Genomic DNA, 115,343 nt, shown 5'->3' on the forward strand with positions numbered 1-115,343 from the left:
CGGTTTTTTTCTTGGTGCAATCATGGATCTGGTGGCGGGCTCAACGCTGGGCGTACGTGCGCTGGCGTTCAGCATCATCGCGTATTTGGTGGCCTTTAAATTTCAGTTATTCCGAAACTTAGCGTTGTGGCAGCAGGCATTAATGGTTATGGTGCTGTCCCTAGCGGTGGATGTGATTGTTTTCTGGGCAGAATTCCTGGTGATCAACGTCTCTTTCCGCCCGGAAATCTTCTGGAGTAGCGTGGTCGACGGCATCCTGTGGCCTTGGCTATTCTTATTAATGAGAAAGATTCGCCGCCAGTTCGCTGTTCAGTAAGGAATACTATGATTACCCTGTACCTCGCATCCGGTTCACCGCGTCGACGTGAGCTGTTAACGCAGCTTGGTCTGCAATTTGAACGCCTGATAACCCATGTCGAAGAGCAGCGCCAGCCAGAAGAAGCGGCTGAGGCTTACGTGCGTCGTCTGGCATCCGATAAGGCGCGCGCGGGCGTTGCGGTGGCGCCGCAGGATCTGCCGGTTCTCGGGGCCGATACCATTGTGGTGCTAAATGGCGAAGTACTGGAAAAACCGCAGGACGCCGCGCATGCCGCCGCAATGCTGAGCAAGCTGTCGGGACAAACCCATCAGGTGATGACGGCTGTGGCACTGGCCGATACCCAGCGTGAATTGGACTGCCTGGTGACCACCGACGTGACCTTTCGCAAGATGTCAGCGGAAGAAATTTCGCACTATATTGCCAGCGGCGAGCCGATGGATAAAGCCGGCGCGTACGGAATACAGGGCCTTGGCGGCAACTTTGTCCGCAAGATTAATGGAAGTTATCATGCCGTAGTGGGATTGCCACTGGTTGAAACCAGCGAGCTGCTGAGCCATTTTCAGTCACTGCGGGCGTTAAGGGGACAAGATGACGGCTGAACTGCTGGTAAATGTGACACCTTCGGAAACCCGTGTTGCCTACATTGATGGCGGCATTCTGCAGGAAATCCACATTGAGCGCGAAGCACGACGCGGCATCGTGGGAAACATCTATAAAGGACGCGTCAGTCGCGTCTTGCCGGGTATGCAGGCGGCGTTTGTCGATATCGGCATGGAAAAAGCCGCCTTTCTACACGCCTCCGATATCATGCCGCACACCGAATGCGTGGCGGGTGATGAGAAGAAAAATTTTGTGGTGCGCGACATCGGCGAACTGGTGCGGCCCGGCCAGGACTTGATGGTGCAGGTGGTTAAAGATCCGCTTGGCACCAAGGGTGCGCGTCTTACTACCGACATTACTTTGCCTTCGCGCTATCTGGTGTTTATGCCCGGCGCTTCACACGTTGGCGTATCGCAGCGTATCGAAACGGAAGCCGAGCGCGAGCGCCTGAAAGCGGTGGTCGCGGCTTATTGCGACGACCTGGGCGGCTTTATTATTCGTACTGCCGCGGAGGGCATTGGGTCCGAAGAGCTGGCGCAGGATGCCGCCTTCCTGAAGCGTTTATGGACCAAAGTCAGCGAGCGTAAAAAGCGCAATCAGACGCGCTGTCTGCTGTACGGTGAACTGGCGTTAGCGCAGCGCGTACTGCGTGATTTCGCTGGCGCGGCGCTGGATCGCATTCGCGTCGACTCGCGTTTGACCTGCGATTTGCTGGTGGAATTCACCAGCGAATACATTCCGGAAATGGCCAGCAAGCTCGAGCTCTACAGCGGCAAGCAGCCGATTTTTGATCTGTTTGACGTTGAGAATGAAATCCAGCGCTCGCTTGAGCGCAAGGTGGAGTTAAAATCCGGCGGCTATCTGATCATCGATCAAACCGAAGCGATGACCACGGTGGATATCAACACGGGTGCCTTTGTCGGACACCGCAATCTTGACGAAACCATCTTCAACACCAACATTGAAGCGACGCAAGCTATTGCGCGTCAACTGCGGCTGCGTAATCTCGGCGGCATTATCATTATCGATTTCATCGACATGAGTAATGACGAACATCGGCGTCGCGTGTTGCATTCGTTAGAGAGTGCGCTGAGCAAAGATCGGGTAAAAACCGGCATTAATGGCTTCTCTGCGCTCGGTTTAGTGGAGATGACGCGCAAACGCACGCGTGAAAGTATTGAACATGTGCTGTGCGCGGATTGCCCGGTGTGTAAAGGACGCGGCACGCTAAAAACGGTGGAAACCGTGTGTTATGAGATCATGCGTGAAATTGTGCGTGTGCATCACGCTTACGATTCTGACCGTTTCCTGGTGTACGTTTCACCGGCGGTGGGCGACGCGCTGAAGGGCGAAGAGTCACACGCGCTGGCGGAAGTGGAAATCTTCGTCGGCAAGCAGGTCAAAGTCCATGTTGAACCGCTCTATACCCAAGAGCAGTTTGATGTCGTTATGATGTAATCGTGAGGTTTCGCTCCGTAAGCCAACGGACAGCAAGGAGAGGTGTGTGAGGCGGTTGCCGAGGATTTTGTTACTGCTGCTCGCCGCAATCATCGTTATTGTGGCGCTGCTGGTCAGCGGGCTGCGCCTCGTGATGCCGCACCTCAACAGTTATCGCAGCGATATTCTGCAGACGATCTCCCGCGTCAGCGGCGTTACGGTGGATGCTAGCGAACTGCAGGGAAAATGGGAGAATTTCGGACCCACGCTACAGGTGCGCGATCTCAACATTTCGATGCAGGAAGATGGCCAACTTACCATCGGCCGCGTCAACCTGGCGCTCAACGTCTGGCAATCGCTGTTGCACTGGCGCTGGCAGTTCCGCGATCTCACCTTTTGGCAACTGCATCTTGCAACCAACCAGCCGTTGCTCACCAGTGATAAACAAAAAAACAGCTTCAAGCCTGGGCAAATTAACGATCTGTTCCTGCGCCAGTTTGACCACTTCGATCTGCGTGATAGCAGCATCCGTTTCCTAACGCCGTCCGGCCAACATGCCGAGCTGGCGATTCCCCGCCTGACCTGGCTTAACGAAGATATGCGCCATCGTGCCGAAGGCGAAGTGAGCCTCTCTAGCTTTACCGGTCAGCATGGCGTGGTGCAGGTACGGCTCGATCTCAATGATAACAACGGCTTGCTTAGCGATGGTCGCATTTGGATGCAAGCCGATGATGTTGATGTGCGCCCGTGGATTGGGCCGTGGTTGCGCGATAATACCAGCCTCGAAAGCGCGCGCTTCAGTCTCGCCGCGTGGGTAAATTTGCGTGATGGTGAGGTTTATGCCGGCGATCTGCTGCTGAATAAAGGCGGCGCACGCTGGCGCGGCGAGCAGGGCGATCATCAGCTGCAGGTTGATGGCTTAACGGCACATCTATCGCGCTTCCAGAACGGCTGGAGTCTTTCGGTGCCGCAAACGCGTTTGAGCACTGACAGCATCGCGTGGGCGCCAGGGCATTTCTCTCTGCTTTGGAAGCCGGAAGATAAGCAGATGCTCGGCGCTAACAGTTCGCCGGAAGTCCGCGTGCGTGCAACCCAACTCGATCTTGAACGTCTGGCGCCTATCGCGCCGCTGTTTGCTCCGCTTTCTCCGACCTTGCTGGAAAACTGGCGTTCGCTGCAGCCGCGCGGGCACATTGATGCGCTAGCACTGGATATTCCTTTACAGCAGCCAGAGCAAACGCGCTTACAGGTAAAATGGCACGACCTTGCCTGGCAACAGTGGGAGCTCCTACCGGGAATCAGTAACCTCAGCGGTAGCGCCAGCGGCAGCCTTAATAATGGCCAGCTGGACGTGGCGATGGGCCAGGCCGACGTGCCATACGGTGATATGTTCCAGGCGCCGCTGCAGATTAAGCAGATTACCGGCAAACTCAACTGGCAGCGCGATGCTAACGGCTTAACGCTGGACGGTCAGCAGCTTGATGTGCAGGCGCGTTCGCTATGGGCGCGCGGCGACTTCCGCTATCAGCAAAATCTCGGCAAAGCGCCCCGGCTTGATATTCTCGCTGGGATTCGCGTCACTGATGCTGGCGATGCCTGGCGCTATTTCCCGCAACAGTTAATGGGACACGACCTTACCCACTATCTCAGTACCGCGATTAAAGGCGGGCAGGTGGATAACGCCACGCTGCTGTTTGCGGGTGATCCATCGCTCTTCCCGTTCAAGCACAATGACGGCATGTTTGAAGTTTGGGTGCCGCTGCGCAACGCCACCTTCGCGTTCCAGCCCGGCTGGCCAGCATTAGAAAACCTCGATATCAATCTCGATTTCCTCAACAACGGGTTATGGATGAAGGCGGAGAAAACCCGGCTCGGCGACGTGGATGCACGTAACGTCAGTGCGGTGATTCCGGATTACCTGAAAGAGAAGCTGATTATTGATGGCGATATCAGTGGGGAAGGTCAACAGATCGCGGGCTATTTCGAGCAAACGCCGCTGAAATCGACATTGGGCGCGGCGCTGCAGCAACTGCAGATTGGTGGCAAGGTGCGTGGCTCATTGAACCTTGATATTCCTCTGGATGGTGAAGAGGTGCACGCCAGCGGTAACGTGGTGATGAACAATAACAGTCTGCATATCAAGCCATTAAATACCACGCTGAACAACCTTACCGGGCGATTCCGTTATAACAACGGCAATCTTGAAAGCGAAGAGATGCAGGCAACCTGGTTCGGGCAACCAACGGGCGTGAGTTTTAGTACCCAGGAAAATCCGGACGACTTTGGCGTTAACGTTAAGCTGTTGGGCGACTGGCAGCCAGGCAAATTGAAAATGCTGCCGGCAGGCATTGCGCGACAGCTGAGCGGCTCATTGCCGTGGCAGGGCAATGTCGATATCACGCTGCCGCATAAAGGTGGCGCGAGTTACAAGGTGGAACTGAAAGGTGATGGCAAAACAGTAAGCAGTCACTTACCTGCTCCATTGGATAAACCCGCCGGTGAAGCGATGCCGATTACCATTAACGCCAACGGTGACCTGAAAGGCTTTACCCTCAGCGGTAGCGTGCACGATAAGCATCGTTTCAACAGTCGCTGGCTGCTGGAACCACAGCTGCGTGTCGATCGGGGTATTTGGCTTAACGATGCGAAAAGCACGCCAAAGCTGCCTGAAAATCGTGGCATGGAGCTGAACCTTCCCGCGCTGGACGGTGAAGCCTGGATGGGATTACTGGCAGGTGCGGGCGGTTCACGTAACGCGCAGGGCGAACCTGAAGTGGGCGGCGCGCTGTTGCCGGGTGATTTCATTCTCCGCACGCCGTCGCTGATGCTGGGTGGCCAGCAGTGGCACGACGTTAACGCGACGATTACCCAGGGCCCAAGCGGTAATACGCGCTTACAGCTGGAAAGCCGTGAAGCGCGCGGCAGCTTGCAGACAGCGCAGCATGCCCCCTGGCAGATCGACCTCAGCTATCTTTACTACAATCCAGAATGGGCCGATAAAAACGACGATAAATCCTCGCCGTTTAGCGGTGGCAGCAGCAACATCAATTTCAGCAGCTGGCCCGCATTGCAGCTCAATTGTGATGAGTGCTGGCTGCGTGGGCAGAAGTTTGGCCACATGCAGGCGAAGCTGCAGCCACAGGGAGATACGTTAGCACTTACTAACGGGTCAATTGATTCCGGCAGCTCGAAGCTCAATGTGGCGGGCGAATGGGTGAATAAACCTGCCGATCAACGCACCTCCTTGAAAGGTAGCCTGAGCGGTAAGAATATTAATGATGCTGCCAACTGGTTTGGTATGAACACGCCGCTGCGCGATGCGCCGTTCAAGGTGGATTACGATCTGCATTGGCGTTCTGCGCCGTGGCAGCCATCAGAAGAGACGCTAAGCGGTACGCTGAAAAGCCACTTTGGCAAAGGGCAGATTGCGGATGTGAATACCGGCCGCGCCGGGCAGCTGTTACGTCTGTTCAGTTTTGATGCCTTACTGCGTAAGCTGCGTTTCGATTTCAGCGACACCTTCAATGATGGCTTCTATTTCGATTCAATCAACGGTACCGCGTGGATTGAAAACGGTGTGATGCGTACCGATAACCTGCTGGTGGATGGGCTCGAGGCGGATATCGCCATGAAGGGCAATATTGATCTGGTGAAGCGTCAGATTGATATGGAGGCGGTGATCGCACCCGAAATCTCCGCTTCAGTCGGCGTGGCAACCGCCTTCGTGGTCAATCCGGTGATTGGTGCTGCGGTGTTTGCCGCCAGTAAAGTGTTGGGGCCGCTGTGGAACAAGATTTCACTGCTGCGTTATCACATTAGCGGACCGCTGGATAAGCCGGAAATCAATGAAGTGCTGCGCAAACCGCGCGAAGACGATAAGAAGTGAATTTGACGCCGTCGGGTAATTGCCGCAGGCTATGACTATCCGAGCACATAATGAGTGAGAAACGATGACTCTGAATCTGGTAAGTGAGCAGTTGCTAACTGCGAACAGCATTAATCAGCAGGACCTTTATTCCCTGTTAGGGCAGCTTTCAGAACGTCGTCTGGATTATGCCGATCTCTATTTCCAGTCCAGTTTCCACGAATCCTGGGTGCTGGAAGACAAAATTATTAAAGATGGTTCCTACCATATCGATCAAGGCGTAGGCGTGCGCGCCGTGAGCGGAGAGAAAACCGGTTTCGCTTATGCAGACCAGATTTCCCTGAATGCGCTGCGCCAGTCTTCCGAGGCCGCGCGCAGTATCGTGCGCGAGCAAGGTAACGGTAAAGCCCATACCTTGTCGGCGGTAATGAATCGTTCGCTTTATGCGCCGGTCAATCCGCTGGATAGTCTGACGCGTGAGGACAAAATTGCGTTGTTGCACCGCGTCGATAAAGTGGCGCGCGCTACCGATCCACGCGTGCAGGAAGTGAATGCCAGCCTGAGCGGGGTTTACGAGCAGGTGCTGGTCGCGGCAACCGACGGTACGTTGGCGGCAGATATTCGTCCACTGGTGCGACTTTCCATCAGCGTGCAAGTGGAAGACCAGGGCAAACGCGAGCGCGGCTCAAGCGGTGGCGGTGCGCGTACCGGTTATGAATTCTTCCTCGCCGATGAGAGCGGCGATGTGCGTGCCGATGCATGGGCGCGTGAAGCGGTACGTATGGCGCTGGTGAATCTGTCTGCCGTTGCGGCGCCAGCCGGTATGTTGCCGGTGGTACTGGGTGCCGGTTGGCCGGGTGTGCTGCTGCATGAAGCCGTGGGTCACGGTCTGGAAGGTGACTTCAACCGCCGTGCTACCTCGGTGTTTAGCGGCAAAATGGGCCAGCTGGTGGCGTCAGAGCTATGTACTGTGGTTGACGATGGCACCCTAGAAGGTTTGCGCGGTTCGCTGGCCGTCGATGATGAAGGCGTGCCGGGTCAGTACAATATGCTGATTGAAAACGGTGTGCTGAAAGGCTATATGCAGGACAAGCTGAATGCGCGGCTGATGGGGGTGAATCCAACCGGCAACGGTCGTCGCGAATCCTATGCGCATCTGCCGATGCCGCGGATGACCAATACCTACATGCTGGCCGGTAAATCGACGCCGCAAGAGATCATCGAAAGCGTGGAATATGGCATTTATGCACCTAACTTCGGTGGCGGACAGGTGGATATCACGTCCGGTAAATTCGTGTTCTCGACGTCAGAAGCCTATTTGATCGAGAACGGCAAAGTGACCAAACCGGTGAAAGGCGCAACGCTGATTGGCTCCGGTATTGAAGCGATGCAGCAGATCTCAATGGTCGGCAACGATTTGGCGCTGGATAAAGGCGTCGGCGTGTGCGGTAAAGAAGGTCAGAGCGTGCCAGTGGGCGTGGGTCAGCCAACGCTGAAGCTGGATAAAATCACTGTGGGTGGTACGGCTTAATCTTCTGAAAGAGATGTGGTGCGCATAAATGCGCACCCTACGCCGCGGGGTCGCCATTAATGGCGACCTGGTAGGCATCCATCATTACCCCTTGCGATGCTGCTGATACTGCTGCGCCACCTGCCTGAAATATTCGGTCAGATAATCAATACACACCTGCACTTTGAGCGGCAGCTTATCCTTCTCGGTATAGAGGGCATACACCGGGCGCGGCTCAGAGTGATATTGCGGGAACAGAATATCGATTTCGCCGGCGCTAATCTCATCAATCACCCACATTAGCGGTACATAAGCGATACCACACCCGGCTTTCAGCCAGCGAATTAGCGTTTGCGAATCATTGGTCACGAAACGGCCCTGTGGCGTGAGGCGAGTCACCACCCCTTCCGGTGCGACCAGCTCGAAGGTGTTATCTGGCCGCACGCTGTATTCAAGCCATGAAAAGTTATCAATCTCGCCAGGTTTCTCTGGCGTACCGTGCTGCGCCAAATAACTTTTGGCCGCGCACACCACCATCGGCATCGCACCCAGGCGGCGTGAAAACAGATTTGAATCCTGTAAGGCACCCACGCGTACCACCAGATCTAAACCGTTGGCGATCAAATCCGGTGCCGGAATGCCGGTGACCAGATTGACGCTCAAGCCGGGATATTCGCGTAACATTTCGCTGGTCATGGCCGATAAAACATTTTGCGCCATGGTTGATGAGCAACCGATACGCAGAATGCCAATCGGCGTGTTATTAAAGGCGTAAAGCTGCTCGTGCACCTGTGATGCCTCGGCCAGCATGCGGCGGCAGCCTTGATAGTAGATTTTCCCGGCTTCGGTCAGGCCAATACTGCGCGTGCTGCGATTGAGCAATTTGACCTGCAGCTCATCTTCCAGTTTGGCAACAATCTGGCTAATCGACGAAACGCTAAGCTGAAGCTGACGTGCTGCGGCGGTAAATGAGCCCAATTCAACCACTTTGGCGAAAATGGACATGCTTTTAAGTCGATCCATTGTTTACTCTGGCTAAAAAGTGATTTAGCTCACAATATGTAGAAAACGTATAGTCAAGCGCGTTACTATACGCGCGCTGGGTCTCTTCACTGCACCTGAACACGGCTGTGTTAACCCGATGATACGCTATGATTAGCTCAACGCGGCCTGAATGTTGCCATCAGTTTATCCGTCTTCCCCTGATCGTAAAGCCAACGTGCTCAACCGCATGTGGGTCGGTATCGGTGCAATCCGGCAAGGTCGAACTAAGGATCCGAAATGAGTGTGCTTCCGGTATTTGTCGTATTCGGGCTGTCTTTTCCGCCCATCTTCGTTGAACTCTTGGTTTCGCTGGCGCTGTTCTGGCTAGTGAAACGCGTGCTAACACCGAGCGGGATCTACGATCTGGTTTGGCATCCAGCACTGTTTAACACAGCGTTGTATTGCTGTGTGTTTTACCTTGTATCCCGTTTATTCGTCTGAGGTTTTTAAGTGAAAGCGCTAATAAGAAAAATCGCGCGATACGCGATTACGCTCCTGCTGGTTATCATCGCTATCGTGATCATCTTCCGCGCATGGGTGTTCTACACCGAATCACCGTGGACGCGTGATGCTAAATTCTCCGCCGATGTAGTGGCGATCTCGCCTGACGTCACCGGCATCATTACTGACGTGCCGGTGCATGACAACCAACTGGTGAAAAAAGGCGACACCCTGTTTGTGGTGGATCGTCCACGCTACCAAAAAGCGCTGGATGAAGCCCAGGCCGATGTTGAATATTACCAGGCGCTGGTGAGTGAAAAACGTCGCGAAGCCAGCCGCCGTAATCAGTTGGGTACCAGCGCCATGTCGCGTGAAGCGATCGAGCAATCCAACAACGATCTGCAAACCAGCGAACATCAGCTGGCCAAAGCGGTGGCAACACGCGATTTGGCGGTGATCGACCTCGATCGCACCACCATCAAAGCGCCATCTGATGGCTGGGTCACCAACCTCAATGTCTACCAGGGTGAGTTCATCACGCGCGGTTCCGTCGCTGTTGCGCTGGTACAGCAGCACTCCTTCTATGTGCTGGCGTACATGGAAGAGACCAAGCTGGATGGCGTGCGTCCGGGCTTCCGCGCGCAAATTACGCCGCTGGGCAGCAATGTCGTGTTGCGCGGCACTGTCGACAGTATTGCTGCGGGCGTCACCAACAGCAGCAGCACCAGCGACAGCAAAGGCATGGCGACCATCGACTCGAATCTGGAGTGGGTGCGCCTGGCGCAGCGTGTGCCGGTGCGCATTCGTCTTGACGATCAGCCGGGTAATCGCTTCCCAGCGGGGACCACCGCGACGGTGGTGATCACTGGCGCCCAGGATCGCGAAACCAAAGTCTCCCCGATGGCGCAGTTGTTCAATCGCCTGCGTGAGTTTGGTTAAGCGAGGGCGTTATGATTGAGTTTTTGCGTTTCCCGGTGAAGCTGACCTTCGCGCTGGTCGCAGCGTTGATGATTGGCTTTCACTTCAATCTGGAAACGCCGCGTTGGGCGGTAATGACCGCCGGCATTGTGGCCGGCGGTACCGCTTTTGCTGCGGGGGGCGATCCCTACTCTGGCGCACTGCGCTATCGCGGCATTCTGCGCATCATCGGTACCTTCATTGGCTGTATCGCTGCGCTTACAATCATGATTGCCACGGTGCGTGCGCCGGTGGTCATGTTGCTGATCTGCTGCATGTGGGCGGGCATGTGCGTCTGGCTCTCTTCGCTGATCAAAGTTGAAAACTCTTACGCGCTCGGTCTTGCCGGTTACACCGCGCTGATCATTGTGGTTACCGCCGATGCCAGCGGTGGCTTAACATTGGCGCCGCAATATGCGGTTGAGCGCTGCAGTGAAATCGTCATCGGTATTTTGTGTGCCATTCTCGCCGACATGCTGTTCTCACCGCGATCGATCAAAAAAGTGATTGAGCAGGAAGTGGATGTGCTGCTAGTGGCGCACTACAAGCTATTGCAAATGTGCGTAGCGCATGAGGATAAAGAGGAAGTCGATAAAGCCTGGAGCGCGTTAGTGCGTCGCACCACGGCACTCAGCGGCATGCGAAGTCAGCTGATGATGGAATCTTCACGCTGGAAAAATGCCAGTCGCCGCCTGCAAATGCTCAACACCTTATCGCTGACGATGATCACTCAGGCCGCCGAAACCTTCCTGATTCAGAACTCGCGCCCGGAATACATTCCACCGCACTACCGTTTATTGATCGAAAAAGAGGTCAATAGCGTCGACGATGTGCATAAGCGCATGAAGGTAATGCGGCGTTTAATTGGCGTCAGCAGTAAAGCTGTCCCGGTGACGCTGGCGAGTTGGGTTGGCGCGGCGACGGAATATTTTTTACTGATCAATGGGGTAAAAAGTAACAGCCGTATCACCACCTTAGAAGAGAATATTTTGCAGCGTGAAGTGGTGATTCAGGCGCGTTCAGCTGAAACCCATCATGCAATGATCAACGGCGTGCGCACTTTTGTGGCGACCGCGCTGGGTTCACTGTTCTGGTTGTATACCGGCTGGACCTCGGGAAGTGGTTGTATGGTCATGCTGGCGGTGATTACCGCGCTAGCGATGCGCATGCCCAATCCGCTGCTGATGGCCAAAGACTTCCTCTACGGAATGACGGTAGCCGTGCCGCTTGGCGCGCTCTACTTCGTTTTTATTCTGCCCGCCACGCAGCAAAGTGCACTGCTGTTGTGTATTGCCATCGGCGCGCTGGGCTTTATCGGCGGCATCTTCGTGCAGCGTCGCCAGCTTGGTACGCTGGGTGCCCTGATTGGTACCCTGAATGTGCTGGTGCTGGATAACCCGATGAAGTTCGAGTTCAACGTGTTCCTCGATAACGTGCTGGGCCAGGTGATTGGCTGCTTTGTGGCGATGATGGTGATTTTACTGATTCGCGATAAATCCAAAGCGCGTACCGGACGTAAATTGCTGAACCGCTTTATGTATGCTGCCGTCGCGGCGCTGACGACTAATCAGGCGCGTCGCCGTGAAAATCATCTGCCGGCGCTGTATCAGCAACTGTTCTTGCTGCTCAATCTTTTCCCTGGCGATATCGATAAGTATCGCATTGCGCTGACGCTGATTATTGGGCATCAACGCCTGCGCAATGCGGAAGTGCCGGTGAATGCTGATCTGTCGGCCTATCATCGTCAGTTACGCCATACGGCGGATAGCATAATTTCAGCCACCAGCGATGATAAGCGCCGCTATTACTTCCAGCGTTTGCTGCAGGAGCTAGACGTTTATCAAGAGAAGCTGCAGCACTATTCTGCTCCCATCAACGTTACCGAACCGGTGAAGCGGTTGGCGCTGATGTTGGATAAGTATCAGAACACCTTAATACAAATCTGAAACTGGCCGCTGCAGCGCGCAGCGGCCTTGTTGATCCCACGCTGACACAAAAACCTCTCTTATTGGCATCTATACTTTCCTGACAGGACGTAAACTGACTGGAGAAAACTGATGTCCACCTCCCTGCAACAACATGAATTGTTCAAGACGGGCTATTTCGCCGATGGCCAATGGCACAACGCTAGCGCAACCTTTGAGGTCACTAATCCTGCCACCGGCGACGTTTTAGCACAGGTAGCGAAAGCCGGTAAACAGGAAACCGAACAGGCGATTGCCGCCGCACAGCGTGCGTTTCCCGCCTGGCGCGATAAAACCGCCAAGGCGCGTGCCGACATCCTCAATCGCTGGTATCAGCTGATTATCGAAAACAAAAGCTGGCTGGGCCAGTTGATGACGGCCGAGCAGGGCAAACCGCTCAAAGAAGCCGAAGGCGAAGTGGAATACGCCGCCAGCTTTATTCAGTGGTTTGCCGAGCAGGCGAAACGCGCCAACGGCGAAATTATCCCGCCCGCTAAAGCGGGCTCGCGCATTCTGGCGACGCGCGAACCGATTGGCGTGGTGGCGGCTATCACGCCGTGGAATTTCCCGATGGCGATGCTGACGCGCAAACTCGGTCCCGCGCTGGCTGCCGGTTGTACTGGCATCATCAAACCTGCCAATAACACCCCGCTGAGCGCCTTTGCGCTGCTGGCGCTGGCGCAGAAAGCCGGGGTGCCGGATGGCGTGCTGAATGCGGTCGCGGGTGATACGCATGCGATCAGTGACGCCATTATGGCAAGCAAAGTGGTGCGTAAAATCTCCTTCACCGGTTCAACTGCCGTGGGGAAAACGCTGATGCGCAACGCTGCGGAAACCATGAAAAAAGTCTCAATGGAACTCGGCGGCAATGCACCTTACATCGTGTTTGATGACGCTGATATTGATGCGGCGGTACAGGGCGCCATTGCCAATAAATTTCGTAATGCCGGGCAGGTATGCGTTAGCGTCAACCGCTTTTATGTGCATAACGCCGTCTACGATCGCTTCGTCAACCAGCTGGCAGAGGCCGTTGGCAAACTCAAAGTGGGTAACGGCGTGGAAGAGGGCGTTATTGTCGGGCCGCTGATTGAAAAATCAGCGCTGGAGAAAGTCGAGGAACACGTCAAAGACGCGTTGAGTAAAGGTGGCAAACTGCTGGTCGGCGGTGAACGCCATCCGCTTGGCGGCAATTTCTGGCAACCCACCGTTATCACTGAAGCCCATGAAGAGATGAAGCTGGCCCAGGAAGAGACGTTTGGCCCGGTGGCAGCATGCTTCCGTTTCGATGATGAAGCAGAGGTGATTCAACGCGCCAACAATACTGAGTTTGGTCTGGCGGCTTATTTCTACACGCAGAATTTACAGCGCGTGTTCCGCGTATCGGCGGCGTTGGAGGCGGGCATGATCGGTATTAACGAATGTGCGGTCTCCACCGAGCTGGCACCGTTTGGCGGAGTGAAAGAGTCTGGGCTAGGACGTGAAGGTTCGGCGCTGGGGATGGAAGAGTATCTGGAAGTGAAAGCGCTGCATCTGGGTGGACTGGCTTAGTCGCTGCAATTATGAGGGCGTCATGATGAGAACCGAGCGTTTCGATTTCGACGAAATTGTCGATCAAGCCCATTTCTTCCGACAGTTTAGCGATCGTTTTTTTCTTGCCGATCTCGCCATCAACGATCTCGACGATCTTTGGGGCGCGATTATCGGTGAGCAGCTGCCGCTACCGCTGGAGATTGAGTTTGTAAATCTGGGGAAAGGGCAGAAACGCCGGTATGGCGCCTTGATTCTGCTATTTGATGAAGCAGAAGAGGAGCTGGAAGGCCAGCTCCGCTTCAATGTAAAGTAAAAAAGGGCCCCGGCGAGCGGGGCCAAAGGGTTCGTCTTAACTGACGAGGAATTACTTATACAGCTCAGCGGTCATGTGATAGCTGTCGCCGGTTTTGGCTTCAATCACTTTATAAGCGCTGGCGCCTTGCGCATCGGCTTTCTGAGAAAGTTCAGCGCGATAATCCATTGGCGAACCGCCGGTTCCGCTGATTGAAATAGTGCTGCCGGTAGGTTGCAGATTCTGCGCCTGTTGTTCGGTGACCAGTTGTGCTGCAGAAGCACCAAAGGCGAGCAGGGAAAGCAGGCTAGCAGTTGCGATGGTTGTTTTGATTTTCATAATTTTCTCCTCGTTTAATCAACAACCTGCGGCATAAAAGGGGGAGGCGGGTCGTCGATCTATTGCCTGGCGCGTATTGGGCGCCGGACGTTTGATTATTGATTATTTGTACAGTTCAGCAGTGACGTGGAAGGTATCACCACGATTGTTCTCAATGATGCGGTAATGGCTGGCACCCTGAGCATCAGCTTTCTGTGACAGTTCCTGACGTACATTGGTCTGGTCGCCGTCTACACCGCTCACGCTGATGGTTTGATTCAGTGATTGCAGCTGTTCAGCTTGCTCGTTAGAGACCAGGCTCGCGGCGCTTGCGCCGAAAGACAGAACAGAAGCCAGACTCAGTACTGCGATAGCTAATTTGGTTTTCATGATTCACTCTCCTGAAATTTGGGCTGGCAACCTGAGAGGCAAAAGCGTCTCAAACGGGTCGCCGTTCACATTGCGTCTTGAATCAGTAACTTATTTGTACAATTCAGCGGTAGCGTGATAGCTGTCACCGGTGTTCGCCTCGATCACGCGGTAAGCTTTCGCGCCCTGCTGATCGGCTTTATCGTTAAGCTGCTGACGGATATCCATTGGAGAACCGCCCACGCCGCTGACGCTGATGGTGCCTGCGGGTTGCAGATTCGCGGCCTGTTCGGCGTTGATAGAATCTGCTGCAAAAGCACCAAATGACAGAGCAGAGAGAATGCTTAAAGTTGCGATAGTGGTTTTAACGTTCATGATATTTTTCCTCGTCGTCTATTTTTATCTTTTTCTTTCGTGTGATTTGCATCACGAAACTAAGTATAGATCTAATCACCCATGAAATTAATATCCAGCTAATAATGTTTGGTTGTAATTCTTTATCCTTATGGCACTTTTTTAGAACCTGAAGTTATAAAAAACGCCTGGATCTTAACCAGAGGCGGTTATTTCAAAGTAAAAACAATGATCTACATCAAATTATCTTTTAGTGCGAAAGATCGTGGTTGATCTCGCTGGCTGATACGCAATGAGAAGGGAATGACACTGAGCACGTAATGTAAAGCAGTGTAAAATAGCGCATTAGGTTAAGCAGGAGCAAAGGTCGTACCAATTTTGGAGGGTGCAGATAACCGCTGGGTATATGGATAACTTATTATTTACAAAGGGATTTGTGACAGATTGGTTAAAAAAGGGGTGAGAAGGGGAATAATACCGGCAGTCGAACTGCCGGTAATCTGCAGGGTTTTATAGCTCTTGTTCGAATAAAACCAGAATCGCGTCGTACAACTGTTTTACCGAGAAGGTGCGTGCGGGCGTAATAAAGATGGTGTCATCACCGGCGATGGTACCGAGGATGCCTTCGGCTTTGCCGAGCGAATCCAGCAGGCGTGCAATCAGTTGCGCAGCGCCCGGGCTGGTATGAATGACCACCAACGCATCGTTGTAGTCGATATCAAGCACCAGATTTTTCAGCGGGCTGGTGGTAGTAGGAACACCAAGCTCAGCGGGCAGACAGTAAACCATTTCCATCTTGGCGTTACGAGTACGCACTGCACCGAACTTGGTGAGCATACGAGAAACTTTCGACTGGTTGATGTTCTCGAAGCCGTCTTCCTGCAGCGCCTGCACGATTTCGCCCTGAGAGCTGAATTTCTCTTCCTTCAATAAGGCTTTGAACGCCTTAATCAGGTCGTCTTGTTTTGATGGGTTTCGCATAAGCTACCAATAAAAAGAGGGTTGCAACAGGCAACAGGCCCGCAGCAGATAAATTATTATGCATTTAGATGAATTTTTATGCAATGAGTCTGATGAGAGAATCGCGGTAATGACCTGCGGGGGCGAGATCATACCAGAGTTTTTCGGCACGCCAAAATCGCGGGTTGGCGCGCAAAGCGAAGGTTGCAATGTTGTTATATTATTGAGGTGGTAACAAAAATATTGATGATCATTGCCGTCCATTGTCTTCTGGCTGCGAATGTATCATTCAGGCGACTTCTGAAGTAGAGATGTCTCGGGAGCCGATTGCGGCGTGATGTTAAGTGCGCGACAGGTTTAGTCGCTATCGCCTGAGAAGTTGATTAAACTCGTAACCTGATGGATTTTCGGCATATCTCTGCCCCACCTTAATAAGGAGTTCAGGATGAAAGTTGCCGTTCTCGGTGCCGCTGGTGGTATTGGCCAGGCACTCGCACTACTGCTTAAAACGCAATTACCCGCAGGCTCAGCACTCTCACTTTATGATATCGCTCCGGTAACCCCGGGTGTCGCGGTGGATCTCAGCCATATTCCTACTGCCGTAACCGTTGAAGGGTTCAGCGGTGAAGATGCGACGCCAGCGCTACACGGCGCTGACGTAGTGCTGATCTCAGCCGGTGTGGCACGTAAACCGGGCATGGATCGTGCCGACCTGTTTAACGTTAACGCCGGTATCGTACGTAACCTGATTGAACAGGTTGCCAGCACCGCGCCTAAAGCGCTGATTGGCGTCATCACCAATCCAGTCAACACCACGGTGGCGATTGCGGCCGAAGTGTTGAAGAAAGCGGGCGTATATGACAAGAACCGCCTGTTTGGCGTTTCGACCCTTGATATTATCCGCGCCAATACCTTTGTGGCGGCGCTGAAAGGCAAGCAACCTAACGAGATTGACGTGCCAGTGGTGGGCGGGCATTCGGGCGTGACCATTTTGCCGCTGCTGTCACAGGTGAAAGGCGTAAGCTTCAGCGAGCAGGAAGTCGCGGATCTCACCAAACGTATTCAGAACGCGGGCACCGAAGTGGTGGAGGCCAAAGCCGGTGGCGGATCGGCGACGCTATCGATGGGGCAAGCGGCGGCACGTTTCGGTCTGTCGCTGATTCGCGCGCTGCAAGGCGAAGCCAATGTCGTGGAGTGCGCCTATGTAGAAGGCGATGGCGAATACGCCCGTTTCTTCTCACAGCCGCTGCTGCTGGGTAAAAACGGCATTGTTGAGCGTCGTCCGCTTGGCACGCTGAGTGCTTTCGAACAGCAAGCGCTGAACGGCATGCTGGAAACGCTGAAGAAAGATATCGCGCAGGGCGAAGAGTTTGTGAAGTGATGCACGCTGAGCGGCAATAAAAAACGCCCGGTCTTAGCCGGGCGTTTGGTTTTTATAATCCGCCAGATTTGAAGGTCTTATTGGCGGGCGCACCGTTGCTGGCGGGGTTTTGCTTTCCCAGCGTTTCCATACGCACCTGGAACGGTGGGAATGGCATCTCAATGCCGTGCTCTTCAAAGCCGCGCAGAATTAGCTGATGCAGTTCATGGCGCAGCGGCATGCGATGTCCCATCTCCGCAGCATGCACGCGTAGTTCAAACAGCTGGATACCTTGCTGCAAATCGACCAGGAACACATCTGGTGCCGGCATATCAAGCACATAGGTACAGCGATCGGCTGCCTGTTTAAGGATGTTGGTGACTTCATCACTGTTTACGCGGGCAGGAGCCGGAATCGTCAGCACCACACGGGTGACCGAATCCGACAGCGACCAGTTAACAAATTGCTCAGTAATGAACGCCTTATTCGGCACAATGATCTCTTTGCGGTCCCAGTCGGTAATGGTGGTGGCGCGGGTGTTGATGCGGGTAATACTGCCGGTCAGATCGCGAATAGTCACGGTATCGCCGATACGAATCGGTTTCTCAAACAGGATAATCAGGCCGGAGATAAAGTTGGCGAATATCTCCTGCATCCCGAAGCCTAACCCCAGACCTAACGCGGCAACCAGCCACTGCAGCTTCGACCACTCAATCCCCATCATCGAGAAGCCAATCAGGCCACCAATCAGCATTAGCGCATATTTGGTCAGGGTGGTAATCGCGTAGCCGGTGCCTGGCGCCAGGCTAAGATGCTGTAACAGCGCCAGCTCGAGCAAAGCAGGCATATTACGCACCAGCTGGGTGGTGATGATCAGTACCAGAATGGCAATCAGCACCGCGCCCAGCGTAATCGCCTGCACGCTATCAACACCTTGAATCGTGGTGCTGGCGTTCCACAGCGGAATGTTATCAAGGAAGCTAAACGCCGAGTGAATTTCAGACCACAGCACAATCACCGAAACCAAGGCAATTAGCGTGAGAATGGAACGCACCAGGCGCAGCGACTGCGCGCTGATCTCATCCAGGTCAATACTCGGCTCATCAATCTCGATGGTGTCGGCATTCGCGGGCGTTGACTGCTCTTTCTCTTCTTCACTGCGTGCACGGTTGGCCAGCATATCGGCGCGACGCTGTCGCGCGCGGTCAAAGGCGATGCGACGGCGCTGAATCAGCATCCAGCGGCGGATGATGTGATAAATCACTAGCAGGAAGAACCAGATGCCCACCGACGTTTCCAGACGTGCCAGCAGCGCCTGCGCCGTGGCGAGATAACCGATGCAAGAGGCGAAAGCGGCAACCAGCGGCAAGGCAATCATCAGGTTCCACAGAATGCGGTTAACAAAATTGTCGCCGTTGCCCTCTTTATCCAGATAAAGCGGAATGCCGGCACGTTTCAGGCTGACGGTAACAATACTCAGCGCGCCACAAATCAGGATGAAACAGATGCGTCCCAGCGTGCCTGAGAATTGCGGATCGTCGAGATTGGCGAAGGCGATCAGCAGCATGATGAGCGGCACAATCAAGCCAACCGACAGCGAGTAATAGCGCATTGCCCGCGCTACGCGCGCCTGTGGCCAGCGGAAATGCACCACGAATAAACCATCCGGACGGGCAAAGGCGGCGCTGATCATAAAGGCCCACAGCAACGGCAGTGTGGCGGTAATGCCATCGCCAATCGCCACGGCGAACGGATAGGGCCAGGCATGCTGTAAACCATAACCGAGTGCCGCCCATAGCACCGGCAGCGGTACCGCCACCAAAATCGACCAAAATACGGTACGTAGCGTCAGGCTGAAGCGGTCTTGCGTGACTTTACCGACGCGGCTGGCGGAACGCTGCATAAAGGCGTTGTAGTGACGGCGTGAGCTGATGCTGAAGCCAACCAGTAGCACCGCACCAATAATCGGCAACACGGTTTCGCGATTGGTGAACATCATCGCCAGCGCTTTGCCGAGCTGGCCAGCGGTGTCCAGCGACAGTAAACGCTTAAGATCCTGCGCCATCTCTACCGGGAAATTCAGGCCGATGGTGTTAACGTCAGCGGTCCAGAACAGGTAACGATGCGTGGCATCTTTGACTTCCGCCAGCGCATCCTGCAACTGTGTGTTGGAAACCTTAAGCTTGGTAATTTCCAGAATCAGCGTATCGCAGCCAGAAATCAGTGAATTCAGTAACTCGCGCTGGGTTTTTAGCTGGGCTTCAAGAATGCGGGTTTGTTCACTGCTGAACGGTGAGCCGTCATCCTGCTTTGCTTTACGCAGTTCCTGCTGACGCTCAAGCAGATCCTCGTAATGCAGCCGCTGCACGCGCAGCTGGCCCATCTCGCTATCGATCTGCTGCGATTTTGGCATCTCTGGCAGACGCGCCACCTGCGCACGCAGCGCCTCGCCTAACAGATTTGATGCTCCCAGCCACTGCGACTGCTCGCGGAGCGTGCTGAGCGCCTGACGTACCTGCAAAGTCTGATTGGTGGCAAGCCGCTGCTGCGAAGCGACCAGATCCATGCGCTGCGCTTGCTGATTGAGGTCTGCGGACAACTCGCGGTTAACGCGGAACTGATCGCTGATTGAACTCGGCATATCGCCGCTGTTTTCAGCCAGTTGCTCGGTGCGCTCCAGCGCCAGCTCGGCTTCGCGCTGGCGCTGGTTATTAAGCTGATTACGCAGCGCCTGCAAATAGTTATCCAGCTGGGTGGCTTTGCGCTGATGTACTTCGGCACGCATGCGCGCCAGCTCCTGGCGATTATTGGCGGAGAGCTGAGCCAGTTCCAATTCATCAACGCGCGCCTTGTTCGCGGCATTTTCTGCCTGACGCACGTATATCTGCGCCTGCGCCAGCGGCGTGGTAGCCGCTGAGGTGTTCTGCGCCCGACGATCGCTTTCCGTCATTGCGCGGCGTGCGTCCGTTTGCTGCTGCGGCAGCTGCGAAAGTGAATCGCTGATTTCGCGCGCGCGGTCTTGCTCCTGCTGCGCCTGACGGCCTTCCTCCAGCAGTTGGCTGCTAACCTGCAGTAACTCCTGATCCAGCTCGGCGCTGCTCATATTGCTACGCACCGACTTGCTGCTGTCGGTGAGCGTGGCGATCTGCTGACGGAGTTCCCGCGCCATGCGTGGAAAATCATCAATCACCTGCTGATATTGCTTTGCGCGCTCCAGAGACTCATTGCGCTCATTGAGGAAATTGATTGCCGCTTCCAGCGCCTGCACCTGTTCGGTTTGCGCGGGTGAGTTTTTGGCGGATTTAGCCGCATCCAGTTCCTGCTGAAGCTGGCTGGATTGCGGAATGGTCGCTGCCAATACAGAACTGCTGAGCACCAGGCTCAGCAGCAGAAGGAGGAAAACGCGCACGGGAGAGATTCCGGGTTATTCGCTAAGAGGGACGCTGTTGCCCGGTTGAGGCAGGGCGATGGCCAGCGGCTGACCGAGGCGAGTTTTGCTTTCGGCTTCGAGGCTTTCCGCCAGCTTCACGCGGTTAGGCGCGAACAGGTTGATGACCGTTGAACCCAACTTGAAACGTCCCATTTCCTGGCCTTTTAGCAGCACCACCGCACCGTCATGATCGGCAGAAGGATAACGCCAGCGTTTGATCACACCCTCGCGCGGCGGCGTTATGGTACCTGCCCACACGGTTTCGATGCTGCCAACGATGGTGGCACCGACCAGGATCTGCACCATTGGGCCGTGATCGGTATCGAATACGCAGATCACGCGCTCGTTACGCGCAAACAGATTGGGGATATTGCGTGCGGTCAGCGGATTGACCGAATAGAGATCGCCTGGCACATAGATCATTTCGCGCAGGATGCCGTTACATGGCATGTGGACGCGATGATAATCGCGCGGAGCAAGGTAAGTAGTAACAAACTCGCCGTCGATGAATTGATCCGCCAGATCGTCATTACCCGCCAGCAGCGCCTGCAGGCTGTAAGTGTGGCCTTTGGCCTGGAAGATCTGATCGCCTGCAATGCGGCCAAGCTGGCTGATTGCGCCATCGGCTGGCAGCGCCAGCAAGGAGGCATCAGGATCGATGGGACGTGCACCCTCTTTTAACGGACGCACGAAGAAGTCATTAAAGGTGCGGTAGCTGCTGGTATGAGGCTTGCTGGCTTCCGCCATATCCACTTTGTAGTACCAGACAAAGATATCGATGACCGCTTTAGTGAGCCAGCCACCCCGACGGCTAGCGCCCCAACCGGCGAGTTCGGTGAGCCCTTTTTTAGGCAAAATATGATTCAGGCCGAGTTTAAAACGATCAAACACCGTTGCCTCCTGGCTTAATTACGTGTCGTTAACAAAAAGGGGGCGGATTGTAGCAGCGCCCCAGCTCGTTGGCGAATGTGCCGTTGTACGCGTTAATCCTGGTCTGAGGAAAAGTTTTTACGCGTTTTTACCTGCGCCATGCTCTCCAGAATTCGATGGTAGTTATCGAAGCGGGAGATATCGATCTTACCTTCTTCTACCGCTTGGCGAATGGCGCAGCCAGGATCGGTATCATGCTTACAGTCGCGGAAGCGGCAGCTGCCGAGGTATTCGCGGAATTCGACAAATCCGCGCGTCACCTGCTCCGGCTCAAGATGCCACAAGCCGAACTCACGCACGCCCGGTGAATCGATCACATCGCCGCCTGCCGGAAAGTGATAGAGACGGGAAGCGGTGGTGGTGTGCTGACCCAAACCAGAAACGTTTGAGACATCGTTGGTCAGAATCTCATCGCCCGCTAACTCCAGGCCAAGCAAATTGTTCAACAGGCTCGATTTGCCGACGCCGGATTGACCAGCAAAGATACTCACGCGACCGGTTAAGGCGCTTTCCAGTTCAACCAAACCATCTTTGGCATGGCTGGAAACCATTAATACGCGATAACCAATATTGCGATAGATCTCCATCTGTTCGTCGACAAACGCGCGGCCTTCAGCATCGAGCAAATCGATTTTGTTGAGCACCAGCAGCGGCTCAACGCCGAGGGTTTCACTGGCAACCAAGTAACGATCGATGATGTTAAGCGACAGTTCCGGCAGGATCGCCGAAACAATGATGATCTGATCGATGTTAGCGGCGATCGGTTTCACGCCGTCATAGAAGTCGGGCCGCGTTAGTACCGTTTTACGATCGTGTACCGCTTCGACGATCCCTTTGCCGCCGCCAATCGCCACGCGCCACAATACGCGATCGCCGGTGACCAGCGATCGAATGGTGCGGCGGATATTACAGCGATGAACAACGCCCGCGCTATCTTCCACGTCTGCGTGCATGCCGAAACGGCTGATCACCACGCCATCAGCCGCTTCTCCAAACAGGCTATCATCCGGCTCCGGCTTTTCACTCCGTTGCTGCAGACGACGCTGATGGTTGGCGCTTACGCGACGTTGTTGACCTTTCGACAGTTTGTTTTTACTCACGCATCCTCTCACGGCTTTCGCCAGGCTTCGCCCTGTTGGGCAAAACGTCTATGATACACCTGAAATGAGTTTAATGACGACTTTGGCAACAGGCGGGAAACGCATGACAGCTGGCAATGAAAACAATCTGATTTGGATCGACCTCGAAATGACCGGATTGGATCCGGAACGCGATCGCATTATTGAGATCGCTACTATCGTCACCGATGCTAACCTCAATATCCTGGCGGAAGGGCCGGTGTTCGCCGTGCATCAATCTGACGAGCAGCTCGCGCTGATGGATGACTGGAACGTGCGTACCCATACCAACAGTGGTTTGGTGGCGCGGGTGAAGGCCAGCCAGCACGACGACCGCGCGGCGGAGTTGGCCACCATTGAATTTCTGAAACAGTGGGTGCCGGCGAATACCTCACCGATTTGTGGCAACAGCATCGGTCAGGATCGTCGCTTCCTGTTTAAGTACATGCCTGAACTCGAAGCCTATTTCCACTATCGCTATCTCGACGTCAGCACATTGAAAGAGCTGGCGCGCCGCTGGAAACCAGACATTCTTCCAGGCTTTAAAAAGTCTGGCAGCCATCAGGCGCTGGATGATATTCGTGAATCTGTCGCAGAGCTGGCGTACTACCGCGAACACTTCTTGCAGCTTTAATCGACTGTGGGTGCGCAGGAAATCATCAGGTTGTCGATTAAAGCAGCGATCGCGCGGAAAGCGCAAAATTTTGCTTTTAGACTCTTGCGACTGAAAGGATTTCTCGTATAATGCGCACCCCGTACCGGTGAAGAATTTCATGCGGCACGGAGCAGTACAGCGAAATACAGAATCGAGCATGTTCATTTGATGCAAGGCGGCGACTGAACGAGTCACAGCGAGCTTACTTCAGTAAGTGACCTGTGCGAGTGAAGGCAGCTAACGCAGCAGCAAATAAACAGTCGAAGATTATGCGGGAATAGCTCAGTTGGTAGAGCACGACCTTGCCAAGGTCGGGGTCGCGAGTTCGAGTCTCGTTTCCCGCTCCAAATTTCGCTAAGCAGTAAACCTCTAATGCGGGAATAGCTCAGTTGGTAGAGCACGACCTTGCCAAGGTCGGGGTCGCGAGTTCGAGTCTCGTTTCCCGCTCCAGAGTTTGTACTAAACTATCCAAATCACGGATTTAGTCGTTAGTGTGGTTGTTGTGACAAAAATACAAAGATGCAGAATCGAGTATTTGAGTTTGTGACAAGGCAGCCAACGCAGTAGCAGACTAAAAAACGAAGATTATGCGGGAATAGCTCAGTTGGTAGAGCACGACCTTGCCAAGGTCGGGGTCGCGAGTTCGAGTCTCGTTTCCCGCTCCAGATTTTTATATTCACTAATGTTATTTGCCCTCAGGCGCAATCAGAATTAAAACTGCTGCAGATCTTTTTTGATCGCATGCTACATCGTTTTTTCTGGCAATTTTGCACGCCTTGCTCGCACCGATAATGCTGGTTGTCTGCTGCAGCTATCTTACAGGTTATCCACAATGTGCCCGCATGCTGCTGACGGCGTTTGCCCTCATCTGTAAAACTGTTTTGAACAGAGTTATCCACAGGCTCTGAACAAACCCCTGCCTGCTAAACGCGACGCAAATATTTACAATAATCGCTTAATTGTTTGATTTATAAGTGGTTAAACCTATTTCAGACTGTAATCTTACCCTTTAGGCAAAATTACGATCTCTGTCACTATTCAGTTGGATAATTTTATTCACAGCGTGTGGAAAAGAGTTTTATTCTGTGCCACTGCTCATTCACGCATCACGTGGCAGACCTTTTTCGACTGCCCGCACCAGCCGCTGTTTCTTCGCCGGCTGCACCTCAACCGCTTGCGCTGCACGTTTTTCTAGCTGCTGAGCTATTGCCCACGCAATATGCTCATCCAGCATCGGATGTTCGCCGCTGCGCAGTGATAATACCGCCATATTTTCTTCTGCCCACGGCGCGTTGCCTAAAGCCACGGCAATGTTGCGTAACCAACGCAGGTGCCCAATACGACGAATCGCTGAACCTTCCGTAATACGCAGGAATTTTGCCTCATCCCATTTGAATAATTCAGTAAGCGGCGGCGCGTGTAATACGGCGCGCGGTGAAAAGTCATCTTCATCGGTTAACTGGCCATAGCGGTTCCACGGGCAAATCAGTTGGCAATCATCGCAACCATAAATCCGATTACCAATCAGCGGGCGGAACTCTTCGGGAATGGCGCCTTCCAATTCGATGGTGAGATAAGAGATGCAGCGACGCGCATCGACCACGTAAGGCTCGACGATGGCGGCAGTGGGGCAGATAGTGATGCAGGCCACGCAGCGCCCGCACTGTTCTTCCTGTGGCTGATCGACCGGCAGCGGCAGATCGATCAGCAGCTCGCCGAGAAAGAACCAGGAACCTGCTTCACGGTTCAGGACGAGCGAGTGTTTGCCGGTCCAGCCCAATCCGGCTTTAACGGCAATCGGGCGCTCGAGAATGGGTGCGGAGTCGACGAAGGGACGGAAATTGAGTTCGCCACAGTGCGCCTGAATCATTTCTCCGAGCTTTTTCAGTCGATTGCGCAATACTTTGTGATAGTCGCGACCCAGCGCATAGCGACTAACATAACCCAGCTGGGGGTTTTTTAGCGTGCTGGCAAAGGCGGCTTTGGCGGGAAGATAGTTCATGCGCACGCTGATCACGCGCAGCGTACCGGGCAGCAGTTCATGTGGACGAGCACGCATCATGCCGTGGCGCGCCATCCAATCCATCTCGCCGTGGTACTGCTTATCCAGCCACTCCTGCAGCCTGGGCTCTTCGGCGCTCAGATCGGTATCGCAAATACCCACCTGTTGGAAGCCGAGTTCGCGTCCCCACTGTTTAATTTGTTGAGCGAGCTGATGAAGATCGAGAGGGTATGACATGAGAAACCAGGCAATTGAAGCAAACGCACGCAGTTTAACACACTCTGTGTGGCCTGCGCAGGCGATGGCGCAACTGGAACGTGATGCTGCTGATAGCCTGGGCTTAACGCTGTATGAGCTGATGCAGCGCGCCGGACAGGCCAGCTATGAACTTGCCCGCCAGCTGTGGCCGCAGGCGCAACACTGGTTGGTGCTGTGCGGGCATGGTAACAACGGCGGCGATGGTTATGTGGTGGCGCGATTGGCGCAGGCGGCTGGGTTGAGCGTGACGCTGCTGGCCTGCGAAGGCAGCAAAGCCTTGCCGGAAGAAGCGCAGCAAGCGCGCGATGCATGGCTGGCGGCGGGAGGCGTGATTCATGCCGCAGATGCGATCTGGCCGGAACAGATTGATGTGATTATCGATGCGCTGCTTGGCACCGGGCTCAACCGAGCACCGGCGTCACCTTACGATCGCTTAATTGAGCTGACCAATATGCATGCCGCGCCGGTGCTGGCGATTGATATTCCCTCGGGTTTAGTCGCGGCTAATGGCACGGCGCCGGGCGAAACGGTGATCGCCGATCACACACTCAGCATGATTGCACTTAAACCCGGGCAATTAACCGGTAAAGCACGTGATTACGTAGGTATTTTACATAACCATGAGCTGGGCTTGTCGCCGTACCTTGCCGCTGAGCAGGCACCTATTTCACGTTACGATGCCGCGGACTTAACGCGCTGGCTGCAACCGCGCCGTGCCACATCGCATAAAGGCGATCAGGGGCGTCTGCTGGTGGTAGGTGGTGATAGCGGCACGGCGGGAGCCATTCGTATGACGGGAGAAGCAGCATTGCGCAGTGGTGCCGGACTTGTGCGCGTGCTCACGCATGAAGATAATATTGGCCCGATTCTCACCGCGCGTCCGGAGTTGATGGTTGACGCACTGAGTGACGAATGCCTCGATCAGGCGCTGGAATGGGCGGATGTCATCGCAGTTGGACCGGGGCTTGGCCAGCGGGACTGGGCTCAGAAGGCACTGAAAAAGATTGCGGCCAGTGAAAAGCCGATGCTTTGGGATGCGGATGCGCTTAACCTGCTGGCAATCAAGCAGGATAACCGTCAGAATCGCATCATTACGCCGCATCCCGGCGAAGCGGCGCGCTTGCTGGGTGTAAAAACCAGTGAGATTGAAAGTGACCGCTTACATGCAGCACGCGCCTTGGCGAAACGCTACGGCGGTGTGGTGGTACTGAAAGGTGCAGGCACGGTGATTGCCAGCGCGGCGGGAGAGTTAGCCATTGCGGATGTCGGCAACGCCGGCATGGCATCTGGCGGCATGGGCGATGTGTTAAGCGGCATTATTGCCGCGCTGATCGGCCAGAAATTGACATTACTTGAGGCAGCCTGCGCAGGCTGCGTCGCGCATGGGGCAACAGCCGATGCCGTTGCGCATCAGCGCGGTACACGCGGTATGTTAGCCACTGATTTGTTCGAGCTGCTGTGGCAGTTTGTTAATCCAGAGATGATCCAACAATAAAGCATGAAGAGCTGTGTTATCCCTTTGCCCGATGAGGCGGCAACCCTGAATCTGGGTGCGCAATTGGCGCGCGTCTGCAATAGCGCGCTGGTGATCTATCTTTATGGCGATTTGGGTGCCGGTAAAACCACCTTCAGCCGTGGTTTTCTGCAGGCGCTCGGCCATCAAGGCAATGTAAAAAGCCCAACGTATACCTTGGTTGAGCCCTACGAACTGGGGTCGCGTACGTTGTATCATTTTGATCTTTATCGTCTTGCCGATCCGGAAGAACTGGAGTTTATGGGCATCCGCGACTATTTCAGCGGTGATGCGCTATGTCTGGTGGAGTGGCCGCAGCAGGGCACCGGCGTGCTGCCTGAGCCCGATTTAGCGTTGACGTTGCGCTATGTCGATGCAGCACGTGAAGCCGAAATCAGCGCGGTGTCCGCCACTGGCGAAGCGCTGTTACTCCAATTCCAGCAAGGCAGGAATCCGGCATGATGTCACGGATGAAGATCATGATAGTGGCATTGCTGTGTCTGTTTTCTGCTTCAGCGCTCGCCGCCACGTTATCCGATATTAAAGTTGAAAACGGCGACAGCCAGGCCACAGTGACCTTGAGTTTCAACGGTCAGCCGGTTTACGGCTTTTTCCCGCTGCATAATCCCAATCGCGTGGTGCTGGATATTCGCCAGAGCGGCGCGATTAAAGGCTTGCCGCTGAATTTCAGCGGCGAAAATATTGTGCAGCGCATTCGCAACAGCCAGCCCAAAGATAAGCAAAGCCTGCGTTTAGTATTTGAGTTGACGCAGCCGGCGCAAACGCGCGCCAGCACGCAGCGCGAAGGCAATAATTATCGCGTGGTGTTCACTATTCGCGGCACGCAGCCAGTAAAACGCGCTGCCGCTGCGCCAGTCACTACCGCGCGTGAAAGTCAGAATCAAAGCAGTAGCCCGAGCAACCCATTCAACGCCAATCCGGTCACTGCCGTTACCAGCAGCGATACGACCGTGCGTCCAGCCACATCGTTGAGCCGCAATGATGTGGTGATTGTGGCGATTGATGCTGGACACGGTGGGCAGGATCCAGGTGCATCCGGACAAAACGGTTTGCATGAGAAAAATGTCACCATTTCCATTGCGCGTAAGCTGAAGGCGCTAATGGACAGAGATCCGATGTTCAAACCGGTACTGACGCGCAGCGGCGACTATTTCATCTCGGTTATGGGCCGCTCCGAAGTGGCGCGTAAAGAGAACGCTAACCTGTTAGTGTCGATCCACGCCGACGCCGCGCCCAACCATTCCGCTACCGGCGCATCGGTTTGGGTGCTGTCTAATCGTCGTGCCAACAACGAAATGGCCAACTGGTTGGAACAGAAAGAGAAACAGTCTGAACTGCTGGGCGGCGCGGGCGATTTGCTGGCAAACAGCCAGGCCGATCCCTATCTCAGCCAGGCGGTGCTGGATCTGCAGTTTGGTCATTCACAGCGCGTAGGCTATGACGTCGCGGTTAAAGTCCTGCAGCAGCTGCGCGGTATTACGCCGCTGCATAAACGTCTGCCGGAACATGCCAGCCTTGGCGTCTTACGTTCCCCGGATATTCCTTCTTTACTGGTCGAAACCGGCTTTATTAGTAACGCCGCGGAGGAGCGGCTGCTTGGTAGCAGCGCGTATCAGGAGAAGATTGCTCAGTCGATTTATAAAGGGCTACGCAATTATTTCCTTACGCATCCGCTGCAATCGATCCCAAAGGAGGAAAACCGGCCGCTGGACAGCGCACCAGCGGTTAGCGTCGCCAGCAATCCGGCGAGCGGCACGGTGCAATACACCGGCGCGACACAGCGTCATACCGTTGCGCGTGGCGAAACGTTATCAGGTATCGCCGCGAAATATGGCGTCAGCATGGCAACGTTACGTGAGCTGAACAGCCTGAAGCGCGATGTCGTTTGGGTGGGACAGCGCCTGAAAGTGCCGGCGAAATCCAGCGTCAGCGTTGCGGCGGCAAGTCGTCCTACGCGGCACAAAGTGGTGCGCGGCGATTCGCTAACGGCGATTGCCGCGCGCTATGGCGTGAGCTCAAAAGCGATCATGCAGGCGAATAATATGAAGTCGAGCAATGTGATGCTGGGGCAAAACCTAAAAATTCCGCAATCCTGATTGTTGGCTCCGCGTGAGCCAACCAGCCAGAAGGATCACCACCATGCCAATACAGATTTTACCGCCGCAGCTGGCGAACCAGATTGCCGCAGGCGAAGTGGTTGAGCGTCCGGCATCGGTCGTAAAAGAGCTGGTGGAAAACAGCCTCGATGCCGGCGCAACGCGTATTGATGTTGATATTGAGAAAGGTGGCGCCAAACTTATCCGCATTCGTGACAACGGCTGCGGCATCGCGAAAGCCGAGCTGGCCATGGCGCTGGCACGGCATGCCACCAGTAAGATAGCCTCGCTCGATGATCTAGAAGCGATCGTCAGCCTCGGTTTCCGTGGCGAAGCGCTCGCCAGTATCAGCTCGGTTTCTCGTTTAACCCTCACGTCACGCACCGCCGATCAAACTGAAGCGTGGCAAGCCTATGCCGAAGGGCGCGATATGGAGGTGACGGTGAAACCCGCGGCGCATCCCGTGGGAACCTCGCTAGAAGTGCTCGATCTGTTCTACAACACGCCCGCACGCCGCAAATTTATGCGCACCGAAAAAACCGAATTTACTCATATTGATGAGGTGATTCGTCGTATTGCGCTGGCACGCTTTGATGTTGCCATTTCACTCAGCCATAACGGCAAGTTGATGCGTCAGTATCGCGCGGTCAGCGAGGAGACGCAGCGCGAGCGGCGTTTAGGCGCGATTTGTGGCACCACGTTTATGCAGCATGCGTTACGTATTGATTGGCAGCATGACGATTTAGCACTGCGTGGTTGGGTGGCCGATCCAAACGGCTCGCGACAGGTTACCGATCTGCAATATTGTTACGTCAACGGGCGTATGATGCGCGATAAGCTGATCAACCACGCCATTCGCCAGGCGTATCAAACGCAGCTTGGCGATGATCAGCAGCCGGCTTACGTGCTTTATCTCGAGATCGATCCGCATCAGGTGGATGTCAACGTCCATCCGGCTAAGCATGAGGTGCGTTTCCATCAGTCGCGTCTGGTACATGATTTTATCTGGCAGGGCGTGATGAGTGCGCTGCAAGCCAGCCGCGCGCCGGAACTGCCGATTGCACACGCTGAAGAGCCCGCACCCAAATGGCAGCCAGAAAACCGCCAGGCGGCGGGTGCTAATCACTTTGCCCAGCCGAGCAACACGCCGCGCAACGGATCTGCTGCCGGCGCGAGTGCCAATTGGCAGAATAAAGAACCCAGTTACAGTGCGCGCGAAGGCGCTGCCTATAAGCAGCTGATTAAAACACCAGCGGCCGAAGCGCCCCGCGCCGCGCCTGCACCCGTTCGTCAGCCCGAGCCACGTGAAGCACCGTTAAGTGCTCATGCACAAAGTTTTGGTCGCGTGTTAAGCGTGTTGCAGGATCGCTACGCGCTGTTGGAACGGGGTAACCAACTGCAATTATTATCCCTGGCGGTTGCGGCTCGCTGGCTAAAACAGGCCCAGCTGCAGCCAGGGGATGAGGGATTAAAACCGCAGCCGTTGCTGATCCCGGTTCGCCTGAAAATTGCTGGGCAAGAGCTCGCCGTTATCGATTCCCATTCAACGCTGCTGAGCGTAATGGGCATTGATTTACAACGAGAAGGACAGCATGTGACGCTGCGTGCCGTTCCTTTACCGTTACGAACACAAAATTTACAAATCTTGATTCCAGAACTGTTAGGCTACTTGGCCCGGCAGCAAGAGGTTTCTGCATCCACGTTAGCCCAATGGTTGGCGCGGCGCGATGATGCAGAAGACGCTCACTGGAATCACTCGCAGGCGATTACGCTGCTGGCAGAGCTGGAAAGGCTTTGTCCGCAACTGCTGAAGTCGCCGCCTTCAGGTCTATTACAGACTATTGAGATTGAGAGCGCGATTAACGCGTTGAAGCATGAGTGAACTAAACCAGGCTAGCCGGCCAAAGGCAATATTTTTGATGGGGCCTACCGCCTCCGGTAAGACGGCATTAGCGATTTCGCTGCGTCAGCAACTTCCGGTGGAACTTATTAGCGTTGACTCTGCCTTAATCTATCGCGGGATGGATATTGGCACGGCGAAACCGTCGGCAGAAGAGTTAGCACTGGCGCCCCATCGTTTGCTGGACATTCGCGATCCGGCGGAAGCGTATTCCGCCGCAGAGTTTCGTCGCGATGCGCTGGCAGAAATGGCGGAAATCACCCAGAAGGGGAAGATTCCGCTGCTTGTTGGTGGAACCATGCTCTATTTCAAGGCGTTACTTGAAGGATTGTCACCGTTGCCCTCGGCCGATCCCGAGGTGCGTCAGCGGATAGAGCAAATGGCGGCGGAGAAAGGGTGGGAAGCCCTGCACCGCCAGCTGTGTGAAATCGATCCGGTCGCCGGTAGTCGTATTCATCCGAATGATCCGCAGAGACTTTCGCGAGCACTGGAAGTTTTTTTTATTTCGGGTAAAACTTTAACGGAACTGACAAAAACCTCCGGCGAAGCGTTACCCTACGACGTGTACCAATTTGCGATTGCACCTGTGAATCGCGAACTGATACATCAACGCATTGCGTTGCGTTACGACCAGATGCTAGCGTCAGGATTTGAAGCGGAGGCTCGTGCACTGTTTGCACGAGGTGATTTGCATACGGATATGCCTTCCATTCGTTGTGTCGGTTATCGCCAGATGTGGTCTTATCTTTCAGGCGAAATCGATTATGACGAAATGGTTTATCGGGGAATTTGCGCCACTCGGCAGCTCGCTAAACGCCAGATGACCTGGTTACGTGGCTGGCCTGAAGTACACTGGTTAAACAGTGATGAGCCAGAATTAGCGCGTAATGCGGTGCTCAAGGTAGTTAGTGCGTAGCAGGGATGATTGTGTACAATTGGTTCGTTATCGTGCGCAAATTTTTACGCAGTTTTTCTGAACCACGGTTCTTAAAGCAACAAACAACAAGCATATAAGGAAAAGATAGAATGGCTAAGGGGCAATCTTTACAAGACCCGTTTTTGAACGCATTGCGTCGTGAACGTGTACCGGTTTCGATCTATTTGGTGAATGGTATTAAGCTGCAAGGGCAAATTGAATCCTTTGATCAGTTCGTCATTCTGTTAAAAAACACGGTTAGCCAGATGGTGTATAAGCACGCCATCTCTACAGTGGTTCCTTCTCGTCCAGTGTCGCACCATAGCAATAACGCGGGCGGCAGCGGTGGTAGCAGCAACTATCATCACAGCGGAAGCAACCAAGGCGCTCAGTCGCAGCCACAACAAGACGGCGATAACGCAGAATAATTTTGCGCTGCCGTAAAGCCAGGGCTGGAGAGCGATAACGTTTTCCTGTCCTGGTTATTTTATTTAAGCGAGGTTATAGCTTGTTTGACCGTTATGATGCCGGTGAGCAGGCCGTACTGGTACACATCTGGTTCTCCCAAGACAAAGAGCTGGAAGATTTGCAGGAGTTCGAAACTCTTGTCTCTTCTGCGGGCGTTGAAGCGCTGCAAGTTATTACGGGCAGCCGTAAAGCGCCACATCCCAAATATTTTGTCGGTGAAGGAAAGGCAGTTGAAATTGCCGATGCGGTGAAAGCGAGTGGAGCATCGGTCGTTTTATTCGATCATGCCTTAACTCCTGCCCAGGAACGTAATCTTGAGCGGCTGTGCGAATGTCGCGTAATCGATCGCACCGGCTTAATTCTCGATATTTTCGCCCAGCGCGCCCGCACCCATGAGGGTAAATTGCAGGTCGAGCTGGCACAACTACGCCATTTAGCAACCCGTTTGGTTCGCGGATGGACACACCTTGAGCGCCAAAAAGGCGGTATCGGTTTACGTGGTCCAGGTGAAACTCAGCTGGAAACGGACCGTCGCTTGTTGCGTGGTCGCATTAGTCAGATTCTTTCTCGTCTTGAACGCGTTGAAAAGCAGCGCGATCAGGGCAGGCAGGCACGCGCCAAAGCTGACGTGCCAACGGTCTCGCTGGTGGGTTACACCAACGCCGGAAAATCCACACTATTCAACGCGATTACCTCTGCGGATGTTTACGTGGCGGACCAACTTTTCGCAACGCTTGACCCTACCTTGCGCCGGCTGAATGTCGCCGATGTCGGTGAAGTGGTTTTAGCGGACACGGTAGGTTTTATTCGCCATTTACCGCATGACCTGGTGGCGGCCTTTAAAGCCACGCTGCAGGAAACCCGCCAGGCAACGCTGTTGTTACATGTAATTGATGCTGCTGATTTGCGCGTGAATGACAACATCGATGCCGTAAATGAAGTATTGGCAGAAATCGAAGCCGATGAAATTCCGACTCTGCTGGTCATGAATAAAATCGATATGCTGGATGGTTTTGTGCCGCGTATCGATCGCAATGAAGAGAACCAACCGATTCGCGTGTGGTTATCTGCACAGAGCGGCATAGGTTTACCGCTGCTGTGGCAGGCGCTTTCAGAGCGTTTAGCCGGAGAGATCGCGCAGTACGATTTACGTCTGCCGCCGGAAGCGGGCCGTTTACGCAGCCGTTTCTATCAGCTACATGCAATAGAAAAAGAATGGAATGAAGAGGATGGCTGTGTGAATTTGCATGTGCGTATGCCAATCGTTGACTGGCGCCGTCTGTGTAAGCAAGAGCCGTCGCTAGCCAGTTATATTGTTTGAAATTGCCCAATCGCACTTACCCAAAAAAGATTTCAGGTTGTAGTAATTATCGTTGCAGGCCGAAATATTATGGTTTTACGCGAATATTTCGGATTGCGGCAAGGCGGCAACTGAGCAAATCCCCAGGAGCTTACATCTGTAAGTGACTGGGGTGCGTGAAGGCAGCCAACGCAGCTGCAATCCGAAAGATGAAGGGTAAAACCGTAAATACAATAAATGGAGTAGAGACATGGCGTGGAATCAGCCCGGAAATAACGGACAGGACCGCGACCCGTGGGGAAGCAGCAATAATCAAGGCGGCAACTCTGGGGGAAATAAAGGAGGTCGCGATCAGGGACCACCTGATCTGGATGATATCTTCCGTAAACTGAGCAAAAAACTCGGTGGACTGGGCGGTGGCAAACAGAATGACAATGGCCAACGCAGCGGCGGCAGCGGTGGCAAAATAGTGGGCATTGTTGCCGTAGCAGCGGTCGTTATCTGGGCGGCTAGCGGTTTCTACACCATCAAAGAAGCAGAACGCGGTGTGGTAACGCGTTTTGGCAAATTTAGCCATCTGGTTGAGCCCGGTCTTAACTGGAAGCCAACGTTTATCGATCAGGTTCGCGCCGTTAACGTCGAAGCCGTGCGCGAACTGGCGGCGTCTGGCGTGATGTTAACGTCGGATGAAAACGTTGTGCGCGTTGAAATGAACGTGCAATACCGCGTGACCGATCCGGAGCGTTATCTGTATGCGGTGACCAGCGCCGACGATAGTCTGCGTCAGGCAACGGACAGCGCCTTACGTGGCGTCATTGGTCGCTCAACCATGGATCGCATTCTGACGGAAGGTCGTACCGTGGTACGTAGCGAAACGCAGCGTGAGCTCGACGAAACCATTCGTCCGTACAACATGGGTATTACCCTGCTAGACGTGAACTTCCAGGCGGCGCGTCCACCGGAAGAGGTCAAAGCCTCATTTGATGATGCGATTGCTGCGCGTGAAAACCGCGAGCAGTACGTGCGTGAAGCCGAAGCTTATGCGAATGAAGTTCAGCCGCGCGCTAATGGCCAGGCCCAGCGTATCCTTGAAGAAGGTCGCGCCTATAAAGAACGTACGGTGCTAGAAGCGCAGGGTGAAGTGGCTCGTTTTGCGCGCCTGCTGCCAGAATATAAGGCCGCACCTGAAATCACTAAAGAGCGTCTCTACATTGAAACGATGGAACGCGTGCTCAGCCATACTCGCAAAGTTTTGATCAGCGATCGTGGCAGCAACTTGACGGTTCTGCCATTGGATCAACTGATGCGCGGTGGTCAGGCCTCGGGCCAGAGCGGTCAAAAAATGACGAATCTCATGAAATCACCTTCGTCTTCCGAAAGTAATGCGAGCCGTGGTGATACCTCATCATACAGTCCAGACAGCATCATGGATCAGCGTCGCGCCAATGCGCTGCGCAACGATACCCAGCGTCAAGGGAGGGAGTAATCGATGCGTAAGCCAATCATCGCCGTAATTATTGTAGTGTTGGTGGTGCTTTACGCGTCACTGTTCGTGGTGCAGGAAGGCCAACGCGGCATCGTGCTGCGCTTTGGCAAAGTTCTGCGTGACGATGAAAACAAACCGCTGGTGTACGCACCGGGTCTGCATTTCAAAATCCCGTTTATCGAAACCATGAAATCTCTGGATGCGCGCATTCAGACCATGGATAACCAGGCGGATCGCTTTGTTACCAAAGAGAAGAAAGACCTGATCGTTGATTCCTATATCAAATGGCGCATCAGTGATTTCAGCCGTTACTACCTGGCAACCGGTGGTGGCGACGTTTCTCAGGCCGAAGTGTTACTGAAACGTAAGTTCAGTGACCGTCTGCGTTCTGAAATGGGTCGTCTGGATGTGAAAGACATCGTGACCGATTCACGTGGCCGCTTAACCACCGATGTTCGAGATGCTTTGAATACCGGCAGCGCGGGCAATGACGATGAAGTGCAGACGCCAGCAGCAGATGATGCGATTGCCAATGCAGCGGCACGCGTAGAGCGTGAAACCAATAGCAGCGAACCGGCGCCCAACCCGAACAGTATGGCTGCTTTAGGTATTCAGGTTGTCGACGTGCGTATTAAGCAGATCAACCTGCCAACGGAAGTGTCTGACGCTATCTACAACCGTATGCGCGCCGAGCGTGAAGCGGTTGCCCGTAGTCAGCGTTCACAAGGTCAGGAAGAGGCAGAAAAACTGCGTGCGCAAGCCGATTATCAGGTTACGCGTACTCTGGCAGAAGCTCAGCGTGAGGCGCTGATCTCACGCGGTGAAGGTGATGGTGAAGCAGCAAAACTGTTTGCTGATGCCTTCAGTCAGGATCCGGATTTCTATGCCTTTATCCGCAGCCTGCGCGCTTATGAGAATAGCTTCTCTGACAATCAGGATGTGTTAGTGCTGAGCCCGGATAGCGATTTCTTCCGCTATATGAAAGCGCCGACTAACGCCACGCGTTAAGAACTGATATAAAGTCCAGGCCGACAATGTTGTCGGCCTTTTTTTTGGGAAAAAAAACATGAACACAACCATCTGGATGGCGCTGGCTTTAGTTTTGGTGCTGGAAGGACTTGGCCCCATGTTTATGCCACGCGTCTGGCGTCGCATGATTCTGGCGATGACCCAACTGCCCGATCGTCTGCTGCACCGTTTTGGTGGCGGACTGGTGGTAGCGGGCGTGGTGATTTACGCCATGATCAGTACGCACGCAGGTTGATAAACACAAATTTGCGTGATATCTCGCAACCCAATTGTGTCTGGTGGCCGTTGTTCCCCCCAACATGTTGTGATGATCAAAACTCAGGCAAAAAACAGCGCAATCGTATGCTAAAAGTGCTGAAAGAGTAAAAGTCAGGTGGTAGAATCCATTTTTAAGCAATCGGTGATTTTGAAAAAATGGGTAAGAACGTCGTCGTACTGGGCACCCAATGGGGTGACGAAGGTAAAGGCAAGATCGTAGACCTTCTGACAGAGCGCGCGAATTACGTCGTGCGTTACCAAGGTGGCCACAATGCAGGCCACACACTTGTCATCAACGGTGAAAAAACCGTCCTCCACTTAATTCCATCTGGCATCCTGCGTGAAAACGTCACCAGCATCATCGGTAACGGCGTTGTACTGTCGCCTGAAGCGCTGATGAAAGAGATGAAAGGTCTGGAAGAGCGCGGTGTGCCGGTACGTGAACGTCTGCTGATTTCTGAAGCCTGCCCATTGATTCTGCAATACCACGTAGCCATGGATGTAGCGCGCGAAAAAGCGCGCGGCGCCAAAGCTATCGGTACTACCGGTCGTGGTATCGGTCCAGCCTATGAAGATAAAGTTGCCCGTCGCGGTCTGCGCGTGAGCGATCTCTTCAATAAAGAAACCTTCGCCGTGAAGCTGAAAGAGATCGTCGATTTCTACAACTTCCAGCTGGTTAACTATTACAAAACGGATGCTGTCGACTACGAAAAAGTGCTGAGTGATACGCTGGCGGTTGCCGATATTATCACTAGCATGGTGGTTGACGTCTCTGATCTGCTGGACGGCGCGCGCAAGCGTGGCGACCTGATCATGTTCGAAGGTGCACAGGGTACGCTGCTGGATATCGACCACGGTACTTATCCGTACGTCACCTCATCCAACACCACCGCAGGTGGCGTGGCGACCGGTTCAGGTATTGGTCCGCGCTACGTTGATTACGTGCTGGGTATCGTTAAAGCCTATTCAACCCGCGTAGGTGCAGGTCCATTCCCGACCGAACTGTTTGACGAAACGGGTGAGTTCCTGTGTGCGCAAGGCCACGAGTTTGGCGCGACAACCGGTCGTCGTCGTCGTACCGGCTGGCTGGATGCGGTTGCCGTTCGCCGCGCAGTGCAGATCAACTCATTGTCTGGTTTCTGCATGACCAAACTGGACGTGCTGGATGGGCTGAAAGAAGTAAAAATCTGCGTAGCTTATCGCATGCCTGATGGCCGCGAAATGACCACCACGCCGCTGGCCGCTGAAGGCTGGGAAGGCATTGAGCCGATCTATGAAACGATGCCAGGCTGGAGCGAAACGACATTTGGCGTGAAGACGCTGGAAGGTCTGCCGCAGGCTGCACGTGACTACATTAAACGTGTAGAAGAAGTCACCGGTGTGCCGATTGATATTATTTCTACCGGCCCAGACCGTAGTGAGACGATGATTCTGCGCGATCCATTCGACGCATAATCTCTCAAGGCCGGGTATCGCCCGGCCTTTGTATTTCTAATCTTTGACTCCACTCACTCTATTTTTTCTTGCAAATATCGATACTTGCCGGAAAAAAACGCACCGGCCACCACGCTCTGGTTTATCATCATACTTAAACATCACGCCGACCGGCGCATAGTCATAACGACCGATGATTCACTGAGGTATATGTGCAGCTAACAAGTTTTACCGATTATGGTTTGCGTGCGCTGATTTATATGGCGACGTTACCGGAAGGTAAGCAGACCAACATTACCGAAGTCACCGATACCTACGGGGTGTCGCGTAACCATATGGTCAAAATCATCAATCAACTCAGCCGGGCTGGCTTTGTCGCCGCAACACGCGGTAAAAACGGCGGAATTCGTTTAGGCATGAACCCGGAAAAAATCGTGATTGGCGAAGTGGTGCGAAAAATGGAGCCACTGCAGCTCGTGAACTGCAACGAGTGTGTCATCACGCCAGCTTGTCGTTTGCGTAAAGCATTGCACGATGCGGTCCAGTTATTCCTCAAGGAGCTGGATAAATATACGCTGGCCGATTTGGTCAAAGATAACGATGCGCTGTACCAACTTTTATTGTCCGAACCGCCGGTGGCAATCCAAATTAAATGACATCGGAGGAACCGTAATGTCAAAAGATCCTTTTCAGGATAGAGAAGCTGAAAAATACGAAAACCCTATTCCCAGCCGTGAATTCATTCTGGCGCTGTTAGCGAAACGGGAAAAACCGACCAGCCGCGATGACATCGCGCAGGAACTGAATATCACCAGCGAAGAGCAGCTGGAAGCGCTGCGCCGTCGTCTACGTGCCATGGAGCGCGATGGTCAGTTGGTGTTTACTCGCCGTCAATGTTACGCCCTGCCAGAACGTCTCGATCTCATTCGCGGTAAAGTGATTGGCCACCGCGATGGCTATGGCTTCCTGCGCGTGGAGGGACAGAAAGATGATTTCTATCTCTCTGCCGAACAGATGAAATTCTGCCTGCATGGCGACGTTATTCTGGCACAGCCGGGCAGCGCCGATCGTAAAGGTCGTCGTGAAGCGCGTGTGGTACGCGTTCTCGAGCCGCGCAACAGCCAAATTGTTGGGCGCTACTTCACCGATGCGGGCACGGGATTTGTGGTACCTGATGACAGCCGTCTGAGCTTCGACATCCTGATCCCACAAGAAGAAACGCTCAACGCGCGCATGGGTTCAGTGGTGGTAGTTGAGATCACGCAACGCGCTACGCGTCGCAGCAAAGCGCTCGGCAAAATTACCGAGCTGCTCGGCGATGATATGGGAACCAGCCTTGCCGTGGATATGGCGGTGCGCACCCATGAAATTCCGCACAGCTGGCCGGAAGAAGTGGAAAAGCAGATCGCCAGGCTGAAAGAAGAAGTACCGGAAGAGGCGAAGAAAGGGCGCGTTGATTTGCGTAACCTGCCGCTGGTCACCATTGATGGTGAAGATGCGCGCGACTTTGACGACGCCGTTTTCTGCGAGAAGAAGCGCGGTGGCGGCTGGCGTTTGTGGGTAGCGATTGCCGATGTGAGCTATTACGTCCGTCCCGGCACGCCGCTCGATGATGAAGCGCATCAGCGCGGCACGTCCGTCTATTTCCCGTCGCAGGTTATTCCAATGCTGCCGGAGATTCTCTCCAACGGCTTGTGCTCGCTGAATCCACAGGTTGATCGTCTGTGCATGGTGTGCGAGATGACCATCTCCTCCAGCGGCAAACTCACCGGCTTCAAACACTATGAAGCGGTGATGAACTCCCACGCGCGACTGACCTACAACAAAGTGTGGAACATTCTGCAAGGTGATGCCGATCTGCGTGAACAATACGCAGCGCAGGTGCCCCATCTGCATGAATTGCACAACATGTATCAGGTGCTGGAAACTGCGCGTGAGCAGCGTGGTGGCATTTCGTTTGAGACCGATGAAGCCAAGTTTATCTTCAACGCCGAGCGTCGCATTGAGCGTGTGGAGCGCACTTCACGCAACGATGCGCACAAGCTGATTGAAGAGTGCATGATTCTCGCCAACATTGCCTCAGCGCGTTTTGTTGAGAAAAATGAAGAGCCTGCACTGTTCCGCGATCACGATCGTCCAAGCGAAGACAGCATCAAAAGTTTCCGCACCGTACTCAACGAACTGGGCTTAAGCCTGCCGGGCGGTGCCAAGCCGCACCCGACTGATTATGCCGACCTGCTGAAGCAAGTGGCCGATCGTCCAGATGCAGAAATGCTGCAAACCATGCTGCTGCGTTCAATGAAGCAGGCAGTTTATGACCCGGAAAACCGTGGTCACTTCGGTCTGGCGCTGGCGTCTTATGCGCACTTTACCTCACCGATTCGCCGCTATCCCGATTTGCTGCTGCATCGCGCCATCAAATATTTGCTGGCGAAAGAGCGGGGTGAAGTGGATGGCATCACCACGCCGACCGGCGGCTATCACTACGATATGCAGCAGATGCTGCAGCTTGGCCAACACTGTTCGATGACCGAGCGTCGTGCTGATGAAGCCACGCGCGATGTCGCCGATTGGCTGAAGTGCGACTTCATGCAGGATCAGGTCGGCAACGTGTTCAGCGGTGTGATCTCCAGCGTGACCGGTTTTGGTTTCTTCGTCCGTCTTAACGATCTGTTTATCGATGGCTTGGTGCACGTTTCGTCGCTGGATAACGACTATTATCGCTTCGATGCGGTAGGCCAGCGTCTGATTGGTGAATCCGGCGGTCGTACCTATCGTCTTGGCGATGCGGTTGAAGTGCGCGTTGATGCGGTGCATATGGATGAGCGTAAAATCGACTTCGCGCTGATCTCCAGCAAGCGTGTACCGCGCGGCGAAGGCAAAACCGAGCGCGAGCGTGAGAAACGCGGCGGCAAGCCACCGGCCAAACGCCGTCGTGACGCCGGTAAGAAGGGGACTTTTGAACCTGATTCAGCGTTCCGCGGCGAGAAGAAAAAGCCTGCGGCTGCTGAAAAACCGGCTAAAACCGAGAAAAAAGGCAAAAAAGTCTCGGAGAAAACCCGTAAAATCGCCGCCGCCACTAAGTCCAGGCGCGCGTCGAAGAAGCAAACAGGCGAAGCCTGATTGTGTGGTCGCCTTTAACGGCGACCTAACACACCAGCAACGTGTTTTCGTAGGGTGCGCATTTATGCGCACCTGAATAACGGCCGATCTCTTCATGATTCATCTCCAACCTTGAGCAAAGTAATGAGTGAAATAATTTTTGGTATTCATAGCGTGCAGGCGCTGCTGGAGCGCGATCCGCAGCGTTTTCAGGAAGTCTTTATCCTTAAAGGCCGCGAAGATCGTCGCCTGCAACCGCTGATCCTCGCACTGGAAGCTCAGGGTATTCCGGTGCAGGTTGCCAATCGCCAATGGCTGGATAGCCAGGTTGAAGGCGGCGTACATCAGGGTATTGTGGCGCGCGTAAAGCCGGGCAAGCAGTACCAGGAAGGCGATCTGCCGGATCTGCTGCAGAGCCTGGAAAAGCCGTTCCTGCTGGTGCTGGATGGCGTTACCGACCCGCATAATCTCGGTGCTTGCCTGCGTAGCGCTGATGCCGCTGGCGTGCATGCGGTCATCGTGCCGAAAGACCGCGCAGCTCCGCTGAATGCCACGGCGAAAAAAGTGGCGAGCGGCGCGGCAGAAAACGTGCCTTTGATTCGCGTCACCAACCTGGCACGTACCCTGCGTTTGCTGCAGGAATACAACATTTGGGTAGTCGGCACCGCGGGTGAAGCCGATCATACCGTTTACCAAAGCAAAATGACTGGCCCGATGGCGCTGGTGATGGGGGCGGAAGGTGAAGGTATGCGTCGATTGACGCGTGAACATTGCGATGAGCTGATCAGCATCCCTATGGCAGGCAGCGTATCGTCACTGAACGTGTCAGTGGCCACTGGCGTATGTCTGTTCGAAGCCGTTCGTCAGCGTCAGGCGTGATCCCCGCCGCAAAATAGTTTTTGTACCCGACGTAACTGCACATCCTCTTCATACTTAAAAAATGAGTATGAGGAGGACGATGTATGAATTGGCACACCCACACCGTATTCAATCAGCCCCAGCCGCTGAGCAACAGCAACCTGTTTACCCGTGATAGCGCCTTGTGCGAGGCAGTGGTACGCGAAGGCGCCAGCTGGGACCGCGAATGGCTGGCTTCCGTTGGGCTGCAGCTGGGCAGCGCCGAATCCCTTGAATTAGGGCGATTGGCTAACGTCGAAGCGCCGGAGCTGCTGCGTTACGATGCGCGCGGTGAACGTCTCGATGAAGTGCGCTTTCATCCGGCCTGGCATCTGCTGATGCAGGGATTGTGTGCCAGCCGACTGCACAATCTCAGCTGGCAACCCGACGTGCAGCCACATGCGATGGTGGCACGTGCCGCGCGATTTATCCTGCATGCGCAAGTTGAAGCAGGCTCGCTTTGTCCCGTCACCATGACGCATGCCGCCATTCCGCTGCTGCAAAATTATCTGCCTGAACCCTATGCTGACTGGCGCGAAACGCTGCTCAGCGATCGTTATGACGCGCATCATCTGCCGGGCAATAAGAAACGCGGCCTGCTGATTGGCATGGGCATGACGGAAAAACAGGGAGGCACCGATGTGTTGAGCAACACCACGCGCGCTGAGCCGTTAGGTGTGCGTGGTGCCGGTCAGGCGTATCGTATTACCGGCCACAAATGGTTCTTCTCGGTACCGCAGAGCGATGCGCATCTGGTTCTGGCGCAAACGCCACAAGGGCTGAGTTGCTTCTTCCTGCCGCGCCTGCTGCCGGACGGCACGCGTAACGCTATTCGCCTCGAGCGTCTCAAAGACAAACTGGGCAATCGTTCCAACGCCAGTGCCGAAGTCGAGTTTCAGGATGCCATTGGCTGGTTGATGGGCGAAGAGGGCGACGGCGTACGGCTGATCCTGAAAATGGGCGGCATGACGCGCTTCGACTGCGCGCTAGGCAGCCACGGCCAAATGCGCCGCGCGCTGTCAATTGCCGTACACCATGCGCAGCAGCGCCAGGTGATGGGCAAAAAACTTATCGATCAGCCGCTGATGCATGCAGTGCTGGCGCAGCAGGCGCTGCAGCTGGAGGGACAAACTGCGCTGTTGATGCGTCTGGCACGTGCCTGGTCATCGCCCGCCAGCGAACATGAACGCTTATATGCGCGTTTGTTCACCCCTGCCGCCAAATTTGCCGTCTGTCAGGCGGGGATGCCGTTTGTGGCGGAAGCGATGGAAGTGCTGGGCGGCATCGGCTATTGCGAACAGAGCGAGCTGCCAAGACTATATCGAGAGATGCCCGTCAACAGCATCTGGGAGGGTTCTGGCAACGTGATGTGCCTTGATGTACTGCGCGTAATGGATCGTCATTCAGAAGTGATAACCATGCTGCACGATGAGTTTGATGCGGTAAAAGGCAGTAATCGCCATTTCGATCGTCGCTGGCGACAGCTGCGTTTACAGCTTGCTCACGTGCGCGAAGGGCAAGCACGCGACATCACGCGTGAGCTGTATCTGCTGGCCAGCGCGGCAATTCTGCTGAAAGTCGCTGAGCCGCCGCTGGCCGATAGCTGGTGTCAGCAGCACCTCGATATGCGCGGTAAACGCGCGTTAAGTGACGATCTTTGCGCACGCTTACTGCTGCGCGCCAGTGCCGGTTGAGGGGGCGCCATACAGAATGGCGGTGGCGTACCAGAAGCTGGGAATGGTGGTCTCATCCAGCATCAGAATCTGATAATAAACCGCACCGGCCTGATTGGCTTTGGCTGCGATGGCGCGCTGCGCATCATCCGGCGAGCCGCGCGTGGTGGCAGTGATAGTGCCGAGCTTCGGCAATCCATAACTCTGCGCACGCGAAATTTCCTGCGCCTGATGACCTGGCGGCGGCGGGGCTTGTGGCGTGGTGGTGAAAGCAGCGCAGCCGCTGAGCAGCAGCGTTAACACCAGAAAGAGAGTACGCATGGCAATTCCAAAAGGGGGAAGATGGTTCAAGTGTATGCCATCTTCCCAGCAGTTTTAGTCCTTCAGATGAAAAATGCTCACCAGCTGGGTCAGATGGTGACCTTTCTGGCTCAGATGATTGGCGGTGGATTCTGACTGATTAATCATATCGCTACTTTGATGGGTTGCCTGGCTGATGTGATTCATCGCCAGATTCACCTGGCCAATACCCGCCGCCTGCTCCTGTGCGGCAATATTGATCTCTCCCATCAACGTTTTAACCTGCTCAATGTGATTGACGATATGGCTCATCGCATCGCGCGTTTGCTCCGACAGCGTATGCCCGGCCGCCACTTTATCGATTGAGCTGGCGATCAACCCATCAATCTCTTTAGCGGCATTGGCACTGCGCTGCGCCAGCGCACGCACTTCAGCAGCGACAACCGCAAAACCTTTACCGTGTTCACCGGCACGCGCCGCTTCAACCGCGGCGTTCAGTGCCAGAATGTTGGTCTGAAATGCGATCGACTCAATGACGTGGGTGATATCGGCGATGCTCTGCGACGCAACGCGGATCTCCGACATGGTTTCCACCGAGCGCGCTACGGTGCTGCCGCCGTGATTGACGGTATTGGCTGCTTCACCCACCAGTGCCATGGCCTGACGCACGTTGGCGGCGGTTTGTGCCACCGTAGCGCCAAACTGCTCCATGCTGGCCGAGGTTTCTTCCACGCTGCTGGCCTGGCGGCCAATCTGCTCGCTAATGCTGGAGCTGCTGGCGGCGATAGTGTCGGTGCCGCTGCTGATCTCACGCGCGGCCGAGCGCACCTGGCTGACGACTTTTTCCAATCCATCGCCAATGCCGTTGATGGCGCTAACCAGCTGACCGATCTCATCACGACGTGTGGAGTCAAGATGCGCCTGCAAATTACCGGCGGCGTACTGTTCCGCCAGATGAATTACCTGCTGCAGCGGACGTGTAATGGCGCGGCGGCTGTACCACATAAAGCCAAGCGCAAACGCAACCACCAGCGCCAGGCCAATCGCCATAAACAGGTTACGGCTGTGCGTGATGGGCGCCAGCAGGCTGGCACGGCTCACCTCACTAACGATGATCCAGTTCCAGCCCGGCAGCTGCTGCCACGCCAGCAGTTTGGTTTCGCCCTCAAGTTCAACCGCGACTAATCCCTTCGGTTGGCTGAGCAGCTGCTTTTGTGTGGCCTGATCCCAGCGCGGCAGTTTGCCTTCAGATTGACGATCAAACAGATAGTGTCCCTGGCTGCTGCCCGGCGCACCGTTGAGTACCGAGAAGGTGCCGCTGTCACCTAAATGACGCGCCAGCACTTTGTCGCGCATCAGCGCGTATTGCGCATCGATCTGCACGCCCACGAACAGGATAGCGATCACCGCGCCGCTGCTATCCTGCACCGGCTGATACTGCGTGATGTAACGATGGCCGAACAGCGTTGCCAGGCCACGATATACCGCGCCCTGATTCACACTGCGCCAGGCGGCACTGCTGCGATCCAGTTTGGTGCCAATCGCCCGGCTGCCATCCTCTTTTTTCAGCGAGGTGGAAATACGCACATAATCCTCGCCGTCACGCACGAAAACGGTGGAGACCGCGCCGGTGCGATCGAGGAAATCATCCACGGCAATCTGGTCGAGATTGAGGGTTTTCAGCCCGGCACGTAGCGTTGGCGTACTGAATTCACCCACCTGAATGCGTTCACTTTCGTCGCGACTAAAGCGTTTTGGCAGAAAGCTCTGGAACAGTTTGGTGTAATTTGCCACTTCTTCCGATAGCGTGGCGTTGAACATGGTGGCCATTTCATTAATGCCCTGCACCTGATTCTGCATATCATCGGTCGCCAGCTGCTCCAGCTGACGGGCCGCGTTATGGCTTAGGGTAAGGGTCAACGTAAAGAGCACAATTGCCACGCTCAAAGACGTCAATACAGACAGCTTAATTCCGAGACTCATGGCGCTGAGAGAAAGACGCTGCATAAAGTACCTTTTGAGATTATTGGAGGGGTACAAGATCAACGGCAAAGCGCGCTAAATGTTTAGGGCAGAAATTATTACAACTTAATGTGAAGTGGCTCGCATTTTGTCCGGTAGCGCTTACACTGAGTCCAGTGATAATCATTCTCAATGGAGGCGGTATGATTGAGTTGGCAACGGAGAATCTGGCCGGTATCGAATGTATTCACGCGGCACCGACCGGGCAGCGGCAAGCACGTTTACCTACGGTATTGTTCTACCACGGGTTTACCTCTTCGAAAGAGGTTTACAGTTACTTTGCCGTGGCGCTGGCGCAGGCCGGTTTCCGCGTCATCATGCCCGATGCAGATATGCACGGTGCGCGCTATAACGGCGATACCGAAATGCGAAACACGCACTTCTGGGACATCCTTAAACAGAACATTGATGAAGTGGCGGTGCTGGAAGCGGCGCTGCGTGAGAATGACTGGATTGCCGATGAGCGTTTTGCCGTGGCGGGCGCATCGATGGGCGGCATGACCGCGCTCGGCGCAATGGCGCGCTACCCACAGATTCATAGCGTGGCGTGTTTGATGGGCTCCGGCTATTTCATGCAGCTCAGTCATACGCTGTTTCCGCCGCTGGTGGCCCGTACGCCAGAACAGAAAGAGACCTTTGCCGCGCGTTTAGCTCCGCTGGCACCCTATGATCCCAGCGAACAGTTACAAAAACTGGCGAATCGGCCATTACTGCTGTGGCACGGCGAAGCGGATGAAGTGGTGCCCTTTGCCGAAACGGTGCGGCTAGACAAAGCGTTACGTGACGCGGAGCTCGATCAACACTTGACCTCACTTTCTGAGAAGCATATCGGCCATAAAATCACGCCTTCGGCCCTGACGGCGCTGGTCAGCTTCTTTAAACATCATTTATAAACTAAAGCGGGTTGGCGTGATTGACGCCAACCCGTTGCGATAAGCCGCTCTAAAGTTGTGACGACAACCGTTCGGCGGCGCTGGTATTAGCACTGACAGGGTTACTGCTTGCAGGCGCATCCAAACGATTAACGTAGACATAGCCTGATGCCGCGTTGCTGTTGTGACTTCTCATCTGCAACGCCTGGTCAGCGGAGCTGGCAAAAGCGGGGGTAGACAGGAAGAGACCCAGTAAAGTGGCGAAAATGATGATTTTCATAATCGACTCCTCACTCCAGGGATTACACTCTCAGACGTTACGAAATGGTTAAATCGTTGCGCCTGTAACTAGTGTAGTGCTTAACCAGCTTGCCGCCAGATCGTCCTGCTGAACGCTTTCTTCAGAGAATTTGATGAAGCGTCTGCTAACGCAATGAATCTCAACACTTAGCACAAAAAGCAGCATCAGCTGGCACGATAGTCGCTATTTGATGAATTGTGCGCTTGAGTTTCTGCGGGGACGCCAGTATGATTACGCGTCAATTTTTCAGCTGCATTCAGAGGTGTGTTTCATTTATTGAATGATTCACAACCTATAACGTTCCTTGCTTCCGTGGGCCGCAGCTGACCCCGACAGGAGGCTGAATAATCCGTAAGGAGCTATCGATGCGTCATTACGAAATCGTATTTATGGTCCACCCTGACCAGAGCGAACAGGTTCCAGGTATGATCGAGCGTTACACTGGTGCTATCACCGGTGCACAGGGCACGATTCACCGTCTGGAAGACTGGGGCCGCCGTCAGCTGGCTTACCCAATCAACAAACTGCACAAAGCTCACTATGTTCTGCTGAACGTAGAAGCGCCGCAGGAAGTGATTGACGAGCTGGAAACTAACTTCCGCTTCAACGACGCCGTTATCCGCAGCATGGTTATGCGCGTTAAGCACGCGGTAACTGAAGCATCTCCGATGGTTAAAGCTAAAGACGAGCGTCGTGATCGCCGCGAAGACTTTGCTAACGAATCGGCTGATGACTCAGATGCTGGGGATTCTGAAGAGTAATCCGTCATGACGGCAAATCGACTGCGCCTGTCTGGCACTGTGTGCAAGACGCCGGTTCGAAAAGTCAGTCCGTCAGGGATACCTCATTGCCAGTTCGTGCTTGAGCATCGTTCTGTGCAGGAGGAGGCCGGTTTCCACCGGCAAGCCTGGTGTCAAATGCCGGTGATTATCAGCGGCAGCACCCATCAGGTGATTACTCAACATATAACGGTCGGCACGCAACTCACTCTCGAAGGCTTTATTAGCTGCCATCAGGCACGCAATGGTCAGAGTAGAATGGTGTTACATGCCGAGCAGATTGATTTGATAGATTCTGGAGACTAGCCAAATGGCACGTTATTTCCGTCGTCGCAAGTTCTGCCGTTTCACCGCGGAAGGCGTTGTAGAGATTGATTACAAAGATATCGCTACACTGAAAAACTACATTACCGAAAGCGGTAAAATTGTCCCGAGCCGTATTACCGGTACTCGTGCAAAATACCAGCGCCAGCTCGCTCGTTGCATCAAGCGCGCTCGCTACCTGTCCCTGCTTCCGTACACTGATCGTCATCAGTAATCGGTAGTTGTCCATTAACGACTTTAAGAGGATAAGGTAATGCAAGTTATTCTGCTTGATAAAGTAGCAAACCTGGGCAGCCTGGGTGATCAGGTTAGCGTTAAAGCGGGCTATGCTCGTAACTTCCTGGTTCCACAGGGTAAAGCTGTTCCTGCTACCAAGAAAAACGTTGAGTTCTTCGAAGCGCGTCGCGCTGAACTGGAAGCCAAACTGGCTGACGTTCTGGCTGCTGCTAACGCACGTGCAGAGAAAATCAACGCACTGGGCAACGTAACCATCGCGTCTAAAGCTGGCGACGACGGCAAACTGTTCGGTTCCATCGGTACGCGCGACATCGCTGGTGCAGTTACTGCCGCTGGCGTTGAAGTGTCTAAGAGCGAAGTTCGTCTGCCGAACGGCGTTCTGCGCACCACCGGTGAGCACGAAGTTGACTTCCAGGTTCATAGCGAAGTCTTCGCTAAACTGGTTGTGAATGTAGTTGCTGAGTAATTTTACTCGGTAATGCGAAAACGCCGGCCTTGTGCCGGCGTTTTTGTTTTTATGCTTTACTGGGCGCGGATAAAGCTGCCATCCGGCTGGCGTGTAAACAGCACCGGACCGTTACTGCCATCTACCGTTAAACCGGTCACCACGCCTTGTGCGTTCTGACGGATTTTCACCTGCTGACCGTTCTGCAGCGCACTCAGCGGTTGTCCATCACCTTCCACTCGCGCCATGGCAAACACATCATTCACCGGCAGATTATTGTCGCGGAACAACTGCGCCAGCGTCTGACCTGATGCCACGCTGTAGGTGCGCCATTCGCCCTGCGAATCGGTTTTGGGCGAGGTGTTCTGCTGCTGATTATTGTTATTGTAAATCTCCGCCTGCATTGGCACTTCTTTGCCGGTGTTATCCGCTGGACGCTCCACCGGATACTGCGGCGTGCTGCTCGGCCAGAGAAACGCCAGCAGCAGCACCAGCAGCGCAATCACAATGCCGCGACGATGCAAAGCGGGCAGCGGGTCCATCCAGCGCACATCATCCAACAGATGCCAAACGCGCTGTAATGCGGCGGGAACGCGGGAAGGGTGATCGGAAGCCATTCGTGAATCCTCCTCGCTGGCTGCTTTACGCGGAATGCGCGGCAGCCAACGTTGCAACCAAGGTAATAAAGTACGCGGTGCGCGCGTCCTGCGACGTCGTGGGGCGATCTGGCCCATGTATTCTCTCTTGTTCCGACGGTGGCAGGTGAAAACCTCGCCACAGCTATAGTATGGGCAATGCGGACGGGAAGTGCCTGGCAGCATTGAAAAATTTGACCGGTGTATTGTTTCTCTTTCGCTGGAAAATGTCATCTGCGGCGCGCGAGATTTTACGCCAGCCGCCCGCGCTGGTATGCTGCCGGTTCTATTTTTCTCCGGGATTAAGGAATCAAGATGACGACCCCTTCATTCGACAGCGTCGAATCACAAGCAAGTTACGGTATCGGTTTACAGGTAGGCCAGCAGTTGCAAGAGTCTGGACTGCAGGGTCTGCAGCCAGAAGCACTGCTCGCCGGCCTGCGCGACGCGCTGGAAGGGAACTCACCTGCCGTCCCGGTTGATGTGGTACATCGCGCGCTGCGTGAAGTGCACGAACGCGCAGAAGGCGTGCGTCGTGAGCGCGTAGAAGCCATGGCGGCAGACGGTCAGAAATTCCTCGAGCAGAACGCGCAGCGCGAAGGCGTGAGCAGCACCGAAACCGGTCTGCAGTTCAGTGTGATCACCCAAGGCGATGGCCCGATCCCTTCACGTCAGGATCGTGTCCGTGTGCATTACACCGGCAAACTGATCGATGGCACCGTGTTTGATAGCTCAGTGGCGCGCGGCGAGCCGGCGGAATTCCCGGTAAGCGGCGTTATCGCGGGCTGGATTGAAGCGCTGACCCTGATGCCGGTTGGCTCCAAATGGGAACTGGCGATTCCACACAACCTCGCGTACGGCGAGCGCGGTGCTGGCGCATCCATCCCGCCATTCAGCACCCTGGTGTTTGAAGTGGAGCTGCTGGAAATTCTGTAAGCCGCTAACCCGCTTCTCTAAAGCCGGCATGTCATCATGCCGGTTTTTTTATATCTGTAGTTCGCGCTGGTTTTAAAATGATCAGCGCTTATAATGTGCGAATCGAACGATTCACACGAAAGGTGCGGTATGTATTTACTTTCTGCCAATGAAGCCAAAACCCAATTTGGCGATATGCTACTGAAAGCGCAGCGTGAACCGGTCCAGATTAGCCGTAACGGAAAGCCGGTAGCAGTCGTGATTTCCGCGGAGGAGTATCAGGCGATAGAGGCCATGAAGCAGCAATTTGTGCAGGAAAAAATTGCCCGTGCCAGAAATGACATTGCCAACGGGCAACTGACCGATGGTGAAACCTTTTTCGACCAACTGCTGGACTAAATGGCTACTTTTCAGCTCACGGATGAAGCGCGGCAGGATATCGTCGATATTCGCCGGTTTACCCTGCAGAAGTGGGGCGATGCGCAATCGAAAAGCTATCTCAAGCGTTTGCAGGAAACGTTGCGCACACTTGCCGATATGCCGAATTTGGGAAAAAGCAGAGCGCTGGATGTTGCTGAAGGTGTACTGAGCTTTCCCTATGTCAGCCACATGGTTTACTACCAGCCAGGCGGGAAAGGCATCATTATTTTGGCGATATTGCATCAGAGCCGGGTGCCAGCAACGCATCTGGCCACCCGGTTGTAGCAACTATTTCTTCTGCAAATCCACCTGCCACAGCGCAAAACCGATCTCATCGCTGCCTACCGCTTTCATCGGGTAATCGGCATGCTGTTCAATAAACTGCGTGGCTTTCGCGCCGGGTGCGGTTTCAAAACGGATATCCAGCGGCGTGGTGCTGCTAATCGGTGCCAGGCGCCAGTTGTGATCAGCCTGCGGTTTCACTTCGCCGTGCGCTTTGGTCTCGCTGCTGATATAAGCGGCAACCACCGAGCGGTTCTCATCCGGTGAAGCAAACGCGACATACTTATCGCCGGTGCCGGCAAACTTACCGCCATAAGCGCGGTAGTTATTGGTGGCGACCAGGAAGGTGGCATTGGGATCAATCGGCTTGCCTTGCCAGGTGAGGTCTTTAATACGCGATGCCTGCTTGTTGATCAGCGTACATTCCGCGTCGTAACGCGCCGGTTGCGTTACATCGATTTGGTACTGCACGCCATCGATCACATCGAAGTTATAGGTGCGGAAATCCCAGTTGATCAGCGATTGCGGTTTGCTGCTATGCGGATCAATTTGATTGAACTGCGCGGCGGAACACTCCAGCCACTCTTTCACCTGCGCCCCGCTGACTTTCATCACCACCAGCGTATTGGGGTAGAGATAGAGATCGGCAGCGTTACGGAAGGTAAGATTGCCTTTCTCCACTTCTACGTAGCTGGCGGGATCGTTCTTACGACCACCGGCTTTAAACGGTGCCGCGGCGGAGAGCACCGGCAAGCGGCCGAGATCGGGATCGCCCTGAATAAAGTGCTCAACGTAAGCGCGCTGCGCGTTATTGACGATCTGCACCGTGGGATCGTCCTGTACCAGCGACAGGTAGCTGTACATCACGTCGGCAGATTTGCCGATCGGTTTGGCAACAAACTCGCGCGTGGCACGGTGATCCTGTTCCAGCACTTTTACTAAGTTGGCATCTTCAGCGGCCAGCGATTTTTTCGCCGTGCTGTCATAAATCGGACGCGCTTCGGCTTTGCCCTGCGCCACCTGCCATTTGCCGCCGTCATTATTCAGCACCAAATCAACCACGCCAAGATGATCGCCCCACATGCCGGGCATGACGGCGGGAACACCGTTCAGCGTGCCTTGTGCAATATCAGCGCCTTGTATGGCGGCGAATTCTTTGCTCGGGAACACGGCATGCGCATGGCCGAACATGATGGCGTTGATGCCTGGAACCTGGCTTAGGTAGTAAACCGAGTTTTCGGCCATGGCGTGATAGGGTTCGCTGCTTAAGCCGGAGTGCGGAATAGCGACGATAATTTCAGCACCTTTTGTGCGCATTTCCGGCACATAGCGCTTCGCTGTTGCCGTAATATCATCAACCCGCACTTTTCCCTGCAGATTGTTGCGATCCCACACCATAATCTGCGGTGGAACGAAGCCGATGTAACCGATTTTTAGCGTGTGAGGCTTGCCTTCACGGTCCGTGACCGTCGTTTCTTTGATCAGATAGGGCGTAAACAGCGGTTTCCCGCTCTTTTCATCGATAATGTTGGCATTGACGTAAGGGAAGCGTGCGCCAGCCAGCGCTTTTTGCAGATACGGTAAGCCATAGTTGAATTCATGATTGCCCAGGTTACCAACCACATAATCCAGCGTGTTCATTGCCTTATAGACGGGATGCACTTCGCCCGGTTTTAGCCCCTTCGCCGCCATGTAATCACCCAGCGGACTTCCCTGAATGATATCGCCGTTATCCACCAGCAGGCTGTTCTTCGCTTCAGCGCGCGCCTGCTGAATCAGTGTCGCGGTACGAACCAGGCCAAACTTCTCGGTGGGCGTATCTTTGTAATAATCGAAATCCATCATATTGCTGTGCAGATCGGTGGTTTCCAGAATGCGCAGATCCACCGTAGCAGCCTGTACCGTAGCGGCAGAAATACACAGCGCCAATAACGACATGCTCGCTTTGAACATCGCTTGCTCCTTGTTCGGTCCAATGGGCCTCTCAAAATAATGTAAAACGATGACGAATTATCATTTCAATTTGTGATGGTGCTCGGAATTCCATCTTATTTCTTGCTATACGCCGCGCTCAGCGCGCATTCAGCATCCTGCCATAGCCGCAGCTGATGAACTATGATATTGATAATCATATAGATTGCCGTAGCAGACAGCGCAGTCGCAGGCTGTCGAAGGACAACTGCTAAAATAAGAACAGGTTGGCGGTGGATGTCTGACAGGCAGAATCAGCGGAAAAGAGGTGCAGAATGTTAGATAAAATTTGTCAGCTGGCGCGTGAAGCGGGTGAAGCCATTATGCAGGTTTATAACGGTGCAGAGCCGGTGGATGTCACGCGTAAGTCGGATGATTCGCCGGTTACGGCGGCCGATCTTGCCGCGCACCGGGTCATCGTTAGCGGGCTAAACACACTTACGCCCGATGTTCCGGTGTTATCAGAAGAAGATCCGCCGGGCTGGGAAGTGCGCCAGCACTGGCAGAAATATTGGCTGGTCGATCCGCTGGATGGCACCAAAGAGTTCATCAAACGCAACGGCGAGTTTACGGTAAATATTGCGCTCATCGAAAACGGTAAGCCGGTGTTGGGCGTGGTGTATGCGCCGGTACTGGGCGTAATGTATTCCGCTGCGGAAGGTAAAGCCTGGAAAGAAGAGAACGGCCAGCAGACGCAGATCCATGCGCGTGAAGCGCGTCCGCCACTGGTGGTGGTAAGTCGTTCGCATTTTGATAGCGATACCGAGCTACAAGAGTATCTGCATCAGCTGGGCGAGCATCAAACTACCTCCATCGGCTCATCGTTGAAGTTCTGCCTGGTGGCAGAAGGCGCCGCGCAGCTTTATCCGCGCTTTGGACCGACAAATATCTGGGATACCGGTGCGGGACACGCCGTGGCGATTGCTGCAGGTGCGCATGTGCATGACTGGCAGGGCAAAACGCTTGACTACACGCCGCGTGAGTCGTTTCTCAATCCCGGTTTCCGCGTCTCGCTGTTTTAAGATTGGATAGGGCCGCCATTGATGGCGTAATGCCGATCGGTTCAGCGCCGTATCAAATCACCGCACCTTCCGTAGCGGCGCGATTCATCGCGCAATGAATTGCGCCGCTACAATGTGTGCTCTCGGTAATGAGGTTTTCCATGTCTTAACTGACGAACATTACGCCATGAATGGCGACCCCGATAATCCTTACTTCTGCAACAGCTCATGAATCAGCTTCATCGCCTGCTGCACTTCATCCTGCGTTAGCGGCCCATCTTTGGCATAGCGCACATGCGCGGTGTTATCCAATATCACAATCGCCGATCCGCCTTTCTCTAACTGCCAGGCCTGCCGAGCGCTGCCGTTGCTATCGACAATAAATTGCGACCACGGATATTGCTGCTTATTGCTCTCAATACTGCTGCGTACAAACATGCCGGTGCCAGGAATGGCATCGTCGGTATTTACAATGGTGGTAGTTTGATAACGATCGTGCGGCAGATGCGCCGCTTTAATCGCTTCAATCAGCGCTGCATTCTGCTCTTTAGCGGACGAACGGCCAGCGATATGTAAGATGACGCGTACTTTTCCACTCAGCTGCGCGCTATTCCAGGATTTGTAGCTAAACTTATCTTGTTGATAAAGCAGCTCTCCCCGGTCATTGATGCCCACGGCAGGCACGCGTTCACCCGTTTTGAATGCATGTGCCGAGGCCAGGGCAGGCAGCAGCAAAGCCAGTGCTAATACAGAATGTCCCAAACGCATTGTCAAACTCCTTGGTGATCCGACCAGTTGTTCATGTTCCTGCAATATTAGGCGTGGATGATGCGTCTGTCGTAATGAGTTAACAGGTTTGCAACCTATGCCACAATTCCATAATGAGTGAAGGTTTATACTGGGTTTAGTGAGGCTGATAACAGAGTATTCTGTAATGATGTGTCAATTCAGTAAATAATTCACTTTTTCGGAACATCGGCAACGAAGGATGCTCTATAGTTATGCTTCATTTGCGCTTCATGGGTTCGTGCCAAATTTGGTAACGACGGAGCGTATTAAAAAATTTTCAGGAGTTAATCAGCATGAAGATCTTCCAGCGCTATAATCCGCTGCAAATCGCGAAATATGTAAAAACGCTATTTAGAGGAAGGTTGTATATCAAGGATGTTGGCGCGTTTGAGTTTGATAAAGGCAAAGTCATGTTGCCTCGCGTTAAAGACAAACAACATCTTAGCGTGATGTCAGAGATCAACCGCCAGGTACTGCGGCTGCAAGCCGAGTACAACTAAGTAAGCAAAATAAAGGGCGCCGATGGCGCCCTCAGTATTTCTGCGGTTGGTGTTGTGTTGGTCGCCATAACTGGCGTAATGCTCGTCGGTTAAGCGTGAATCGGTCACCATGAATGGTGACCCTACGTGGATATAGCCGGATTTTCGTAGGGTGCGCATTCATGCGCACCTGCATAAACAGGCATTTTTTTGCCTAAGTGAGCGGCATAACGCGATAACTGGCGACTCTACGACGACTCCGATTCATCCACCACATTCTTCGAAACATTCAGCACCGGCGGACGTTCATCAATGCGTGTCACCAACAGCTGATCGATGCGGTAACTGTCAATATCGACCACTTCAAACTTGTAGCCGGAAAACTTCACAAAATCGGTACGCTTAGGAATTTTGCGCAGCATGTACATCATGAAGCCGCCAATGGTTTCGTAATTGCCAGACTGCGGAAAATCATCGATATCCAGCACGCGCATGACGTCATCAATCGGCGTACCGCCTTCTACCAGCCATGAGTTCTCATCACGCGCGACAATCTGCTCTTCCTGGCCTTGTCCGACCAAATCGCCCATCAGCGTGGTCATCACGTCATTCAGCGTAATGATACCGACCACCAACGCATATTCGTTCATGATCACCGCGAAGTCTTCACCGGCGGTTTTGAAGCTTTCCAGCGCTTCAGAGAGGGTCAGCGTATCCGGCACAATCAGCGCCGAGCGAATTTGCACACCGCTGTTGAGCGTCAAACTCTGGTTGCCCAGTACGCGCAGCAGCAGTTCTTTCGAATCCACATAGCCGACGATATGGTCAATATCGCCATCGCACACGATAAATTTGGAGTGCGGATGCTGAGCGATTTTGGTTTTGAGGGTCGTTTCATCTTCGTGTAAATCGAACCACACGACGTTCTCGCGCGAGGTCATTGATGACGGCACGGTGCGTGATTCCAGTTCAAAAACGTTTTCAATCAGCTCATGTTCCTGCTTACGCAGCACGCCGGCCAGGGCGCCCGCTTCTACCACTGCATAAATATCGTCGGAGGTAATATCGTCTTTACGCACCATCGGCAATTTGAACATGCGGAAGAAGACGTTGGCTAAACCGTTGAATAGCCATACCAGCGGGCGCAGCACCACTAAACAGAAGCGCATAGGGTTGATGATACGCAGCGCCACCGCTTCCGGTGCAATCATCCCCACGCGTTTTGGTGTGAGATCAGCAAACAGAATGAACAGGCTGGTTACAATGGTAAAAGAGCAGATAAAACTGAGTTGTTCTGCGAGTTCTGGGGCCACAAAGCGGCTAAACAGGCCATTGAAGGCAGGAGAGAAAGCCGCATCGCCGACAATACCGCCGAGGATAGCCACGGCATTGAGGCCAATTTGCACCACGGTGAAGAACATGCCGGGTTGTTCCTGCATTTTCAGCACGCGCTGTGCGTTGATATTGCCTTCGTCAGCCAGTAACTTCAGCTTGATCTTGCGGGCAGCCGCCAGCGAGATCTCCGAAAGAGAAAAAAATGAACTGATGAGAATCAGTAAAAGAATGACAAGTAAGCTATCGAGCATAAGAGATCCGTTGGGTTAATCACTTGTCATTTTTGGCCTGGGCAGCGCGGGAGTGGGCGTACATCCGGTACTCGCCAGTCAAACAGGCTATCCGTGCCAAAAATGTCTGCGCCATATCGACAAGATAAGGTTAACGTCGGGGCAGAAAAGAGTGCAGGCGGAGCCTGCTGGTCGCTGATTATAGCAGCAGCGCTTATCATGCCGCCAGAGGGGCGCACTGTGCGCTCGGATTAATCCGAGTGCGTGCGTGCCAGAGGCGGAAGACGTGCCTGGCTGTTGTATCGTTTCCCCCATTTACCGACAATAGCCCACAATTTGGCGTCGTCGCCGTTGTGGGTAAAAAGAGCGGCTATGCTGATGGGTACACGGCGGTGGTGATACCCTTCGAATGAATAAACGCCCCTGCGGAATAGGGGCCGGCATTATTAACAGGAGTACGTGTGCCACGATTTCATATTTATTGTTTGGCCAGCCTGTTGCTTGCTGCACCTGCCGTCGAGGCAGCCAAGGTGCGCTTGCAGTTGGAAGGCCTGACCGGGGATTTGCAAAAGAACGTCAGGGCACGCTTGTCCACCATTGGCAGTGACGAGGTGTCAAACGACGGCCGTTTCCAGGCTCGTGTCTCAGTGGCGATTAAAGAAGGCCTGCGCGCGCTAGGTTACTACGAACCGCAGATCGATTTTGAATCGCGCCCGGCGCCCCCGCAGGGTGGTCGTCCGGTGTTGATTGCCCACGTTACGCCTGGCGAACCGGTAAAGATTGGTGGCAGTAACATCGTGATAGAAGGTGAGGCGAAAACCGACGAGGACTACCAAGCCTGGGTTAAACAGGGCACTCCAAAAGTCGGCACGCAGTTGAATCACGGCGCCTACGACAAATTCAAAAATGGTTTCTCCAGCCTGGCATTGCGTAACGGTTACTTTGACGGTGACTTTAAGCAAAGCCAGCTTGGCGTATCGGTCGAGCGCCGCGAAGCGTTCTGGGACATCAATTACGATAGCGGTCCGCGTTATCGTTTTGGTGACGTCAGCTTCGAGGGCTCGCAAATCAACGAAGCCTACTTGCAGAATCTGGTGCCGTTTAAAAAAGGCGATCACTACAGTTCGCGGGATCTAGCCGAGCTCAACCGCCGTTTATCCGCCACCGGCTGGTTTAACTCGGTGGTGGTGGCACCGGAGTTTGATAAAGGCCGTCAAACCAAAGTCCTGCCGCTCAGCGCCGCCGTATCGCCACGGGTGGAAAACACCATAGAAACCGGCGTGGGTTACTCCACTGACGTCGGTCCGCGTCTGAAAGGCACGTGGAAAAAACCGTGGATTAACAGTAGCGGCCACAGCCTGGCTGCCAGCGCCTACGTCTCCGGGCCTGAGCAGCAGCTCGATCTCAGCTATAAAGTGCCGCTGCTGAAAAGTCCGCTGGAGCAGTATTACACCTTCTCCGGCGGCGTGAAGCGCACCGATCTCAATGACACTAAAGCCGATACCACTACGCTGGCGATGTCGCGCAACTGGGACAGCAGCAGCGGTTGGCAGAAGGCGATCAACCTGCGCTGGAGCCTCGATCACTTTACTCAGGCCAGCGTCACCAACACCACCATGCTGCTCTATCCGGGCGTGAGTCTGAACCGCACCCGTTCGCGCGGTGGGTTGATGCCAACGTGGGGCGATTCACAGCGTTATTCGGTGGATGTATCGGATACCACCTGGGGATCGGACGTTGATTTCATGATCCTGCAAGCGCAAAACGTCTGGATTCGTACCCTCGCCGACAAGCATCGCTTCGTGGCGCGCGGCAATCTCGGTTGGATTGAAACCAACAATTTCGACAAAGTGCCGCCGGACCTGCGCTTCTTCGCCGGTGGCGATCGCAGTATTCGTGGGTACAAATATAAAGACATCTCGCCGCGTGATGATAATGGCAAGCTGACCGGTGCCTCAAAAATGGCCACCGGCTCGCTCGAATATCAATATAACGTGACCGGAAAATGGTGGGGCGCGGTGTTTGTCGATTCCGGTGAAGCCGTCAACGACATTAAGCAGAGCAACGTTAAAACCGGCGCGGGCTTCGGCGTGCGCTGGTCTTCTCCGGTGGGGCCGATCAAGTTTGATATCGCACGGCCGATTGGCGATGACAAGGAGCATGGATTGCAATTTTACGTAGGATTGGGGCCTGAACTATGAAGCTATGGAAAAAGGTCCTAATTGGTATCGCTATTTTTTTAGTGCTGCTGCTTGGCGGCATCGCATTTTTGGTTGGCACCACGCCCGGTTTGCATCTGCTGCTGAAAGGCGCCGATCGCTGGGTGCCGGGCTTATCGATCAAACAGGTTGACGGCGGCTGGCGCGATCTCACGCTGAGCGGCGTGAAGTATGAAATGCCAGGCGTCAGCGTGGATGCCGGGCGCTTCCATCTGGCGCTGAATCTCAACTGTTTGCTGCACTCCTCTGTGTGTGTGAATGATATCGCCTTGCAGGATGTTAGCGTGGTGGTGGATAGCAAAAAAATGGCTCCCGCCAGCGCGCCGCCACCGGAAGAGGAGAGCGGCAGCACCAATCTCAGCACGCCTTATCCCATAACATTAAGCAAAGTGGGTTTGCATAACATCAACGTTAAGGTCGATGACACCGCGATTTCCCTGCTCGATTTTACCACCGGCCTGCAGTGGCAAGATCGTGCGCTGACGCTGACGCCCACCCATATCCAAAGCCTGCTGATTGCGCTACCGAAAGCGGCCAAAGTGGTGGATGAGCAAGTGGTGCAGCCCAAAGTGCAGCAGCCACAGCCGCTGGAAAAACCCCTCGGTGAAACGCTACAGGAGATGTTTGCTAAGCCGCTGCTGCCCGAAATGCCTGACTTCCAGCTGCCGCTGGATATCACCGTACAGGAGCTGCTGGGAGAACAGCTGCGTATTACCGGCGATACCGACGTCTCTATTACACGCTTGTTGCTCAAAGCGAAAACCGCCGATCGCCATTTGCAGTTAGAAACCTTCGATGTTGATTCGCCGCAGGGGCAGGTAAACGCCAGCGGCGAAGCCACCCTTGCCGATAATTGGCCGATGAATTTTGCGCTGAACGGCACGCTCAATCTCGATCCCATTAAGGGTGAGAAGATCAAAATGCACCTCGGTGGCGCAATGCGCGAGGAGTTGAAGCTGGGGCTCAATCTCTCTGGCCCGGTGCGCGCGCAGCTTGATGCCAGTGCCCAACCTGCGGTCGCCGGTTTACCGCTGGCGTTGCATCTCACCAGTCCGCAGCTGCGCTGGCCGCTAACCGGCCCGGTGCAGTATCAGGCCGATAATCTGGATTATCAGTTCAAGGGCAAAGCCACCGACTACGTGATGTCGCTGCGCACCGCAGTGAAAGGCGAAGGGGTGCCACCGGCGACGATTGCACTGGACGGCAAAGGCAACGAGCAGCAGTTCAATCTCGATAAACTGCGCGTCGCGGCGCTGCAGGGCAATATCGATCTGACCGCGCTGGTGGACTGGAGTAAAGCCATCAGCTGGCGCAGCGAGCTGACGCTGTCAGGTATTAACACCGCCAAACAGTATCCGGATTGGCCAGCGAAATTGGATGGCAAAATAGCCACGCGCGGGAGTCTGTACGGCGGAAGCTGGCAGCTCAGCGTGCCGCAGCTAGCGCTGAAAGGTAACGTGAAACAGAACGCGCTGAGTGCCAACGGCACGTTAACCGGCAACAGCTACAACCAGTGGAAAATTCCCGGCCTGAATCTGGCGCTGGGACGTAACCATCTGGACGTGAAGGGCGAGCTGGGTGATAGCCTCAACCTTGATGCCACGCTTGATGCGCCGCAGTTGAACAACGCGCTACCTGGCCTTGGCGGCGTAGCGAAAGGCACCCTTAAAGCGCGTGGCACTCTGCAGGCACCGCAGCTGCTGGCCGATCTCACGGCAACCGGCTTGCGCTGGCAGCAGCTGCAAATCCGGCGCATCGCCTTGCTGGGAGATGTGAAATCCAGCGATCAGGTGGCCGGGAAGCTGCAATTACGCGTGGAACAGCTGCAGCAAGATGCTTTGAAAGTGAATCTGCTGACGCTGAATGCCGACGGTAATGAGCATCAGCATCAGCTGAAGCTCAATGTTGAGGGCGAACCGGTTTCCGGTCAGCTGGCGCTTAACGGCAGTTTCGATCGCAAAACTGAGCGCTGGCAGGGCAATCTTAACAACACCCACTTTGACACGCCGGTAGGCGAATGGCGCCTGACGCGCGCAATGGCCATTGATTACCTCAACAGTAAACAGACGGCGACCATTGGGCCGCACTGCTGGCAGAATCCTAATGCGCAGCTGTGCGTGCCAGAACCGATTGAAGCAGGCGCCAGTGGACATGCACACGTTGTGCTCAATCGCTTCGATCTGGCGATGATCAAACCGTTCCTCACTGATGCCACCAAACTGAACGGGGTGTTCAGCGGTGATGCGCGCGTCAACTGGACGGCTGACGGCGCGTTGCCAACCGGTTCCGTTTCGCTGAAAGGTAATGGCGTGAAGGTGGAGCAGGATGTTCAAGGCAACAGCTTACCCATCGCCTTCGATACGCTGAATCTGAATGCGGCGCTGCGTAACGGTCGTGCGCAGCTGGATTGGCTGATCCATATCGTTAATAACGGGCAGCTAAGCGGTAACGTACAAATTGCCGATCCGCAGAACCGCCGTCAGCTGTCGGGCAACATCGGCATCAGCAATATTTCGCTGGCGATGCTCAATCCCGCGCTGATGTCAGGTGAGAAGATCAAAGGCAACCTGAACAGCAATCTGCGCCTTGGCGGTACGCTGCAGCAGCCGCAGGTGTTTGGCCAGCTGGGGCTCAGGGATGTGGATGTCGACGGCAGCTTTATGCCGGTCGATCTCACCGCTGCCAACCTCAATATGGTGTTCAACGGCATGAGCTCAACGCTCAACGGCCTGATCCAGACGGCGCAGGGCAATATCAATCTGAGCGGTGACGCTGACTGGAGCCAGTTGGATAACTGGCGAGCCCGCGTGGCGGCGCAGGGCAGCCGCGTACGCGTCACCGTCCCGCCGATGGTGCGCATGGATGTATCGCCAGATTTGGTGTTTGAAGCCACGCCAGCCGCGTTCAATCTGGACGGTAAAGTGGATATTCCGTGGGCGCGCATCACCGTGCAGGAAGTGCCAGAAAGCGCCACCGGCGTCTCCTCGGATGAAGTGATGCTGGATGAAAATCTCAAACCGATTCAGCCAAAAACGGCTGCCATTCCGATCAACAGCAATCTGATTATCCACGTGGGCAACGACGTACGCCTTTCAGCATTTGGCCTGAAAGCCAAGCTGAATGGCGATCTGAAGCTGGTGCAGGATAAAAATGGCCTTGGTCTGAACGGGCAAATCAATATTCCATCCGGCCGTTTCCACGCCTATGGTCAGGATCTGGTGGTGCGTAAAGGCGAGCTGCAATTCGCGGGGCCGCCGGATCAACCTTACGTCAACCTGGAAGCGATCCGTAATCCGGAAGCCACCGAGGATGACGTGACAGCGGGCCTGCGCGTGACGGGGCTGGCGGATGAGCCGAAAGTGGAAGTGTTCTCCGATCCGGCTATGTCTCAGCAGGAAGCACTTTCTTACTTATTACGCGGTCAGGGACTGGGCAGCGATGGTGACAGTAATGCATTAACTTCAGCGCTGGTAGGTTTGGGGGTTGCACAAAGTGGTCAGGTTGTGGGTAAAATCGGCGAGACATTCGGCGTCAGTAACCTCGCAGTTGACACCGCAGGCGTGGGCGACAGCCAGCAAGTGCAGGTCAGTGGTTATGTGTTGCCAGGTCTACAAGTAAAATACGGTGTTGGCATATTTGATTCACTGGCGACTTTAACCTTGCGTTATCGCCTGATGCCCAAACTCTATTTAGAAGCCGTGTCGGGTCTCGACCAGGCATTGGATTTGCTCTATCAGTTTGAGTTTTAGCAATGCGAATAATTGTCTATGGTAGTTTACGGCGCAAACAGGGAAACAGTCATTGGATGACGAATGCGCAATGGTTAGGTGACCATCAGATTGTCGGGTTTGATCTCTACAATCTGGGTCACTATCCGGGCGTGGTTGCAGGCGAAGGAAACGTCTCTTGCGAGGTTTATCGCATCGACGCCAGCACGCTCGGCGAGCTTGATGCCTTGCGCACTAAAAATGGCGAATACAAACGCCAACTCATCCAGACGCCTTACGGCAGTGCCTGGCTGTATGTCTATCAACGCTCAATCGCGGGGCGTACGCGCATCGCGAGCGGCGACTGGCTACGGCGTGATGACGAAACAGAAGCATAAATAAAAACACCGTCCATTGGACGGTGTTTTTTTATCTGCAAACCGGTCACCATGAATGACGACCTTACAGGGAAAGCAGGGCGCGCATTCATGCGCACCAGGCTTGCTTATTTCTTCTGTGCGCGCTCGTACGAAGCGATGATTTCAGCTTTGGCCGCTTCCGCGTTATCCCAGCCGTCAACCTTCACCCATTTGCCTTTTTCCAGATCTTTGTAGTGCTCAAAGAAGTGGGTGATCTGGGCTTTCAGCAGTTCTGGCAGGTCGTTCACATCTTTGATGTGATCGTACTCTTTGCTCAGCTTGGTGTGCGGAACCGCAACCAGCTTGGCATCTTCACCAGACTCGTCGGTCATTTTCAGCACGCCAACTGGGCGGCAGCGAATCACTGAGCCCGGCACCAGCGGATATGGGGTTGGCACCAGTACGTCAACCGGATCACCATCCAGAGACAGCGTGTGGTTGATGTAACCGTAGTTGCACGGATAGAACATGGCGGTAGACATGAAACGGTCTACAAACAGGGCACCAGACTCTTTGTCGACTTCATATTTGATCGGATCGGCGTTGGCCGGGATCTCGATGACAACATAGATATCTTCTGGCAACTCTTTACCTGCAGGCACCTGGTTCAAACTCATCTGGCTTTCCTTCATTAGTCATATGTTGAGTGACGGCTATTATAGCCAACTGACTCTGAAAGTATGCCCCCTTTTTGGCGTTTCAGAATGCTCCAACCTGCTACTTCGCGGTGACAAACAGCGAGACGATACCGGCAGCAATCAGTGGTCCGACCGGCACGCCGCGGAAGAAGGCCACGCCAATCACGGTGCCAATTAACAATCCACCAATTACCGACGGCTGTACGCTCATAAAGTTAACGCCGCGGCCACCCAGCCAGGCGACAAAAATGCCCACCACAATGGCCACAATCGATTGCCAATTCGCGAACGATTTCAGCAGCGAAGAGGCCGGCAGCGTACCGCTAGCCAGCGGCGCCATCACGGCAACGGTCAGGATAATAATGCCAATCTGAATGCCCTGTTTTTCCACATAGGGAAAGAACTGCGACAGCGGCGTGAGCTTAATCGCCAGCAGAATCAGAATAGAAATGGTAACGGCGCTGTTATGGACGAAGTAACTGAGGACGGCGAGGCAAACAAGAATGATGGTGGAGGCATAAGCAGCCATGGTTTCTCCCTGACGATTGATGGGCGCGCTGACAAGTGGCCAGCGCTCAGCGTTATTTTAACGCCTCCATTAATCAACAATCGTCGGGGTTGGCGCAACTGCCTTTGTTAATTGATTGCAACATCAGCGCCTGATTCCGAACCAGGCTCACGCCCTGGGCACCCACCGATAGCGCTGCCATGCTGCCCTGGCTGCTCAGGAAATAACTGCGGCTGGCATCAAGCCAGCTGTCGCGATACGCCAGCCAGGCGCGCTGGGCGCTGCGCAATTTGTCTTTAGGGTCGCCGGTTAATTTTTTCATCGCTTGGGTGTACTGCACGTTCATCTCTTTGTCCCACGCCTTACTGGCAGTGTCGTAGCACTTCGACATACCGAGGGTGGTAGATTCCTTGTTCATACACTGGTCGAGCTGCTGATCGATGGGGTTTTGCTGCTGCGCCGAGGCAAAACCACTAACCAGTAACAACGCGACCGGGAGCCATTTTTTCATCATTTCCTTCCTTAATTTTCTGCAGCGGACTTCAACAAAAGTGAAGCGTAGGCGTTAGTGAGCAGATTGACCATCAACAAAGGATAAAGTTTCCCTGCGACACTGCCGATAATCTCTCCGTTTTAGGGCCAGCGGATTTCTGCCTTTTCGTGCAAACGGGGACAATCATGATCAAAAAGCTATCAATTCGTACTGCATTACTCACGCTCCTGGCTTTTATGACGCTGCTGTTATTGGTGGTAAGCGCCATGGGCATTTCTGCTATTAACTCTGGCAATCAATCACTTGATACCATTAATCGTATTCAGGGGATTGAGTTGAACAGTTTGTACCAAAGCAATGCCGATCTGATGCGCGCGCGCGCGAGCGCAGCATTGGCGGTGCGCAAAATTGAAATTGGCTTACTGGATGAAGGCAGCAGCGTCACCAAACAGGCGCAGGCGGATGTGGCAAGCTCTCAGCGCCATCTCAACGCCTTTATTGACGCGGGAACGGTGACGGCGCAGGGAAAAACCCTCGCCGATGCCGTGGCGGCGACGTTTGCGGCGTATCACAAGGGCGCGATTATGCCGATGATGGATGCGCTGGAAAAACAGTACACCGATGAGTATTACCAGGTGCTGGAGGGCAATCTTTCGACGCTAGCGGGCAACTATGCCAAAGCCGTCAATGACTTTAGCCTCTACGCCGACGGCATCTCCGCTGCCCGTCTGGCGCAGGCGGCGCGCAATGAAACGCAGATGAAGATCATGATTGGTGTAGCGATGGCGCTGACATTGCTGCTGATCGCATTGGCCTGGGAACTGTTGCGTCGTTTACTGCTACGGCCGCTCGATGGTGCGATTCAGCATCTTGAGCAGATTGCCGCGGGCGATTTATCGCAGCCGCTGCCTGAAGCCGGGAAAAATGAGCTGGGCCGTCTTAATCAGGCGCTGGCCAACATGCAGCAGGCCCTGAGCAGCTCGGTGAGCTCGGTGCGTGAAGCCAGCTTGCAAATTGACGTGGGCAGTCGCGAGTTAGCGGCGGGCACCGTGCATCTTTCCCAGCGTACCGAAGAGTCCGCCGCCTCGCTGGAGCAAACCGCCGCCAGCATGGAGCAGCTGACGGCCACCGTGCGCCTCAACGCCAGCAATGCCAAAGAGGCCAATCAGCTTGCCAGCAATGTATCCGACAGCGCCGATCGCGGTGCCGAAGTGGTGGGCTATGTGATGGAGAAAATGCAGGAAATCACGCAAAGCTCTAACCGTATTGGCGACATCCTCAGCGTGATTGATGGCATTGCCTTCCAGACCAACATCCTCGCCCTGAACGCGTCGGTCGAAGCGGCACGAGCCGGTGAGCAAGGGCGCGGTTTTGCCGTGGTCGCTAATGAAGTGCGCTCGCTGGCGGGTCGCAGCGCAACTGCGGCCAAAGAGATTCGTGAGCTGATCGCGGAATCGCAATCGCGCGTAAAAGAGGGCAGCGACATGGCTACGCGCGCGGGTGAAACCATGGATGAAATCTCCAGCGAAGTGATGCGCGTGACCTCGCTGATGAAAGAGATTTCCATCGCCTCGCAAGAGCAGAGTCGCGGCATTGAGCAGGTGAATCAGGCGGTGACGCAGATGGATGAAGCAGCTCAGCAAAACGCCGCATTGGTGGAAGAAGCCAGCGCCGCTACGCAATCGCTGGAAGCGCAGTCGCAGCAGTTGCAGGATTCGATGGCGCATTTCCGCGTGGTTGCTGCTCTGCCTTCGTAAGGAGGCGCATTCATACGCAGCAATAAAAAGCCCGCACGGAGGCGGGCTTCATTGCATCAGGCTGGCAACTTACGCTGAATGGTCGTCCGGGTACTCACGGATAAAGCGTTCAACGTCGCCTACCATCGCATCGTTGCCGCAGAAGAACGGGCAGCGCTGGTGCAGCGTTTCTGGCTGGATATCAAGGATGCGATTGGCACCGTCGCTGGCTTTACCGCCCGCTTGCTCAGCGAGGAAGGCCATTGGGTTGCATTCGTACAGCAGACGCAGCTTGCCTTGCGGATGGCTGGCGGTGCTTGGATAAAGATAGATGCCGCCTTTCAGCAGGTTACGATGGAAATCGGCCACTAATGAACCAATGTAGCGCGAGGTATACGGACGCTTGGTGGCGATATCTTCTTCCTGACAGAACTTCAGGTATTTCTTCACGCCCTGTGGGAAGCGAATGTAGTTACCTTCGTTAATCGAATAGGTGTAACCCTTCTCTGGGAAGGTCATGCGCTCGTGGCTCAGGCAGAACACGCCGAGTGACGGATCGTAAGTAAACGCATGCACGCCCACGCCAGTGGTATACACCATCATGGTCGAGGAGCCGTACACCACGTAACCGGCCGCAACCTGCTTGTTGCCCGGCTGCATAAAGTCGGCTTCGGTAATCGGCGTGCCAGGCTCGCTGATACGGTGATAGATGGAGAAAATGGTACCCACGGAGACGTTAACATCGATATTCGAAGAACCATCCAGCGGATCCATCAACACCACGTATTTGCCATTCTCTGAACCTTCAAAGATGACAAACTCATCTTCTTCTTCCGAGGCGATACCGGCCACCACGCCACGCGCTTTCAAAGCGGCTTTCAGCTTTTCGTTAGCGAACAGATCGAGCTTCATCTGCTGCTCACCCTGCACGTTTTCCACGCCGCTGGCACCCAGAATATCCACCAGACCCGCTTTATTGATGTCGCGATGGATAATTTTAGCGCCAAGCTTAATGGAAGAAATCAGCGCCGTCAGTTCACCTGTGGCGTGTGGAAAGTCGTGTTGCTTCTCGACGATGAATTCGCCTAACGTTTTCATAACACATTCCCTGAATCTACGATGGAGTGGCAGCAGCTGTAACAAGCTACCAACGTATGAGCGCAGTTTAGCCGATTGAACTTTAAAAACCATAGTCCTAATCCGTTTCTTCCCTCTCAACTCGGCGTTACACTGTGCGCCGAACTTTTGAGTAATGGATCTCTTTATGCGTATTCACATCCTCGGGATTTGTGGCACTTTCATGGGTGGCCTGGCGATGCTCGCGCGCGCGCTGGGACATGAAGTTACCGGCTCAGACGCCAATGTCTATCCGCCGATGAGCACGTTGCTGGAACAGCAAGGCATTGAATTAACTGAAGGTTACGACGTTAGTCAGCTTAATCCGCAGCCGGATCTTGTGATCATTGGCAACGCAATGACGCGCGGTAATCCGTGTGTGGAAGCGGTACTGGAACGGAACATTCCTTACCTTTCTGGACCGCAGTGGCTACACGATTTCGTGCTGCGCGATCGTTGGGTGCTGGCCGTTGCCGGAACGCACGGTAAAACCACCACAGCCGGCATGGCAGCGTGGATTCTCGAGGCTTGCGGCCTTGAACCGGGCTTCATCATCGGTGGTGTGCCAGGAAACTTTGAGGTTTCGGCAAAATTAGGAAAAAGTCCATTCTTCGTCATCGAAGCGGATGAGTACGACAGCGCGTTCTTCGACAAGCGTTCCAAATTTGTGCATTACTGCCCGCGCACGCTGATCCTCAACAACCTCGAATTCGATCACGCCGATATCTTTGACGATCTGCGTGCGATCCAGAAGCAGTTCCATCACTTGATCCGCATCGTGCCGGGCCAGGGCAAGATCCTGCTGCCGGAACACGACAACAACCTCAAGCAGGTGATGGCGATGGGCTGCTGGAGTGAGCAGGAAACCGTGGGTGATAACGGTCACTGGCAGGCGAAAAAGCTCACGCCTGACTCCTCACATTGGGAAATCTGGCTCGATGGCGAGAAAGTGGGCGAAGTGAACTGGGCGCTGGTTGGCGAACACAACATGCATAATGGTCTGATGGCGATTGCAGCTGCCCGCCATGTCGGTGTGAAACCGGTGGATGCCGGTGAAGCGCTGAGCAGCTTCATTAATGCCCGTCGTCGTCTTGAACTGCGCGGTGAAGTGAATGCCATCAAAGTGTATGACGATTTTGCTCATCACCCTACGGCGATTCTGGCCACGCTGGCGGCGCTGCGCAGCAAAGTGGGCGGCACGGCGCGCATTCTGGCGGTACTGGAGCCGCGTTCCAACACCATGAAAATGGGCGTGAGTAAGAATGAGCTGGCGCCTTCTTTAGGGCGCGCAGATGAAGTGTTCCTGTTCCAGCCGCACCATATTCCGTGGCAGGTTTCCGATGTGGCGGAAGCGTGCATCCAACCGGCGCAGTGGAGCGCGGATATTGATACGCTGGTCGAGATGGTGGCGAAAAAAGCCCAGCCAGGCGATTCGATTCTGGTAATGAGTAACGGCGGGTTTGGTGGCATTCACCAGAAACTGCTGGAGCGGTTAGGGCGCTGATTTAGCGGTGGCCATCAATGGCCACCCTATAACGGCACATCGTAAGGTCGGCATTCATGCCGACCTTTTTCATGTCCGCTGAAAACTTACGCTTCTGCCAGCTCGCGCAAATACTGGAAAATCTGGCGTGCAGATTTTGGTGGCTTATTGGTGGCTTTCTCTTTCTGCGCGTTACGGATCATGCTGCGCAGCTGCTGGCGATCGGCGTGCGGGTAGAGGTTAAACACTTCGGCTACCGCGTCATCACCCTGCTCGATCAAACGATCGCGCAAAATCTCAAGCTTGTGGAACAGCGCAACCTGCTGGTTGTGACGGTTCTTCAGCTTATCCAGCGCCTGACGAATCGGATCTTCATCGCGTGCGCGCAGCATCTTACCAATCAGCTGCAGCTGACGGCGACGGCCTTCTTTCTTGATGCGCTGCGCCAGTTCAATCGCGTCGCGCAGCTGTTCGTCGAGGGGGATTTTGTCGAGGGAGTTTTTCCCCAGGTCAACTAACTCGGCACCAAGGCGTTTCAGCTCTTCGGCATCGCGTTTAATTTCGCTTTTGCTGACCCAGATAATCTCTTCATCTTCTTCGTCATTATTATCCGGCACATCGTCGAGCCAGTCTTCGGGCTGCTTGGTCATCTCTTGGCTCCCTAAAAAAAAGAGGCTAATCCTACCAGTTTATCGGGCGACTGCGAAATTGTTCTCTGAGTCTGATAGACTCAATTCATTCATACTTAAGATTAGACGGCAGGTCGATGAACGTATCTACTCAGGTTGCAGAACAACGTAAAGTGTTGGAACAGGCTGTCGCGCAGGCGTTGGAATTGGCAAAAGCCAGCACCGATGGCGCTGAAGTGGCGGTCACGAAAACCACCGGCATCGGCGTCAGCACCCGCTATGGCGAAGTGGAAAACGTCGAATTCAACAGCGATGGTGCGCTCGGCATCACCGTCTACCATCAAAATCGCAAAGGCAGCGCTTCATCAACCGATCTTAGCCCGGATGCGATCAAACGCACGGTGCAGGCGGCGATCGATATTGCGCGTTACACCTCGGTTGATCCTTTTGGCGCCCCTGCCGATCCCGAACTGCTGGCATTTGAAGCGCCGGATCTCGATCTCTACCATCCATGGGAGATCGATGCCGATCGCGCGATCGAACTGGCGGCGCAGGCGGAACAGGCTTCATTGCAGGCCGACAAGCGCATCACCAATACCGAAGGCGGCAGTTTTAATAGCCACGTCGGCATTAAAGTTTTCGGTAACAGCCACGGCATGTTGCAGAGCTATTGCTCGAGCCGCCATTCGCTCTCCAGCTGCGTCATTGCGGAGCAGGACGGCAATATGGAGCGCGATTACGCGTACACCATTGGCCGTTCATTTGACGATCTGAAAAGCGCGGATTGGGTCGGTGCAGAGTGCGCGCGTCGCGTGCTGGCACGTTTGGCACCGCGCAAGCTCTCCACCATGAAAGCGCCTGTTATCTTCGCGCCGGAAGTCGCCACTGGCCTGTTTGGCCATTTGGTTGGCATGATCAGCGGCAGCAGCGTCTATCGTAAATCCACCTTCCTGCTGGATTCACTCGGCAAGCAAATTCTGCCGGAGTGGCTGACGATTGAAGAACATCCGCATCTGCTGAAAGGCCTGGCCTCCACGCCGTTCGACAGCGAAGGCGTGCGCACCCAGTCGCGAGACATCATCAAAGACGGCGTGTTGCAAAACTGGTTATTGACCAGCTATTCGGCGCGTAAGCTGGGCTTGCAGAGCACCGGCCACGCGGGCGGCATCCACAACTGGCGCATCGCCGGACAGGGCCACAGCTTTGACGACATGCTGAAGCAGATGGGCACCGGTTTAGTGGTAACCGAGATGATGGGTTCCAGCATCAACGGCATGACCGGGGACTATTCCCGCGGTGCGTCAGGTTTTTGGGTCGAAAACGGTGAGATTCAATATCCTGTGAGCGAGATCACAATCGCCGGAAACCTCAAGGATATGTGGCTCAATATGGTAACTGTCGGTAACGACATTGAAACGCGCAGCAATATACAATGCGGTTCGGTGCTGCTGCCGGAGATGAAAATCGCCGGACAATAAGAGTCATCGCTTTCTGAAAGCAGCCCATGAGGCTGCTTTTTTTTTCGCCCGACAATAATAAAAGGAAATACCAATGCGTAATAAGCATTTGATCGCAATGTTGTCTTTGTCGCTGTTGTTCTCCTCGGCTAGCGTATTTGCGGCCGATCTGGAAAAAGATATGGATACGCTTAAGGATGGTCTGAGCGTGGTGAAAAAAACCTCTGACGCGCAGGAAATGCACACCGCGCTGGGCAAGATGCGTCAGGCGGCAACGGATGCGAAGCAATCTACGCCGGAAAAACTGCAGGGGCAGCCGGCCGATAGCGCGCAGATTAAGGATTTTCACGCCGGTCTGGATTCACTGATTGCACAGATCGATGTGGTTGATCAGCTGGCGCAAGCCAACAAACTGGACGAAGCCAAAACCGAAGCGAAGAAACTGGAAGATATTCGCAACGCCAACCATAAGAAATTCCGCTGATAAACCGGCCAGCCCTGCGGCTGGCCTTATTGTTTCCTGCCGCCTCTCCGTTTTATCCCGCATAAATCCATCATTTTTCGCATTTTGTGACCCATTTCGCACACTTCGTGCGTCCTGAGATCTGGCGCACACTCGCCCGCGCTATTTCCACTTCCAGGTGGAAAAGAAGCGTCTCAACAGCTTTAAGAGGAACGCGTAACTTTCTTAACAACAAGAATTATCTGTAATTGTCCGCTGTAAACAGGAGTAACAAGGTGAGGAGTGAAGCTGTCCCACTGAAACAGAGCACGCCGGAGGCAATTCAGGCACTGGCGGATAAGGTGATGAGCCAAATAGCGGCGATTTACGCCGCGCACCATATTGAGGCCAATGCCGTTCAGCAGCAGATGTTGGCGTCACATGTACGGGCTATGGCATCGCGATCGCTTACTGGCGAAGCGTTACCGGATGTTGAAGCTGAATTGTTTGAAGATATCTCGCCAGAAACCATGGCGCTGGCGCAGCAGGTCGTTGATCTATTTGGCAATCTGCCAAAAGAAGAAGCCTGGCTGTTATCCGTCCATATCGAAGTGGCGAAATCGAACGAAGCATGAATTGCGAGGAAATGAACATGGTAACTGTAGTGATTGGCGATCGTCTGGGTAAAGGTCAGAAAGTGGCTGCGGGTATTGAGAAAGCCGGTGGCCGTGCGGTGGTGGTGCCGGGCGTGGCTGCTGACATGAAGCTGGGCGATGTGATGAAAGCGGAAAATGCCGACTTCGGCATCTCCTTCTGCGGCAGCGGCGGCGCTGGCGCCATCACTGCGCAGAACAAATATGGTTACAAAGCCAAACACGGCATGCGCTCTATCGATGAAGGCGTTACCGCCATCAACGAAGGCGCCACCGTGCTGGGCTTCGGCTTTATGGATAAAGAAGAGCTGGGTGAGCGGCTGGTACAGGCCTGGAATAAAAAACACGGCAGCTAAGTATGAAACAGCAATACGAGATGCAGGTAAAGGTGCAGGGCAAAGGCGAGAGTAAAGCAAAAGCCTTTGCCGATGCGCTGAGCAGGGTGCAGCAGCAAGTGCTGCGCACCAGCCAAAAGATTCTGTTGCGCATTGAACCCATAGATGTGCGGGTGCTGCGCGCGCAGGAGAGCGTGCGAAGGGAGAAGTTTCTGTTCTTTTTCCTCGCGCGCGAGCGACGGAGTTACAGCGTTGAGCTGGAAATTACCGTTAGCGTCACCGTGATCGACACCGAGAAAGTTGAATTTACGGCGACCTAAAAGAACTGCCCGGCATCGCACTGTGTTGGGTAAAAAAACGACAACAAAGGGTCAACAACATGTTTTTAATCATTTTGTTTAAGTCGTTAATCATTGGCGGATTGGTTGGCGTTGGGGTAGGAGCGGGCGCAGCGCGCATGTTCCACGCACCAACCACCCAAGGTATGGGCGCGTTCCGTACCCTGGGTGAACTCAATTCCTGCGAAGGCGATCCGGCATCGCACTTCTCCTTTGGTCTCGGCTTCTTCTTTAACGCCTGGGCATCATCCGTCGCAGCAGGTTCTTTCACGCAGGACGTCGATCACCGCATTCTGCCGAACTGGGGCGCGGCCGCCTTGATGGTGAAAAATCGCAACGTAGCGGAAACGTTGCACAACCCGAAACGCATGGCGATTGCCTGCGGCATCATCGGCATGATCGTGGTGGCCTTCCTCAATAGCACCGCCTCAGCGGTTCCTGCGGCACTGCAGGTTACGGCAGTGAAAGTGCTGGTACCGGCAGCGAATCTGTTGGTGAACACCGTAATGCCGGTGATCTTCTGGCTGGCGGCGATTGATGCCGGTAAGAAATCAGGCTTCTGGGCCACCATTTTTGGCGGTCTGGCGCAGTTGATTATGGGGAACGCGGTGCCAGGTTTGGTGCTCGGTATTCTGATTGGTAAAGGCGTGGAAGAGAGCGGCTGGAATAAGGTCACTAAAGTGATGATGTTCGCCATCGTGCTGCTGTTTGCGTTAAGCGGCTTCTTCCGCGGATTCGACATGAAACTGCTGCAATCCTTCCAGCTGGGTATTCCGGGCTGGCTGGATATGATCCACAACAGCGTCAGCGGCAAATAAGGAGCCATCAGCATGAACGAGAACGTAAACAAAGGGTTCTGGTACGCCGACTGGTCTTTCCCGATTTTTGTCGGTTTGCTCTCTTCCGGCGTATTTGCCGGTACGCACATGTATTACCTGTATGGCATTGGTGCCTTCAACGAAGTGGCGTTTGTTTCGATGCTGCGTTCCGGTATGGAAACCGGCGTGTATGGCGCGGTAGCGGCGTTTGGCGCCAGCTTCCTGTTCGCACGCATTATCGAAGGTTCGCTGGTGGGGATTCTCGATATTGGCGGTGCGATCCAGACTGGCGTCGGCCTCGGTGTGCCTGCGCTGCTGCTGGGTGCCGGTATTGTTTTCCCGGTGGCGAACTTCGCCGCGTCGTTGGCAACCGGTTTGGTGGTGGGTTTAGCGATTGGATATCTGATTATTCTGGCGCGTAAGTTCACCATTAACCAAAGCGACTCCACCTACGGTGCGGACGTGATGATGGGCGCGGGTAACGCTTCAGGTCGCTTCCTGGGGCCGTTGATTATCCTGTCTGCGATGGCCGCATCCATTCCTATCGGCCTGGGTTCGTTGGTGGGCGCGCTGCTGTTCTACCTGTGGAACAAGCCGATTACCGGCGGCGCAATTCTGGGTGCCATGGTGCTGGGCGCGCTGTTCCCGATTTCGCTGTAATGCGGCTGATTGGACGGTCGCCATTAATGGCGACCCTACATGTTGGGTGCGCATTCATGCGCACCTGAAAAATCGCAGTAAAGGAGTGAGCATGTTTGATCTGATTCTGCGCCGCGCACGTCTGTGCGACGAACAGCTGGTGGATATAGCCATCCAGCACGGCAAAATTGCCGCCGTCGGTGAAGTGAATGGCACGGCGCAGCAGGAGCGCGATTTGGCGGGGCGCTTCTACGTGAGCGCTGGCTGGATTGATAGCCACGTGCACTGTTATCCCAAATCCCCGATTTATCACGATGAAGCCGATAGCATTGGCATGGCGCAAGGCGTCACCACGGTGGTTGATGCGGGCAGCACCGGCGCGGATGATATCGACGACTTCTATCAGCTCACGCGTACGGCAACCACCGAAGTTCGCGCGCTGATTAACATTTCCCGCACCGGCATTGTGACGCAAAACGAGCTGGCCGATATGGCGCAGATCGATGGCGATGCGGTGGTGCAGGCGGTAAAACGCCGTCCCGACTTTATCGTTGGCCTGAAAGCGCGCATGAGCAGCAGCGTAGTGGGCGAAAACGGCATTCAGCCGCTGGTGCGCGCCAAAGCCATTCAGCAGGCAGCAGGCAATCTGCCGCTGATGGTGCACATCGGTAACAATCCGCCGGTGCTGGAGGAGATTGCCGATCTGCTGACCTCCGGCGACATCATCACGCACTGCTTCAACGGCAAACCGAACCGTATCTTGTCTCCGCAGGGCGAGCTCAAAGCCGCAGTGAAAAATGCCATCGCGCGTGGCGTGAAGCTGGATATCGGTCACGGCAGCGCCAGCTTCAGTTTTGCAGTGGCACGCGAGGCGATCGCGCAGGGCATTCTGCCTGACACCATCAGCTCCGACATTTATTGCCGCAACCGCCTCAACGGACCGGTGCATAGCCTGGCGCACGTGATGTCGAAATTCTTCAGTATTGGCATGACGCTGCCGCAAATTATTGCGTGCGTCACCGCCAATGCCGCCGCTGGCCTGCGTCTGGCGGGCAAAGGGCGTTTAACCGAAGGTTATGACGCCGACCTGACCATTTTTACCGTCAAAGAGGAAACCCGCTCGTTCGTCGATGCTGAAGGCGACCAGGTTTTGGGTGAACAACATTTGCTGCCGCAGGCCGTAGTTATCGGCGGTCACTGGCATCTGACTGATGAGGGGAAAGCCAATCATGTCTTCGATTTATGAAAAATATGACCTGAAACAGGTCATCAACGCCTCGGGCCGCATGACGATTTTAGGCGTGTCCACGCCGTCCACGGATGTGGTTGACACCGTGAGCTACGGTCTGAATCACTATTTCGAGATGAAAGATCTGGTCAACAAGACCGGCGCTTACATCGCCACATTGCTGGACGTGGAAAGCGCAGTAGTGGTGTCCTGCGCCTCGGCGGGCATCGCGCAGAGCGTGGCGGCGGTGATCGTTAAAGACAACGACTGGCTGCTGGAAAATCTGCACGCCGCGCCGCTTAACGTACCGCACGATATCGTGGTGCCAAAAGGGCACAACGTGAACTTCGGCGCACCGGTCGGCACCATGGTGGCGCTGGGTGGTGGTCGCCTGATCGAAGCGGGCTACAGCAACGAATGTTCGCCAGAGCAGCTGGCGGCGGCGATCACGCCCACCACCGCGGCACTGATGTATATCAAATCGCACCACTGCGTACAGAAAAGCCATCTGAGCGTTGAGCAGGCGGCCGTCGTGGCGCGCAAACACGGTATTCCCCTGATTGTGGATGCCGCAGCTGAAGAAGATTTGCAATGCTATTACCAAATGGGCGCTGATTTAGTGATTTACAGCGGTGCCAAGGCGATTGAAGGGCCAACCAGCGGTCTGGTGATTGGCCGCACGCAGTACGTTGAGTGGGTGAAACGTCAAAGCAACGGCATTGGCCGCGCGATGAAAGTCGGCAAAGAGGGCATCCTCGGCCTGACGCAGGCAATTGAAAACTATCTGGTACAGCCAAAAACCAGCGGTGCCGAGATGGTGGCTAACATGACGCCGTTTATCGACAACCTCAACACGCTGAACGGCGTGAGCGCGCGCGTGGTGTGGGATGCGGCAGGGCGCGATATTGCGCGTGCCGAAATCAAGTTCGATGAAGCGGTCACCGGCTGGCCGACCGGCGAGCTGGTACAGGCGCTGAAAACCGGCGACATCGCCATCTATTTCCGTGGCTACAAAGCCAACGAAGGCATTATCGAAGCCGATGTGCGCAGCGTCAGCGCCGATCAGCTGCACATCATCTTTAGCGCTATCCAGGCGTTGATCAGCGGAGGAAAACGCGCATGAGTCTGAACCCGAATTTCTATCAGGATCGCCTGTGCCTTAACGTACTGGCCGGTTCCAAACAGAATGCCAAAGAAATCTGGCAGGCGGCCGAAGGGCATGTTTTGGTCGGCGTGTTATCGAAAAACTATGCCAGTAATGAAGACGCGATTGCCGATATGCGTGAGTATGTGGCGCTGATCGACAACGCGCTGTCGGTTGGGCTGGGCGCGGGCGATCCCAATCAGTCGACGATGGTGAGCGAGATCTCGGCGGTGCTGCAGCCGCAGCACGTTAATCAGGTGTTCACCGGCGTGGCGACCAGCCGCGCACTGCTCGGCCAGAGCCAAACCGTGGTGAACGGATTGATTTCACCCACCGGCACGCCTGGCATGGTGAAAATCTCCACCGGACCGCGCAGCTCAAAGAACGCCGACGCGATTGTGCCGATCGACAGCGCCATCGCCATGCTGCAGGACATGGGCGGCAGCTCGGTGAAATACTTCCCAATGGGCGGCCTGAAGGCGGTGAATGAGTATCGCGCGGTGGCGGAAGCCTGTGCGCGTCACGACTTCTGGCTGGAGCCAACCGGCGGCATCGATCTTAACAACTTCGAAGAGATTGTACGTATTGCGCTCGATGCAGGCGTAAGCAAAGTGATCCCGCACGTCTACAGTTCGATTATTGATAGCGCAAGCGGCGACACGCGCATTGACGACGTGCGTCAGCTTCTGGCAACGTGCAAGAAACTGCTGTAACAAATGAGTAACAGGTGAGCTCCGTGAGATTTCCCAATCAGCGTCTGACCCAGCTTTTCGCTGCGCTGCAAAATGAAACGCTGCCGCAGGATGAGCTGGCACGCCGCTTTTCCGTTTCGACGCGCACGGTGCGCACCGATATCACCGCGCTGAACGCGCTGCTGGAGCAGCATGGCGCGCAGTTTGTGCTGGCGCGCGGCGCGGGATATCAACTCAAAATTGATGATGCGGCGCGCTTTGGCCGGCTGCAGGAAGAGAGCGCCACGCCGCTGCGCGTGCCGCGCACCTCGCAGGAACGCGTGCGCTACCTGCTGACGCGGTTTCTCACCGCCGCTTATTCCATCAAGCTGGAAGATCTGTCGGAGGAGTGGTTTGTCAGTCGCGCCACGCTGCAAAGCGATATGGCGATCGTTCGCGAATGGCTCGGCCGCTATCACCTCAATATCGAAACCAAACCGCATTACGGCATGAAGCTGTTTGGCAGCGAGGCGGCGATCCGCACCTGCTTAACCGATTTGCTGTGGCAGATTGATCAGGAAACGCCGGACAGCCCGCTGCTGACGGTGGAGGCGCTACACAGCGGCATTCTGGCGCAGCTCGAGCCCTTGCTGCAACAGTGCTTTGCCCAGCACGCGATTCGTCTCAGCGATGAAGGCGATCGCTATCTGCAAATTTACTGCGCGGTGGCGGTGCGACGTATCAGCGAAGGCTTTCCCCTCAACGATCCGGGTGCGGAAGATGTGGGCGATGAGGTGCGCGAGGCGGCTCACGATCTGGTTAATCTGATGCGTCCGCTGGTCGGCAAGCCAATTTCGCAGGCGGAAGAGAACTGGCTGCGCGTTAACATCGCCGCGCGTCAAATTCAGGCGCTGGCACCCAGCACCATCAATGCCGATGATGCTGATGCGCTGGTCGATTACCTGCTGAATTACATCAACACCCATTATAACTATCGGCTGCAGCACGATGAGCAGCTGCGCGCCGATCTGCTCACCCATATCAAAACCATGATCACCCGGGTGCGCTACCAAATCCACATACCTAATCCGCTGTTAAGTAACATCAAACAGCACTATCCCATGGCCTACGATGTGACGCTGGCGGCAGTTACCAGCTGGGGCAAATACACGCCTTACACCATCAGTGAGAACGAGATCGGTTTTCTGGTGCTGCACATCGGCGTCGGGCTGGAGAGGCATTATGACGTTGGCTATCAGCGCCATCCGCAGGTGCTGCTGGTGTGTGACAGCGGTAACTCGACGCTGCGCATGATTGAAGCGCTGTTGCTACGTAAATACCCCCAGCTGGTGGTAACGGCGCGGCTGTCGCAGCGTGATTACGAGCTACGAGAGCAAATCGACGAAGATTTCGTGATTTCTACCGCGCGGTTAACCGAGAAGAACAAGCCGATTGCCGTGATGTCGCCTTTCCCCACCGAATTCCAGCTGGAGCAGGTAGGCAAGCTGGTGCTGGTGGATCGTACGCGGCCCTACATGCTGGAGAAGTACTTCGACGCGCAGCACTTTATGGTGCTGGATAAGCCCATGGCGCAGGCGGATCTGTTCCGTTTACTGTGTCAGCAGCTGGAGAGCGAAGGCTATGTTGATGCGGATTTCAATCCGTCGGTTGAGGAGCGTGAAGCGATTGTCAGCACGCTGCTTGGCGAAGGTATCGCGCTGCCGCACTCACTGGGGTTGCTGGCAAAGAAAACCGTGGTGTATACGGTGCTGGCGCCGCACGGTGTTAGCTGGGGCGAAGAGACGGCGTCGGTGATTTTCCTGCTGGCCATCAGTAAGAGTGAATACGAAGAGGCGATGGCGATTTACGATCTGTTCGTCACTTTCCTGCGTGAAAGAGCGACAACGCGGCTACGCGATTGCGCGGATTTTATCAGCTTTAAAGCGGTGGCGATCGATTGTTTGAGCCGGTTGTGATGGTTATGCGGCGTTTGACCCGGTCGGCATAAATGCCGGCCCTACAAAACCGCGCGACGTGCAATCCTACCCGCGCTTCGCCAATAATCTCGGAATCTCACGCAAACACCATGATTTCGCCTCACCCATGCTGTCGCGGCGCCACGCCATAATGATGTCTACTTCGCGCGTATATTCCGCGCTCACCACGCGTAAACGGCCTTCTGCGATATCTTGTTCCACCATCGGATACGGCATGGTTGCAACGCCCAAACCTGCCAACAGCGCGCGGCGTTTGTCATCCATGTTGCTTACCGTTAGACGCTGCTGTTTATCCAGCAGCTGTACCGTGAGTACCGGGCGTTCACGCGCAGTGTCTGCCACCGCAATGCCGCGGTATTTCACGCGCGTCACTTCTGACAGCGGCTCGGCTTCCTGATGAATCGGGTGATCCGGGCTGGCAACATACACACTCATAACGCTGTAGAGCTTGCGGGTGTTGATCTCGGTAGAAGCGCGAAAATGCATATCCGGGGCGATAACAATATCTGCGCGCCCCTGTTCCAGGCGCTCCCAGGCACCCGCTAATACTTCGGTGATTAGCGAAATCTGGGTATTGGCTTTTTCTGACAGCTTATCCACCAGCGGAAACAGACGTTCGGTAGGAACCAACGCTTCGGCAACGATGGTGAGATGCGTCTCCCAACCGCGCGCCAGCGCTTCAGCATCGGTGGTGAGTTTATCGGCCGCTTCCAGCAGTACGCGACCACGCTCCAGCAGCATACGTCCCACGTTGGTGAACTTGGTGCGGTGGCCGGAGCGGTCAAACAGCACCACATCCAGCTCCTCTTCCAGCTTCTGCATGGTGTAGCTCAGCGCGGAAGGGACGCGACCCAGTTCATCGGCCGCGGCGGCAAAACTGCCACGACGGTCAATAGCATCCATCACACGTAAAGCTTCCAGGGTTAACGCGCGGTCTTTTGCCATCCCGATTCTCTGTCAGTAAATTTGAACATGCCAGGCAGATTAACTGGCTTACAATCCGGCGTCCAGACTTTTACCATGATCCTATTAAGCCTGCGGTCGAATCTCACCGCAGCGCCTCGGAGGATTATCATGATGACAACCCGCTGCGCGTCCGCATGTGGCCAGGCCGATTTCGGTTGGTTGCAGGCGCGTTACAGCTTCTCGTTTGGCCACTATTTTGACCCAAAACTGATGGGCTATGCTTCGTTGCGCGTGCTTAACCAGGAAATCCTGGCACCGGGCGCCGCCTTCCAGCCGCGCAGCTACCCGCAGGTTGATGTGCTCAATCTGGTGTTGCAGGGTGAAGCAGAGTATCGCGATAGCGAAGGCAATCATCTTATCGCCCGGGAAGGCGAAGCGATGCTGCTCTCTACGCGCCCGGGCGTGAATTACAGTGAAATCAACATCAGTAAAGATCGCCCGTTAACCCGCATGCAGCTGTGGTTAGCGGCATGTCCAGAACGTGAAAATCCGCTGTTACAAAAGCGCGAGTTACCGCAAAAAACCAGCGTGCTGATTGCGTCGCCCGATGGCGCGGATGGCAGCCTGCAGCTTCGCCAGCAAGTGTGGGTGCATCAGGTGACATTAGCGCCGGGCGAGCAGCATACGGTGAAATTGCACGGGCCGCGCGCTTATTTGCAGTCGATTCATGGTTCGCTGGATGTGCAGGCGAGTAGCGCGCAGCAGCAGCCGCTCAGCTGCGGTGATGGCGCGTTTCTCAGAGATGAACACCACATCAGCCTGCAGGCCAGAACGCCGCTGCGCGCGCTGGTGATTGATCTTCCGGCATAAAAAAGGGCGACCAAAGTCGCCCTGATGATGTGCTTTAACGCTTACTTGAGAATCGTGAACGCCGTAGTGACGTGCTTCACGCCGCTCACACGGCTGGCAACATCGGCCGCCGCCTTCGCTTCTTCTGGCGTTACCAGACCCAGCAGGAACACTTCACCGTTCTCTGTGGTTACTTTCACGTTAGAGGATTTCACCTGATCGCTGCCCAGCAGCTGCGAGCGAATTTTGGTGGTGATCCAGGTATCTGACGACGAGGTGCCGAAGCTGACTTTCTGGCCGCTACGGATTTCGTTATACACCTCGGTGGCGCCATCCACGCCCATTGCAATCTGTTTAGCTCGGCTTGCCAGATCCGGCGTTGGAGACTGACCCGTCAGCAGCACTTTGCCCTGATAGGCTGTCACCACTACGCGCGCCTGGCTTTTGATTTGTTCATCTTTTGCCAGTGCGTTAGTTACGCGCAGCTCCAGCGTCCCGTCATCCACCTGCGTGCCCACGGTGCGCGGGTCGGTGGCGGTTTTCGTGGCCACGGCGGCACTGCCAGCAACCACGGCGACACAGCCTTGCAGCAGCATGGCGGTTAATAGAATGGCGACAGCGTTCAATGCTTTCATTTGAGCTCCTTCAGTCATTCCTGGTGTGGGAATAAAGTGTTATCAATCAAATCGCACAGGCAGTTCAGGGTCAGCATATGCATTTCCTGAATGCGAGCACTGCGATGTGATGGAATGCGAATTTCCACATCATGCGGACCGAGCAGGCCCGCCAGCTCGCCGCCGTCATGGCCGGTTAGCGCAACGATGGTCATATCGCGAGTAACCGCAGCTTCAACCGCTTTGACAATATCGCGGGTGTTACCACGGGTAGAAATGGCCAGCAGCACATCGCCAGCCTGCCCAAGCGCTCGAACCTGCTTGGCGTAAATTTCGTCATGCAGACGATCGTTACCAATCGCTGTCAGCATGACATTATCCGCACTCAGCGCCAGCGCCGGCAGGCTTGGGCGCTCCGTCTCAAAACGGTTAATCATGCTGGCGGCAAAATGCTGCGCGTTGGCGGATGACGCACCGTTACCGCAGCTCAGGATTTTGTTACCGTTCAGCAGCGACTGCACCAGCGTCATCGCCGCACGAGAAATCGCATCGGGCAGCGCTTCGGCTGCGGCGATTTGTGTCTGAATACTCTCGGTAAAACACGCTTTAATTCTGTCCTGCACAAGACCACCTGGTTCTATCCATCGGCATTAAAGGCATCGGGTAGCCACTCCAGCTCACGCCCGGTAATGGCAATGATGTCAAAACGGCAATTCACCGTATCAAAACTGCCGCCGCGTGCCAGCAACCAGAGCGCGGCAGCACGCAGCAACTTTTGCTGTTTCTGGCGCGTCACGCTGGCGGCGGCTCCGCCGTAGCGCGCATCGCGCCGATAGCGCACTTCAACAAATACCCAGCAATCGGCATCGCGCATAATCAGGTCAATTTCCCCGCCGCGACAGCGCACATTGCTGGCGAACCACTGCAGCCCGGCGCGCTCCAGATAGCGGCGCGCCAGTTGTTCCTGCTCAGCGCCAATGCGCTGACGATTTACTGCACCGGAACGATCTGTCCCTGACGATACTGGTTCCATGCCAACTTCCTGTTGATCACGCAATCCGCGTCGGCGTTCAGCTTGCCGGTGTTGCCATCAATGGCAAAGCCTGGCACCTGACGCATCTGGTTAAAGTGATTCGCCAGCGTCCAGGCATCAATGCCCATCGCGTAAAGACGAACCAGCGAATAGTCGTTGTTAAACGACTTTGCCGCCTGCTGCATCAGGCCAGGATTATTGCCAGACAGCAGCGGAATATCACTGAACTGCAGGCCATCCATCTCCAGACGGAAATCCGGGCCAGCGCCAGCCTGGGCACTGCGCGAGCTGGCGTAAAGTGCAGTATTGCTGCGGCTGCTGGTGCGCATCGCAATCATTGGCTTGATCAGCTGCAGCTCATCCTGACTGGCGACAATATAGACAGCATCAACGCTGCCGCCGCTGGTATCCGCCACAGGCGCCGGTGTGCTGGTTTGTGGCGCAGGAATCGTCAGGCCGGCAATCGCTACGCTCTGTGATTGATCAGGCTCGACGTTCAGCGGAGTACCGCTTAACGCAATACCCGCACCGCTGTTGATGCCTTGCTTCAACTCCGCGACGCCGCCAAAACGCTGCTGCAGCACGGTTGACCCCCCCAGCTTTTGCCACTCTTGCGCAAAGGCTTTGCTGATGCGATCGCCATAACTGCTGCGCGGTACCAACAGCAAGGGCTGACGTTTGCCCTGCTCGTAGATATGGTGCGCGGCATCGCGCGCTTCGTCTTCAGGAGAAAGCGCAAAATAACAAATATTCGGATGGTTCTGGATTTGTTCCGGCTCATTCAGCGCCAATACGTTAAGCGCTGTTTGGCTGTTCACCACTTGTTCCACGTCGTTTTTGAGCAGGGGGCCAACCACCAGCGTGGCGCCATCCTGCTGGGCCTGCTGCATGACCTGGGCAATGGGCTGGCTGCTGGTGTCATACACTTTCACCTGCGCGCTGCTGTCGCCCTGGGCTGCTGCCGGTTGAGCGGCGGGTTGCGGCTGTTCCGTTTGCTGCGGTGTGTTACCCGCCATCGCCGGGCTCACCACGCTATTCGCCTCGGCATTCGCGTCTGTAGCCGGTTGGGCATTATTATCGGCCGCAGCAGGCGCGGGCGCTGCTTGTGGTGCCGGAGCATTCAGCACGCCGTTACGCGCGTCCGTAAAGCCTTTCTGAATCGCGCTCGCAAATACCTGCGCCTGGCCGTTAAGCGGCAGCAGCAACGCAATGGTGTTGGTGGAGGCTTTGGTGAAATTCTGCACCTGGCTCAGCTGGGTTGGCAGCGTTTTTGCGCCTGGGTTCTGCGGATATCGCGTCTGCCAGTCCTTTATTGCGGCTTTCAGCATTTGCGGATCCTGGCTATTGGCCCGCCAGGTGTTCAGCAGATCCAGCCAGCCCTGCAGCGTATTTTCATCCGCATTGATCACCAGACTGTTGATCTGATCCTGGGTCATCTGCGTCAGCGCTTGCCAGGTGGCATCGATATTGCTTTGATGATCGGCCGCTTTGAGCAGCGGTTCCTGTGCAATATAGGCGCGCAGCAGCGCGAGCGATGGACGATTCTGCGCTGCGGCAATTTGCAGCGCGTAGTAGCGCACTTGTTGATCCTGCGACAGATCGCCGGTTTTCACCTGGCCAAGTAACTGTTGCGCGCCACCGAAATCCTGCTGACCAATCTGCATCTGCGCACGCAGCAGCAGCAGTTCTTGCTGTTGCACATCGCTGAGCTGTTGCGGTAGTTGTTTCAGCTGATCGGCGGCCTGTGGATATTTTCCTTCCTTCAACAGGGCACGGATGGCAAGTAATTGCCAGTCGGTCTTGCTATCATCGCTGCTTTGCTGCACCTGTTGCAGATAATAGTCAGACCGGCCAGTCGCAGGACCCTGAATATTGACGTTAGAGGTTTGTTGCGGTCCCTGACCACTACAAGCGGCTAAAATCAGCCCAGCGAGAAGAACAGGTACTAAGCGTCCTGCTTTATGACGTACGACTTTTGAAGGAAGCATACTGTATCCAGTGATGTTTTTTTCAAGATGCTCAATATTAAATCGGCAATTCGGATGAAACAATGAAACAACTCGATCGGGCAGAGATTTCTGCCAGCACGCTCTATATCGTTCCTACCCCGATCGGTAACCTGGGTGATATCACTCAACGAGCGTTGACGGTGCTCTCAAGCGTCGATCTAGTCGCAGCGGAAGATACACGTCATACCGGGCTGTTGCTACAACATTTCGCCATCAATGCGCGACTCTTCGCACTTCACGACCACAACGAACAGCAGAAAGCCGAGGTGCTGTTAGCCAGGCTGCAAGAAGGCCAGAGCATTGCGCTGGTTTCCGATGCGGGCACGCCATTAATCAACGATCCGGGCTACCATTTGGTACGTCGCTGTCGTGAAGCCGGCGTGCGCGTGGTGCCATTGCCCGGTGCCTGCGCGGCGATTACAGCATTAAGCGCGGCGGGGTTACCGTCCGATCGTTTCTGTTACGAAGGGTTTCTGCCGGCCAAAAGCAAAGGGCGCTGTGATGTGCTGCGTGCGCTAGGTGAAGAGACGCGTACGCTGATTTTCTACGAATCCACCCATCGCCTGATTGATAGCCTGCAGGATATGGTCAGCGTGTGGGGTGCCGAACGTTACGTGGTGCTGGCGCGCGAGTTGACCAAAACCTGGGAGTCACTGCACGGTGCGCCGGTGGGCGAGCTGTTGGCGTGGGTGCTGGAAGATGAAAACCGTCGCAAGGGCGAGATGGTGCTGATTGTTGAAGGCCATAAAGCGGATGAAGAAGCGCTACCCGCTGAAGCGCTGCGTACTCTGGCGCTGCTGCAAAAAGAGCTGCCGTTAAAGAAAGCCGCTGCGCTGACGGCGGAAATTCATGGCGTTAAGAAGAACGCGCTCTATAAGTACGCGCTGGATCAGCAAGAGGCGTGACAAACGGCGGCGGATCGCCTATTATCCCGCGCCGAAGCTGACCAGACAGTCGCCGCTTTGTCGTCGTCCTCTTTCGGGGGGAGACGGGCAAAGGGGAGGAAAGTCCGGGCTCCATAGGGCAGGGTGCCAGGTAACGCCTGGGGGGCGCAAGCCTACGACCAGTGCAACAGAGAGCAAACCGCCGATGGCCCAGTAATGGGATCAGGTAAGGGTGAAAGGGTGCGGTAAGAGCGCACCGCGCGGCTGGCAACAGTTCGTGGCACGGTAAACTCCACCCGGAGCAAGGCCAAATAGGGGTTCACAAGGTACGGCCCGTACTGAACCCGGGTAGGCTGCTTGAGCCAGTGAGCGATTGCTGGCCTAGATGAATGACTGTCCACGACAGAACCCGGCTTATCGGTCAGTTTCGACTTTTTTCAACACAAAACCCGCTTCGGCGGGTTTTGTGTTTTCTGGGGACCGATCGCGCGAGCTGTCAGACTGCCACCAACGGTTCCCTCTCCCATTGGGAGAGGGCTAGGGTGAGGGTATTAATGCGCGAAAAATTACGTAGTCTCGCCCACGTAAAGAAATGAAAATCTCGCAAAACATTATTACGGCTATGCCAGAATATGCGGGTGTTTAACTACTGAGGACAAATTTAATCCACACTGACGAGAAGCAACAACGTGGATAAGTTGTAATTTTATGGACAAAATGTTTGCGCCAATTAACGCTTATATCTCTTCTTCTTTTCCTGAGTCAAACTGCCCAATCTGCGATCAGCACTGGCGCTTCGCGCTATAGTTCCGTTCTCTCCTTTTCTGATTTTTTAATTTAACTTTGCTAACACGCTTATTTTTGGCGTGGACGGCGTTTATTTCTCGTTCAGGAGAGAAATCATGTTGTATTGGATTTTATTAGCGCTGGCGATCGCCGCGGAAATTATCGGTACTGTCTCAATGAAATGGGCCAGCGTTAACGGTGGCAATGCCGGTTATATTTTTATGCTGGTGATGATTGCACTCTCATATATTCTCCTCTCTTTTGCCATTAAGCGTATTGCGCTTGGCGTGGCGTATGCCATGTGGGAAGGCGTAGGTATTCTGTTCATTACGCTGTTTAGCGTGCTGCTATTCGAGGAAGCTTTATCTGCGGTGAAAGTCGTCGGGCTTTTGACATTAATCGCTGGCATCGTCTTGATTAAAACGGGCACGCTGAGTCGTAAGGAGCTGCGCCATGGCAACGTTTAATGGGCTGCATATCGCATGGTTGGCGCTGGCGATTGGGCTGGAGATTGTCGCCAATATCTTTCTGAAATACTCCAATGGCTTCCGCCGTCCCCTTTATGGCGTGTTATCGCTGGTTGCCGTGCTGGCGGCGTTTAGCGCGCTGGCGCAGGCGGTGAAAGGCATCGACCTGACCGTCGCCTACGCGCTGTGGGGCGGATTGGGATTAGTTGCTACGGTAGCGGCGGGTTGGATTTTATTCGGCCAGCGACTGAGCCGCACGGGTTGGCTGGGTGTGGCACTGTTATTAATCGGTATGGTGCTAATTAAGTTCGCATAATAACTTACCGGCGCACAATCCACCTCAACATACGGGGCGGGATAGTTTAGGCTAGCGATCATTCCGCTCTGTTTCGTCACAGGTGAAAATAGCATGCATCTTCAGCCGATTGATCGCTGGCCAAACGCGCTGCGCCAGCAAACCGCAGCGTTGCGTCGCGAGATTGCCGCTCGCTTGCAGACGTACACCGGTAGCCGGCCCAATATTGTGAAGCCTTTTCCTGGGATGATGATGGCGGAGTTGCATGAGCCCACTCCACCAATGTCCTATATTTATGAACCCAGTCTTTCGCTAATTATTCAGGGTGAAAAGCGCGTGTCACTTGGTGATACAACTTACACTTATAATGAATCGCGCTTTTTTCTTACCGCCGTTAATTTGCCTACCATTGCCGAAGTGCCGCAGGCGAGTGCGGAAGAACCGTTTCTGTCGCTACTCATCACGCTGGATTTGCCACTGGCGCGCGAAGTGATCGCCGATATGGAGCAGCACGGCAGCCGTGTGAATCCACAGAATACCGGCATGTCGTTGGGCGCGGCAGATTGTTCTTTGCTGAATGCGGTGCTGCGCTATCTCGCTAATCATGATTCATCACACAACAGCAGTTATGTCAGCGATCTCATTCAGCGCGAAATTCTTTATCGCATCTTAACCAGTGAAGCGGGCAGCGTATTTCGTGAGACCGTTTTAACCGGAACCAGTAGCCAGCGCGTCTCGATTGCCATTAACTGGTTACGAGAAAATTATGTGCAACCGTTGAGCGTCGAGGCGCTGGCACAGCGGGCAGGAATGGGGGTATCGACGCTCCATCACCATTTCCGACGCATGACCACCATGAGCCCGCTGCAATTTCAGAAGCATTTACGGCTGTATGAAGCGCGCCGTTTGCTGATTGCGGAAGAGATCGATGCATCAAGCGCGGCGATTCGCGTCGGCTATGAGAGCGTGACGCAATTTCATCGTGAATATAAGCGCATGTTTGGCGCCACCCCGATTAGGGACAAAGCGCAGCTGCTGGCGGGGACAGGGAATCTGGCGATGGCGGTGCGCTAATACCAGCCGGATGCACCGGCTGATAGTAGACGCTTATCAGGCCGCGGTTAATGAGGCCATATCAATCACAAAGCGATACTTCACATCACCGCGTTCCATGCGTTCAAACGCATCATTAATCTGCTGCATATTAATGGTTTCGCAATCCGGATGGATGTTTTTACGCGCACAGAAATCCAGCATCTCCTGCGTTTCGGCAATGCCACCGGACGGCGAACCGGTAATGCGGCGACGCCCCATAATCAGCGGCAACGAGCTGAATGCCTCCATATTGCCGAGCGCACCAACAATCACCAATGCGCCTTCCACATCCAGCAGCTGTACATAAGGCGAGACATCGTGGCGGGTCGGAATGGTATCGATGATCACGTCAAATGAGGATGCTGCCTGCTGCATTGCCTCGTCCGAGGTTGAAAGCAGCACATGTTCAGCACCGAGTTGATGTGCTTCTTCGGCCTTGCCCGCGCTGCGGGTGATTACTGTCACCTCCGCACCAAGGCCGGCGGCAAGTCGCACCGCCAGATGCCCCAATCCGCCAATGCCCACTACGCCGACGCGCGATCCCGGCCCGACGTTCCAGGTACGTAATGGCGAGTATACAGTGATACCGGCGCACAATAACGGCGCGGCGCGAGCAGGATCGAGTCCCTCCGGCAGATTGAGGACAAATTCCTCTCGCACCACCACATGTTTGGCATAGCCGCCATAAGTGATGTCGCCAGTGAGGCGATCGCGACCGTTATAGGTCACCGTCGGGAATTCGCGGCACATCTGCTCTTCATGACGGCGACACTGATCGCATATCTGGCAGCTATCGACAATAGTACCCACCGCCACCCATTGTCCTGTTGTGTAGCGTTGAACGTCGCTGCCGACATCAATAACGCGCCCAATGATTTCATGTCCTGGCACCAGTGGGTAAACGGTCGGTCCCCACTCTTGCCAGTCATTCCTTGCCTGATGTAGATCGCTGTGGCAGACGCCCGAGTAGACAATTTCGATAGCCACATCGTTATTGCGCAGCGCGCGGCGTTCAAAGGTGAACGGGGTTAACGGCGCATCAGCGCTCAGTGCAGCATAACCGTAGGTTTTCATAGTCGCTCCAGTTTACGGTGAGAGTCGTTTAACTGTAGCCAGTGAAGGGATGAAGGAGTGAGTCTGATTCTGCCTGATGATTGCCTGTTTCTCTTGGGGGAAATCGGTGAAGCCGTTCCGCTCATTCGAAACTTCTCCCGCAAGCGGGAGAAGGAAAAGGGCATCAGCCGCGCCCGTGCGGCTCGTCCCAGTCAAACGCCGGGCCCAGCGAAATCACGCCGCTTGGGTTGATGGTTTTGTGGCTGCAATAGTAGTGATGGCGGATATGCGGCAGATTGACCGTATCGGCAATGCCAGGCATTTGGTAAATGTCTCGCAGGAAACCGCTGAGATTACGGTAATCGCTGATGCGATGGCGGTCACACTTGAAATGGGTAACGTACACCGGATCGAAGCGCACTAACGTGGTCCAGAGTCGCAGATCGGCTTCGGTAAGCTTGTCGCCGGTGAGATAACGATGCTGGCCAAGAATTTGCTCCAGGCGCGCCAGTGAGTGGAACAGTGATGTCACCGACTCATCGTAAGCCGCCTGCGAAGTGGCAAAGCCGCTCTTGTACACGCCGTTGTTCACGGTATCGTAAATCCAGCCGTTCAGTTCATCGATCTTGTCGCGCAGTGCCGGTGGATAGTAATCACCGGCGCGTGCGCCTTGCGCATCAAACGCGCTATTCAGCATGCGTATGATATCGGCGGATTCATTGCTAACGATGGTGTGCTGCGTTTTGTCCCACAGCACTGGTACGGTGACGCGTCCGGTGTATTGCGCGTCGGCGTGCAGATAAAGCTGATAGAGAAACTCATTTTGATACAGCGAGTCGCCGGTGGCGTCGGGGAAGTCATCGTCGAAAGTCCAGCCGTTTTCCAGCATCAGCGGATGCACCACTGAAACCGAAATCATCTCTTCCAATCCTTTAAGCTGGCGCATCAACAGCGTGCGGTGCGCCCACGGACAGGCGAGTGAGACATAGAGATGATAGCGATCGCGTTCGGCGGCGAAGCCCGCTTTACCGGTTGGGCCGGCGCTGCCATCGGCTGTAATCCAGTTGCGCCAAACGGCTTCTGTGCGTTTGAAGCGGCCTCCGGTTGACTTCGTGTCGTACCAGGTGTCATGCCAGACACCGTCAATCAGCTGTCCCATAAGCCCTCCATAAAAAAAAGAGGGCGAGGAAAATCCCCGCCCCTGCAATTGAGTATATGTGCTCTGTGACGCTTGTGCTGCTTAGCGTGCGGTCGCCGGTTGGACGCGCTGACGAATCAGACGGTCAATGCTGTAAGCGCCTGGACCTACCAGACCCAACACCAGGAAACCACCAGCGATGGAAAGGTTCTTCATGAACATCAGCTGGTTAACACCTTCAGCGAAGTTGCTGTGGAACAGGAACGCGGTCAGCAGAGTGAAGCCTGCGGTGAACAGCGCGGTAAAGCGCGTCAGGAAACCGAACAGGATTGCCAGGCCGCCGCCGAACTCAAGCAAAATAACCAGCGGCAGCATGAAGCTCGGGACGCCCATGGATTGCATATACTGCGCGGTACCGGCGTAACCGGTGATTTTGCCCCAGCCTGCGGTGATAAACAGAATGGTCATTAGTACGCGTGCTACCAGCAGGCCTGAGTCTTCGAATTTTTTCATCATCTACTCCAACAAGGTTTTTGTTGCAGGTTGTTGGCCTGCGGGTTTTGAATCCCGTTGAACCGCTTATTTCAGTTCACTGGGTTGATGGAGGGAGATGATAATCGCAGCTTGAAAGAGTTGTAAGCGAGATAAACTGTCAGTGTTATTCAGGAAATTTGAGGGAACGAAACCGAATCAATCCGATCCGGTTTTAGAGAGAGGAATTAGCGTGTATTTAACGTCGATTTAATCATGCGCCAGGTGCTCCAGACGCCGAAGCCACGTTTGGCCCAGCGCAGGAGACGGTTGGGGCTGCGGATCGACCAAATCGCCAATGCACTGCTGCCAATCGCCAGATAGCGGCGCATGCCGATAAGCGTGAGCCAGCCACGATCGTACTGTGCGGTACTGGTTAGCCAGTCGCGGCTATCGGCACTGAGGTCGAGCCGCTGCTGCTGCACCTGATTTAGCAGTTCGTGAATGCGAGCTTCACGTTCGCGGCGGCTCATGAGCGATGCTCCTCCAGCAATTTACGATCGGTATCCAGCTCTTTACGCGTATGGCGCAACAGCGTTGACTGACGCGATTTATAGAGCGTCCATAAGCCGAAAATCAGCGCCAACGCAAACAGCACGCCGGTGGTAATGGCAATCGCCATCAGGCGATATTGCGCGTCCACCGCCCAGATGATCAGCACCATCAGGCTCATAAGTCCGAAAGCAGTAAACAGCATGGTAAGGCCCACCATCATCAGCATTTGAATCAGGTTTGCCTTTTCCTCTTCCAGTTCCACGATGGCGAGACGAACGCGTGTCTCGGCCATGCTCACCAGTGTGGTAACTATCCGCTGCCCAATATTAAAGACCCCTTTGCCGGGGCCGTGGCTTTGCTGACTATCACTCATCATTAACGCCGTGAGATTAAAATGCCGATTAAAATACCTACCGCCGCGCCGATACCGACGCCGTGCCATGGATTATCGCGTACGTATTCATCCGCCTTTTCCGCCGCTTCACGCGTGGTTTGTGCAATACGTTCGCCAGAATCGCCAAGGCGTTCACGGGAGCTTTCGATAGCGCCGCGCGCTTTGTGACGCAGTTTATCCAGCTCACCTTTGGATTTGTCCGCTGAGCTGCTCAGCACTTCTTCCAAGGTATCAGCCAGATTTTTCAATTCAGCGCGCAGATGTTCAGATGTTGATTCTTTAGCCATGGAAATCTCCTTTTACAGCATTGAGTTAAGTCCGATTAATAAGGTTCTGCTTCAAGCTTTTTCAATTCGTGCTGGGCTTCTTCAAGCTTACGCTCGCGCTTCTCAATTTTGTCTTTGTCGCCGTCCTGACGCTCTTCCTTAAGCTCACGTTCACGCTCAGCAACCTTGTGTTTCTGCGCCGTGATGCGTTCGCTATGCGCAGATTTCAGTTTCTCGTCGGTGCAGCCTGCACGCACTTCGGTTAAAGCGCGCTCCAGTCCGGTGACACGGCGCTGGTTGTTATGCTGCTTCGCCATATCGATTTCGTGCTGGATATCTTGCTCTTTTTGCTGACAGAGCGATTCAGCCGCCAGCAGCGAACCCGAGAGTGAGAAAAGAATAGCACCTAGCAGTAATTGATGTTTCATCAGGTAGTGACCTTCCATTGTTGATGACCTGCCTGAGAGCAGACAGGAGAAGCTTCCCAGCATGTCTTAGGCTTACGCTACCTCTAAGGATAGACAGCAGACGAAAAAATTCAAAGAAGACGCGGGGATAGCGAGGATTGACTCACCGCCTGGCTTATTGTCAGGCGGTGACGATTAACTGTACGTTGGCCGATTTGCATCAGGGTATTGCTGCGAAGCCTGCGGCCCAGCAGCCACGACGAACCCTTGTGGCAACAGGCGTTTCAGCACTTTCTGCGCTGCCAGGCTCTGCTCTTCATTCTCAAAATGAATGACCAACGCATCGCCAGAAGGCGTAATACTTTTGATACGCACGCCTTGTGCCGAAAGTTGCTGATAAAGATAGAAACCATCTGGCAGATTGGTGCCGTTGTTTGCCACGCGGATTTTAACCACGGTTTCGTGCTGCATCAGCGTTGGGACAGAACAGACAACCAGCAGCGCCAGCGCGCCACCCAGCGCCCAAGGCAGGAAGCGCCTTGGGAATCCATTAAATTTGAACATGATTATGGATTCCCGTTACGAGTTGACTGACGTTTGCGCCAAAGCACCACTAACGAACCGACCAGACCAACGACCAGTAGCACTAGCGGCAGCAGCATCAGGCACAACATCAATTCATCTTCATAACGCCGGAAAATCGGGGTTTTACCCAGCGCGAAGCCTAATACGGTAAGAATCAGCACCCACAAGAATCCGCTCACCCAGTTAAAAAACTGGAAGCGTGCATTGCTCAGGCCTGAGAGCCCGGCGATGGTCGGCAGCAAGGTGCGCACGAAGGCGATAAAGCGACCAATCAGCAAAGCCGATAAACCGTGGCGATGGAACAGGCTATGTGCGCGTTGGTGGTATTGCGCCGGCAGATGCGAAAGCCAGTTTTGCACGGTGGGCGTATTGCCCAGCCATCGGCCCTGAATGTAGCTCACCCAGCATCCGAGGCTAGCGCCGGTAGTTAAAATCAGAATGGTAAGCGGGAAGCCCATGGTGCCTTTAGCAATCAGCACCCCAACCAGAATGAGCAAACTGTCGCCGGGTAGAAAGGCGGCGGGTAGCAGCCCATTTTCCAGAAACAGAATCATAAACAGCACGCCATAAATGGCCCAAACCAATGTTGGGTCGGAGAGCATTTCGTAATCCTGCTGCCATAAGGCATGCAGCAATGCTTGCAAAATATCCATCAATCATTCCTGAACATCATTGTTAATCGTGCCCGTAAGGGGCTTAGGCGCAGACTGGCATTGTTTATACATTGTTAGATAAGCAGCCTGAGCAGGAGTTTCCGGATCCTTCCAGAATTGATTGTTAAATCAGCGACTTTTAAAAGCCCTGTCGCAAAGGGTAATAAAAGGGCGATAACTGTAACAAAAATAACGTTATCCAGACAGGGGAAAGTGCCTGCCGCACAGGAGTTTTACCTTTACACGCAGAGGGTCCAAAGGAGCTTTACATGAGCTGACACTATTGCAGACTAACTGACTTTTCAGCGGCGAAATGCCGGAAAAACCAGCAGATTTAGCGCGGCGTATCGCTAGCTTCAGGCAGGATGACCGGATTTTCCGCAAACATGTAACGGTCGACATTAAATTCAAAATCGTCGGTCGTCGCGTTAAACAGCATCTGTTTAGTATTTTCCAGATGTTGCCACATTGCCAGCTTGCTGGCGGCGGGATCTTTGCGAATCAGTGCTTTTAGAATCTGGTCGTGATCGTCACACCAGCTGGTGATATTTTTGGCATCAATGTGTTCGTGCAGCTTGAGCCAGTAGGGGTTGTGTAAACGATGTAGCCACATCTTCTCGACGATGGCGGCAAGCGCGCTATTCTGCGTCGATTGCGCAATGCGCACGTGGAATTCCATATCCCATGCTGAGTCACGCGAATGATCTTCCTGACGCGCTTTCTCCTGAATCGCCATCAGCGCCACAATATCCTGACGCGTCACTTGGGTGGCGGCAAACTCGGCAACGTTGCTCTCAATCAGCTGGCGCGCCTGTAATAACTCGAACGGACCGAAATTGGCAAACTCCAGCTGGCTGGATGTCATCACGCGGTTCTGCTGCTGGTTGCTCATGACATGAATGCCGGAGCCTTTGCGCACCTCCACGTAACCTTCCACTTCCAGCATGATGATCGCTTCACGCACCACGGTACGGCTTACCTGCATCTCTTCGGCGATCAGACGTTCAGCAGGCAGCTTATCGCCAACGGCGTAGTCACCGGCTTCTATGCGGCGTTTGAGTTCACTGGCGAGCTGTTGATACAGGCGACGAGATTCGGTCAGGTCCATTACGGGGTCCGCTGTGGGATCAAAGTTGAGTTGTTATACCACTTCAGCCGCGTAGAGGAAATGGGCTGGCCTGCGCCAGCCCGAAGAGATCAGGAGCGTGCCGGCGCTGCCTGTCCGGTAGGTTGCTCATCCAGCTCGGAAACCGGTTGGTTTTTCAGTACCGTCCAAATGACAACCGCACCTAACAGATCAAACACCGCCAGCGCCGCGAACAGTGGGCTGAAGCCCAGCGTATCGGCCAGCGCGCCCACCACCAGGGCAAACATGGTGCTCGCCGTCCATGCCGCCATGCCGGTCAATCCATTGGCAGTGGCGACTTCGTTACGGCCAAATACATCAGAAGAGAGGGTGATCAATGCGCCAGAGAGCGCCTGGTGAGCGAAGCCACCCACGCACAGCAGCGCAATTGCTACATATGGACTGGTGAATAAACCGATGGTGCCTGGCGCAATCATCAATACCGCGCCCATCGTAACCACCAGCTTGCGCGAAACGATCAGATTGACGCCAAACCAGCGCTGGAACAGCGGCGGCAGATAACCGCCAACGATGCAGCCAAGATCGGCAAACAGCATCGGCATCCACGCAAACATGGCGATCTCTTTCAGGTTGAAGCCATAAACTTTGAACATAAACAGCGGAATCCACGCGTTAAACGTTCCCCAGGCCGGTTCGGCGAGGAAACGCGGCAACGCGATGCCCCAAAACTGACGGTTGCGCAAGATCTGGCGGGCCGACATTTTCTTGTTGTTGCCGGTTTGATGCTGCAACTCTTGTCCTGCAATGATGTAGTGGCGCTCCTCATCGCTCAGCTTGGTTTGCTGCTTAGGATGTTTGTAAAACACCAGCCAGCAGATCGCCCACACCATACTCAGCACGCCGGTGATGATAAATGCCATTTGCCAGCTGTGTGCCACGATCGCCCACACCACGAGCGGGGGCGCCAGCATCGCACCAATTGACGATCCTACGTTGAAATAGCCCACCGCGACCGAACGCTCTTTGGCGGGGAACCATTCGCTACTGGCTTTCAGGCCTGCGGGAATCATTGCGGCTTCGGCTGCGCCCACGGCACCGCGCGCCAGGGCAAAACCGCCCCAGCTGCCGGCCATCGCCGTCGCGGCACAGAAGATCGCCCAAAGTATGGCAAAGACTGCATAGCCGATTTTGGTGCCGAGCATGTCCAGCACATAACCGGCCACCGGCTGCATGATGGTGTAGCACGCCGAATAGGCGGCCACGATGTAGGAATATTGCTGGGTGGTAATGCCTAGCTGGGTTTCCAGCGTCGGCGCCGCAACGGCAATGGTATTGCGCGTCAGGTAACCGAGCACGGTGCCCAGCGTCACCAGCCCAATCATGTACCAGCGTAGCCCTTTGATCTTACGCATTATTAACCTCGTCCAGTTTGTCGTTGCGGTTTGCCGCTGTAGTTATCTGGAGCGGGATAGTGTGAAACGTACTTCTCACCCCCGCATTTCCTTGCCTGTGCCATAAGTTCGTTTACAACGGAGCGAGAGGTTAACTTGTTATACATCTTGAAAAGTTGAATGCCATCACATAAACCATGTCCGTAGTGTGTGTTAGCGTTAAAGATCGATAAAACAGCCATTTAACACAATATCCGCAACAAGAATGTCCATATGTCCACAGTAAAACAGTGATTATTGTGAGTGAGATCGCAAACAATTTTTCCGGTCGCTTAAATTGGTATGATAACTTTTAGTAAAAGCCGGATGGCTCCAAAATGAGGAAGCAGGTATGTCGCGTTTTATGAGTGAAGATTTCCTTCTCGACACCGAGTTCGCCCGTCGTCTGTACCATGACTACGCAAAAGATCAGCCGATTTTTGACTATCACTGCCACTTGCCGCCGCAGCAAATTGCCGAAAATTACCGCTTCAGCAACCTCTATGACATCTGGTTAAAAGGCGATCACTACAAATGGCGTGCGATGCGAGCCAACGGCGTCGCGGAAGCGCTCTGTACCGGTGATGCCAGCGACCGGGATAAATTTGCTGCCTGGGCGCGCACCGTGCCGCATACCATCGGCAACCCGCTTTATCACTGGACGCACCTCGAACTGCGTCGGCCTTTTGGCATTACCGATGTACTGCTAAATGAACAGAGCGCCGAGCGTATCTGGCAGCAGTGCAATGAATTGCTGGCGCAGGACGCGTTTAGCGCGCGCGGCATCATGCAGCAGATGAACGTAAAGATGGTCGGCACCACGGATGACCCGCTTGATGACTTGCAGCATCACCGCACGGTGGCTGAAGACAGCCGTTTTAACGTGAAAGTGCTGCCGAGCTGGCGTCCGGACAAGGCGTTCAACATTGAGCTGGAGAGCTTCCTGCCATGGATTCAGCGCCTTGAACAAGTGGCGGATGTTAGCGTGCAACGCTTTGAAGATTTACGACGCGCCCTGAGTCAGCGGCTCGATCATTTCGCTGCCCATGGCTGCAAAATCTCCGATCACGCGCTGGATGTGGTGGTGTTTGCCGAGGCCGATGACGCCACGCTGGACGGCATTCTGGCACGTCGCCTGCAAGGTGCTGCACCTTCAGCAGAAGAAACGGCGCAATTTAAAACCGCGGTGCTGGTATGGCTTGGCAGCGAATACGCACGCCGTGGCTGGGCGCAGCAGTACCACATTGGCGCGCTGCGCAATGCCAATCGCCGCCAGTTCGATATCCTCGGTCCGGATGTTGGCTTCGATTCGATTAATGATGCGCCGCTAGCGATGCCGCTGGCACGCCTGTTGGATGCGCAAAACCGTCAGAATGCCCTGCCCAAAACTATCCTCTATTGCCTCAACCCGCGCGACAACGAAGTACTGGCCACCATGGCGGGCAATTTCCAGGGCGAAGGCGAACCGGGCAAGATGCAGTTCGGTTCAGCATGGTGGTTCAACGATCAGCTGGATGGCATGCAGCGTCAGATGACGCAGCTGGCACAAATTGGTTTGCTGAGCCGCTTTGTTGGCATGTTAACCGACAGCCGCAGTTTCCTCTCCTACACCCGCCACGAATATTTCCGCCGCCTGCTGTGTCAAATGATCGGCAACTGGGTAGCGCGGGGTGAAGCGCCCGCTGACGAGGCGTTATTAGGCCAGATGGTACAGAACATCAGCTTTAACAATGCGCGCGATTACTTCGGCATTGAGCTGGGAGCCTGATGATGCAGCGACTCAATCGTCACAATTTTCCGGGCGCGCAGTATAGCGATCGCGTTATTCAGTTTGGTGAAGGCAACTTTCTGCGCGCCTTTATCGATTGGCAGCTCGACTGGCTTAATCAGCATCAAGGTACGGATGCTGGCGTGGTGGTGGTACGGCCCCGCAACCGCGTGGTGAAAGAGACGTTGAATCAGCAAGATGGCTTATACACTACGCTGATACGTGGTCTCAACGCGGCAGGTGAACAGGTGAGTGAAACCCGCCTGATCCGCAGCCTGAATCGTGAAATTCAGCCGTATCAACAGTTTGACGATTTCCTTGCGCTGGCCCGCGCGCCGCAGATGCGTTTTGTGTTCTCTAATACCACCGAAGCCGGCATTGTTTTTGTTGAGCAGGATCGGCTGGACGATGCACCAGCATCCTCGTTTCCCGGAAAGCTGACGCAGCTGCTGTGGACGCGCTTTAACCACTTTACCGGTGCCAGCGATAAAGGCTGGCTTATCGTGCCGTGCGAGCTGATTGACTATAACGGCGACACGCTGCGTGAGTTGGTGCTGCACTACATCAAACATTGGCAGCTGCCGCCAGAGTTTGCGCGCTGGGTGTTGGATCACTGCGCTTTCTACAACACGCTGGTGGATCGCATTGTTACCGGTTATCCCGCCGACAGCGCGGAGATTGAGGCGCAGCTTGGCTATGAGGATCGCTATCTGGTGGCGGGCGAAGTCTATTACCAATTTGTGATTCAGGGGCCAGCCGCGCTAGCGCAGGAGCTGAAGCTCAACACGCTGGCACCGGAAGTGAAGCGGGTGGATGACATCACGCCGTACAAAGCGCAGAAGGTGGCGATCCTCAACGGCGCACATACTGCGCTGGTGCCGGTGGCGTTTCAGTGCGGGCTGGAAAGCGTGGGTGACGCGATGGAAGACGCGCAGATTGCTGGCTTTGTGGATGACCTGCTGCGTGACGAGGTGATCCCAACGCTGGATCTGCCGCGCGATGAGCTGCACGCCTTCGCTGACGCGGTGCAGCGGCGTTTCCGCAATCCCTTTATTCGTCATGCGCTGCTCTCTATCGCACTCAACGGCATGACCAAATTCCGCACCCGTTTACTGCCACAGCTGTTGCTGGCGCAGCAGCAAAATGGGCAGTGGCCTGCACGCCTGACCTTCGCCTTTGCCGCGCTGCTGGCGTTTTACCGCGGTGAAGAGGGCGATCGTCACTGGCCGCTTCAGGACGACGAACACTGGCTGCAGCGTTTCGCTGAGCTGTGGCCCGCCGTGCAGCACGATAAACAGACCCCGGAACAATTGGTGCGCGCGGTCCTTAGCGATGCTGATCACTGGGGCGAAGATCTCACCCAGCGGCCAGGATTAGTGGCCGCAGTAAGCCAACACCTGCAAAACATCATCGTCCACGGGATGCGGACGGCGTTGACCCAACTGAGATAACGCTATGCAAGATGCGATAAGAATACATTCACGCGACAACGTTGCCGTGGCGCTGCGCGATTTGCCCGCCAATACCCAGGTCGAAATCAATCACCAACTGATTACCCTGCAACAGGACGTTGGGCGTGGCCATAAGTTTGCTCTGCAGCCGTTGCCCAACGAGGCGCTGGTGATCAAATACGGCTTGCCGATTGCCCATGCTACGCAGCCGATTGCTGCTGGAGAGATGATTCACTCCAGCAATGCGCGCACCAATCTGAGCGATGTGGATGAGTACGACTATCGGCCCGAGTTCCTCGAATTGCCGCCACAAGCGGGCGATCGTGAGGTACAGATCTACCGTCGCGCCAGCGGCGAAGTGGGGATACGAAATGAGCTGTGGATCCTGCCTACCGTTGGTTGCGTCAATGGAATCGCGCGGCAAATCCTCACGCGCTTTATGAAAGAGAGCAATGATGCCGAAGGTATTGACGGCGTACACCTGTTCAGCCATCCGTTCGGCTGCTCGCAGCTCGGTCAGGATCATGAAAACACCCGCACCATGCTGCAAAATATGGTGCGCCATCCTAATGCCGGTGCGGTGCTGGTGATTGGCCTTGGCTGTGAGAACAATCAGGTTGATGTATTCCGCGACACGCTTGGCGGTTTCGACAGCGATCGCGTGCAGTTTATGGAGTGTCAGAAGCAGGATGATGAAGTGGAAGCGGGGCTGGAACGTCTGCACGCGCTCTACCAGGTGATGCGTGCAGATCGACGTCAGCCAGGCAAACTCAGCGAGCTGAAGTTTGGTCTGGAGTGCGGCGGTTCCGATGGTTTTTCCGGCATCACCGCCAATCCGATGCTGGGCTGTTTCTCCGATCAGATGATTGCCAACGGAGGTACGACCGTGCTGACGGAAGTGCCTGAAATGTTTGGTGCGGAGCGCATTCTGATGAGCCGCTGCCGCGATGAGGCCACCTTCGAAAAAACCGTGGCGATGATCAACGACTTTAAGCGTTACTTTATCGATCATCAGCAACCGATTTACGAAAATCCATCGCCCGGCAACAAAGCGGGCGGCATCACGACGCTGGAAGAGAAGTCGCTCGGCTGTACGCAGAAAGCCGGCCAAAGCCAGGTGGTGGATGTGTTGAAGTACGGCGAACGTTTGCACACGCCGGGACTCAATCTGTTGAGTGCGCCGGGTAACGATGCGGTGGCGACCAGCGCGCTGGCGGGCGCAGGTTGTCATATGGTGCTGTTTACTACCGGGCGCGGCACGCCCTATGGCGGGTTTGTACCCACGGTGAAGATTGCCACCAATACGCAGTTGGCCGAGAAAAAACCGCACTGGATCGATTTTAATGCCGGACGTTTAATTGAAGGCATGAGCATGGCGGAGATGCTGGCGGATTTCGTCGATATGATTGTGGCGATTGCCAATGGCCAACCGGCGCGGAATGAAACCAATGATTTTCGCGAGTTGGCGATTTTTAAAAGTGGTGTAACGCTATAAAACCCGGTGCGCATGAATGCGCACCCTACGGATTCACGTGAGGTCGCCATGTATGGCGACCTGGAGCAATGGTTATTCTGAAACCGTACGACGCGGCGCGCGCTCGGCTTCCGCCTGGCAAACGGCCGCAGTAAACAGAATATCTGTCGATGAGTTCAGCGCGGTCTCGGCGGAATCCTGCAGCACGCCGATAATAAAGCCCACCGCAACTACCTGCATCGCCAGATCGTTTGGAATACCAAACATATTACAGGCTACCGGAATCAGCAGCAGCGAACCGCCGGCGACGCCTGATGCACCGCAGGCGCATAGCGATGCGACCAGGCTCAGCAGAATAGCGGTTGGCACATCCACCGAAATGCCCAGCGTATGCACCGCGGCCAGCGTCAGTACGGTAATGGTAATCGATGCACCGGCCATGCTGATGGTGGCGCCCAGCGGAATCGACACGGAATAGGTATCTTCATCAAGATTGAGACGCTTAGCCAGCGCCATATTCACTGGAATATTGGCCGCCGAACTGCGGGTGAAGAACGCAGTAACGCCGCTTTCACGCAGGCAGGTAAACACCAGCGGATAAGGATTACGACGGATCTTCTGCAACACCAGCATGGGGTTAATCACCAGCGCCATAATCAGCATGCAGCCGAGCAGCAGCGTCAGCAGATTGGCGTACTCCCAAATGGCATCAAAACCGGTGGAAGCGAGGATCGACGCCACCAGACCAAAAATTCCCAGCGGCGCACAGCGAATCACACAGCGCACCACCCAGGTTGCGGCACTGGATGCATCATTGAGAAACGCTTTGCTGCCTGGGCTGGCATGACGAAACGCCAACCCTAAGCCCAATGCCCACACCAGAATACCGATGTAGTTGGCATTTATCAGTGCCTCAATCGGATTCGACACCATGCTGATCAGCAAGCCGTGCAGCACTTCACCAATACCCGACGGCGGGGTGATCTGTGTGGCGCCCACGTTCATCGACAGCGTCTGTGGGAACAGATGGCTGAAGATCACCGCAACGACCGCCGCAAAGAAGGTGCTGAGCAGATAGAGCATGATAATTGGGCGAATGTTGGTTTTCTGCCCTTGCTGATGGTTGGCGATGGAGGAGATCACCAGCACCAGAACCAGCAGCGGCGCGACGGCTTTTAGCGCGCGAACGAACAGCTCGCCCAGCAGGCCAACGGCTAGCGCGGCATCGGGTGAGAACCACGCCAGCGCGACGCCGGCCACCAGGCCGATCATGATTTGTTTTACCAGGCTTCCTGCGAACAGCGCGCCCAGACGTCCAATAACGTTGTTTTGCATAGTACGGTCTTTTTATTGTGGTCATGAGTGTTGTGCGCGGTTCTGCCGCGCATAACGGTTTGCCCGGCGGAGTATAAGGAAAAGAGCTATTGAGGAAAGAGATAATTCTGTGCGTGCGCAGCAGATCGGTTTTTTGATCTGCTGATGATAGGAAGTGTGACAGACATATAAAAGGCGAAGATTGCGACTGGCGAAACAAAGCAGGGGCGATTAGCGCCCCTGCAGACGATTATTGTGAGATCTTCTTCTGGTCGTTTCTGTGGTTCACCCAGGCATTGATCAGCAGCGTACCGCCAAGAATCACACCGACAACGGCCAGCGAGATCGCCACCGGAATATGGTAAAACTCGACGATCAGCATCTTGATACCGATAAACACCAGCACGATAGCCAAACCGTATTTCAACATTGAGAAACGCTCCGCCACATTTGCCAGCAGGAAGTACATGGCGCGCAGGCCGAGAATGGCAAACAGGTTGGAAGTTAATACGATGAACGGATCGGTGGTGACCGCGAAGATGGCGGGAATGCTATCCACGGCGAAAATCACATCGCTTAGCTCCACCATAATCAGCACCAGCAGCAGCGGTGTCGCAAACAGTACCCCATTTTTACGGGTAAAAAACTTCTCGCCTTCAAGGCTATCCGTCATGCGCAGATGCTTGCGCAGCCAGCGCACCACCGGCTTATCGCCTACCGCACTATCCTCTTCTTCTTTGGCCAGCGCCATTTTGATACCGGTGAACAGCAGGAAAGCGCCAAAGATATACAAAATCCAGCTGAACTGTACCACCAGCCAGCTACCGGCGAAGATCATGATAGTACGTAACACAATCGCGCCTAATACCCCATAAACCAGCACGCGACGTTGCAGATTGGCCGGAACGGCGAAGTAGCTAAACAGCATTAACCAGACGAAGACGTTATCGACCGCCAGCGCTTTCTCTAATACGTAGCCGGTGAGGAAAGCGAGGGTTTGTGCGGTAGCGACTTCACGTCCAGCCGTGCCTTCGAGATACCACCAAAAGGCCGCACTGAATAGCAGCGAAACGGAAACCCAAACCAGCGACCACACAGCCGCTTGTTTGAATGACATGGTTTGCGCGCCGCGTCGGCCCTGTAATAGCAGGTCGATCGCGAGCATGACGAGCACAACGACAGCGAAGCTGCCCCAAAGTAACGGTGTGCCTACAGAGTGCATGGCGTATCCTTTTCTGAACATAAAAAAACGGCTGAAGTCAGAAGACGTCAGCCGCTTTGATCGTGCTGCAAGCAAACCTCGCCTTCCGGCAAGGTCTCACTTACAACTCAGAATAGATTCCGGGTTGCCTGACGACCGGATGCGTTACGCATCGTAATGACGATCAATCAGCTTACAAGTTACTCCCCTTTGCAGCGGCAAACATACGGAGTATGGCGTGCGGTTTCAAGAGGCAACGTGAAATATTCTGCAATATTTACACACCAGCCTGGTCTGCCGGAAACACGACGCCCGTCTGGCGGCGAATTTCGGTGAGCAGCTGGGCGGTGATGCGCGAGGTTTCTAACGCCGGATGGTCTACTTCACCGGCCTCCACCAGGCTGGCAAAGGTCTCTGCTTCGTACAGCATGGTGTTGATGTGCTGGGGCTGCGTCAGATTTTGGCTTTCACCACCGCGCGGGATAAAGCGCAGCTGCTGGCATTCGGAGATCTTTTCCACGACAAGCGCGCCCGCTTCGCCCTGAATCTCACTCGGGATCACTGAATCACTCACTTTGGAGTGCAGCAGGGTGACATCAAAATCACCATAGCCCAGCACCACCACGCCATGCGCATCAACGCCGCTTTCCAGCAGCGAAGCCTGCGCTTTAACCTGCTGCGGCGCGCCCCATAACGTAACCGCTGCGGCGAGGCAGTAATACCCAATGTCCATGATGGAACCGTTCGACCAGCGCGGATTGAAGGTGTTAGGGTTCTCACCATCAAGATAGCGCTGATAACGCGACGAATACTGGCAATAGTTAAACAGCGCTTTGCGCAGTTTACCCAGCTGCGGCAAGGTGCTTTGCAGTTGCAGAAAGGTGGGCAAGCTGGCGGTTTTAAAGGCCTCGAACAACACCACCTGATGCTGGCGTGCGCAGGCAATCATCGCCTCGGCTTCACGCAGATTGGACGCCATCGGCTTCTCGCAAATCACATGCTTGCCGTGCGACATGAACAGTATTGCCTGCTCGCTGTGCAACGCGTTGGGGCTGGCGATATACACCGCATCGATTTCACGGCTGCTAGCGAGCGCTTCAAGGGAAGTGAAGGTGAGCTTGCAGGGATAATCCTCTGCAAAAGCCTCGGCCTGCTGCTGGTTACGCGAATAGACGCCGCTCAGCTTCATCTTGCCGGTTTCATGTGCGGCATCGATAAACTGACGGGTAATCCAATTGGTTCCCACAATAGCGAAACGAATCACGAGCTGTTCTCCTGCTAAAGTAAAGCGGCAGAGTAGCATGTTCAGCGAATCGGCAGGCAGGCGAAATTTGATCCTGAGATCCGCATTCCAATATGATGATGTCGCACAATTTTTTAACCGACTAAGCGGGGACGCGCGGTGAGTGGAAGTAAACATGCTCTGAACTGGACCACATTGCTGATCGCCATTCCCGTGGGATTCGTCGCGTCGCTGGTCACGCTGGCATTTCGCGGTGTGATTGAGTTGATCAACCACCTGCTGTTCAACAGTGATAATGAAATCACCGTGGCGATGCACGTTTGGCCGTGGATCTTCTGGCCACTGCTGGTGGGATCAGGCGGCGTGCTGGCCGGCTGGTTTCTGCGCTATGCAGTGGCGATAGAGCAGCAAGAAACGGTAAAAACCGATTATCTGGAAGTGATCAATGCGCGCCTCGATGCGGTGCCGACCAAAACCTCACTGTTTCGTGCGCTCTCCTCAATTGCCAGTATCGGCAGCGGGGCGTCGATTGGTAAAGAGGGGCCGATGGTGCAGCTGTCGGCGTTGAGCGGCAGTTTAATCGGACGCTGGTTGCCCGCATCGCTCAATTTACGCCATAGCGATATCGTGGCGATGGCCGCCGCCGCAGGCCTCTCTTCGGTGTATCACGCGCCGCTCGCATCGGCGATTTTTGTTGCCGAAATCGCCTTCGGCATCTCGGCGCTGCAACGGCTGATCCCGTTGATTGTCTCCTCGGCGGTGGCGGTAATGACCATGTGGTCACTGGGATTCCGCAGCGCGCTTTATCCCTTATCTGAAGCGCTGTTCCAGATGGATATCAGCAGCTTGCTGATGACGCTGCTGATTGGTCTGGTTGCCGGATTTGCCGGTTGGATACTGATCAAACTGATTGCGCGCAGCAAGGTGTTGTTTAGTCGCGTGCGATCGCTGCCGCTGCGTTTAGGCGCGGGTGGGTTAGCCGTGGGTTTTCTGGCGCTTATTTCCACCGATATTCTCGGTAACGGTTATGAAGTGATCGTTAACATCATTGATGGTCACTACGTCTTAATGGGGTTGTTAGGATTGCTGGTGCTGAAAACGCTGGCAACGACGCTTTCGGTCGGCTCAAGCGCGGTCGGCGGGCTGTTTACCCCTTCATTATTGATAGGTGCACTGCTTGGCGTGGCGCTAGCCCAGATTGGCGCGATGCTGCATTTACCGGTAGGCGATACCCTGCTGTATGCGGCCATCGGCATGGCGGCCGTGCTGGCGGCGGTGAGCCAGGCACCGTTGATGGCGATGCTGATGGTGCTGGAGATGACGCTCAACAGTAGTCTCTTGTTCCCGGTGATGATTGCCTCGGTGCTGGCATCAATGGTGGTGTATCGCCTGCAGTCTTCCAGCACTTATCCGGTGGTGAGCACGCATTTCAGCCGCGCCGAAGCCAAATATGATTTCGATAATATGCGGGTTGATCAGCTGATCATTCCCGGCGCGGCGCTGCAGCCGGAAGAGTCGGTAGGGCAGGCGCTGGCGGTGAGTTCACTCAAACGTGAGCGTTATGTCTACGTCATAAATAGTGAAGGGCAATTTCTCGGCGTGGTGTCGATTCATGACATCTCGCGCAAGGTGCTGGCACAGGAGATCACCCTGCATTCACCGGTAAGTCAGGTGATGGACAACAACTTTCCCTGTATTTATCAGAATCAAAGCATGCGTGAAGGATGGGAGGCTTTTGCCCGCGTCACGCTTGAGCGCTTGCCGGTGCTGAATAATCCGCAGGAGCGCCGTTTTATGGGCGCACTGACGAAAACCAGCCTGATTCAAAAAGCGCAGGAGTTTCTTTAAGCCGCGTTGCCGCGCATCGCCTGGTCGGTCATCCATAAGCGGGCATCGAACTCCAGCTGGTGGTAATCCGGCTCCATGTGGCAGCAGAGTTGATAAAAGGCTTTGTCGTGCTCTTTCTCTTTAAGATGCGCCAGCTCGTGCACCACGATCATGCGCAAAAAGGCTTCCGGTGCGAGACGGAAAAAGGTCGAGATGCGGATCTCGGCTTTGGCTTTTAGATTACCGCCCTGCACGCGTGAAATCGCGGTGTGTAGCCCAAGTGCGTGCTTCATCACCTTGATTTTATTATCCCAAATCACTTTGCTTACCGGCGGCGCGCTGCGCATATAGCGGTTTTTAAGCGCTTGCGTGTAGTCATAAAGCGCGCGGTCGCTGACGATATTATGGGTATCGGGATAGCGCTGCTGGAGAAAGGTGCCTAATCGCTGATGATCGATCAGCGTCTGCACCTGTTCGAGGATGTTTTCAGGGTAACCCTGCAGATAGATTAATGACATTGGGATTCCCGACGAAAGACAGTATACTGCGCCCCCTTTTTAGGGCGAAAATCGCGCAAAGTGTACCACGCCGGAGATTCCATGAGCCAACTTGAACTGACCAATCGCACGCTGACGCTGCACCGCTTCCCGCCTATGCGCGAGGAAAGCCCGCTACAGGCGTGGGATTCCGCCGATGAATACCTGTTGCAGCAAGAACTGCCAGAGGGACCGGTGCTGGTGTTCAACGACAGCTTTGGTGCGCTGACCTGCGGTCTGGGCGCGCGTCCGGTATGGCACGTGAGCGATTCGCTGCTGAGCGAACAGGCGGCAAAGCAGAACCTGCGTCTCAACGACATGGATGAAGATCAGGTGCACTTTATCGACAGCCTGGCACCATTACCCGCTGCGCCAGCGGTGGTGATGATCAAAATCCCGAAAGCGCTGGCGCTGCTTGAGCATCAACTGCGCGCCCTGCGCGAAGTGGTGACGCCGGAGACGCTGATTTTAGCGGCAGCGAAAGCCAAAGATATTCATAACTCCACGCTGCAACTGTTTGAGCGCATCCTTGGTGAAAGTAAAACCTCGCTGGCGTGGAAAAAGGCGCGTCTGATTTATAGCCATTACAGCGCACCTGCGTTAGCGGAACAGGCGGCGACCACCGTTTGGCCGCTCGACGACTCGCCATATCAGATCCATAACCACGCCAACGTCTTCTCTCGCGCCTCGCTGGATGTGGGCGCGCGCTTCTTTATGCAGCATCTGCCTCATGATATTGAAGGTGAGATTCTTGATTTGGGCTGCGGTAATGGCGTGATTGGCTTACTGGCGCTGGAACAAAATCCTAACGCCGATGTGCTGTTTTATGACGAATCTTACATGGCAGTGGCATCGAGCAAGCTGAATGTGGAAGTCAACCGCCCGCAGGATATGGCGCGCTGCCAGTTCCGCGTTAACAACGTGTTGAGCGGTTTCCCGTCGGATCGCCTGCATGCGGTACTGTGTAATCCGCCGTTCCACCAGCAGCACGCGGTGACCGATCATCTGGCATGGCAAATGCTGCGTGATGCCAAGCGCTGCCTGCAGTACGGTGGCGAATTGCGCATCGTCGGCAACCGCCACCTCGGTTATCACGTCAAAATGAAAAAGCTGTTTGGCAACTGTGAACTGGTGGCGTCCAATGCCAAGTTTGTGGTGTTGCGTTCGGTCAAACTGCGCTGATCATACGCTCAGCGCCAGTTCTGTTGCCTGAGCAATGGCGCGGCGAGCATCCAGCTCCTGCGCCACATCCGCCCCACCAATCACCCGCACCGCTTTACCTCGCGCGCTAAGCTCGTCCGCGAGCTGACGCAGCGGCTCCTGACCGGCACAAATCACCACATTATCTACCGCCAACGTCATATCTTCGCCCTGATGACGCAAATGCAGCCCAGCATCGTCAATCTTCAGATACTCAACGTCACCCCACAACTGCACGCCGTGCGCCTGCAAACTGGCGCGGTGGATCCAGCCGGTGGTTTTTGCCAGACCTGCGCCCGGTTTGCCTGATTTACGTTGCAGCAGCCAGATTTGCCGGTCGGCAGGCAGCGGCTGCGGTGCAATCAAACCGCCGCGTGCCTGCAAGCTGCGATCGATGCCCCAGCTTTGATAAAAATCCTCGTGGTCGGATTGATGCAGCAGATACTCCGCGGTATCAAAGCCAATGCCGCCAGCACCGATAATCGCTACGCGTTTTCCCACCGGTTTTTTATCGCGTATCACGTCGAGGTAGCTCAGCACGCTGGGATGGTCGATGCCGGGGATTGCCAGCTGGCGCGGTACGATGCCGGTGGCGATGATCACGTCGTCCGCCGTGATTAACTCATCGGCGCTCACCCGATGTTCCGTTTTTATCGTCACCCCTGCTGCGGCGAGCTGGTGACGGAAATAGCGCAGCGTTTCGCTAAATTCGGCTTTACCGGGGATCTGCCGGGCGATAGTAAACTGTCCGCCAATCTGCGCATCCGCTTCGTAGAGCGTGACCTGATGACCGCGCTGTGCCGCCTGAAGGGCAAATGCCATACCTGCGGGTCCAGCGCCCACTACCGCCAGTTTTTTCGGCTGTTCGGTCGGGATTACCGGCATCTGCGTTTCGTGGCAGGCGCGCGGATTCACCAGGCACGAGGTGACTTTGCCGAGAAAAATCTGGTCGAGACACGCCTGATTGCAGGCAATACAGGTGTTGATTGCATCGGGCTGGCCGCGCATTGCTTTAGTGACGAAAGCGGCATCGGCAAGAAAGGGGCGCGCCATCGAGACCATGTCGGCAATGCCATCGCGCAACAGCTGCTCCGCAACTTCGGGATGGTTAATGCGATTGGTGGCGATAACCGGTACCGATACGCGATCGCGTAGATGTTGGGTGACCCAGGCAAAACCGGCGCGCGGCACGCAGGTTGCAATGGTCGGAATACGCGCTTCATGCCAGCCGATGCCGCTGTTAAACAGCGTAACGCCGCGCTGCGCCAGGGCTTCTGCCAGCGTTAGCGTCTCTTGCAGTGAGCTACCGTTGTTGACCAGATCCAGCATTGAAAGACGGAAAATAATGATGAAATCGCCACCCACGGCGTCACGCACCGCCTGAGTGATCTCCAGTGCAAAGCGTCGGCGTCGTGCCACGTCGCCGCCCCAATCATCGTCACGCTGATTGGTATGCGCGACCAGGAACTGGTTAATCAAATAACCTTCCGAGCCCATGATCTCGACGCCATCATAGCCGGCCTGCTGCGCCAGTTTGGCGCAGCGCGCAAAGTCCTGAATGGTTTGTCGGATATCGGCATCGCTGAGCGCTTGCGGTGTAAAGGGATTGATGGGGGCCTGCAATGCCGAAGGTGCAACCAGATCCCGCTGATAGCTGTAGCGTCCGGCATGCAGGATCTGCAACGCAATTTTCCCTCCCTCCGCGTGCACGGCATCGGTAATGATGCGATGCCACTCGCACTGGCTTTCCTGATTGAGTATCGCGCCGCCCTGCGCCACCACGCCTTGTGGGTTAGGCGCGATGCCGCCGGTAACGATGAGCGCCACGCCTTCACGTGCGCGCTCAGCGTAGAAGGCAGCCAGACGCTCTGCGCCATCAGCATGTTCTTCCAGTCCGGTATGCATCGAACCCATCAGGAAACGGTTTTTGAGTTGGGTAAAGCCCAGATCGAGCGGGGCGAAGAGATGGGCATAATGCTCAGACATGATCACATACTCTGAAAGTGGTCGGATGAGTGAACTCTAGCGGGATTTTGCGGGGAAGAAAGTGTGCGGCGTTCAGCCTGTGAGAAACATCAAAAAAAAGCAGGGCGGCAAGTCGCAGACGAAAGTGTGGATTTCTCTCGCCAGGCACGGGAAGAAACTTGCTCGCCCTGTAATAGCATGAAGTTGGGGGCTAATTAATTAGCTCTATGGTTATTAATTTCGTAAAACTCAACCTTTTTAAACACAGTCCCGGGTGAGGACGAAGCACATCATGCCATGTACAAACCTGATTAATCCCCAAGAACGGTCTTGATTTTTCTTTCCCTGCGCATCATTACCAGACGGAATGCGCAATATCATAACGCGCTAATACTTTACGTGTTTTTTTACTTGCCATTAATTAATGCACAGGAAGCTAAAGTGATGAGTCAGAAACCCGTAAGGTGATTACTTAACTTATTAAATTGGTTACCTTCATCATGCCTTTTTGAGACGATTCTTGTGTGGTCTTCTGGATGAGTTACGTCAGACTTTTCGCATTTTTACGTGAGCAGGTAATAAAAAGCTATGACGGTTTTGATTTATAAATCTCACCCGCTCATCTGAAATAAGGAGGTAGTCAGAATTGGACAAAGTTAATGCAGTAATAAAGGAACGAATAAATGGTATATGCACATAATAAACAGGTGCGTGTCGCTGTCCTTGATGACCACCCAATGGTCCGTACTGTTTTCGAGTTATGTTTAAAACATGAGCCCGACATTCAACTAGTGGGCGCCTGGGCTTCGAGTAATGAGCTCTTTAATCAGTTAAAAAGTACCGTTGTTGATGTGTTGGTACTGGATTTTCTCTTGGGCGAGCGGGAACTGGATGGTCTGGCGTTAGTTAAGCAACTGCGTAATCACTATCCTCAGCAAAAGATTTTGATCTCCTCTTCAATGGAAAGTCCAGCCATTATCAAAATGGTGTTGAGCGCAGGCGTAAAAGGTTTTATCGGCAAGAGCCACAATATGCCGGAGATTGTTCATGCGATTCGTCAGGTCGCGCTGGGACGATTGTTTTTATCTAAGGAAGTGGCTTACGAAGTCGAAAATCTTTATGTAATGAGTGAAGACGCGCTGGATACTAGCCTCGAAACGTGTAGCAAAGGCAATATTTATGAACGGGTTAAGACCCTCAGCCCACGCGAAATGGAAGTGGTACGCTGTTTTCTTGATGGCCTCAGCGTGTCGCAAATCGCGGTAAAATTTAAACGCAGTCGTAAAACCGTCAGCGGGCAAAAACAATCTGCGCTGAAAAAACTCGGTTTGCGCTCAGATTCAGAGCTATTCAAGTACAGCCAGGATCTGTTGTCAGGTTACTGATTTTCTCGCCGGGCGGCACTCCATGACCGCCTTTTCCCACTTTCACTGCGTGTACATCACGTTCTCGGTAACAGCTCTGCCGTAACATGTTTTACAGTGATCTTTATCACAGTTCTAACCCGCAGAACCCGGTCTGATGACCCCCATTGTTACAGCACTTAGGGGGATGTTATGGATATTGAAACGCAATCCTGCGTGATCACCGGAAAAAAACAAGTCAGCGTGGCACAGCAGCAGGTGAAATGGGACGGAAAGGGCACGCTGGTACGCATTACGCGCGGCGGCATTTGCGGCTCCGATCTGCATTACTATCAGGAAGGTAAAGTCGGCAGTTTTGCCATCAAAATGCCGATGGTGCTTGGTCATGAAGTCATTGGCTATGTCGTTGAGAGCGATGATCCGGCATTGCAGCCCAGGCAAAAAGTGGCCGTTAATCCCTCCAGACCCTGCGGCGAATGTAAATATTGCCAGCGCGACCAGAGCAATCAGTGCACCTCAATGCGCTTTTTCGGCAGCGCCATGTATGTTCCACACGTTGACGGCGGTTTTACCCAGTACAAAGTGGTGGATAGCGCGCAATGCGTACCTTTCCCGCAGACGGCGGATGAAACGGTGATGGTGTTTGCCGAGCCGCTGGCGGTATGCATTCATGCGACGCAGCAGGCTGGCGACCTTAGCGGTAAAAACGTGTTTATCTCTGGCGTAGGACCGATTGGCTGCCTGATTGCGGCAGCTGCGAAAGCGCGCGGTGCAGCCTCAATCGTCTGCAGTGATATCAGCGAGCGTTCACTTCAAATGGCGCAACAAATGGGCGCGACGCAGGTCATTCATGCCGCCGAAGGTGATTTCGCACCTTATCTCGCCGATAAAGGTTATTTCGACGTGGCGTTTGAAGCCTCTGGTCATCCTGCCTCGCTGCAGCGTTGCCTGGATGTGGTGTGCGCCAAAGGCACGCTGGTGCAGGTTGGCATGGGCGGCACCATCCCCGATTTCCCGATCATGGCGTTGATTGCCAAAGAGATTAATTTGGTTGGCTCTTTCCGCTTTACCCATGAATTCAACACCGCCGTTGAGTGGCTGGCTAACGGCGTGGTCGATCCATTGCCGCTGTTCAGCGCGGAGTATGCCTTGCAGGACATTGATGCCGCATTGCAGTTTGCCGGCGATAAAACCCGCGCCGCTAAAGTCCAGTTAACCTTTTAAGGAGTTGTGATGAGTCAGTTATTTTCCCTGGAAGGTAAGCGTGTGCTGCTCACCGGTTCGGCGCGTGGCATTGGATTTTTACTGGCGCAAGGCCTGGCGGAAGCCGGTGCCGAAGTGATCATCAATGCCACAACCCGTGAAGGTGCTGAGAAGGGCGCGGCACAGCTGCGTGAGCGCGGACTGCGTGCGCATGCCAAAGCGTTCGACGTGACGCAATCAGCGCAGGTTAAGCAGGCGGTTGAAGAGATTGAAGCCGAGTGGGGTGCAATTGATGTACTGGTAAACAATGCGGGCATCCAGCGCCGTCGCCCCTTCCTCGAATTCCCGGAGCAGGACTGGAATGACGTCATCGCCGTAAACCAGACAGCGGTCTTTCTGGTTTCGCAAACCGTGGCAAAAAAAATGGTGGCGCGTCAGCAGGGTAAAATCATAAACATTGGTTCGATGCAGAGCGAATTAGGACGCGACACCATCACGCCTTATGCCGCCTCAAAAGGGGCGGTCACCATGCTGACGCGCGGAATGTGCGTGGAGTTAGCGCGTCACAACATTCAGGTAAACGCCATCGCGCCGGGTTATTTCGTTACCGAGATGACGCAGGCGCTGGCGGACGATCCCGCCTTTACCGACTGGCTAACCAAGCGTACGCCTGCTGCGCGCTGGGGCAAGCCAGAAGAGCTGATTGGTGCGGCGGTGTTCCTGGCTTCGGGGGCATCAAACTTCGTTAATGGACATCTGCTGTTCGTTGATGGTGGCATGCGCGTCGCCGTGTGATGCCTGGGGCGCGGCTGGCATTATCGCCAGCTCGCGCCTAAACCTTAATCACCCCTCTGTATTCCTAAGGATAATAAAAAATGCCAATCACTATCATTGTGCTGGGTGTGATACTGCTGCTGGTGTTGATGATTGTATTTAAGGTCAACGGCTTCATTGCGTTGGTGTTTGTGTCGGCGGTGGTGGGTATTGCCGAAGGCATGACGCCACTCAATGTGATGGCCTCCATTCAAAAAGGTATCGGTTCGACGCTGGGCGGATTAGCGATGATTCTCGGCTTTGGTGCCATGCTCGGCCGGCTGGTTTCCGATACCGGTGCGGCACAGCGCGTTGCCACCACGCTCATCGCTGCCTTCGGTAAAGAGCGGCTGCAATGGGCGCTGGTGGTCACCGGACTGATTGTCGGTTTAGCCATGTTCTATGAAGTCGGCTTCGTGCTGCTGCTGCCGCTGGTGTTCACCATTGTGGCGGCGGCGGGCTTACCGCTGTTGTACGTCGGCGTGCCGATGGTTGCAGCGTTGTCGGTGACTCACTGCTTCCTGCCGCCACATCCGGGTCCAACGGCGATAGCCACCATCTTTGGCGCCAATCTCGGTACCACCCTGCTGTACGGCATGATCATCACCATTCCGACGGTGATCATTGCCGGGCCGGTGTTCTCCAAATTCCTCAAGAGCTTTGAGAAGTCGCCGCCAGAAGGCCTGTATAACCCGAAAATCTTCACCGAAGAGGAGATGCCGGGCTTCGGTATCAGCATCTTTGCCGCCGTTATTCCGGTGGTGCTGATGGCGATTGCCGCTGTTTTTGAATTGACCACGCCAAAAGAAAACGCGTTGCGCCAGTTCTTCGAGTTCATCGGCAACCCGGCGGTGGCGCTGTTTATTGCGGTGGTGATTGCGGTGCTGACCCTCGGTTTGCGTAATGGCCGGAAGATGGAAGAAGTGATGGATATGTGCGGCGAGTCGATTGCTGCCATCGCCATGATTATCTTTATCATCGCCGGCGGTGGTGCATTCAAACAGGTGTTGGTGGACAGCGGCGTGGGTAACTATATTGCCGATATGATGAAGGGATCGTCACTGTCGCCGCTGTTGATGTGCTGGACGGTGGCCGCCATGCTGCGCGTGGCGCTGGGCTCGGCCACGGTGGCTGCTATCACCACCGCTGGTATCGTCACGCCGATTATCGCTGCGACACATGCCGATCCCGCAC

General features: G+C 54.7%; 109 protein-coding genes, 3 tRNA genes and 1 other RNA gene (2 of these 113 running past the window's edge). 71 read left to right on the top strand and 42 right to left on the bottom strand.

From position 1 onward, the window contains the following. From mreD to tldD, 5 genes are all read left to right on the top strand, one after another. Positions 1-316, top strand: partial view of a rod shape-determining protein MreD gene (gene mreD / locus AAGR08_RS01160; RefSeq protein ID WP_097095861.1) — the 3' portion only. It extends 173 nt beyond the left edge of the window; 316 of the gene's 489 nt are visible here — the last part of the coding sequence; its start codon lies beyond the left edge, outside the window; it ends in the stop codon at positions 314-316. Between the two features lie 8 nt (positions 317-324). After that, entirely contained in the window at positions 325-918 is a 594-nt protein-coding gene (locus AAGR08_RS01165; protein WP_097095862.1) for a Maf family protein, read from the top strand. Further along, the gene (rng, locus tag AAGR08_RS01170) at positions 908-2,377 is read left to right on the top strand and encodes a ribonuclease G (protein ID WP_097095863.1); all 1,470 of its coding nucleotides are present in this window, start codon (positions 908-910) and stop codon (positions 2,375-2,377) included. The genes AAGR08_RS01165 and rng overlap by 11 nt, the downstream gene beginning before the upstream one ends. Before the next feature lie 46 nt (positions 2,378-2,423). After that, positions 2,424-6,242, top strand: a complete 3,819-nt coding sequence (gene yhdP, locus AAGR08_RS01175) for an AsmA2 domain-containing protein YhdP (RefSeq protein ID WP_345828118.1) — start codon at positions 2,424-2,426, stop codon at positions 6,240-6,242. Between the two features lie 64 nt (positions 6,243-6,306). Next, on the top strand, positions 6,307-7,752 hold the full coding sequence (tldD, locus tag AAGR08_RS01180; protein WP_097095865.1) for a metalloprotease TldD: 1,446 nt from the start codon (positions 6,307-6,309) through the stop codon (positions 7,750-7,752). Between the two features lie 84 nt (positions 7,753-7,836). Here tldD and aaeR read toward each other — a convergent pair whose 3' ends face one another. Then, a complete protein-coding gene (aaeR, locus tag AAGR08_RS01185; protein WP_345828119.1) occupies positions 7,837-8,754 on the bottom strand; it encodes an HTH-type transcriptional activator AaeR in 918 nt (305 codons plus the stop codon). 258 nt (positions 8,755-9,012) lie between these two features. On the opposite strand from aaeR, the gene aaeX reads away from it, so the two are divergent. The 5 genes from aaeX (at position 9,013) to AAGR08_RS01210 (ending at position 13,980) form a co-directional block, all read left to right on the top strand. After that, a complete protein-coding gene (gene aaeX / locus AAGR08_RS01190; protein WP_007891984.1) occupies positions 9,013-9,216 on the top strand; it encodes a p-hydroxybenzoic acid efflux pump operon protein AaeX in 204 nt (67 codons plus the stop codon). A 9-nt stretch (positions 9,217-9,225) separates the two neighbouring features. Next, on the top strand, positions 9,226-10,155 hold the full coding sequence (aaeA, locus tag AAGR08_RS01195; RefSeq protein WP_097095867.1) for a p-hydroxybenzoic acid efflux pump subunit AaeA: 930 nt from the start codon (positions 9,226-9,228) through the stop codon (positions 10,153-10,155). 11 nt (positions 10,156-10,166) lie between these two features. Continuing rightward, positions 10,167-12,119: a p-hydroxybenzoic acid efflux pump subunit AaeB gene (gene aaeB, locus AAGR08_RS01200; RefSeq protein ID WP_345828121.1), complete on the top strand. Its 1,953-nt coding sequence runs from the start codon at positions 10,167-10,169 to the stop codon at positions 12,117-12,119. A gap of 111 nt (positions 12,120-12,230) precedes the next feature. Continuing rightward, positions 12,231-13,685 carry an NAD-dependent succinate-semialdehyde dehydrogenase gene (locus AAGR08_RS01205; protein WP_345828122.1) on the top strand — a complete coding sequence of 485 codons (1,455 nt, stop codon included), beginning with the start codon at positions 12,231-12,233 and terminating at the stop codon, positions 13,683-13,685. Between the two features lie 25 nt (positions 13,686-13,710). Then, positions 13,711-13,980 (top strand): hypothetical protein, encoded by a 270-nt coding sequence (locus tag AAGR08_RS01210; RefSeq protein WP_097097640.1) that lies wholly within the window; start codon positions 13,711-13,713, stop codon positions 13,978-13,980. Between the two features lie 51 nt (positions 13,981-14,031). Here AAGR08_RS01210 and yhcN (AAGR08_RS01215) read toward each other — a convergent pair whose 3' ends face one another. From yhcN (AAGR08_RS01215) to argR, 4 genes are all read right to left on the bottom strand, one after another. Continuing rightward, positions 14,032-14,298 carry a peroxide/acid stress response protein YhcN gene (yhcN, locus tag AAGR08_RS01215; RefSeq protein WP_097095870.1) on the bottom strand — a complete coding sequence of 89 codons (267 nt, stop codon included), beginning with the start codon at positions 14,296-14,298 and terminating at the stop codon, positions 14,032-14,034. Between the two features lie 102 nt (positions 14,299-14,400). Next, positions 14,401-14,667, bottom strand: coding sequence for a YdgH/BhsA/McbA-like domain containing protein (locus AAGR08_RS01220; RefSeq protein WP_097095871.1), 267 nt, complete (start codon positions 14,665-14,667; stop codon positions 14,401-14,403). A gap of 90 nt (positions 14,668-14,757) precedes the next feature. Further along, entirely contained in the window at positions 14,758-15,021 is a 264-nt protein-coding gene (gene yhcN, locus AAGR08_RS01225; RefSeq protein ID WP_097095872.1) for a peroxide/acid stress response protein YhcN, read from the bottom strand. A 489-nt stretch (positions 15,022-15,510) separates the two neighbouring features. After that, positions 15,511-15,981 (bottom strand): transcriptional regulator ArgR, encoded by a 471-nt coding sequence (argR, locus tag AAGR08_RS01230; RefSeq protein ID WP_008101964.1) that lies wholly within the window; start codon positions 15,979-15,981, stop codon positions 15,511-15,513. A gap of 424 nt (positions 15,982-16,405) precedes the next feature. On the opposite strand from argR, the gene mdh reads away from it, so the two are divergent. Further along, positions 16,406-17,341, top strand: a complete 936-nt coding sequence (gene mdh / locus AAGR08_RS01235; RefSeq protein WP_345828127.1) for a malate dehydrogenase — start codon at positions 16,406-16,408, stop codon at positions 17,339-17,341. Between the two features lie 52 nt (positions 17,342-17,393). Here the strand turns inward: mdh and mscM are convergent, their stop codons facing one another. The 3 genes from mscM to rsgA form a co-directional block, all read right to left on the bottom strand. Continuing rightward, complete coding sequence (mscM, locus tag AAGR08_RS01240) at positions 17,394-20,729, bottom strand: miniconductance mechanosensitive channel MscM (RefSeq protein WP_345828129.1); 3,336 nt, start codon at positions 20,727-20,729, stop codon at positions 17,394-17,396. Between the two features lie 15 nt (positions 20,730-20,744). Beyond that, positions 20,745-21,641, bottom strand: a complete 897-nt coding sequence (asd, locus tag AAGR08_RS01245; RefSeq protein WP_345828131.1) for an archaetidylserine decarboxylase — start codon at positions 21,639-21,641, stop codon at positions 20,745-20,747. A 92-nt stretch (positions 21,642-21,733) separates the two neighbouring features. Then, the gene (gene rsgA, locus AAGR08_RS01250; RefSeq protein ID WP_345828133.1) at positions 21,734-22,780 is read right to left on the bottom strand and encodes a small ribosomal subunit biogenesis GTPase RsgA; all 1,047 of its coding nucleotides are present in this window, start codon (positions 22,778-22,780) and stop codon (positions 21,734-21,736) included. A 103-nt stretch (positions 22,781-22,883) separates the two neighbouring features. On the opposite strand from rsgA, the gene orn reads away from it, so the two are divergent. The 4 genes from orn (at position 22,884) to AAGR08_RS01270 (ending at position 24,118) form a co-directional block, all read left to right on the top strand. Beyond that, complete coding sequence (gene orn / locus AAGR08_RS01255) at positions 22,884-23,432, top strand: oligoribonuclease (RefSeq protein WP_097095877.1); 549 nt, start codon at positions 22,884-22,886, stop codon at positions 23,430-23,432. Between the two features lie 292 nt (positions 23,433-23,724). Next, a tRNA-Gly gene (locus AAGR08_RS01260) sits at positions 23,725-23,800 on the top strand. Positions 23,801-23,827: 27 nt separating this feature from the next. Next, positions 23,828-23,903, top strand: a tRNA-Gly gene (locus tag AAGR08_RS01265). Positions 23,904-24,042: 139 nt separating this feature from the next. Beyond that, a tRNA-Gly gene (locus tag AAGR08_RS01270) sits at positions 24,043-24,118 on the top strand. A 434-nt stretch (positions 24,119-24,552) separates the two neighbouring features. Here the strand turns inward: AAGR08_RS01270 and queG are convergent. Further along, complete coding sequence (queG, locus tag AAGR08_RS01275; RefSeq protein ID WP_345828135.1) at positions 24,553-25,692, bottom strand: tRNA epoxyqueuosine(34) reductase QueG; 1,140 nt, start codon at positions 25,690-25,692, stop codon at positions 24,553-24,555. Between queG and nnr the strand changes: the two genes are divergently transcribed. From nnr to AAGR08_RS01350, 15 genes are all read left to right on the top strand, one after another. Then, positions 25,691-27,208, top strand: coding sequence for a bifunctional ADP-dependent NAD(P)H-hydrate dehydratase/NAD(P)H-hydrate epimerase (gene nnr / locus AAGR08_RS01280; protein WP_345828137.1), 1,518 nt, complete (start codon positions 25,691-25,693; stop codon positions 27,206-27,208). The genes queG and nnr overlap by 2 nt on opposite strands. A gap of 3 nt (positions 27,209-27,211) precedes the next feature. Continuing rightward, a complete protein-coding gene (tsaE, locus tag AAGR08_RS01285; protein ID WP_097095881.1) occupies positions 27,212-27,688 on the top strand; it encodes a tRNA (adenosine(37)-N6)-threonylcarbamoyltransferase complex ATPase subunit type 1 TsaE in 477 nt (158 codons plus the stop codon). Next, a complete protein-coding gene (gene amiB / locus AAGR08_RS01290; RefSeq protein ID WP_345828139.1) occupies positions 27,685-29,343 on the top strand; it encodes an N-acetylmuramoyl-L-alanine amidase AmiB in 1,659 nt (552 codons plus the stop codon). Before tsaE ends, amiB begins: the two co-directional genes overlap by 4 nt. A 43-nt stretch (positions 29,344-29,386) precedes the next feature. Next, on the top strand, positions 29,387-31,225 hold the full coding sequence (gene mutL, locus AAGR08_RS01295; RefSeq protein ID WP_345828141.1) for a DNA mismatch repair endonuclease MutL: 1,839 nt from the start codon (positions 29,387-29,389) through the stop codon (positions 31,223-31,225). Further along, complete coding sequence (gene miaA, locus AAGR08_RS01300; protein ID WP_345828143.1) at positions 31,218-32,159, top strand: tRNA (adenosine(37)-N6)-dimethylallyltransferase MiaA; 942 nt, start codon at positions 31,218-31,220, stop codon at positions 32,157-32,159. Before mutL ends, miaA begins: the two co-directional genes overlap by 8 nt. 110 nt (positions 32,160-32,269) lie before the next feature. Then, the gene (hfq, locus tag AAGR08_RS01305; RefSeq protein WP_008103618.1) at positions 32,270-32,587 is read left to right on the top strand and encodes an RNA chaperone Hfq; all 318 of its coding nucleotides are present in this window, start codon (positions 32,270-32,272) and stop codon (positions 32,585-32,587) included. An 80-nt stretch (positions 32,588-32,667) separates the two neighbouring features. Beyond that, a complete protein-coding gene (gene hflX, locus AAGR08_RS01310; RefSeq protein WP_345828146.1) occupies positions 32,668-33,948 on the top strand; it encodes a ribosome rescue GTPase HflX in 1,281 nt (426 codons plus the stop codon). Positions 33,949-34,177: 229 nt separating this feature from the next. Then, positions 34,178-35,413 carry an FtsH protease activity modulator HflK gene (hflK, locus tag AAGR08_RS01315; RefSeq protein ID WP_097095886.1) on the top strand — a complete coding sequence of 412 codons (1,236 nt, stop codon included), beginning with the start codon at positions 34,178-34,180 and terminating at the stop codon, positions 35,411-35,413. Between the two features lie 3 nt (positions 35,414-35,416). Beyond that, complete coding sequence (gene hflC, locus AAGR08_RS01320; protein WP_097095887.1) at positions 35,417-36,421, top strand: protease modulator HflC; 1,005 nt, start codon at positions 35,417-35,419, stop codon at positions 36,419-36,421. A gap of 58 nt (positions 36,422-36,479) precedes the next feature. Next, a complete protein-coding gene (locus tag AAGR08_RS01325) occupies positions 36,480-36,677 on the top strand; it encodes a DUF2065 family protein (RefSeq protein WP_345828149.1) in 198 nt (65 codons plus the stop codon). Between the two features lie 179 nt (positions 36,678-36,856). Continuing rightward, positions 36,857-38,155 (top strand): adenylosuccinate synthase, encoded by a 1,299-nt coding sequence (locus AAGR08_RS01330; RefSeq protein ID WP_007892015.1) that lies wholly within the window; start codon positions 36,857-36,859, stop codon positions 38,153-38,155. Between the two features lie 191 nt (positions 38,156-38,346). Then, the gene (gene nsrR / locus AAGR08_RS01335) at positions 38,347-38,790 is read left to right on the top strand and encodes a nitric oxide-sensing transcriptional repressor NsrR (RefSeq protein ID WP_097095889.1); all 444 of its coding nucleotides are present in this window, start codon (positions 38,347-38,349) and stop codon (positions 38,788-38,790) included. A 16-nt stretch (positions 38,791-38,806) separates the two neighbouring features. Then, complete coding sequence (rnr, locus tag AAGR08_RS01340) at positions 38,807-41,257, top strand: ribonuclease R (protein ID WP_345828152.1); 2,451 nt, start codon at positions 38,807-38,809, stop codon at positions 41,255-41,257. A gap of 123 nt (positions 41,258-41,380) precedes the next feature. After that, the gene (gene rlmB, locus AAGR08_RS01345; RefSeq protein ID WP_097095891.1) at positions 41,381-42,115 is read left to right on the top strand and encodes a 23S rRNA (guanosine(2251)-2'-O)-methyltransferase RlmB; all 735 of its coding nucleotides are present in this window, start codon (positions 41,381-41,383) and stop codon (positions 42,113-42,115) included. A gap of 83 nt (positions 42,116-42,198) precedes the next feature. Next, complete coding sequence (locus tag AAGR08_RS01350) at positions 42,199-43,827, top strand: isovaleryl-CoA dehydrogenase (RefSeq protein ID WP_345828153.1); 1,629 nt, start codon at positions 42,199-42,201, stop codon at positions 43,825-43,827. Here the strand turns inward: AAGR08_RS01350 and bsmA are convergent. Both bsmA and AAGR08_RS01360 read right to left on the bottom strand, forming a co-directional pair. After that, on the bottom strand, positions 43,801-44,127 hold the full coding sequence (gene bsmA, locus AAGR08_RS01355; RefSeq protein ID WP_345828154.1) for a biofilm peroxide resistance protein BsmA: 327 nt from the start codon (positions 44,125-44,127) through the stop codon (positions 43,801-43,803). The genes AAGR08_RS01350 and bsmA overlap by 27 nt on opposite strands. Before the next feature lie 54 nt (positions 44,128-44,181). Beyond that, complete coding sequence (locus AAGR08_RS01360) at positions 44,182-46,113, bottom strand: Cache 3/Cache 2 fusion domain-containing protein (protein ID WP_345828156.1); 1,932 nt, start codon at positions 46,111-46,113, stop codon at positions 44,182-44,184. Between the two features lie 158 nt (positions 46,114-46,271). Between AAGR08_RS01360 and yjfP the strand changes: the two genes are divergently transcribed. Next, a complete protein-coding gene (gene yjfP / locus AAGR08_RS01365; RefSeq protein WP_345828158.1) occupies positions 46,272-47,021 on the top strand; it encodes an esterase in 750 nt (249 codons plus the stop codon). A gap of 49 nt (positions 47,022-47,070) precedes the next feature. Here the strand turns inward: yjfP and AAGR08_RS01370 are convergent, their stop codons facing one another. Further along, positions 47,071-47,280, bottom strand: coding sequence for a hypothetical protein (locus AAGR08_RS01370; RefSeq protein WP_097095896.1), 210 nt, complete (start codon positions 47,278-47,280; stop codon positions 47,071-47,073). A 386-nt stretch (positions 47,281-47,666) separates the two neighbouring features. Between AAGR08_RS01370 and rpsF the strand changes: the two genes are divergently transcribed. From rpsF to rplI, 4 genes are read left to right on the top strand one after another with little or no spacing between them, the layout of a single operon-like run. Next, positions 47,667-48,062 carry a 30S ribosomal protein S6 gene (gene rpsF, locus AAGR08_RS01375; RefSeq protein ID WP_007892026.1) on the top strand — a complete coding sequence of 132 codons (396 nt, stop codon included), beginning with the start codon at positions 47,667-47,669 and terminating at the stop codon, positions 48,060-48,062. Between the two features lie 6 nt (positions 48,063-48,068). Beyond that, on the top strand, positions 48,069-48,386 hold the full coding sequence (gene priB, locus AAGR08_RS01380) for a primosomal replication protein N (RefSeq protein ID WP_007892027.1): 318 nt from the start codon (positions 48,069-48,071) through the stop codon (positions 48,384-48,386). A gap of 4 nt (positions 48,387-48,390) precedes the next feature. Then, on the top strand, positions 48,391-48,618 hold the full coding sequence (rpsR, locus tag AAGR08_RS01385; protein ID WP_002210155.1) for a 30S ribosomal protein S18: 228 nt from the start codon (positions 48,391-48,393) through the stop codon (positions 48,616-48,618). A gap of 39 nt (positions 48,619-48,657) precedes the next feature. Continuing rightward, a complete protein-coding gene (gene rplI, locus AAGR08_RS01390; RefSeq protein WP_097095898.1) occupies positions 48,658-49,107 on the top strand; it encodes a 50S ribosomal protein L9 in 450 nt (149 codons plus the stop codon). A 56-nt stretch (positions 49,108-49,163) separates the two neighbouring features. Here rplI and AAGR08_RS01395 read toward each other — a convergent pair whose 3' ends face one another. Further along, on the bottom strand, positions 49,164-49,820 hold the full coding sequence (locus AAGR08_RS01395) for a LysM-like peptidoglycan-binding domain-containing protein (RefSeq protein ID WP_345828162.1): 657 nt from the start codon (positions 49,818-49,820) through the stop codon (positions 49,164-49,166). 216 nt (positions 49,821-50,036) lie between these two features. Between AAGR08_RS01395 and fklB the strand changes: the two genes are divergently transcribed. The 3 genes from fklB to AAGR08_RS01410 all read left to right on the top strand — a co-directional run bounded on the left by fklB (position 50,037) and on the right by AAGR08_RS01410 (position 51,341). Further along, complete coding sequence (gene fklB / locus AAGR08_RS01400; protein WP_097095899.1) at positions 50,037-50,657, top strand: FKBP-type peptidyl-prolyl cis-trans isomerase; 621 nt, start codon at positions 50,037-50,039, stop codon at positions 50,655-50,657. Between the two features lie 129 nt (positions 50,658-50,786). After that, complete coding sequence (locus AAGR08_RS01405; RefSeq protein WP_097095900.1) at positions 50,787-51,035, top strand: type II toxin-antitoxin system Phd/YefM family antitoxin; 249 nt, start codon at positions 50,787-50,789, stop codon at positions 51,033-51,035. Beyond that, on the top strand, positions 51,036-51,341 hold the full coding sequence (locus AAGR08_RS01410; protein ID WP_097095901.1) for a type II toxin-antitoxin system RelE/ParE family toxin: 306 nt from the start codon (positions 51,036-51,038) through the stop codon (positions 51,339-51,341). Positions 51,342-51,344: 3 nt separating this feature from the next. Here AAGR08_RS01410 and AAGR08_RS01415 read toward each other — a convergent pair whose 3' ends face one another. After that, entirely contained in the window at positions 51,345-53,291 is a 1,947-nt protein-coding gene (locus AAGR08_RS01415; RefSeq protein WP_345828164.1) for a bifunctional 2',3'-cyclic-nucleotide 2'-phosphodiesterase/3'-nucleotidase, read from the bottom strand. A 293-nt stretch (positions 53,292-53,584) separates the two neighbouring features. On the opposite strand from AAGR08_RS01415, the gene cysQ reads away from it, so the two are divergent. Continuing rightward, positions 53,585-54,331 (top strand): 3'(2'),5'-bisphosphate nucleotidase CysQ, encoded by a 747-nt coding sequence (gene cysQ, locus AAGR08_RS01420; protein WP_345828165.1) that lies wholly within the window; start codon positions 53,585-53,587, stop codon positions 54,329-54,331. 189 nt (positions 54,332-54,520) lie between these two features. Here the strand turns inward: cysQ and AAGR08_RS01425 are convergent, their stop codons facing one another. Next, positions 54,521-55,078 (bottom strand): YtfJ family protein, encoded by a 558-nt coding sequence (locus AAGR08_RS01425; RefSeq protein ID WP_097095904.1) that lies wholly within the window; start codon positions 55,076-55,078, stop codon positions 54,521-54,523. Between the two features lie 314 nt (positions 55,079-55,392). On the opposite strand from AAGR08_RS01425, the gene AAGR08_RS01430 reads away from it, so the two are divergent. Next, entirely contained in the window at positions 55,393-55,599 is a 207-nt protein-coding gene (locus AAGR08_RS01430; protein ID WP_007892150.1) for a DUF1107 domain-containing protein, read from the top strand. Between the two features lie 227 nt (positions 55,600-55,826). Here the strand turns inward: AAGR08_RS01430 and AAGR08_RS01435 are convergent, their stop codons facing one another. Then, positions 55,827-57,164, bottom strand: a complete 1,338-nt coding sequence (locus AAGR08_RS01435; RefSeq protein ID WP_345828167.1) for a hemolysin family protein — start codon at positions 57,162-57,164, stop codon at positions 55,827-55,829. Positions 57,165-57,604: 440 nt separating this feature from the next. Between AAGR08_RS01435 and AAGR08_RS01440 the strand changes: the two genes are divergently transcribed. From AAGR08_RS01440 to AAGR08_RS01450, 3 genes are read left to right on the top strand one after another with little or no spacing between them, the layout of a single operon-like run. Continuing rightward, positions 57,605-59,344, top strand: a complete 1,740-nt coding sequence (locus AAGR08_RS01440; protein ID WP_345828169.1) for an autotransporter assembly complex family protein — start codon at positions 57,605-57,607, stop codon at positions 59,342-59,344. Next, positions 59,341-63,111, top strand: coding sequence for a translocation/assembly module TamB domain-containing protein (locus AAGR08_RS01445; protein WP_345828171.1), 3,771 nt, complete (start codon positions 59,341-59,343; stop codon positions 63,109-63,111). The genes AAGR08_RS01440 and AAGR08_RS01445 overlap by 4 nt, the downstream gene beginning before the upstream one ends. A 2-nt stretch (positions 63,112-63,113) precedes the next feature. After that, positions 63,114-63,467 carry a gamma-glutamylcyclotransferase gene (locus tag AAGR08_RS01450; RefSeq protein WP_345828172.1) on the top strand — a complete coding sequence of 118 codons (354 nt, stop codon included), beginning with the start codon at positions 63,114-63,116 and terminating at the stop codon, positions 63,465-63,467. Positions 63,468-63,574: 107 nt separating this feature from the next. Here AAGR08_RS01450 and ppa read toward each other — a convergent pair whose 3' ends face one another. From ppa to AAGR08_RS01465, 3 genes are all read right to left on the bottom strand, one after another. After that, a complete protein-coding gene (gene ppa, locus AAGR08_RS01455; protein ID WP_007892166.1) occupies positions 63,575-64,105 on the bottom strand; it encodes an inorganic diphosphatase in 531 nt (176 codons plus the stop codon). 100 nt (positions 64,106-64,205) lie between these two features. Beyond that, the gene (locus AAGR08_RS01460) at positions 64,206-64,655 is read right to left on the bottom strand and encodes a DUF441 domain-containing protein (RefSeq protein WP_007892168.1); all 450 of its coding nucleotides are present in this window, start codon (positions 64,653-64,655) and stop codon (positions 64,206-64,208) included. Positions 64,656-64,728: 73 nt separating this feature from the next. After that, on the bottom strand, positions 64,729-65,145 hold the full coding sequence (locus tag AAGR08_RS01465) for a lysozyme inhibitor LprI family protein (protein WP_345828175.1): 417 nt from the start codon (positions 65,143-65,145) through the stop codon (positions 64,729-64,731). Between the two features lie 170 nt (positions 65,146-65,315). On the opposite strand from AAGR08_RS01465, the gene AAGR08_RS01470 reads away from it, so the two are divergent. Continuing rightward, on the top strand, positions 65,316-66,884 hold the full coding sequence (locus tag AAGR08_RS01470) for a methyl-accepting chemotaxis protein (protein WP_345829830.1): 1,569 nt from the start codon (positions 65,316-65,318) through the stop codon (positions 66,882-66,884). Between the two features lie 69 nt (positions 66,885-66,953). On the opposite strand, the gene fbp is transcribed toward AAGR08_RS01470, so the two are convergent. After that, positions 66,954-67,961, bottom strand: a complete 1,008-nt coding sequence (fbp, locus tag AAGR08_RS01475) for a class 1 fructose-bisphosphatase (RefSeq protein WP_097095910.1) — start codon at positions 67,959-67,961, stop codon at positions 66,954-66,956. Between the two features lie 166 nt (positions 67,962-68,127). Between fbp and mpl the strand changes: the two genes are divergently transcribed. Beyond that, positions 68,128-69,483 carry a UDP-N-acetylmuramate:L-alanyl-gamma-D-glutamyl-meso-diaminopimelate ligase gene (gene mpl / locus AAGR08_RS01480; RefSeq protein ID WP_345828176.1) on the top strand — a complete coding sequence of 452 codons (1,356 nt, stop codon included), beginning with the start codon at positions 68,128-68,130 and terminating at the stop codon, positions 69,481-69,483. 86 nt (positions 69,484-69,569) lie between these two features. Here mpl and yjgA read toward each other — a convergent pair whose 3' ends face one another. Beyond that, on the bottom strand, positions 69,570-70,112 hold the full coding sequence (gene yjgA / locus AAGR08_RS01485; protein WP_097095912.1) for a ribosome biogenesis factor YjgA: 543 nt from the start codon (positions 70,110-70,112) through the stop codon (positions 69,570-69,572). 116 nt (positions 70,113-70,228) lie between these two features. Here yjgA and pmbA point away from each other — a divergent pair, with 116 nt between their 5' ends. The 11 genes from pmbA to AAGR08_RS01540 all read left to right on the top strand — a co-directional run bounded on the left by pmbA (position 70,229) and on the right by AAGR08_RS01540 (position 79,792). After that, the gene (gene pmbA / locus AAGR08_RS01490; RefSeq protein ID WP_008103558.1) at positions 70,229-71,569 is read left to right on the top strand and encodes a metalloprotease PmbA; all 1,341 of its coding nucleotides are present in this window, start codon (positions 70,229-70,231) and stop codon (positions 71,567-71,569) included. 73 nt (positions 71,570-71,642) lie between these two features. Further along, positions 71,643-72,032, top strand: coding sequence for a cytochrome b562 (gene cybC / locus AAGR08_RS01495; RefSeq protein WP_097095913.1), 390 nt, complete (start codon positions 71,643-71,645; stop codon positions 72,030-72,032). Between the two features lie 254 nt (positions 72,033-72,286). Further along, the gene (locus AAGR08_RS01500) at positions 72,287-72,625 is read left to right on the top strand and encodes a glycine dehydrogenase (protein ID WP_097095914.1); all 339 of its coding nucleotides are present in this window, start codon (positions 72,287-72,289) and stop codon (positions 72,623-72,625) included. A gap of 17 nt (positions 72,626-72,642) precedes the next feature. Further along, a complete protein-coding gene (locus AAGR08_RS01505) occupies positions 72,643-72,999 on the top strand; it encodes an SFCGS family glycine-rich protein (RefSeq protein WP_009087404.1) in 357 nt (118 codons plus the stop codon). Between the two features lie 2 nt (positions 73,000-73,001). Continuing rightward, positions 73,002-73,298, top strand: a complete 297-nt coding sequence (locus tag AAGR08_RS01510) for a DUF4312 family protein (RefSeq protein WP_097095915.1) — start codon at positions 73,002-73,004, stop codon at positions 73,296-73,298. A 59-nt stretch (positions 73,299-73,357) separates the two neighbouring features. Continuing rightward, the gene (locus tag AAGR08_RS01515) at positions 73,358-74,134 is read left to right on the top strand and encodes a DUF4311 domain-containing protein (RefSeq protein WP_007892190.1); all 777 of its coding nucleotides are present in this window, start codon (positions 73,358-73,360) and stop codon (positions 74,132-74,134) included. A gap of 12 nt (positions 74,135-74,146) precedes the next feature. After that, positions 74,147-74,794: a DUF4310 family protein gene (locus AAGR08_RS01520; protein ID WP_097095916.1), complete on the top strand. Its 648-nt coding sequence runs from the start codon at positions 74,147-74,149 to the stop codon at positions 74,792-74,794. A gap of 91 nt (positions 74,795-74,885) precedes the next feature. Then, on the top strand, positions 74,886-76,019 hold the full coding sequence (locus AAGR08_RS01525) for an amidohydrolase/deacetylase family metallohydrolase (RefSeq protein ID WP_345828182.1): 1,134 nt from the start codon (positions 74,886-74,888) through the stop codon (positions 76,017-76,019). Then, positions 76,003-77,124 carry a DgaE family pyridoxal phosphate-dependent ammonia lyase gene (locus AAGR08_RS01530; protein ID WP_345828184.1) on the top strand — a complete coding sequence of 374 codons (1,122 nt, stop codon included), beginning with the start codon at positions 76,003-76,005 and terminating at the stop codon, positions 77,122-77,124. The genes AAGR08_RS01525 and AAGR08_RS01530 overlap by 17 nt, the downstream gene beginning before the upstream one ends. Further along, positions 77,121-77,858, top strand: a complete 738-nt coding sequence (locus AAGR08_RS01535; RefSeq protein WP_345828186.1) for a KDGP aldolase family protein — start codon at positions 77,121-77,123, stop codon at positions 77,856-77,858. The genes AAGR08_RS01530 and AAGR08_RS01535 overlap by 4 nt, the downstream gene beginning before the upstream one ends. A 23-nt stretch (positions 77,859-77,881) precedes the next feature. Next, positions 77,882-79,792 (top strand): PRD domain-containing protein, encoded by a 1,911-nt coding sequence (locus AAGR08_RS01540; protein WP_097097644.1) that lies wholly within the window; start codon positions 77,882-77,884, stop codon positions 79,790-79,792. A gap of 66 nt (positions 79,793-79,858) precedes the next feature. Here AAGR08_RS01540 and AAGR08_RS01545 read toward each other — a convergent pair whose 3' ends face one another. Beyond that, entirely contained in the window at positions 79,859-80,758 is a 900-nt protein-coding gene (locus AAGR08_RS01545) for a LysR family transcriptional regulator (RefSeq protein WP_097095920.1), read from the bottom strand. Positions 80,759-80,887: 129 nt separating this feature from the next. On the opposite strand from AAGR08_RS01545, the gene AAGR08_RS01550 reads away from it, so the two are divergent. Continuing rightward, a complete protein-coding gene (locus tag AAGR08_RS01550; protein ID WP_345828189.1) occupies positions 80,888-81,589 on the top strand; it encodes a pirin family protein in 702 nt (233 codons plus the stop codon). 41 nt (positions 81,590-81,630) lie between these two features. Here AAGR08_RS01550 and dolP read toward each other — a convergent pair whose 3' ends face one another. Genes dolP through AAGR08_RS01570 form a run of 4 tightly spaced genes read right to left on the bottom strand, consistent with a single transcriptional unit; the run spans position 81,631 to position 85,203 of the window. Continuing rightward, the gene (gene dolP / locus AAGR08_RS01555) at positions 81,631-82,203 is read right to left on the bottom strand and encodes a division/outer membrane stress-associated lipid-binding lipoprotein (protein WP_345828191.1); all 573 of its coding nucleotides are present in this window, start codon (positions 82,201-82,203) and stop codon (positions 81,631-81,633) included. A gap of 14 nt (positions 82,204-82,217) precedes the next feature. Continuing rightward, positions 82,218-82,805, bottom strand: a complete 588-nt coding sequence (gene diaA, locus AAGR08_RS01560; RefSeq protein ID WP_007890352.1) for a DnaA initiator-associating protein DiaA — start codon at positions 82,803-82,805, stop codon at positions 82,218-82,220. A 14-nt stretch (positions 82,806-82,819) separates the two neighbouring features. Further along, complete coding sequence (locus tag AAGR08_RS01565) at positions 82,820-83,215, bottom strand: YraN family protein (protein WP_345828198.1); 396 nt, start codon at positions 83,213-83,215, stop codon at positions 82,820-82,822. Beyond that, entirely contained in the window at positions 83,173-85,203 is a 2,031-nt protein-coding gene (locus AAGR08_RS01570) for a penicillin-binding protein activator (protein WP_345828200.1), read from the bottom strand. The genes AAGR08_RS01565 and AAGR08_RS01570 overlap by 43 nt, the downstream gene beginning before the upstream one ends. 62 nt (positions 85,204-85,265) lie before the next feature. On the opposite strand from AAGR08_RS01570, the gene rsmI reads away from it, so the two are divergent. From rsmI to AAGR08_RS01595, 5 genes are all read left to right on the top strand, one after another. Further along, positions 85,266-86,129: a 16S rRNA (cytidine(1402)-2'-O)-methyltransferase gene (rsmI, locus tag AAGR08_RS01575; protein WP_345828202.1), complete on the top strand. Its 864-nt coding sequence runs from the start codon at positions 85,266-85,268 to the stop codon at positions 86,127-86,129. A gap of 33 nt (positions 86,130-86,162) precedes the next feature. Further along, an RNA gene (gene rnpB, locus AAGR08_RS01580) (RNase P RNA component class A) lies at positions 86,163-86,541 on the top strand. Positions 86,542-87,010: 469 nt separating this feature from the next. Beyond that, positions 87,011-87,361 carry a multidrug/spermidine efflux SMR transporter subunit MdtJ gene (mdtJ, locus tag AAGR08_RS01585; protein WP_097095926.1) on the top strand — a complete coding sequence of 117 codons (351 nt, stop codon included), beginning with the start codon at positions 87,011-87,013 and terminating at the stop codon, positions 87,359-87,361. After that, a complete protein-coding gene (mdtI, locus tag AAGR08_RS01590; protein WP_097095927.1) occupies positions 87,348-87,677 on the top strand; it encodes a multidrug/spermidine efflux SMR transporter subunit MdtI in 330 nt (109 codons plus the stop codon). Before mdtJ ends, mdtI begins: the two co-directional genes overlap by 14 nt. 93 nt (positions 87,678-87,770) lie before the next feature. Beyond that, the gene (locus tag AAGR08_RS01595; protein ID WP_345828204.1) at positions 87,771-88,730 is read left to right on the top strand and encodes an AraC family transcriptional regulator; all 960 of its coding nucleotides are present in this window, start codon (positions 87,771-87,773) and stop codon (positions 88,728-88,730) included. A gap of 36 nt (positions 88,731-88,766) precedes the next feature. Here the strand turns inward: AAGR08_RS01595 and AAGR08_RS01600 are convergent, their stop codons facing one another. From AAGR08_RS01600 to AAGR08_RS01650, 11 genes are all read right to left on the bottom strand, one after another. After that, positions 88,767-89,825 (bottom strand): NAD(P)-dependent alcohol dehydrogenase, encoded by a 1,059-nt coding sequence (locus AAGR08_RS01600; protein ID WP_345828206.1) that lies wholly within the window; start codon positions 89,823-89,825, stop codon positions 88,767-88,769. A gap of 163 nt (positions 89,826-89,988) precedes the next feature. Beyond that, the gene (locus AAGR08_RS01605; RefSeq protein ID WP_097095930.1) at positions 89,989-90,963 is read right to left on the bottom strand and encodes a glutathione S-transferase family protein; all 975 of its coding nucleotides are present in this window, start codon (positions 90,961-90,963) and stop codon (positions 89,989-89,991) included. Between the two features lie 81 nt (positions 90,964-91,044). After that, positions 91,045-91,455 (bottom strand): DoxX family protein, encoded by a 411-nt coding sequence (locus AAGR08_RS01610; protein WP_097095931.1) that lies wholly within the window; start codon positions 91,453-91,455, stop codon positions 91,045-91,047. Between the two features lie 206 nt (positions 91,456-91,661). Further along, on the bottom strand, positions 91,662-91,946 hold the full coding sequence (locus AAGR08_RS01615; protein ID WP_097095932.1) for a YqjK-like family protein: 285 nt from the start codon (positions 91,944-91,946) through the stop codon (positions 91,662-91,664). After that, positions 91,943-92,341 (bottom strand): phage holin family protein, encoded by a 399-nt coding sequence (locus AAGR08_RS01620; RefSeq protein ID WP_176519205.1) that lies wholly within the window; start codon positions 92,339-92,341, stop codon positions 91,943-91,945. Before AAGR08_RS01620 ends, AAGR08_RS01615 begins: the two co-directional genes overlap by 4 nt. Positions 92,342-92,343: 2 nt before the next feature. Further along, positions 92,344-92,649, bottom strand: coding sequence for a YqjD family protein (locus tag AAGR08_RS01625; RefSeq protein ID WP_008103512.1), 306 nt, complete (start codon positions 92,647-92,649; stop codon positions 92,344-92,346). A gap of 35 nt (positions 92,650-92,684) precedes the next feature. Then, positions 92,685-93,056 carry a DUF1090 domain-containing protein gene (locus AAGR08_RS01630; RefSeq protein ID WP_141400238.1) on the bottom strand — a complete coding sequence of 124 codons (372 nt, stop codon included), beginning with the start codon at positions 93,054-93,056 and terminating at the stop codon, positions 92,685-92,687. A 174-nt stretch (positions 93,057-93,230) separates the two neighbouring features. Continuing rightward, positions 93,231-93,599 (bottom strand): EnvZ/OmpR regulon moderator MzrA, encoded by a 369-nt coding sequence (gene mzrA, locus AAGR08_RS01635; protein WP_097095935.1) that lies wholly within the window; start codon positions 93,597-93,599, stop codon positions 93,231-93,233. Between the two features lie 2 nt (positions 93,600-93,601). Further along, the gene (locus AAGR08_RS01640) at positions 93,602-94,273 is read right to left on the bottom strand and encodes a DedA family protein (protein ID WP_097095936.1); all 672 of its coding nucleotides are present in this window, start codon (positions 94,271-94,273) and stop codon (positions 93,602-93,604) included. 334 nt (positions 94,274-94,607) lie between these two features. Further along, a complete protein-coding gene (exuR, locus tag AAGR08_RS01645) occupies positions 94,608-95,381 on the bottom strand; it encodes a transcriptional regulator ExuR (protein WP_097095937.1) in 774 nt (257 codons plus the stop codon). An 89-nt stretch (positions 95,382-95,470) separates the two neighbouring features. After that, entirely contained in the window at positions 95,471-96,772 is a 1,302-nt protein-coding gene (locus AAGR08_RS01650) for an MFS transporter (protein WP_345828209.1), read from the bottom strand. A 370-nt stretch (positions 96,773-97,142) separates the two neighbouring features. Here AAGR08_RS01650 and uxaC point away from each other — a divergent pair, with 370 nt between their 5' ends. From uxaC to AAGR08_RS01665, 3 genes are read left to right on the top strand one after another with little or no spacing between them, the layout of a single operon-like run. After that, complete coding sequence (gene uxaC, locus AAGR08_RS01655; RefSeq protein WP_097095939.1) at positions 97,143-98,558, top strand: glucuronate isomerase; 1,416 nt, start codon at positions 97,143-97,145, stop codon at positions 98,556-98,558. A gap of 2 nt (positions 98,559-98,560) precedes the next feature. Further along, positions 98,561-100,009, top strand: a complete 1,449-nt coding sequence (locus AAGR08_RS01660; protein WP_345829832.1) for a tagaturonate reductase — start codon at positions 98,561-98,563, stop codon at positions 100,007-100,009. Between the two features lie 4 nt (positions 100,010-100,013). Next, positions 100,014-101,504, top strand: coding sequence for an altronate dehydratase family protein (locus tag AAGR08_RS01665; RefSeq protein ID WP_345828210.1), 1,491 nt, complete (start codon positions 100,014-100,016; stop codon positions 101,502-101,504). Positions 101,505-101,576: 72 nt separating this feature from the next. Here AAGR08_RS01665 and sstT read toward each other — a convergent pair whose 3' ends face one another. The 3 genes from sstT to AAGR08_RS01680 form a co-directional block, all read right to left on the bottom strand. Continuing rightward, positions 101,577-102,818, bottom strand: a complete 1,242-nt coding sequence (gene sstT / locus AAGR08_RS01670) for a serine/threonine transporter SstT (RefSeq protein WP_345828212.1) — start codon at positions 102,816-102,818, stop codon at positions 101,577-101,579. A gap of 229 nt (positions 102,819-103,047) precedes the next feature. Next, positions 103,048-104,019 carry a TerC family protein gene (locus tag AAGR08_RS01675; protein ID WP_097095942.1) on the bottom strand — a complete coding sequence of 324 codons (972 nt, stop codon included), beginning with the start codon at positions 104,017-104,019 and terminating at the stop codon, positions 103,048-103,050. 256 nt (positions 104,020-104,275) lie between these two features. Further along, positions 104,276-105,262 (bottom strand): Gfo/Idh/MocA family oxidoreductase, encoded by a 987-nt coding sequence (locus AAGR08_RS01680; protein WP_345828214.1) that lies wholly within the window; start codon positions 105,260-105,262, stop codon positions 104,276-104,278. Positions 105,263-105,400: 138 nt separating this feature from the next. Between AAGR08_RS01680 and AAGR08_RS01685 the strand changes: the two genes are divergently transcribed. After that, on the top strand, positions 105,401-107,089 hold the full coding sequence (locus tag AAGR08_RS01685) for a chloride channel protein (RefSeq protein WP_345828216.1): 1,689 nt from the start codon (positions 105,401-105,403) through the stop codon (positions 107,087-107,089). On the opposite strand, the gene AAGR08_RS01690 is transcribed toward AAGR08_RS01685, so the two are convergent. Further along, positions 107,086-107,586, bottom strand: a complete 501-nt coding sequence (locus AAGR08_RS01690) for a M48 family metallopeptidase (RefSeq protein WP_097095945.1) — start codon at positions 107,584-107,586, stop codon at positions 107,086-107,088. The genes AAGR08_RS01685 and AAGR08_RS01690 overlap by 4 nt on opposite strands. An 81-nt stretch (positions 107,587-107,667) precedes the next feature. Here AAGR08_RS01690 and rlmG point away from each other — a divergent pair, with 81 nt between their 5' ends. Beyond that, positions 107,668-108,786, top strand: a complete 1,119-nt coding sequence (gene rlmG / locus AAGR08_RS01695; RefSeq protein WP_097095946.1) for a 23S rRNA (guanine(1835)-N(2))-methyltransferase RlmG — start codon at positions 107,668-107,670, stop codon at positions 108,784-108,786. On the opposite strand, the gene AAGR08_RS01700 is transcribed toward rlmG, so the two are convergent. Next, the gene (locus AAGR08_RS01700; RefSeq protein WP_345828217.1) at positions 108,787-110,790 is read right to left on the bottom strand and encodes an NADPH-dependent 2,4-dienoyl-CoA reductase; all 2,004 of its coding nucleotides are present in this window, start codon (positions 110,788-110,790) and stop codon (positions 108,787-108,789) included. Between the two features lie 662 nt (positions 110,791-111,452). On the opposite strand from AAGR08_RS01700, the gene AAGR08_RS01705 reads away from it, so the two are divergent. The 4 genes from AAGR08_RS01705 to AAGR08_RS01720 form a co-directional block, all read left to right on the top strand. Next, positions 111,453-112,154 (top strand): response regulator transcription factor, encoded by a 702-nt coding sequence (locus AAGR08_RS01705; protein WP_097095948.1) that lies wholly within the window; start codon positions 111,453-111,455, stop codon positions 112,152-112,154. A gap of 171 nt (positions 112,155-112,325) precedes the next feature. Then, the gene (gene idnD / locus AAGR08_RS01710; protein ID WP_097095949.1) at positions 112,326-113,357 is read left to right on the top strand and encodes an L-idonate 5-dehydrogenase; all 1,032 of its coding nucleotides are present in this window, start codon (positions 112,326-112,328) and stop codon (positions 113,355-113,357) included. Positions 113,358-113,366: 9 nt separating this feature from the next. Further along, complete coding sequence (gene idnO, locus AAGR08_RS01715; RefSeq protein ID WP_345828219.1) at positions 113,367-114,131, top strand: gluconate 5-dehydrogenase; 765 nt, start codon at positions 113,367-113,369, stop codon at positions 114,129-114,131. A gap of 80 nt (positions 114,132-114,211) precedes the next feature. Continuing rightward, a protein-coding gene (locus AAGR08_RS01720; protein WP_064738443.1) for a gluconate:H+ symporter crosses the window boundary here: on the top strand, positions 114,212-115,343 show its 5' portion. The gene runs 188 nt beyond the window's last position; the window shows 1,132 of its 1,320 coding nt (coding positions 1-1,132); its start codon is at positions 114,212-114,214; the stop codon falls past the right edge of the window.

The sequence above is a fragment of the Pantoea sp. BRR-3P genome, assembly GCF_039621635.1.
Lineage (GTDB): Bacteria > Pseudomonadota > Gammaproteobacteria > Enterobacterales > Enterobacteriaceae > Pantoea > Pantoea floridensis.

Bases quoted from the DNA above. Each gene is read 5' to 3' on its own strand.
- rlmG (WP_097095946.1), top strand. From the start codon at position 107,668: ATGAGCCAACTTGAACTGACCAATCGCACGCTGACGCTGCACCGCTTC.
- AAGR08_RS01425 (WP_097095904.1), bottom strand. From the start codon at position 55,078: ATGCGTTTGGGACATTCTGTATTAGCACTGGCTTTGCTGCTGCCTGCC.
- orn (WP_097095877.1), top strand. From the start codon at position 22,884: ATGACAGCTGGCAATGAAAACAATCTGATTTGGATCGACCTCGAAATG.
- miaA (WP_345828143.1), top strand. From the start codon at position 31,218: ATGAGTGAACTAAACCAGGCTAGCCGGCCAAAGGCAATATTTTTGATG.
- rsmI (WP_345828202.1), top strand. From the start codon at position 85,266: ATGAAACAACTCGATCGGGCAGAGATTTCTGCCAGCACGCTCTATATC.
- AAGR08_RS01550 (WP_345828189.1), top strand. From the start codon at position 80,888: ATGATGACAACCCGCTGCGCGTCCGCATGTGGCCAGGCCGATTTCGGT.
- AAGR08_RS01665 (WP_345828210.1), top strand. From the start codon at position 100,014: ATGCAAGATGCGATAAGAATACATTCACGCGACAACGTTGCCGTGGCG.
- exuR (WP_097095937.1), bottom strand. From the start codon at position 95,381: ATGGACCTGACCGAATCTCGTCGCCTGTATCAACAGCTCGCCAGTGAA.
- hfq (WP_008103618.1), top strand. From the start codon at position 32,270: ATGGCTAAGGGGCAATCTTTACAAGACCCGTTTTTGAACGCATTGCGT.
- AAGR08_RS01205 (WP_345828122.1), top strand. From the start codon at position 12,231: ATGTCCACCTCCCTGCAACAACATGAATTGTTCAAGACGGGCTATTTC.
- fklB (WP_097095899.1), top strand. From the start codon at position 50,037: ATGACGACCCCTTCATTCGACAGCGTCGAATCACAAGCAAGTTACGGT.
- AAGR08_RS01210 (WP_097097640.1), top strand. From the start codon at position 13,711: ATGAGAACCGAGCGTTTCGATTTCGACGAAATTGTCGATCAAGCCCAT.
- AAGR08_RS01445 (WP_345828171.1), top strand. From the start codon at position 59,341: ATGAAGCTATGGAAAAAGGTCCTAATTGGTATCGCTATTTTTTTAGTG.
- AAGR08_RS01625 (WP_008103512.1), bottom strand. From the start codon at position 92,649: ATGGCTAAAGAATCAACATCTGAACATCTGCGCGCTGAATTGAAAAAT.
- hflK (WP_097095886.1), top strand. From the start codon at position 34,178: ATGGCGTGGAATCAGCCCGGAAATAACGGACAGGACCGCGACCCGTGG.
- AAGR08_RS01370 (WP_097095896.1), bottom strand. From the start codon at position 47,280: ATGAAAATCATCATTTTCGCCACTTTACTGGGTCTCTTCCTGTCTACC.
- AAGR08_RS01690 (WP_097095945.1), bottom strand. From the start codon at position 107,586: ATGTCATTAATCTATCTGCAGGGTTACCCTGAAAACATCCTCGAACAG.
- argR (WP_008101964.1), bottom strand. From the start codon at position 15,981: ATGCGAAACCCATCAAAACAAGACGACCTGATTAAGGCGTTCAAAGCC.
- uxaC (WP_097095939.1), top strand. From the start codon at position 97,143: ATGTCGCGTTTTATGAGTGAAGATTTCCTTCTCGACACCGAGTTCGCC.
- AAGR08_RS01460 (WP_007892168.1), bottom strand. From the start codon at position 64,655: ATGGCTGCTTATGCCTCCACCATCATTCTTGTTTGCCTCGCCGTCCTC.
- yjgA (WP_097095912.1), bottom strand. From the start codon at position 70,112: ATGACCAAGCAGCCCGAAGACTGGCTCGACGATGTGCCGGATAATAAT.
- AAGR08_RS01545 (WP_097095920.1), bottom strand. From the start codon at position 80,758: ATGGCAAAAGACCGCGCGTTAACCCTGGAAGCTTTACGTGTGATGGAT.
- AAGR08_RS01600 (WP_345828206.1), bottom strand. From the start codon at position 89,825: ATGAAAACCTACGGTTATGCTGCACTGAGCGCTGATGCGCCGTTAACC.
- fbp (WP_097095910.1), bottom strand. From the start codon at position 67,961: ATGAAAACGTTAGGCGAATTCATCGTCGAGAAGCAACACGACTTTCCA.
- AAGR08_RS01640 (WP_097095936.1), bottom strand. From the start codon at position 94,273: ATGGATATTTTGCAAGCATTGCTGCATGCCTTATGGCAGCAGGATTAC.
- AAGR08_RS01510 (WP_097095915.1), top strand. From the start codon at position 73,002: ATGAAACAGCAATACGAGATGCAGGTAAAGGTGCAGGGCAAAGGCGAG.
- pmbA (WP_008103558.1), top strand. From the start codon at position 70,229: ATGAACGTATCTACTCAGGTTGCAGAACAACGTAAAGTGTTGGAACAG.
- AAGR08_RS01630 (WP_141400238.1), bottom strand. From the start codon at position 93,056: ATGAAACATCAATTACTGCTAGGTGCTATTCTTTTCTCACTCTCGGGT.
- aaeX (WP_007891984.1), top strand. From the start codon at position 9,013: ATGAGTGTGCTTCCGGTATTTGTCGTATTCGGGCTGTCTTTTCCGCCC.
- AAGR08_RS01565 (WP_345828198.1), bottom strand. From the start codon at position 83,215: ATGGAACCAGTATCGTCAGGGACAGATCGTTCCGGTGCAGTAAATCGT.
- dolP (WP_345828191.1), bottom strand. From the start codon at position 82,203: ATGAAAGCATTGAACGCTGTCGCCATTCTATTAACCGCCATGCTGCTG.
- idnO (WP_345828219.1), top strand. From the start codon at position 113,367: ATGAGTCAGTTATTTTCCCTGGAAGGTAAGCGTGTGCTGCTCACCGGT.
- rlmB (WP_097095891.1), top strand. From the start codon at position 41,381: ATGAGTGAAATAATTTTTGGTATTCATAGCGTGCAGGCGCTGCTGGAG.
- AAGR08_RS01535 (WP_345828186.1), top strand. From the start codon at position 77,121: ATGAGTCTGAACCCGAATTTCTATCAGGATCGCCTGTGCCTTAACGTA.
- AAGR08_RS01430 (WP_007892150.1), top strand. From the start codon at position 55,393: ATGAAGATCTTCCAGCGCTATAATCCGCTGCAAATCGCGAAATATGTA.
- yhcN (WP_097095872.1), bottom strand. From the start codon at position 15,021: ATGAACGTTAAAACCACTATCGCAACTTTAAGCATTCTCTCTGCTCTG.
- aaeR (WP_345828119.1), bottom strand. From the start codon at position 8,754: ATGGATCGACTTAAAAGCATGTCCATTTTCGCCAAAGTGGTTGAATTG.
- AAGR08_RS01610 (WP_097095931.1), bottom strand. From the start codon at position 91,455: ATGAAAAAATTCGAAGACTCAGGCCTGCTGGTAGCACGCGTACTAATG.
- AAGR08_RS01465 (WP_345828175.1), bottom strand. From the start codon at position 65,145: ATGAAAAAATGGCTCCCGGTCGCGTTGTTACTGGTTAGTGGTTTTGCC.
- mdh (WP_345828127.1), top strand. From the start codon at position 16,406: ATGAAAGTTGCCGTTCTCGGTGCCGCTGGTGGTATTGGCCAGGCACTC.
- rng (WP_097095863.1), top strand. From the start codon at position 908: ATGACGGCTGAACTGCTGGTAAATGTGACACCTTCGGAAACCCGTGTT.
- AAGR08_RS01660 (WP_345829832.1), top strand. From the start codon at position 98,561: ATGCAGCGACTCAATCGTCACAATTTTCCGGGCGCGCAGTATAGCGAT.
- hflC (WP_097095887.1), top strand. From the start codon at position 35,417: ATGCGTAAGCCAATCATCGCCGTAATTATTGTAGTGTTGGTGGTGCTT.
- aaeB (WP_345828121.1), top strand. From the start codon at position 10,167: ATGATTGAGTTTTTGCGTTTCCCGGTGAAGCTGACCTTCGCGCTGGTC.
- AAGR08_RS01395 (WP_345828162.1), bottom strand. From the start codon at position 49,820: ATGGGCCAGATCGCCCCACGACGTCGCAGGACGCGCGCACCGCGTACT.
- cysQ (WP_345828165.1), top strand. From the start codon at position 53,585: ATGTTAGATAAAATTTGTCAGCTGGCGCGTGAAGCGGGTGAAGCCATT.
- AAGR08_RS01165 (WP_097095862.1), top strand. From the start codon at position 325: ATGATTACCCTGTACCTCGCATCCGGTTCACCGCGTCGACGTGAGCTG.
- AAGR08_RS01615 (WP_097095932.1), bottom strand. From the start codon at position 91,946: ATGAGCCGCCGCGAACGTGAAGCTCGCATTCACGAACTGCTAAATCAG.
- ppa (WP_007892166.1), bottom strand. From the start codon at position 64,105: ATGAGTTTGAACCAGGTGCCTGCAGGTAAAGAGTTGCCAGAAGATATC.
- AAGR08_RS01605 (WP_097095930.1), bottom strand. From the start codon at position 90,963: ATGGGACAGCTGATTGACGGTGTCTGGCATGACACCTGGTACGACACG.
- AAGR08_RS01405 (WP_097095900.1), top strand. From the start codon at position 50,787: ATGTATTTACTTTCTGCCAATGAAGCCAAAACCCAATTTGGCGATATG.
- AAGR08_RS01530 (WP_345828184.1), top strand. From the start codon at position 76,003: ATGTCTTCGATTTATGAAAAATATGACCTGAAACAGGTCATCAACGCC.
- AAGR08_RS01450 (WP_345828172.1), top strand. From the start codon at position 63,114: ATGCGAATAATTGTCTATGGTAGTTTACGGCGCAAACAGGGAAACAGT.
- AAGR08_RS01620 (WP_176519205.1), bottom strand. From the start codon at position 92,341: ATGAGTGATAGTCAGCAAAGCCACGGCCCCGGCAAAGGGGTCTTTAAT.
- sstT (WP_345828212.1), bottom strand. From the start codon at position 102,818: ATGCAAAACAACGTTATTGGACGTCTGGGCGCGCTGTTCGCAGGAAGC.
- yjfP (WP_345828158.1), top strand. From the start codon at position 46,272: ATGATTGAGTTGGCAACGGAGAATCTGGCCGGTATCGAATGTATTCAC.
- AAGR08_RS01330 (WP_007892015.1), top strand. From the start codon at position 36,857: ATGGGTAAGAACGTCGTCGTACTGGGCACCCAATGGGGTGACGAAGGT.
- rpsR (WP_002210155.1), top strand. From the start codon at position 48,391: ATGGCACGTTATTTCCGTCGTCGCAAGTTCTGCCGTTTCACCGCGGAA.
- idnD (WP_097095949.1), top strand. From the start codon at position 112,326: ATGGATATTGAAACGCAATCCTGCGTGATCACCGGAAAAAAACAAGTC.
- AAGR08_RS01650 (WP_345828209.1), bottom strand. From the start codon at position 96,772: ATGCGTAAGATCAAAGGGCTACGCTGGTACATGATTGGGCTGGTGACG.
- priB (WP_007892027.1), top strand. From the start codon at position 48,069: ATGACGGCAAATCGACTGCGCCTGTCTGGCACTGTGTGCAAGACGCCG.
- AAGR08_RS01595 (WP_345828204.1), top strand. From the start codon at position 87,771: ATGCATCTTCAGCCGATTGATCGCTGGCCAAACGCGCTGCGCCAGCAA.
- mzrA (WP_097095935.1), bottom strand. From the start codon at position 93,599: ATGTTCAAATTTAATGGATTCCCAAGGCGCTTCCTGCCTTGGGCGCTG.
- mutL (WP_345828141.1), top strand. From the start codon at position 29,387: ATGCCAATACAGATTTTACCGCCGCAGCTGGCGAACCAGATTGCCGCA.
- AAGR08_RS01410 (WP_097095901.1), top strand. From the start codon at position 51,036: ATGGCTACTTTTCAGCTCACGGATGAAGCGCGGCAGGATATCGTCGAT.
- AAGR08_RS01520 (WP_097095916.1), top strand. From the start codon at position 74,147: ATGAACGAGAACGTAAACAAAGGGTTCTGGTACGCCGACTGGTCTTTC.
- cybC (WP_097095913.1), top strand. From the start codon at position 71,643: ATGCGTAATAAGCATTTGATCGCAATGTTGTCTTTGTCGCTGTTGTTC.
- mpl (WP_345828176.1), top strand. From the start codon at position 68,128: ATGCGTATTCACATCCTCGGGATTTGTGGCACTTTCATGGGTGGCCTG.
- AAGR08_RS01435 (WP_345828167.1), bottom strand. From the start codon at position 57,164: ATGCTCGATAGCTTACTTGTCATTCTTTTACTGATTCTCATCAGTTCA.
- AAGR08_RS01515 (WP_007892190.1), top strand. From the start codon at position 73,358: ATGTTTTTAATCATTTTGTTTAAGTCGTTAATCATTGGCGGATTGGTT.
- AAGR08_RS01705 (WP_097095948.1), top strand. From the start codon at position 111,453: ATGGTATATGCACATAATAAACAGGTGCGTGTCGCTGTCCTTGATGAC.
- amiB (WP_345828139.1), top strand. From the start codon at position 27,685: ATGATGTCACGGATGAAGATCATGATAGTGGCATTGCTGTGTCTGTTT.
- AAGR08_RS01505 (WP_009087404.1), top strand. From the start codon at position 72,643: ATGGTAACTGTAGTGATTGGCGATCGTCTGGGTAAAGGTCAGAAAGTG.
- bsmA (WP_345828154.1), bottom strand. From the start codon at position 44,127: ATGCGTACTCTCTTTCTGGTGTTAACGCTGCTGCTCAGCGGCTGCGCT.
- AAGR08_RS01220 (WP_097095871.1), bottom strand. From the start codon at position 14,667: ATGAAAACCAAATTAGCTATCGCAGTACTGAGTCTGGCTTCTGTTCTG.
- AAGR08_RS01570 (WP_345828200.1), bottom strand. From the start codon at position 85,203: ATGCTTCCTTCAAAAGTCGTACGTCATAAAGCAGGACGCTTAGTACCT.
- mdtJ (WP_097095926.1), top strand. From the start codon at position 87,011: ATGTTGTATTGGATTTTATTAGCGCTGGCGATCGCCGCGGAAATTATC.
- AAGR08_RS01360 (WP_345828156.1), bottom strand. From the start codon at position 46,113: ATGCAGCGTCTTTCTCTCAGCGCCATGAGTCTCGGAATTAAGCTGTCT.
- AAGR08_RS01700 (WP_345828217.1), bottom strand. From the start codon at position 110,790: ATGTCTGAGCATTATGCCCATCTCTTCGCCCCGCTCGATCTGGGCTTT.
- yhcN (WP_097095870.1), bottom strand. From the start codon at position 14,298: ATGAAAATCAAAACAACCATCGCAACTGCTAGCCTGCTTTCCCTGCTC.
- AAGR08_RS01350 (WP_345828153.1), top strand. From the start codon at position 42,199: ATGAATTGGCACACCCACACCGTATTCAATCAGCCCCAGCCGCTGAGC.
- nnr (WP_345828137.1), top strand. From the start codon at position 25,691: ATGAGAAACCAGGCAATTGAAGCAAACGCACGCAGTTTAACACACTCT.
- tsaE (WP_097095881.1), top strand. From the start codon at position 27,212: ATGAAGAGCTGTGTTATCCCTTTGCCCGATGAGGCGGCAACCCTGAAT.
- AAGR08_RS01415 (WP_345828164.1), bottom strand. From the start codon at position 53,291: ATGTTCAAAGCGAGCATGTCGTTATTGGCGCTGTGTATTTCTGCCGCT.
- rnr (WP_345828152.1), top strand. From the start codon at position 38,807: ATGTCAAAAGATCCTTTTCAGGATAGAGAAGCTGAAAAATACGAAAAC.
- rpsF (WP_007892026.1), top strand. From the start codon at position 47,667: ATGCGTCATTACGAAATCGTATTTATGGTCCACCCTGACCAGAGCGAA.
- AAGR08_RS01675 (WP_097095942.1), bottom strand. From the start codon at position 104,019: ATGCACTCTGTAGGCACACCGTTACTTTGGGGCAGCTTCGCTGTCGTT.
- rplI (WP_097095898.1), top strand. From the start codon at position 48,658: ATGCAAGTTATTCTGCTTGATAAAGTAGCAAACCTGGGCAGCCTGGGT.
- queG (WP_345828135.1), bottom strand. From the start codon at position 25,692: ATGTCATACCCTCTCGATCTTCATCAGCTCGCTCAACAAATTAAACAG.
- AAGR08_RS01325 (WP_345828149.1), top strand. From the start codon at position 36,480: ATGAACACAACCATCTGGATGGCGCTGGCTTTAGTTTTGGTGCTGGAA.
- tldD (WP_097095865.1), top strand. From the start codon at position 6,307: ATGACTCTGAATCTGGTAAGTGAGCAGTTGCTAACTGCGAACAGCATT.
- mdtI (WP_097095927.1), top strand. From the start codon at position 87,348: ATGGCAACGTTTAATGGGCTGCATATCGCATGGTTGGCGCTGGCGATT.
- AAGR08_RS01525 (WP_345828182.1), top strand. From the start codon at position 74,886: ATGTTTGATCTGATTCTGCGCCGCGCACGTCTGTGCGACGAACAGCTG.